The organism is Helicobacter cetorum MIT 00-7128 (assembly GCF_000259255.1).
In the GTDB taxonomy this organism is placed as follows: domain Bacteria; phylum Campylobacterota; class Campylobacteria; order Campylobacterales; family Helicobacteraceae; genus Helicobacter; species Helicobacter cetorum_B.
Map to the genome: position 1 here is coordinate 57,672 of NC_017737.1, position 114,263 is coordinate 171,934.

The window sequence follows — 114,263 nt, forward strand, 5'->3', positions numbered from 1 at the left end:
TATAAATCTTATTTTGAGACATCTCTTGAATAAAATAATCTTTTTCAAAAGTTACCGAACTAGCAATATAACTATCGCTTAAATAACGCCCTATTAAAGGCTTTAGGGGCAATTCAAACCCATTGATATATTCGGCATAAAAATTCAAAACTTCTTTAGAATTTAAAAGCTTAGGGCGATAATTTTTTAGCTTAAGCTGTAAGCTTTTAAATGCCTCTTCTAAAAGATTCGCCTTATAAGAAAGCGTGTCTTTAAGCCTTTCTGTTTCTAATTCTTTAGAGACTTTTTTGTGCAACAAGCGCTTTTTCTTGTATTTTAAAAACCCTTGTAACGAGCTTGTGCTTTCTAACACCAAAAAATATTGGTTTTCAAAAATTTCTTGATTATAAGAACGCTCCAATAACGCTTTTACATATTCACAACTTGCTTGAATATCTTGCTTATAAGCATATTTGCGCCTTTTAGCAACAATCCTTACGACCACTTCTTCTAAAGAGTCCAAAGCCATTTGTCGTTCTGTGAATAAATCTTGCAGCTGCTCAAAACTCAAATGTGAGTAGCTTGCGCCCTCTAAACTAAGAATACCTACTAAATTTTCATTTTTAGTGAGCAAAAAATTTTCATCATACAAGCCTAAAATGTTATTTTCTTCACTCATAGAATAGCTTTTAGGCAACGCACTAGAAAGCCATGATAAAACTTTTTGCTGCAAAAAGGAAGTGATTTTTTCTAACATACTTTTTAAGCCCTATAACACTTAGTTTTAGTCCTAATCTTTCCCCTAGCTACAATAATATCTGCAATATCTTCATCAAAAAATTCTAGCACACTAAAGAGTATTAAAAACCCTAAATACAACAAAAAGGCGTTCAGCAAGTCAATCCAAGGGAGCAATATAAAAGGCACAAAAATAGAAATGAGATAAGACTTTGCATTCAGCCACAAAAACTTTTCTTTAACAGAAATTTCACGCAAATTTTTGACACTTATTGCTACGACCACTTAAAACACCCCCATAAACCAATTAGCCAAACTTGGGGCTTTAAAAAAGAGAAAAATCCCAAGCACCACACCAAGTATAGTAAATAGAATTTCTTTCCACCTATCCAAATTCCTCCATACATAAATAGCAATCCCTATAAAAATCACCATTAAAATGCCTTTAGCTGTAGGGCTTTTAAGCTGACTTTCTAAAGCGTTGAAAAACCCTTCTAACCCTTCTGCAAACAAATTTGAAAAGCTAATTGTCATTAAAATCATTATTCTTAAAAATAAAGCACTCATAAAAAACCTTTTATTTAATATTGATTAACTAATTACTTAATATTTTTTCTAAAAAGTGATTAAAGGGTTCTAAAAAGCGTTAAATTCTTGGATTTTTAATGTAAAAAGGGTAAAAAGGTTAAACACATCATGCAATTATCAAAAATCTCTTATTGATGAAACTATTCTTGCTAATACTTTTTAATCATTTTTTTAATAGAGTAGTGATGTTTTGCACCCCAAAAAGGGGCTTGTGCAATCTTAAACAATAAAAGGCAATAACTTATTGCACCTTTTGTAAAATGTAAGAGATATTGGCATAATTTTTAGATTTCAATACCTCTTCTTCCAACAGCTTCTGAATTTTTTCAAAACTATATTGCAAATGGTTATAGGCAATAATTGCCACCTCATCACCCTTTTGCAAGAAATGCGTTTGAGCAAAAGGCATATAGGGGGTTGCACCAATGGTTACAATGATTTTAGTGGGAAAATTATGACGCTCTAAAAAAGGTCTTAAGGCCTCCAAAGAATCGCAGTCTTCTTGATGATTAAGCCTATCTTTAATCCAATCTAATAGTTTTTGATAAAAAAACTCATATTTCACCAACTTGCTATTTTCGCCATAAACATGCCAAACATTATCACGCTTTAAAAATGAGGCGATAGAAAAGTTATTGCAAACACCGCCATAAACAAATCTATCAATCATAATCTTTTGTCCCATGCCCTTAGAGGCACTAGAAAAGTTTTTCTTTTGAGACAATTTTTGTGCCATTGGGTCATTACGCACTGAAGTATCATTAAATGCCATAAAAAAATTAGGCGTTATTTGAGAGACCAAATGTTCTTTATCGTATTTTACATCACATTCTAAAGCAATCTCTGGTTCAGCTTGCACATGCATGCTAGGGTCATCGGGCAGGATAATCTTTTCATTATCCACGCAAAAACGCCCCAGATACGATAATTCATGCGGAACATAAAAAGGGAATAACCCCTTAGGAGCGTCCTTTTCGCAACTTTTCATATTGATAAAAGAATGACTCTCTCCTGCTTGTTCTAAATGTCCCGCAAAATTCCCTACCACGCCAAAACCTAAAAATTCTTGCATACAAAACCTCCTAGAAAATAGCGTCTTAACTTTATACGAAACCAAGGCGCATTATAGCACAAAAAAGAAAGTGCCAAACGCCACAAAACCTATCGCTTAAAGATTCAAATAAGCCCATCAATTAGCCTAGTAAATATTGCCTAGCACTCTCTTTATCCAAGGGATAGAGCTCGCATTTTTTACCCCCAATTTGAACCAAGTAAGTTTGCTCTTTTAAAGTCTTTGCATAGCCTAGAGCGATACGCCCCGCCAATTCTTTATCTTCCTTGCTAGCGTCTTTATCCACCAAACTTAAAGGACCTTTACAATTTAATAATTCAATCTTATCCATTAAGGGGTGTTTAATATCAAGCTTGTGATTTTCTTCTTCATTTCTTGCCACAACCAAGCGAGCGTTATTAGGCAAGACAAAATAGCGCCCCATTTTAACAATCACACTATCTTCAATCACCATATCTCTATGCTCTTTTAGATTTTTTATTTTATTGCTCACATTAATATCTGTAAGTAAGCAACCCCCACCGGGCTTTTCATAGTATTTCAAGCCATAATCTTTTACCATTTGCAATTGCCTACTCCGCCCCCTACCACTCACATCTAAAAGCTTTTCTCTACTAACTAAACCCTTTTTTTCCATAAAGGTAGGCTCTAAGAGTTTAGCACTCATAGGGCGTAGTAACAACTCATCTAAAAATTGCGGTTTTTCATCGCTTGCTTGCGTTCTGTCTAAAACCCTATCAAAACACTCTTCTTCGCCCACACTTCTTACGAGTTTTCTTACTTGGTCTAAAGCCTCTTTTCGTTGAGATTTGGGGCGTTGTCCTAGCACTTCCCCACTCAAAACAAAATCAGCATTTAATTCAAGCATTTTATAAAACGCATTTCTAAACATGTTTGCATGGCAATCTATACAAGGGTTGAAATATTTTCCATAACCATATTTTGGCTTAAACAACACATCATTAAAAAATTGTTCTCTAATATCGCACACTAAGAGTTTGGCTCCAATCTGAGCGGTGGCGTTTTCAAAATACTCTCTTTTATCCTTGTTCCCCCCAAATCCTATATTGAAATGCAAAGCGGTTACTTCAATGCCTTGCTCAATGAGTAATTTCATAGACAACAAACTATCTAGCCCCCCACTAAATAAGGCTAAAGCTTTAATTTTTTTCATACAGCGACTAATTCTCCTTGCTTTAATTTGATAATGGCTTCACGAGCCTTTTTTAAAAAAACCATTTTTTCACTAAAAGGAAGTGAGCTTTTAGGAATTTCTTTTAATTGCCGTTCATAATAGCGTAAAATCAACAAGCACAATTCCTTTTCAAACCCCCCTTGTTTTAGGGGTAAATTCGTGTCTAATAATAACGCAACTAACTTGGGGTCATCTAATTTTTCTTGGCATAGGGCTTCAAATTCTTGTTTTTTATGCAAGAATACCCCACTATGAATATAGCCTATGGCTAAATCTAGCAAACTCTTATCTTCTAAAAGGTAGCGAATCACTAATTTTTCTAAAAATTCTAAACTCAGCGTGTTAGAATAGTTTACAAATTTTTGAGCATAATTTGGTGTGGGTTTTTCTATTTTATGATTAAAAGATTGAAAGGGCGTAGACTCTTTAATCCCTAAAACATGCAAAGGCACTTGTAAAAGAGTAGCAATTAAAGGCTTATATTCGTTTTGTAAAAGTAAAGAAAAGTTTTTTAAAAAACCTAACATTTCTTTAAGAGCCTTATCCTTTTCTAAAGGGTCATTTAAGGCATAAGAATGAGCCACATGCCTTAAAACAAATTCAATAAAGGCAATAGGATGCATAAACTTTTCTTTTAACGCCTCTATTTTATTATTAGCCACCATATCTGCTGGGTCTAGGTTATTATCAAATAAAACCACTCCGCCACTTTTTTGCTCTTTAGCCAACATTAAGCTCGCTTTATAGGCGGCGTTTTGCCCCGCTTTATCCCCATCATAGCTAAGAATGATTTCAGGCTCACCTTTTTTAAGCAAGGGTAAGTGCGATTGTGTTAGAGCCGTTCCAAGTGTAGCTACAGCGTTATTAAACCCTGCTTGATGCAACAAAATCACATCTAAATAGCCCTCTGTGATAACGATTTGCTTTTTCTTATAAATAGACTCTTTAGCCAAATGATAGCCATAGAGCAAACTAGATTTATCAAAAAGCTTGGTTTGAGGCGAATTGATATACTTAGCAACCCCCTCTTTTAAAGTGCGCCCCCCAAAACCCACCACCTTAGCACTAGGATTATAGATAGGAAACATAATGCGTTCTAAAAAGCGTAAATATATTTTATTGCTAGGATTATTTTTATCGTTTCTATTACCATCACTTTTGCCAAGCACTCCAAGCTCAATCAATTTGTCCTTATCTAAGCCTTTATGCTCAATATCAGGGAGTATTGTTTTTGTGCATAGTCCTAGTTTGAATGCCTGAATGCTTTCTATACTCAGTCCCCTTTGTTTTAAATAGTTTAAAAAATAAGGGGCGTTAAAAAGCTGTGCTTGATACAACGAACTCACTTCTTCTAAAAGATAGTAATCCTCTTGAAGTTTTTTAGTGTTATCATAAGAGCCTTGCTCATACTCTAAAGCCACATTGAATTGGTGAGCCAATTTTTCTATTGCCTCTGTAAAAGAAAGCTTTTCATGCTCTCTAAGAAAATTAATCGCATCTCCATGAGCCCCACAACCAAAGCAATGATAAAAACCCTTAGCTTGATTCACACTAAAGCTTGCACTACGCTCCTCATGAAAAGGGCAACGCCCCATATAATTCACCCCAGATTTTTTTAAATCAACATAAGGGCTTACAACTTCTACAATATCAATAATTTGTTGCAAACGCTCAATGGAGCTTTTAGTAATCATTATTTACGCTTTCTTTTGTTATCAATGCTCATTTTTTAATTATACTCAATAAACAAAAGCTTGGGTTTCTCTTTTTATTATCTAAACATATTCTAATCTTTATACTTTTAAGCTAATGAAACTTTATACTAATAGACTAAATAATCTTTATAATTATAATATTAGACTTTGTTTTATCGCTTGACTTATAGCCAAAAATGCGCTATAGTGGTGGCGCTTAAAAATACTAAGCGCTAAATTTCTATTTTAATTTTGAACTTAGGAGAACTAATATGAAGTTTCAGCCATTAGGAGAAAGAGTCTTAGTAGAAAGACTTGAAGAAGAAAATAAAACAAGCTCAGGAATCATTATCCCTGATAACGCTAAAGAAAAGCCTTTAATGGGTGTAGTAAAAGCGGTTAGTCATAAAATTAGCGAAGGTTGCAAATGTGTGAAAGAGGGCGATATTATCGCTTTTGGTAAATACAAAGGCACAGAAATCGTTTTAGATGGCACAGATTACATGGTGTTAGAATTAGAAGATATTCTAGGCATAGTGGGTGTAGGCTCTTGCTGTCATAGCGGTCATCATGACCATAAACATGGTGCAGAACACGGCTCTTGCTGTCATAACCACTAAAAAATTAATATTATTAAATAAGGATACAAAATGGCAAAAGAAATTAAATTTTCAGATACCGCAAGAAATCATTTATTTGAAGGCGTTAAGCAACTCCATGATGCTGTAAAAGTTACTATGGGGCCAAGAGGTAGAAATGTATTGATTCAAAAAAGCTATGGCGCTCCAAGCATTACTAAAGACGGCGTGAGCGTGGCTAAAGAAATTGAATTAAGCTGTCCTGTAGCTAATATGGGCGCTCAACTTGTTAAAGAAGTGGCAAGCAAAACTGCAGATGCAGCAGGCGATGGCACTACAACAGCAACGGTTTTAGCTTATAGCATTTTTAAAGAAGGTTTGAGAAATATTACTGCTGGGGCTAATCCTATTGAAGTGAAGCGTGGTATGGATAAAGCCGCTGAAGCTATCATTAATGAGCTTAAAAAATCTAGCAAAAAAGTAGGCGGTAAAGAAGAAATCACTCAAGTGGCTACCATTTCTGCAAATTCTGACCACAATATCGGAAAACTCATCGCTGATGCTATGGAAAAAGTAGGCAAAGACGGCGTGATTACCGTTGAAGAAGCTAAGGGTATTGAAGATGAATTAGATGTGGTAGAAGGCATGCAATTTGATAGAGGTTATCTCTCTCCTTATTTTGTAACTAATGCGGAGAAAATGACCGCTCAACTAGATAACGCTTACATTCTTTTGACTGATAAGAAAATTTCTAGCATGAAAGACATTCTTCCACTATTAGAAAAGACTATGAAAGAGGGCAAGCCCCTTTTAATCATCGCTGAAGATATTGAGGGTGAGGCTCTAACAACTCTAGTAGTGAATAAACTTAGAGGCGTATTAAATGTAGCCGCTGTTAAAGCTCCAGGCTTTGGCGATAGAAGAAAAGAAATGTTAAAAGACATCGCCATTTTAACCGGTGGTCAAGTCATTAGCGAAGAATTAGGTCTAACTTTAGAAAACGCTGAGGTAGAGCTTTTAGGAAGAGCTGGAAGAATTGTGATTGACAAAGACAACACCACTATCGTAGATGGTAAGGGACATAGTGATGAAGTTAAAGACAGAGTCGCACAAATCAAAACTCAAATTGAAGCTACAACAAGCGATTATGATAAAGAAAAATTACAAGAAAGATTAGCCAAACTCTCTGGTGGTGTAGCGGTGATTAAAGTAGGTGCTGCAAGCGAAGTAGAGATGAAAGAAAAGAAAGACAGAGTAGATGACGCATTAAGTGCGACAAAAGCGGCTGTTGAAGAAGGTATTGTCATTGGTGGGGGTGCAGCGCTTATTCGTGCGGCTCAAAAAGTGGATTTAAAATTACACGATGATGAAAAAGTGGGCTATGACATTATTATGCGTGCGATTAAAGCTCCATTAGCTCAAATTGCTGCTAATGCGGGTTATGATAGTGGCGTAGTCGTGAATGAAGTAGAAAAGCACGAAGGACACTTTGGTTTTAATGCAAGCAATGGCACTTATGTAGATATGTTTAAAGAAGGGATTATTGACCCCTTGAAAGTAGAAAGAATCGCTTTACAAAATGCGGTTTCAGTTTCAAGCCTGCTTTTAACTACAGAAGCCACAGTGCATGAAATCAAAGAAGAAAAAGCAACCCCAGCAATGCCAGATATGGGTGGCATGGGTGGAATGGGAGGTATGGGTGGCATGATGTAAGCCCCCTTACTCCTATAAACGCTTTTTTACAATCTCTCTTTTTTAGAGAGATTGTTTTTTTACAACTCCTTAATCAAACTATCAACAAGACTTTTTAAACCCACTTAAACCAACCAACAAAAAATCAAAAGTTTGAGTAACTTATTGCCCCATTCTTTATTAAAATTAGCTTGTTTATAAGCTATCAAATATCCCCTTAACCCCCCTTAAGCTTAATCATTATGCTATTGTGATAAGATGATTTCAAAATTTTAATATTTAAGGAAGACTTATGCCAAACACTTCTACACCCAAAGATTACTCCCAATACAATGAAAAACAACTCTTTAATTTTTTAAACTCTGTAGATAAGCAACTTATTAAAGCAGAGAACGAGCAAAAAAAAGCAATAGAAAAATTTAAAGAAATCCAAGCCAAAAAACAGATGATTCAACAAGCCTTAGCCAAGAAGTTTAATGAGACACCAATTATAAAAGAGCCTTGTAATTTATGCGAGCAAATTAAAGACAAAGATTATAATCAAGAAACCATACAAGCCTTACAAGATGCTGAAAATGGCAAAAACTTAGAAACAATTGAAGATTTTTCCACATGGATAAAAGAAGTAAAAAAGGAAATGAATGCTAAAAATTAAGTATCATAACCTTTTTAAAAAAGATTTTAAGAAACTTGTTAAAAATGGATTTGATGATAGTCTTTTAAGCGAAGTTATTACAACTTTAAGAAAGCAAGAGCCACTAGAACCAAAATATAAAGACCATTCATTAAAAGGCAAATGGAAACCCCATAGAGAATGCCACATTAAGCCAGATGTTTTACTTGTTTATCTTATTAAAGATGATACTCTTATTCTTTCACGCCTATGCTCACATAGTGATTTATAAAAACACCCCTAAAAATAAAACAAAAACCTCCATTCTTATGACTTCCAACAACTCACAATCTTTTATCAATTAATCCCAACCAATAAGAGCTAATCAAAGCCTAAATACCACTTTAAGACTTTATTAAAGCACCACCACAAGAGCGTTGTTAGCAAACTTTAATCTATGATTAAATATAATTAAGTAATCAATAAAGGAGAAAACCCCCTATGAAACTGAATGCTCGCTTAATAAGCGTTATGATTGTCCTACTAAGCTCCCTTGCAGGCTTTACACTTTTACTTATCAAACACACTCAAAATAACGCTTTAGAAAAACTCATCACTCTTAAAGACCCTTCTAATGAGGCGCTTTCTGCAGTCTTTCAAGAACAAATCACAGATTTTAGCTTGCTGTTTATTGCTCTAGTTATTTTATGTGCGCTTATTTTAGGGGTTTTTACCAACATTCAAGTATCCCCTTTTGAAAAATTGATTAAGCGCTTAAATTCAAACGCCAAAGACAGCGACCTTTCAAGCACCACGGCTAATGCCTTGCTCCAAGCCTCTAAGGGCAATATTACTACACTAGATAACCTTAAACAAGCCATTGCTACCACAATGAAAACTATGGCAGAGCGCAACACTCTAATCTCAACGATAGATAAAAAAACTATAGCCGTTAATGAAAGCGTGCATACCTCTATCACAAAAGCCCAAGCTACAAGACAAGATTTAGAGAGCGCTCAAGCTATTGTAGAAAAATCCTCCCTTACCTTGCAAGATTTATTAGAGAAAGTTAAGCAAAGCGCTCAAACCGAAGAAGAGCTTTCATCACAAATTGAGCTTTTAAGCAAAAATGCTGATGATGTGAAAATCATTTTAAAACTCATTGATGATATTGCTAATCAAACCAATCTTTTAGCCCTAAATGCTGCTATTGAGGCTGCAAGAGCAGGTGAGCATGGTAGAGGCTTTGCTGTAGTGGCTGATGAAGTGAGAAATTTAGCTGAACGCACTCAAAAATCCCTAACCGAAATCAACTCTTCTATTGGCATTATTGTGCAAGGAATCCATGATGCCTCCACACAAATGAGTCTCAACTCTCAAGAAATTGAAAAGCTTTCTGAGATTAGCACTGAAGTGCAAGAGCAGTTCTATGGCATGAATGAAAACCTCAAAAATGTCATTGGTTGCGCTAATCAATCTATTGATGATTATGCCACTACAGGCAAAGAATTACAGCATATTACTGATGAGTTGCTTAAGGTTGAGAGCTTTAATCAGCAAACCGCTAAAGACGCTCAAAACATTGTTACCACCCTAAGTGCATTAAGCAATCAAAGTATAGAGTTAGACCAACAAATAGAAACTCTCACCAATAAGGCTCTTTAATGCTTTCTTTTAAAGCGCTCTCTCTATCAAGCATTATTGCCCTAAATGCTTTAGCCCTAAATTCCCTAAATGCTAAGCCTCATAATTTTGCTGAGGCAAAAAGTGTTCTATCTAAATTCTATGCTAAACACCAGAATTTAGATGAAACCTTTTATTGTCATGCGCCCTTTAGAGCCATTCATAAAGGCAAGAAAATCAGCTTTGAAATCTTACCCTCACAAAATTACAAGCCTCGCCATGCTATTACTAAAAAAGGCACTACTAATAAACGAGCATGGAAAGTGGAATGGGAACATTTAATGCCTGCTGAAAACTTTGGCAAGCACTTAGCTTGTTGGAAAGAGGGCGGAAGAAGAGCATGTCAAAAAGACCCTATTTTTAGGGAAATGGAGGCAGATTTGCATAATCTTGTGCCAAGTGTTGGCGAAGTCAATGGCGATAGAAATAATTATAAGTATGCTGAAAGTCCTAAAGGCATGCGCTATACCCAATATGGAAACTGCCAAGTTTATACAGATTTTAAAAACAAGCGCTTTTATCCAGCTAATTACTCCAAAGGGCAAATCGCACGAGCTGAACTCTATATGAGTAAGACCTATCATATTAATTTAGGAAAGGCTGAATTAAAGCTTATGCAAGCATGGGACAAAATGTATCCTAAAAGCAAAGTTGAGATAGAAAGAGAAGAATTATTTCAATAGCTTTTAAAAACGCCTTTTAGCACTTTTTTGTGCTTTTTCCCTACCTCTTAAAAAGTCCAAAGAATTAACCTCATAACAATTCTATATTATCACTACACTTAAAAAGATTAGCATTTTAATTAAGATATGCCCTTGTTTTACAAGAGAATAAAAACAGATAATCAATAACACAATCAAATAAAAAACATTAAAGAATAAAGAATAAAAGTCTTAGAGTTTAATCCCTAAGACTTAAAAAAGTGCTTGAAAGCTTGTTAATAAACTTAAATCCCCCCTCCTTTTTTATTATAACATCTACTTAAAAATTCACCACATAGTTGAAATACAACTTGATGTTATTCTTATAGAATGTGGATTGCTCAAAGCCATCATAGTTACTTCTAAAATAGTAATTCACTACTAAAGGAATCTTAAGACCTAGTTCAATACCACTATGCTTAGAGAAATTGCTTCTAAAACCTACCACTAAAGGAATTTGAAAATAGCTTGTATTCATACTAGCTTTTCCACCTAAGGCTTTAATCTCTTCCATTCTAGCATGCCAAATAGATTGACCTTGATTGACCCAAGTAGAGCCTAAGAGTTCTGTTCCTAGTAGAATACCTGCAGTATGAATGCCATCTTGACTTTCATGGAAGTTGTATAAGAAATCAAAGCCTGCACCATAAGTGTGATTATTTGCTTGTCCTACTCCTAGTCCTGCACCTTGAATATTAGTAGTGTGTCCTAAGTTAGATTGCATGTAAGCATAAGTGGCATAACCTCTAATACCCCAATGCTTTGTTTTACCAAAGAAGTATTTATAACCAATTTGAACATCTACACCATAGGCTGAACCGCTAACTTTTTGGGTGTGGGTGCTAGGGAGAGTAATGGTTGGCACTATCCCTAAACTAGCCTCCACACTAAAGGCATTGCTTTGTGCTTGATAAACTACCTTACTAGCGTTTTGAATGACCTTAAGAGCGTTTTCTAAATTGGTCTTTTCTTCATCAGGGATATTCCCTTTTATCACATCATTAAGCGCATTTTCCACATTAGAGAGAGCCTCTTTAGCATCTGTGATTTGATTATTCAAATGATATACATTGACTTGAGGATTGTTTTTTAAACTAGAAGTGATTTGATTTACAGCATTAAAGGCATGTTGTAAAGATGAAGTTATCGCATTATCACTAGGATAACTAAGATTTTTTAGAGCGCCTTGAAGAGTTTGGAGGCTATCTTGCATGTGTGTTAAAGAAGGTTCAGTTTTATTGATAGCAAAGGGAGTTGGGGTTAAGGGTATGGTTGCAATATTTGGGGTTTGAGGCTGTTTAGTTTGAGATTGGGTGTTACCATCATTTTGAGGCTGTGGTTTTATAGGGTTTTTGGGCTTAATGGTTGGACTCAATTCATTGTAAAGGTTTTCATACTTTACTAAATTCTCAAAATCGTTAGCAAAAGTTTGACCATCTAAAATTACTTGTCCGTAGTTATTTGCTTTGTTTTTATCTTCTTGCATTTGCATTAAATCTAGTTGCACTTTTTCTTTATAGTTTTGAACTTGTTTAGCATACCCATCAAGTTGCTCTATAGTCTTATTGACATTGCCTTGATTTTCTGTTGTAGTATAATCTTTGGGACTACCACTAAATTGACTTATACTTGATGCACTGCTGATTTGATGTTGACCAATTTTGTTATACAAATCATATTGTATTTTTGCATAGCTATCTTCTAATGCTAGTATTTTTGTCTCATCAATTGAAACCTGATTACCACCCCCACCACTACCTCCTGAGGCCTCTAAAGCTTGTTGATAACTTTCTATTTCAATTTTAATCCCACCTGCCTTAGAGATTATATTGACTATATCTTGCATAGCAACTTGTTGCCCTATGTTAAAAATTTCCCCACTACTAATCTGTGGAAAATACCCTAATTGCTCCTTCACACTACCTTGTTGAATACAATAAGCACCTATTGGATTGCCCGAACAAGGATTGCTTGCCCCTAATATATTTACACTTCCTAAAAGTGCCATACTGCCTACTATAGAAACCAATTTAACACATTTCATCTGTTCTTCCTTTTTGCTTGTATTACTAAGGGGTTAAGTCTAAATAGCCCTTCATTCCCCAAAAAATCATTGATTAAGTTTAAAAATCAAAAATTGCAATCAACCAAGTTGGTATATATGCGTGAATATTGCTTGTGCGTTTTAGCGCAACAAAAAGTTATAAAAGCCTATGTAGGTAATTGGAATAAATAAAGAGATAAATTCTTCTTAAGAGAGAGAGAGAGAGAGAGAGAGACGGATTAATAAGATTAATAATCATTTCTTTCACATTATTGCCTTTTTTTGATTTTAAAATAGCTAGACTATAACATAATTTTCTTAAAAATAATTTAATATAGAAATTATTTTGATAAAAAACAAGTATTAAATAACAATAAAAACATTAAAAATATTTAATTATAAAATTCTTTAAAACGAATAAGTTAATTGGCAACGCACCCTATACATGCGCACTTGCCCAAATAAATTCGCATAATAGAGTTGGGCTGTAAATCTATTACCTACTTTATAAGAAATGCTTGGCGTGATTTCTCCAAAAGTCGCATTTTTGGTTGCTCTAAAGCCTCTATATGCTGGGTCCCAACCACGATATTGGCTCAAATCAGATAGATTTGTATCCCCCTCCCATAAAGTGAAGTTATTCTTACCACCAATAAAAACCATATCCAAAGCAAAAATCAAATTCTTAAAGCGATAATCTAATTGTGAATACAATGAATAAATGCTTGTATCTTTAGTTGCTCCCCCTCCAATAAGCCCAAAACCCATGCTCCCATGCCCTTGGCTACCATTCCATAATTTACCGGCTGTTTTTAACCCCCCAACATTATCAATCAAGCTCGCATAGCCTTGAGCAAAGCTCCCAAAAGTCCCAAGCATGGCAAAAAAACGACGCTTTTTGAAACTCACTTGAAAATTATAAACCCCCCTATTTTGAGCCAATTCTTGAGGCGCATGCCCTTGCATAGTCTCTCTTTGCACTTTATCTTGAAAATAAGTGGATAAAAACTGCGAACGATTGGTTTGAAACTCCGCCTTATTATTCAAACCAGTGGCTGAAATTTGAAATAACACATTCACAAATCCATGCCCCTCATCAAATTGATAACGATAATTTGTCTCTGCAAAAAGCATGTAATTGATGAGCTTGTGGGCGTATAAATCATGAAAGCTTGCTTTAAATTGGTGCTTTTTGTTAATGCCAAAATCTTTTGCATAACCCACACCCCCTATTAAGAGCGCATTGCCTATACCTGCCCCCCAAATACTCCCCTTAGCATTCGCCCCTATAGCCTTTCCTTGACAATCAAAGCGCCCGGTTTTTTGGTTTAAACCCACATTAGCTAAGCTCCCCGCACATTTAGCACCATTTAAATCATAGCCAACCCCCGCACTATATAAATCATCTGCCATCCAACTTCCAAAAGCTGAAAAATCAAAGACAAAATTTTTTAAATCTCTACTTTTAAAGCTTGCTCCAATCCCTCTATCCATGCTTTTATCATAAAAGGGGGCGCTTAAATTCATCTCGCCCACTTGTGCGTAAGATTTAAAAAAAGTTTTTTTTACAAAAAGATTATTGAAACTAAAAACATCATATTGGCTCTTCATTCTAACCCCCCTAGAGCCTTGAATATCGTCCCAAATTTGCCTATTTTTTGACGGAACACCTGAGTCTTGCGAAAAGAATATTCCTGCAGTGAAAGAAAAACCCTTGTATTCACCGGTAGCTAAATCCGCCTTAATGCGAAATTGCATGCCATTCCCATTGCCCGTTTTACCCCCATCTTGAGTGAAACGCCCAAAAACAAATCCGTCTAAACTCGCATTTTTAACTAAATCTATTAAAGGGGTTTTAGCCTCCAAGCAAGAAAATCCTAATAAAGCTCCTAATGCGCTCCTTAAGCCAAAAAGCGCTATTTTATTGGTTTGCACTTCTAATATTCCTTGTTTATGAATTAAGATTGACCAAAAGACTAACAATGAAAAGTTAGAGATAACATTATCAAAAAATAATAGTAACAACACTCAATAAATCATCAGCCATTTTTAAACCCTATTCAAACATGAATGAAGTCTATTAAGTTGAGCTAAAAGACAATGGATTTTCACACACAAATAGTCAAAATTAGTGTGCTAAAATCCACAAATTCTCCCCCAAAAAAGCCTTTAAAAACTAGAATAAGAAAAACATTGCCGCATAAAACGACCAATTACGCTTTAAATCCTCTTGATACGCATGCGTGCCATCTTTGGTTTCAAAGCGCAAATAAGGTGTGTTTCTCATAGGGATTTTAACCCCCGCCTCAATACCCACATGCTTAGCAATCACACTTCTAATACCGGTATTAAACATCCATTCAAACTGCGTCTTTTTCAAATGCAAATCCCCACCTACTAAGCCACTACCATTTGCACCCTCAGGAAGATTAGATGGCCTTGTTTCTAAGGGTTTTTGATGATTAGCTGAATACCAAGTATTGCCCCCAATCGCAACGCCTCCAAATACCCCTAAACTAAAGTGCGTGAAATTGACAACATTTAATAATAAATCAATTCCCACACCATAGCTAGAAAGGTTGAATTTTGAATTTAAATTGATAATATCATTATCATCACGCATGCTAACATTTTTAAAATTGACTACCCCCCAATCATAAAAACCATAATAGCGAAAACCCGCCCAACCCTTTTTTCCAAAAAGTTGGTTATAGCCCATATGAATCCCAAAACCCTCAATCATAGAATTATGCGTTTGGGGAAACGATTTTGCAATGTTTTTGGAACTTCCTGAATATTCTATGGTTTTATTCTTAAGGGTAGCTATGCCCACTTCATACATGCCCCCTATAAAGAAAGCGCTTTTTTCCGCTTGTAGTCCTTGAATAGCTAAAGCCCCTAAAAGAATGCTTTGAAAAGTTTTTGATTTTAAGTTTAGTTTCATTATTAATTCCTTATGTTTAAAAATCATCAAAACAAAGAAATCATAAGAAAAAGAAACTTTATACACCCTTAAAAAATAAATGATTAGTTAATAAATTTTAGCGCCTCCTTTTTAAACGCCTTACAATAAAATCCCCTATCGTTTGAATGATTTGCACCAAAACAACAATGATGATTACCGCATAAAATAAAATATCGCCCCTATAAGTTTGATACCCAATCCTTATAGCCAAATCCCCTAAGCCCCCAGCCCCTAAAGCCCCAGCCATAGCCGAATAGCCTATAAGTGCGATTAGAGTGATAGTGATATTATTCACTAAAGAGGGCAAGCTCTCTAAAAGCATTATTTTTATGACTTGCATATTGCTTGCCCCTAAGCTTAGAGTGGTTTCAATCTTGCCATGCTCTACTTCCATAAGCGAGCCTTCAAAAAGCTTAGCCACAAAAGGAATGGCTGAAATTGCTAAAGGGATAATGCTTGCACTTGAACCAATGCTTGTGCCAATAATCAAACGAGATAAAGGTAAAAGCAAGATGATTAAAATCACAAAAGGGAATGAGCGAGTGATATTAACGAGCGTATCTAAAATTTTATGCAAAAAGGGCTTGTTTAATAAATGTCCCTTTTGGCTCACTATAAGTAGCACGCCTAAAGGCAAGCCAAAAAGCACGGCTAAAAAACTCGCTACAAACACCATATAAAGAGTCTCTAATGTGGCTTGAAAGAGTATTTGAGCTATCATTACTGAGCCTCCATTTTTTCAACATGCAAATTTAATGAATGCAAGTATTCTAAAGCCTTTTTTACTTCTAAAACTTCGCCTAAAAATTTCACTACTAAATAGCCCACATTCTTGGTTCTCAATTCTTCAATATTACCCGAAATAATGCTTACATCTACTTTAAAACGCCTAATTAGATTAGAAATAATAGGCTCATCAATTTGAGTGCCTAAAAAGACAATTTTATAAAATTCTTCTCTCGCATTTTTATGCGTTAAAATATGCTCACTATCTATGGTGGGCGATGAATTTAAAAGCTCTTTAGTTACTGCATGCTTAGGGTTGGCAAAGATTTCATCTACCGCACCTCTTTCTACAATCTCACCAGCACTCATCACGCACATTTGATTGCAAAGTTCTTTAACCACTTCAATATGGTGTGTGATAAACACTATGCTTAAATCTAATTTTTTTTGAATATCTTTTAAAAGCGCTAGAATAGAATGCGTGGTTTTTGGGTCAAGTGCAGAAGTGGCCTCATCACAAAGCAATAAACTAGGGCTATTAGCTAAACTTCTTGCAATAGCTACTCTCTGCTTTTGCCCTCCACTTAATTCTTTAGGATAAAATTGTGCTTTATCTTTTAAGCCCACTAATTCTAGTAATTCATACACTCTTGGCTTAATCTCTGTTTTTTTCCATTTGGCAATTTCTAAAGCAAAGGCGATATTATCAAACACATTTTTAGCACTCAAAAGATTAAAATGTTGAAAAATCATGCCTATTTTTTGGCGTGCCATTTGCAATTCTTTAGGCTTTAGATTCAATAAATTGATTCCATTAACCCAAACTTCTCCAGAACTAGGCCTTTCTAAGCAATTAATTAAACGAATAAGCGTAGATTTCCCAGCCCCTGAATAGCCTATCACGCCTAAAACATCGCCTTTTTTAAGCTCTAAATCCACGCCCTTTAAAGCATGAAAGCCATTTGCATAAATCTTTTGAATATTTTTTAATTCCACTATCATCTTATTCACTCATTTTGACATTTGCGCATCATTTTCTACGCCATTAAGCCATAAAAAAACCTCAACCACACTTTGATACAATTCTTCGGGTATCGCACTATCTAATTCCACCTTTAAAAGCGAATCTACCAAGATAGGATTAGAAAATAATGCTATATCATATTCTTTGGCTTTTTGAATAATTCTTTTAGCCACTTCACCTACCCCACTAGCTATAACTTTAGGCGCATAATCTTGCCCCATGTTATAGGCTAGAGCCGCAGCTTTAAGAGATTTTGCCATTAAAACCCTAGTGTTAAAGCATCTAATTCTGCCCAAGAATGAGTATTCTTTAACTCATTTTGACGCTTTAATAAAGAGGCAATGCTCCTTACTAACAAATCTGTTTCAATATTCACACGCCTTTTAACTTGATAGGTTTTAAAAAGCGAATTTTCAAAGGTATAAGGAATGATTGTAAGCCAAAAGCCCTCTTTTTCAACACTTGTTAAAGTTAAGCTTACCCCATCAATCGTAATAGAGCCTTGTGGGATACATAACATTAAGGTTTCTTTGGAGGCTTTGATAAAAAAATCCACTTGATTAACATTTCTTTGAATCTTTTCAATAACCCCTATCGCATCCACATGCCCTTGCACAAAATGCCCATCTAATCGTGCATTAGCTTGCAAGGCTGGCTCAATATGCACTAAATCTTTATAATTTTCTAATGCCACACTTTTTTGAGTTTTTTGACTTAGCTCTACACTAAAATGTGTTTTTGAACTTTCTATAGCCGTTAAACACGCCCCATTAATAGCAATGCTATCCCCAAGCTTTGGATATAAATTGCTCTCTAAGGTAAGAACATTATTTTTAAAACTCTTTACTTTAGCCACTTGAGCTATGAGACCACTAAACATAATTTTTGCTTATTATTTTCCTTACGCTAGAATACTAGAATTGTTTATTCTAACATATTAAAGTTTCAAACCTAAAAAAACACCCATTAAGAAATAGGATAAGAATGTTTATAGATACCCATTGCCATTTAGACCATAAAGATTATGATAATGATTTAGAGATTATCTTAAAAGAGAGTTTAGAAAAACAAGTTTCATATTGCTTAATTCCCGGGGCTGATATGAAAGACTTGCCAAAAGCTATAGAAATTGCCAATACGCATGAAAATGTATTTTTTGCTATTGGGGCACACCCTTATGATGTGGATAGTTTTGATTTGTCATTATTTGAAAATTTTGTTAGCCATAAAAAATGCCTAGCTATAGGCGAATGCGGTCTTGATTATTATCGCTTACCTGAACTCAATGAACGAGAGGCTTATAAGAATAAGCAAAAAGAAATCTTTATCAAGCAAATTGAATTTGCTATTAAGCATGACAAGCCTTTGATTATTCATATTAGAGAGGCTAGTTTTGATAGTTTAGAAATTCTAAAAAGTTACCCTAAGGCTAGAGGGGTGTTACATTGTTTTAATGCTGATAGCATGCTTTTAGAATTGAGCGAACGCTTTTATTATGGTATTGGTGGAGTTAGCACTTTTAAGAATGCTAAAAAACTCGTAGAAATTTTGCCTTCTATTCCTAAAGAGCGCCTTGTTTTAGAAACTGATGCACCCTATTTGACCCCACACCCTTATAGAGGCACAAGAAATAGTCCCACTTATATCCCTTTAATCGCTGAAAAAATTGCCGAAATACTCCATATTGATTTAGAAAAACTTGCTAAATTGACTACAAATAACGCCCAAAAGCTTTTTAACTTCCCTTTAAAAAGCTCGGTCATTTATTAAGTTTAGGTATAATGCGCTTGGTTTAACGCCCTTACACTTGGCAACAAAATCAATCAGCGCTTTGGATTTGCATAAGGATTATAATTTATAAGCACAATGAAGTATTTTAGTAAAAAATGGTTTTTGTCTGTTGTTATTGGCTCGCTTGCACTAATTTCTACAAGCTATGCTGAAGTGGCATTTGAATCTGGCATAAATACCAAGATTTTAGAGACTTTTGGAGTGAATGCAAGCTTTTTAGCCCAAATGCCAAATGCCCTAAAAAATGTGAATGAAGAGGAAGAATGGCAAAAATTAGTGCATCGCTTTGATTCTAATTACCAATTTATCCCAATCATTAAAAGCATGCTAAGAGAGGCTAATGTGCCTCAAGAATTTTTATTCCTAGCTATGGCAGAATCTCGCTTTTCAACAAGGGCTTATAGCAAAAAAAAGGCTGTAGGTATTTGGCAATTTATGCCAGAAACTGCTAGAGAATTACGCCTCAAGGTCAATCACTATATTGATGAAAGAAGAGACCCTATCAAAAGCACTCAAGCAGCGATTGTCTATCTCAAAAGACTCTACAAACAAACCGGACAATGGTATTTAGTAGCTATGGCTTATAATTATGGCTTACGCAATGTGCAAAACGCCATTAGAAAATCTGGTAGCTCAGATATTAAAGTCTTGCTAGATGAAAATAAAAAATACCTCCCCAAAGAGACACGAGACTATATCCGTTCTATCTTAAGTCTTGCTTTAAGGTTTAATAGCTTAGATAATCTTAAGAATAAAGAATACTTGCTCAATCGTGGAGCAAGAGTGAGTTTAGTTGGGGTGCAACTTAAAAGACACACTTCTTTAGAAAAAGTCGCTCACAATTTACAACTAAGTTTAAAAACGCTCAAATCTTATAACCACCAATTCCGCTATAATATCCTCCCCTCAAAAGCGCCTACCTACACGGTCTATATCCCTTATGAAAAGCTCGCTCTTTTTAGACAACGCCAATTTAACCAAAATTTTAGAAAAAAGACTCCTTCTATCCAAAGGCAAGCTAATCAGTCCTATAGGCATTCTAAAAATCTCTTTCTTACCCATGTTGTTTTGCCTAAAGAAACCTTATTTTCTATTGCCAAGCGCTATAAAGTTAGCATTTCAAGCATTCAATTAGCTAATAATCTTAAAAATTTTCATATCACTATTCATCAGCGCCTTTTAATCCCCCTTGATAAAAAATTTGCTCGTAATGAGGCTTTCTAATGAGAAAATATCCTATCTCTTTACTCATCTTAGCACTTATTATGAGCGCTTGCGCTCACAAATCAGAAGACCAAGTGGTGAAAAAAAACTTATTCTATAAACATGAAAGTTTGCGTGCGTATGAAAATGCTAGAGATTATGACCCCACAACTAAAACTGCCACTTATAAGCGTAATTTCTTTGAACGCCATTTCAAACACCAAGAGATTCCACAAACTAATAACACAACCAATCAAGCCCTAGATAGTGGCATGCGTGATTCTAGCGCCATTCAAAGAGCCACTATGCGCCCTTATCAAGTAGGCGGAAAATGGTATTACCCCACCAAAGTGGATTTAGGCGAAAATTTTGATGGCATTGCTAGTTGGTATGGTCCAAACTTTCATGCTAAAAAAACAAGTAATGGCGAGATTTACAACATGTATGCACACACTGCAGCACATAAAACTTTGCCTATGAATACTATTGTAAAAGTGATTAATAAAGAGAATAATCTAAGCACCATTGTGCGCATTAATGATAGGGGGCCTTTTGTGAATAACCGCATTATTGATTTGTCTAATGCGGCTGCTAGAGATATTGATATGGTTAAGAAAGGCACAGCCAATGTGCGTTTAATCATTTTAGGCTTTGGAGGCATTATCTCTAAGCAATACGAGCAAACCTTTAATGCTAATTCTTCAAAAACTTTGCATAAAGAATTTAAGGTTGGCGAAAGTCAAAAAAGTGTGAGTGGAGGGAGATTTTCTTTGCAAATGGGTGCGTTTAGACGCAAAGAGGGTGCTTTAGAATTAGCAGAAAAATTAAAAACTGAATACAAAAACTACTCTACTAAAATTATTGAAATTAATGGCTTAAATAAAGTGCTTATGCAAGGTTTTCAAAGTGAAGAAGAGGCAAAAGACTTCGCCTCTTCTCATCATAAGGGAGCGATTTTAGTTAGAGAATGATTAAGTTATTGCTTTTAGATGTAGATGGCACACTCACTGATGGCGCATTGTATTTTGATGAAAATATGCAAGAAATCAAAGCTTTTAATGTTAAAGATGGGCTTGGCATGGTGCTATGGAAAAAGCTCAATAAGGAAATTGCTATTATTACCGGCAGAACTTCGCCTATTGTAGAAAAGCGCATGCAAAGTTTAGGTATTCAACATGTTTTTATGGGGGTTAAAGATAAGGGCGCTATTGTTAGAGAGCTTAAACAAAATTTGAAACTTAGCACCCAAGAAATCGCATGCGTAGGCGATGATTACAATGATTTAAGCATGTTTAAAGAATGCGCTCTAAGTTTTGCGCCCTTTGATGCGCATGCTGATATTAAAAATAAAGCTAGTAGAGTATTGCAAAGCTTAGGAGGTAAAGGGGCTGTTAGAGAGGTTATTGACTATCTTATAGAATTAGAGGGTTTAAAAGATGAAGCATTTAGGCTTTACCTCTAATAGTGTTTTAAATTTTTTTATTATTCTCTCTATTATAACTATTGGCTTAATTTTTTTCTTTTTACGCTCCCAGCCTACTAGCATTATCTCTAAAGAAAACATTCCAAAAATTGAACTAGAAAATTTTAAGGCTTTTCAAATGAGTGAAGATGTGATTGATTTATCCATTCAGGGTAAAAAAGCCTTGCAATATGATGATTATGAAATTTTTTTTGATTCCAAAATTAGTCGCTATAACGAAAATGCCATAGAAAGCGTGCAATCCAAAGAGGCTAAACGCCAACAAGATTTGTATTTTTTCCCTAAAGGCGTAACTTATACTAGAAGTGATAATTCTAGCTTTTGGAGTGAAACAGGCGTTTATAATCATAAAGAACAAAACTTTAAAGGCAAAGGCAAATTTGTGCTTGTTTCAGATGAGGGGGAAATCAAAGGGCTTGATATTAATTATTCGCACAACGCCCAACGCATTCAAGCCCAAAATGTGCAAGCCGAATTGCTTTTAGACGAAATCAAAAAAAGTCAAAAAGAAAATAAAAAATTCCCCTCTTTTCAAGGGAAGTTTTAAATGCGCTTGGTATTGTTACTTGGTGTTTTATTAGGGCTTTTAAGCAATGCTCTCATTGCAGAGCCACAAAAAAAGGGGCTTTTAGCTAAAAAAGAGCGCTTAGAGATTACAGGCAATAAATTTGTAGCCCAAGATAAAACCAAGATGGCTATTATTCAAGGCAATGTGCAAATTAAAAAGGGCAAAGACAGGCTTTTTGCCGATAAAGTAAGTGTGTTTTTGAATGACAAAAATCGCCCTCAACGCTATGAGGCAACCAAAAATGTGCGCTTTATTATTTTTACAGAAGATAATCGTGAGATTCAAGGGAGTGCTGACAAACTCATTTATAACGCTCTTAGTGGAGAATACAGACTGATTAAAAATGCTATTGTTAAAGAGATAGGAAAATCTAATACCATAACGGGTGATGAAATTATCCTCAATAAAACCAAGGGCTATGCTGATGTGCTAGGGAGCGAGAACCACCCAGCTAAATTTATCTTTGATATTGAAGACATTAATGAAGAAAATCGCAAGGCTAAATTAAAACAAAATGCTAAAAAAACCACCCAAACCAAAAAACCTAGCCAAGAGCTAAACCAAAAATCCAATAAGGAAAAGCCATGATACATATCAAAGAGGCACAATTTGTAACTTCTGCGGCCAAACTCTCTCAATGCCCTGCAAGTGCGGTATCTGAAATGGTCTTTTTGGGGCGTAGCAATGTGGGTAAAAGCACTTTTATTAACACCTTATTAAATAAAAACCTTGCTAAAAGTTCTGCAACTCCGGGTAAAACTCGTCTAGCAAACTTCTTTACTACCACTTGGGAAGATAAAGAAAAAAACTTTCAAACCACTTTTAATGTCATTGATTTGCCCGGATTTGGCTACGCAAAAGTGTGCAAAAGTTTAAAGAAAGAATGGGAGGGCTTTTTATGGGAATTACTAAGCACTAGAGTTTCTATTAAGCTATTTGTGCATTTGATTGACTCACGCCATTTGAATTTGGATATTGATATAAACGCTAGAGACAATCTACAAGCGATTTTAAGACCAGACCAAGTTTATTTGCCCCTTTTTACTAAATTTGACAAACTTAACAAAAATGAGCAACACCGCCTTTTAGCCAATTCTCCTCAACCTTTCTTAATCAATACAAATGATTTTAGCGCTCTTTCTTTTAAGTTTCCTAATCTTAATATGGTGCGCCAAACTCTCTTAAATTACTTGCTTAACCCCATACAAGCGATTTAAAATGCACTCACACCAATCTCTAAAACACAGCCATTTTTATACCCCCTTATTATGGTGTGCGCTCTTTTATATTTATAGTCTCTTAAGGGATTTATTCCCTATTTTACCCCCTATGATTGGGGTTTTATTCTTAGTTTATGCGAGAGTGCATGAGCGCTTTTTGCTCTGTATTGGTGTGTTTGTTTGCTTATTTTCGTTTGAGAGCATGCATATGCAAACTTTAGGGATTTTAACCCTTCTGTTTATTGTTTATCATCAAATATTTTATAAAAATTCATTGCGCTTTTTAAATAATAGTTTTATCTTTAAAAGTTGGCATATCTTTGCGATATATTTCTTGTATTTATCGCATTTTTTCTTTGATATACCAAATTGGAACACTCTCTATCCTTTTGTTATTTTTGCGCTCATAGAAAGCGCCTTATGGAGCTCTTATGAAAAACTTGCGCTATAACCTATTGCTATTTCTTTTTGTCGGCGTTTGGACTATCCTTGCTCTCAATCTTTTTGTCTTAAGTGTAAAAAATCAAGAATACTACGAAAAATTAGCTGAAAGAAACATGACTAAAAAAGAATTTTTAGTCCCAAAAAGAGGCAATATCACTGATAGAAACAACAAGTATTTAGCTGTAAATGAGCTTGTTTTTGGGATTTTTTTACCGAGTATGCTCAAAAAAAAGGAGCTTTTAGAAAAAATTAACATTATCCAACATTATTTTCCCCATTTTACCAAAGAGGCTCTTTTAAGCAATTATCAAAAAGAAAATTCACTCTACAATCATAATCTTATTAAGGTTATTGGCTTTATTCCCTATCAAACCATGCAACCACTTTACACCAAACTCATTCAACATGATGGCATTTTTGTGCATCCCCTAAACAAGCGCCACTACCCCAACAATGCACTTGCCTCGCATATTCTAGGCTATGTGGGTGTAGCAAGCTTGCAAGATTTAAAAGATGATGAAGAAAATCAATACAGCCAAATTGTAGGCAAAATTGGCATTGAAAAAGAATATAACAAACATTTAAGGGGCAAGGTTGGCTACAAGATTATGCGTGTGAATGCGCTTAATCAAGAATTAGCCACTTTAGAAGTTGTGCCTCCTAGCACAGATAATCATTTGCAATTAAGCATAGACAAACGCTTGCAAGAAGAGGCAAATGAGCTTTTTAAAGATAAGCAAGGCGCACTTTTAGTAATGAATGTCAAAAATGGCGAATTATTAGTGGCTGGAAGTTATCCTGAATATAATTTGAATGATTTTATTGGAGGCATTAGCCAAGAAAAATGGCAAAAACTCCAAAACGATGTTCATAACCCCCTTTTAAATCGCTTTAGCAACGCACTCTATCCGCCAGGCTCGGTAGTAAAAATGGGTGTGGGGCTAAGCTTTTTAGAGAATTTAAATATCACTGAAGATACCACTATTTCTACACCTCCTTTTATTGAGGTAGGCAAGCGTAAATTTAGGGATTGGAAAAATACAGGGCATGGAAACTCTAATCTTTATAAAGCCATTAGAGAATCTGTAGATGTGTATTTTTATAAATTTGGGCTTGAAATTTCTATAGAAAAACTCTCCAAAACTTTAAGAGAAGTAGGTTTTGGGGAAAAAACAGGCATAGACTTACCCAATGAATTTGTAGGGATTGTGCCAGATAATTTATGGAAACTTAAGCAATTCAACCAAGATTGGAAAGTAGGCGATACGCTCATTACTGCTATAGGTCAAGGCTCGTTTTTAGCTACACCTTTGCAAGTGCTTGCTTATACCGGTTTGATTGCTACAGGCAAGCTTGCCACCCCACATTTTGCTATGAATGCCACACACACGCTTAAAGACCCTCTTAGTGATTTTCAAAAAAAGAAACTAGGGGCTTTACGCATGGGCATGTATGAGGTATGCAACCATAAAAATGGCACCGCTTATTATTCTACAAGAGGTTCTAAGGTAACTTTAGCTTGCAAAACCGGCACCGCTCAAGTTGTAGAAATCCCTCAAAGCATGATGGTGCGCATTAAAGAAAAAGATATGGAATATTTTCATCGCTCCCATGCATGGATTACGGCATTCTTACCTTATGAAGACCCAACTTATGCGATTACTATCTTAGTAGAACATGGTCAAGGAGGCTCAAAACTTGGGGGGCTATTAGTCAAAATGAGTAATAAGCTCTATGAGCTTGGCTATATTCCTCAAAAGAGTTTAAAAACACCCTCTCTCTTACAAGAGGACTAAACCTCATTTAAATATTGATTTTGCTTAATAAGTTCTTTTTGTAAAAAAGCTTAGAGATTATCCCCCCATAATCACTTCTTTTTTGGATATATTTCTAATTGGCTCTGTTATAAATCAATATTAATACTTAACAATCTTTTTAATAAATTAATTTCTTTGATGATAAAAACTCTTTTTTTAAGGGAGGGTTTTTAAGCCTTATTTTGTTTGATTCAAGGCTCTTTATGTGTTAATACACACAATTAAGTGCTTTAAGATTAAAGGCTAAATTCGTATCCAATGTGCTTTTAAGACCTTGTTAGATTGCTCAAACACCTACAAGGTTTTCAAAGCTAAGAGTTTAACGCTAAAAAAAGCGTTAAACTCTTTTGTGTTTTATTATCAGCGCTTAAAAAATAAGTTAAGGCTTATACCTATCAAGTTAATATAAAAATCAAAAAGATTAAAATGCTGGAATAATCTCACCCTTGTAGGTATCCATAATAAAACGCTTGGTCTTATCGCTCTGTAAGGCTTGGATAAGCTTTCTAATCCCCTCATTTTCAGCATTATCTTCACGAGTAGCTAAGATATTGACATAAGGCGAATCCTTGCTTTCTGAAAATAAAGGGTTCTTAAGCTTACCCTGTAAAGCATAATTTCCGGGCACTATAGCGCCATCTACATCGTCTAAAATCTTAGGCAACATCGCAGACTCTAAGGGCTTGATTTTGATGTTATAAGGATTTTTTACAATATCAAACTCATTGGCATATAAATTGCTAGGGTCTTTAAGTGTAATGATTTGTTGCTTATGCAATAAAAGTAATGCTCTGCCTTGATTGCTTGGGTCATTTGGCACAGCAATCACAGAGCCTTTTTTCAAATCTTTAATATTAGTGATTTTTCTGGAATAAAATCTCAAAGGCTCTAAATGAATGCTTGCTACATCAATTAAATGCGCATGCCTATCCAAATTGAATCGGTCTAAATAAGGGCGGTGTTGGAAAAAATTCGCATCTAATGAGCCATCCATTAAGGCTAAATTAGGCGCAACATAATCAGTAAAAGGCACAATCACTAAAGCAATGCCTTGCTCTTTTAAATCTTGCACGACTGATTGCAAAATTTGAGCATGTGGAATAGGTGTAGCCCCTACTTTAATCTCTTGGGTTATTTCATATTTTTCTTTCTTTTGCTTGTGCTTATGGGCTTCTAAAGTATTCAAACAGCCTAAAATCACCATAACCATACAAAAAACACGCTTAAAAATATTCATTAAAATCCTTTAATAATAATCTTTTTGAATCAAATTCAAAAAAGCTTAAGACAAACATCTAAATTAAAAACAAAAACTAAAAAATGAAAAATGAAGAAACAAGAGAGCCAAAGCTCTCTCGCTAAAAATAAAAGCCGTTAAATCAAAGCAACCAATTAAAGGTTTTTTGCGTGGTCTTTAAGGTATTCTGCAACGCCTTCAGCAGTAGCTTTCATACCCTTATCACCTTTTCTCCAACCAGCTGGGCAAACTTCACCATATTCTTCAAAGAATAAAAGTGCATCAGCCATGCGAAGCATTTCATCTACATTTCTACCTAGTGGTAAGTCATTGATAACTGCGTGGCGCACGATTTGATTTTTGTCAATTAGGAAAGAACCTCTTAAGGCAACTGCCTCATTAAACAAAATATCATAATCTCTTGAGATACTTTTGGTAATATCAGATACCATAGGGAAAGATACTTGACCAATACCGCCTTTTTCTACAGGGGTGTTCTTCCAAGCAAAATGCACTTGCTCGCTATCAATAGAAACACCAATTACATTGAAACCTTTATCTTGGAAATCTTTCACTCTGTGGTCAAACGCAATGATTTCTGAAGGACATACAAAAGTAAAGTCCAAAGGCCAAAAGAAAAGAACCGCACCATTTTTACCTAAATTCTTAGATAATTCAAACTCTTTATCAATTTGGTTATTCCCTAAAACAGCAGATGCTTTGAAATTAGGGGCAAGTTTAGTAACTAGCATAATATACTCCTATATTTAAATATTATTATGAATCAATAATTTAATTCATTTTTCCATTTAAGGAAACAAAGAGAAGTATATTCTTAAAAAGTTAATACCCATAAGCTTTTCTTATTAAAATACCTATAATTGATGAAAAATAGTTTCATTTTTACTATTTTTCACTTTTTCACTTTTTTAGATAATGTTTCCAATTAACAAATGATTTTTTAAGAGTGTTATAATATCCCCTTAAATCATATCCACATGTAAGAAAGGTTGCTATCTTATGCTAATAACTCGTTTTAAAAAACCTATTGTCTCTTGTTTATTGAGCGTATTTTTAGGCTCTATGGCTTTACCTAGTGTTTCTAGTGCTACTACACAAGAAATCAAACTCAAAGATTATTTTGGAGAGCAAACTTTTAAGCTCCCTATCCATAAAATGGTTTATTTGGGGAGCTATGCTGAAGTGCCAGCAATGCTTGGCACTTGGGATAAGGTTGTAGGGCTTTCTCGCTATGGTTTTAGAATTGATATTAACCAAGTAACCGCCAAGAATCTTAAAAGTATTCAATCTATTGGTGGAGACCATCTCTCAGCCCTAAATACTGAAGAGCTTAAGAAGTTATCTCCTGATGTTGTAGTAACTTTTGTAGGCAACCCTAAGACTATTGAATATGCTAAAAAATTTAATATTTCGTTTCTTTCTTTTCAAGAACAAAGCATAAAAGAGGCTATGAATAATATTAAGGCACAAGCTAGTCTTTTGCAAATTGATGCCTCTAAGAAGTTTCAAAAAATGCAAGAAACTTTAGACTTTGTCAAAGAACGCTTAAAAAATGTCAAACGAAAAAAGGGGGTAGAATTTTTTCACAAAGTCAATATGGTAAGTGGCTATCACACTATTAGTTCTGATATTTTAGAAAAAGGTGGTATTGATAACTTTGGCTTAAAATATGTCAAATTTGGGCGTGCTGAAATTAGCATGGAAAAAATCGTTAAAGAAAATCCAGAAATTATCTTCATTTGGTGGGTAAGCGCCTTACAGCCTGAAGATGTTTTAAATAACCCACAATTTGCCACTATTAAAGCTGTAAAGAATAAGCAAGTTTATAAACTCCCCACTATGGATATAGGAGGGCCTAGAGCGCCTTTAATTAGTCTCTTTATCGCAACAAAAGCCTATCCAGAAGCTTTTAAGGGTGTAGATATTCAAAAGATTGTTAAAGAATATTATGAAGTTGTATTTGGATTAAATGAAAAAGAAATAGAACAATTTCTTTGGAAATAACCTATCTAAGCCTTGCTAAGAAATCTCATCTTTAGCATATCTTGCAAGGCTTAAAACTAGCCCAATTGCTATGCAGTTGGCTAGTAAAGAGCTACCTCCATAGCTTAAAAAAGGCACTGCTAACCCCTTAACCGGAAAAATCCCTCCAACTCCAAAAGCATTGATGACTAAAGAAAATCCCAACAATAACGCTACCCCCACACAAAAAAGCGCATGTTTTGGCTCTTTTAGGCGATTAGCAATCTTAAAAATAAACACCATTAATACCACAAACACCATCACACAAAACAACAAGCCTACAAAGCCCAATTCTTCTGCAATTCCAGCTAGAACCATATCTGTATGCACTTCGCTTAAAAACCCTAGCTTAATTTGCCCTAACCCTAGCCCTTGCCCTAAAAATCCACCATTATACATAGCATTTCCTGCATGGAAAATTTGATAAGACTCAGGCAAATCATTCATTCTAAGCGCATTAGCTAGTTTATCTGGCAAAAAAGCAAAAAATGAATTTTGTAAATTTGACCACCATAATTTTAGGCGCAAAATCCTATGTGCACTTGTAACAATAGCTATCACGCTAATTGCAAAAGCCCCTGAAACAATTAAGCCAAATAAGTGCGCACTTCCTCCAGAAAACACCAATAAAACGGCTAAAACTGCTCCCAAAAGAACAATTTGTCCTAAGTCATTTTGCATAACCCCTACTACAAATGCTAAAAGCAAAAAAACGAGCGAATAAGGCACAAAAGTAATCACCTCTTCTTTCACGCTCGCCCTATCTTGCAAAACAAAAGTGCGAGACAAACTCCATGCTAAAAAGAAAGTAAAACCAATTTTTAAAAATTCTAAAGGTGCTAAAGAGAAAAATCCTAAACGAATCCAACGCTTTGCTCCTCCTGCGCTACTAGAAAGACTTTCTGGTAAAAATACCATGCCAATTGTTAGTAATAATGGAAGAAAGAAAAGTAAAAAACCCAGACGACTAAACCATTTTTTTGGGTCTAGCTTGGAAAGCCCCCACATAATTCCTATACCCAAGAAAGCACTAAATAATTGGCGCACAAAAAAATGAAACTCTCCATAATGATACAGCACAACACTTGTATAGCTTGAGAGAGAATAACTCATTAGCACCCCTAAAAAAATCAGTGCTGAGACACAAAAAAACAGATTTCTATCTGCAGTCATTTTCTTTCCCCATATTTCTTACTAACTATCTAAAAACCTTTAACTCAAAAACCATTGCCAATAAAATTTAAGGCACTTTAGAAGTATTTTACACTATAATAGCCCAAAATTTTGCTCGCTTTTTAGCGTCCCTTTAGGGTTTTTGTATTGTTTTATGCACTTGCTTAGGCTAGTTTGGTTATAAATAACTCAAAGTTGGAATAAATTTTGCATACTGCAATAGTCGTGTGAATAGCTAAATTGTCAATAATAGGGTTAAAGGGGTTTTAAATGGATTTTTCTAAAGCGTTCCCACTTGCTTATAAGGCATTAGATTATAGAGCGTTACGCCAAGATATGATTGCCTCTAATATTGCTAATGTGGATACGCCCTTTTACAGACCTAAAGATTTAGATTTTGAAAGCGTCTTAGCACAAAAAAAGGCTGAAATCTTTGATGATAAATCTAGTCAAGCCCTATCACTAGCTTATACAGACCCTAAACATTTAGGGTTTGTAGATAGCGATTCACAAGGGGCAAGTCTCTTTTATAGAGATGGGCATTTAGCAAAAAATGATGGTAATAGTGTGGATTTGGATATTGAAACAAGCGAAATGGGCAAGAACTCTACTATGTATCTAGCCCTAAGTGCTGCGTTGAAAAAATATCGTGGCGTAATTAATTATGCCATTGAATCTAGTAAGAGTTTGTAATTTTAGTTTTATAAGGAAAAAACATGTTTTTATCTTCTTTTGATATTAGTGGTTATGGGTTGTCAGCTCAACGCTTAAGAGCCAATCTCATTTCTTCTAACATTGCCAATGCTAATACTACACGCACTAGCGAGGGCGGTCCTTATAGAAGACAAGAAGCCGTATTTAAATCTTTTGATTTTAATGAGATTTTAAATCAAAAATTAGCTCAAAACAATACTATTGTGCCTTATGAAGACCCCTTAAATGAGGGCGATGAAAACCCGCTAACTCCTATAACAAGTGTTTATGTGGATAAAATCGTGCGTGATGACAAAGAACCATTAATGAAATATGACCCCACACACCCTGATGCTAATGCTCAAGGCTATGTAGCTTATCCTAATGTGAATGCAGTGGTAGAAATGGCAGACTTAGTTGAGGCAACAAGGGCTTATCAAGCCAATGTTTCAGCATTCCAAAGCGCAAAGAATATGGCACATAATGCAATTAGCATGTTACAAGCATGAGTTAAATTTGATATTTAATAGGGTTAAAATTACGAGCGTTAACTAAAACATGGATAAAATATTTTATAAAATAGACGATTTAGAAAAACTAAAGAGCTTAAGGAGGTTCTATGCAAGCCATACATAATGACAAAAGCTTACTGAACGCTTTCTCTGAGCTTAATACTGATAATAGAGCCAGACAGGAAGAGACAGGAAACGCTTTCAAAGAGCAAAAAGGCGGAGAGTTTTCACGACTTCTCAAGCAGTCTATCAATGAGCTTAATAGCACACAAGAGCAATCTGATAAAGCTATCGCTGATATGGCAACAGGGCAAATCAAGGATTTACACCAAGCGGCCATTGCGATAGGAAGGGCTGAAACAAGCATGAAACTTATGCTTGAAGTGCGCAATAAAGCCATAAGCGCCTATAAAGAACTCTTAAGAACACAAATTTAGTTTTTAAGTGTTTTGTTTAAAAAAAGCTTTAACACTCCTTTTATACCCCTTTTTATTGGGGTGTGCCTTAAATAAACGCTTAAAATTTTTCAAAATAATAGCTTTTGTTGCCCATGCCTTTCTTTTAATCTTTTGCCAACATAGCCCACTAAATTTTTCAAAACGATTGAGAACTTGATATGGACTTACAAGAAAATCCCCAAGAAAATTCATCAAGCCCTTTTGATTCACAAACCTTTCTAACAAGTCAAAAATATAAAAGCGCTATAGCTACGCTCGCATTTTTAGTGCTTTTTTTACTCTTTTTAGCTGTGGCTCTATTTAAAGCCACTTTTCCTAAAAGCAACATGCCAAACTTAATAATCAATAAGCAAGATATTGCCACAAGAGGCACCATCTATAGTCAAGATGGCTATAGCCTAGCAAGCTCACAAAAACTTTTTAAACTCGGCTTTGATACAAGGTTTTTAAACCCCGAAAAAAAAGAATTTTTTATAGATTTTCTCTCTATTTATAGCAATATCCCTAAAACATCTCTAAGAAATTCTCTCAATACTAATGGCTACACCACCCTAGCTTATAATCTCACGCCAAATACGGCAGCTAATCTCAAAGATTTAAATAAAAAATTCCTTACTTATGGCGTTTTTCAAAACTTTAAAGATAAGAATAATAAAATTTGGCAAAAACAAGGGCTAGATATTGAAGTAAGCGGTGTTTCTAGGCATTACCCCTATAAAGATAGTTTAGAGCCAATTGTTGGCTATGTGCAAAAAAAAGAAGAAGATAAGCTCACTATTACCACCGGAAAAAAGGGGATTGAAAAAGCTCAAAACAATTCGCTTGATGCCCAACAAAATGGTGAAAAAATAGGCAAAAGAGATGTGAGCTTTAATTTTATTCAAAACCGCTCTTACATAGAAAAAAAGCGCCTTGATGGCTTTGAAGTGTATTTAAGCATTCCCCTAAAACTCCAAAAAGAGATTGAAGTCCTTTTGGATAAAACTAAGGCCAAACTCAAAGCCAAGGAAATTTTAGTAGGTATTATTAACCCAAAAAGTGGGGAAATCCTATCTCTAGCTACAAGCAATCGCTTTGACCCAAACACTATAAAAACAAGCGATTATGAGAGCTTAAATCCTAGTGTAGCTGAAAAAGTTTTTGAGCCCGGTAGCACGATTAAACCCATTGTATATTCTTTATTATTAGATAAAAACCTTATCAATCCTAAAGCACGCATTGATTTGAATAAAGGTTTTTATCAGCTTGGTAAATACACTATTAAAGATGATTTTATCCCTAGTCAAAAAACCATTATAGAAGATATTCTCATCAAATCTAGCAATGTGGGCATGATAAAAATTAGCAAAAATCTAACTCCTGAAGATTTTTATAACGGGCTTTTAAATTATGGCTTTTCGCAAAAAACAGGCATTGATTTATCTTTAGAAAGTCAAGGGAAAATCCCTCCCTTAAATGCCTTTAAGCGTGAGGTTTTAAAGGGAAGTATCTCTTATGGCTATGGATTGAATGCCACTTTCTTGCAACTTCTTAGAGCCTATGGCGCATTCTCTAATGAGGGCAAATTGGTTACCCCCTACTTAGTGCAACGAAAAACTGCTCCAAATGGCGATATTTATATCCCCACACAAAAACCTATTATTCAAGCTATTAGTAAAAAAAGCGCTCAAAAAATGAGAGAAACCTTGCTTAAAGTAGTGCGTTATGGAACCGGTAAGGGCGCTCAATCTGAGGGATTATGGGTTGGAGGCAAGACAGGAACTGCTAGGATAGCCAAAGGAGGTGGCTATAGCGAAGAATCCTACAACAGCTCTTTCTTTGGTTTTGTAGAAGATGAAAGGCGTGTTTTTACTATTGGAGTAGTTGTCTTAGGCTCACATGGTAAAGAAGAGTATTATGCTAGCAAGGTTGCTGCCCCTATTTTTAAAAATATCACAGAAATTCTTACTTATTATCGTTATTTAACCCCTTCTATGTCTATTCAAAACGCTTTAGAAAAACGCCACTTAAAGTAATTTAAGTCTTTAAGCTAAATAAAAAAGTTTTTAGATAGAATAAAAACTCTTTTTGTATTGTAAAAGTGTTATGAATTTTATTGTAAAGGGAATTGATGTTAGCTACTTATCAAAAGTGTGTTCAAATTGCTATATTGTTTATGTTAAAGCTTTTAAGAAAGTATCACTTCCAAGCTTTTTGGATGGGTGTTATTGAGATGATAGCTGATAGAAGTTATGAGCCAGAAAAACTTCTTATGGGAGTCAAAGTTAAGACAATTGAAAGCTTGTTGCCTAGAAAAGACCGCATTGTAAATATGAGAGCTTGCTTTAAAGCATTTTTGTGATTTTCGTTTTAATAACTCACAAAATTTAGCTTGTTTAACCACAGATATGCGTTTTTTGCAAGATTTATATTTAAAGAATTTAGAAACACATCAAATTGCCCCTTTCTTAGAAATTAAAACAGCTACTTTTCATACCGCTACAACAGAACATGGAAAATATGAATTTAAATTTGGACTTTTAGAAACACCCTATATTTTTGAGGGTTCATGGGGCATTACCATTCAATACATAAACGAAAAAGGTAACCACTTTCTTTATAGAATTAGTTTTTGTAAAACTCATCACAATCACTTGCTTATTGGCGCTATTCAAGGTGTAAAAGATTTAAATGAATTGCATTATCAATTTTTTGCCAAATATTGCAAGACTAGACCAAACTTTTTCTTAATCAAATTAGCTAAAGAATTAGGAGAGGTTCTAGGATGTTCTAAAGTGCTTGGTATCCCAAATAACGGACAAATTTCTCTCAATGGCAACAACCAAAAAGTTTTCCAAGACCATGATAAATTTTTTGCCAGCTGTGAGGCACAATTAGTAGAAGTAGACAATTTTACCTATTGGGAAATTCCAAAAATTGAAAAGGCTATTGAAGAATACCCTCAAAAGCACCGTGCTAAGCAACGAGCTAGAAGAAAAATTATGCAAACTTTTAGGGAAAGTTTGCAAGATATTATTGTTTTAAAACCACAGAATTTAGCAACCAACCCCCCCCCCAAAAAAAACAGAACTTATATAAACATTTTATGGCATCTTAAAAGATTCTTTGAGACTGCCTTTTTACAAGATTCACTGATTTTAAAATTTTTAATTAGATGAATTAAAAGCCTATTTTTTATAGATTTTTTATGAGATTATTTAAATCAAGCCCAAATCTACTATACACAGAGAAAATGCCCTTAATGCTCATAGTGTTTTAAAAATTAACCCTCTTTTAATGCCCTTTCTAGCCAATCAAGCATTTCTGTAAGCACTTCTTCTTTACTATGTTCATTTAATATCTCATGTCTTAAGCCACCAAAAAGTTTTATCATTACATTAGAAGCGCCTTGTCTTTGCAAACATTCCATAGCACGCACCACGCCTTTTGAAAAATCCCCCGCCACATCATCGCTCCCACTCATAAATAAAACCTTCAAATCTTTAGGCACTTTTTGAAAGCGAGAAAAACACTGCCATGACCCTATTAACAGATTAAAAAAGCTATTAGTAGTAAAAGAAAACCGACATAATGGGTCATTAATACACTCTCTAATTACATGTTCATTTTTACAAAGCCAACTCCCCCTTAAGCCTTTGCCAAAGCGTTTCACTCTAAGATTTTTAGAAAAAATCTTTCCCATATCCCATGGATAATCAATCTTTAATAATTTTGCTAAACCAACTATCATAATCCCAATAGGTATCATCAAAATAGGCGAGGGTGTGCCTATTAAAATTAGCGCATCAGGTTTAAATGCGCCTCTTTGCACCAAGCGCCTAGAAAGCATTGAGCCCATGCTATGTCCTAGTAAAACATGTTTGTGGTTAGGAAGTTGCTCCTTAATAATAGAACCCAATCTTTCCAAATCGCTTATTGCCTCTTCAAAACCATTTTTTCCCATTTCGCCTAAAAACACATCGCTTTTATTAACACTCTTTCCATGCCCTCTATGGTCATTGATAAAAACATCATAGCCCCTAGCACACAACTCTTCACATAACCATGCGTAGCGCTCCTTATGTTCTATCATGCCATGAGCAATTTGCACGACAACACCAATAGGATTTGTAGGCGTGTATTGATGGTAGTGAATTTCTAGATTTGAGGTGCTTTTAAAGCGTAAGTCAGTCTGCATTAATTAATTCCTTGCAAAAACTCTTAATGAGTTTTTAATAAAACAAGTCTAATTGTAGTGTAAAAATAAGAATAGTTAAATAAAAATAAGACAATCCCCCCTAGAAGTAGTCCCCCCTCCTTACCAACAAACTAATGCACTTCACTCCAAACTTTCTTTTTCCAAGCATAAGCTAAGAATGCCAAGATAGCAAAGAATGCCATAATCTTAATGCCCAACGAGTTTCTCTCATCTTTTTTTCTATCACCCGCTTTTTCTAAATAAGTGATAACTTGTTTTTGAGCTTTTTCACTCAATCCCACTCTAGGCATAGCTGTGCCTTGCAAAAGCTTTTGAGGGTCATTAATAAAGACATTTAATCCATGCTCGCCCTTAGCTCTAATCATCATGGATAAATCAGGCACTTCAGAGCCTAAATAGTGCACTAAATCTTTAGTATTACTAAAGGCTTTATCTTTAGCATAATCTAGGCTATGACATCTTTGACAGCTTTGAGCAAACACTTCCTTATCGCTCAACTTTTCAGGCAAAATAGAAGTGAGATACGCCACAATATCGCTTAAATCTTTATCGCTAAACTGACTAAACGCCGGCATAGGATAAGGTTTCTCATCATTGAATTTATGACTCAACTTTGCTGTTTTTACAGGGTCTTTGATAAAGTGGGCTAAGAAATTTAAATCTAGCACCCCAGCAATATGGCTTAAATCTGGTGGCACCACCCCAAAAGAGCTACTCTCACTAATAGGAGCTGGAATGTTTTGAGATTTAATGCCATGGCAAGCGGTGCAATTCTCTGCTACAAGTTGCTTACCTTTATTAACATCGCCATTTTTCAAATCCATAGGCTCTAAGTCTTTGAAAGCAAAGTCTGCCGGAGCGACTTTAGGATGCATTACAGAATGCGCATAAGGCTCAACCCCATAATAAATCGCTCCAATAACAACAATGAGTAAAACTAAAATCTTAAACTCTCTCATCTAACACCCCCTTGGTTTTTTCTCTCAGCTATCGTAATAATAGGTAGCACCACAAAGAAAAGGGCTAGGAAAGTTACTGAGCCTACCAAGCCAATATACTTACTCATACCAAGTGGTGGCAATTTACCATAGATAGTCAATACAATCATATCTACAATTAACACCCAAAACCATACCATAAAGGCTTTACGCTTATGTGCAGGAGCAACCACTTGACTTCTATCTAAGAAAGGGAGTAAGAAGAAAATCACTTGTGCCACACCAAAAGCCGCCAAACCTAAATCAGCATTAAAGAAAAAGCCTCTTAAGACTTCATAGCTCCATAAGAAATACCACTCAGGGTAAATATGATGCGGAGTTTTAAGGCTATTAGCTCTTTCAAAGTTGATAGGGTCCATAGCAAAATCATAGTGATAGCACACCAAATAAAAGAAAAAGACCATGAACGCACAAACCACAAAAATATCCTTAGACAAGAATACCGGCCAAAAAGGAATGACTTTAGATTCTTTTTTCTTGCCTTCAATAAATTTTTTCTCTTCTAGCTCAAAGTCAATTTCTTCGCCCTCTTGATTATTGACATGCGGAATGCGTAAAGAGTAAAAATGCACCCCAATGAGTAAAATGATTGTAATAGGTAGCAAGAATACATGGAGCATAAAAAAGCGTGTTAGAGTCGCATCAGCTACAACATAATTACCCCTAATCCACTCAACCACATCAGCCCCAATAAAAGGAATGCCCCCAAATAAATTTGTGATAACGGTTGCTGCCCAATAGCTCATCTGCCCCCAAGGTAACATATACCCACTAAAGGCTTCCGCACTAAAGACCACAAACAAAATCATTCCGCTAATCCAAATCATCTCACGACCCTTTTTATAAGAGCCATAATAAATCGCTACAAACATATGGATATAAATGATAACAAAAATCATGCTCGCTGCCGTAGCATGCATGTGTCTCCAAAGCCAGCCATAAGCCACTTCTTGCATGATAGTGAAATTCACGCTATCAAACGCCATTTTCGCATCAGGCTTGTAATACATGAGCAAGAAAATCCCTGAAACTACAAGCACTCCAAAGAGCGTTAACAAAATAACCCCCATTGCCCATAAGAAATTGATATTCTTAGGAATCCAATATTCTGTCATTAGCACTTTAGCGAGCTTTTTTACTCCTAAGCGCTGGTCTAACCAATCTATAACGCCATCTGCTTTTCTAATCTCTGCCATTTGACTCTCCTTATGCTTTGCCCATCATTTTCTTATACTCAGCCCCTGCCTCACCAAAAGTGATTTTAGTGCCCTCAATCTTAAAAGGCGGAATATCAAAAGGTCGTGGGGGGGGAGTGCCAGCGATATTCACGCCATTAGAAGTGAAACGCCCCCCATGGCATGGGCACAAAAACCCTTTATCCTCACCCTCATAAGCAGGGATACAACCTAAATGCGTGCAAATTTGAATCGCTGTGGTAAAAACGCCATCGCCAATTTTAAAATCTCGTTTTTCATTAAAGCTCTCTTTTTTAGAACGCTTTAAGATATAAACCGGCTTACCACGCCATTCTACGGTGGAGAATTGCCCCTCTTGCATATTAGCCACATCTATGGTCGTAAAACCTGCTGACACAACGCTTGGAAGCGGGTCCCAAGTCTTTTTCATTGCTACTAGACTAGCCACTGCTCCAACAGCTGTAGCACCAGCTAGGCTCATTCCTAGAAAATCACGCCTTTTAATATCCGCCATGATTACACTCCTTGAATTAAAAATTCCTCTATGATGATTTAAGAGCATAGAAACAAATATTTTACAACAAACTCTCTTAATAATCTTTTTAAAATGAAAAAATAAGCAAGAATTTAGCGCTTTTTCTAGTCTTAAGCCACACTTAGAGCATTTTTAGTGCGCAAATAACTTAGAAGTGTCTCTAAAATATCGTTATCATCTTTGCTAGGAGCTTTTAAACTCTCTTTATTTTCATCATTATAAGTAATGGTAATGTTTTGATTAAAATTAGAAAGCTTTATAATGCCAAGCTTATTAGCCAAAATTTTAAGCATAATAATTTGCAAAAACTGCAAACTTAGAGCATCTAATTTGCCAAATCTATCTTGTATTTCTTGCTCAATTTCACCTACCTCATCAAGCTCTTCACACAAGCTCAAACGCCGATATAAATCTAATCTCAAACTATCACTTGCCACTAACTCAGGGTTAATAAACCCACTCACACTTAATTGAATTTCTACGCTTTTTTCAAGTCTTTTCTTCCCACCACTAAGTTCATAAATCGCATCTTCAAGCATGCGAGTATAAAGAGCGTAACCGATATTTTTAATATGCCCGCTTTGGTCTTGCCCAAGCAAGTTTCCACCACCTCTAATCTCTAAATCATGATAAGCGATACTCTCCCCACTGCCTAAATACGAATTTTTTTCTAAAGCGAGTAAGCGTTTTAAGGCTTGTTCGTTTAAACTTTTTTTATCCTCTATGAGAAAATAACAAAAGCCCTCTTTTTTACCCCTACCTACTCGTCCTCTTAATTGGTGCAAATCTGCTAATCCAAAACAATCAGCCCTATCAATAATAATCGTGTTAGCATTAGGCAAATGAATGCCTGATTCCACAATAGAAGTGCATAATAAAAGCTGATAAACCCCTTGAGAAAATTTCAGCATAATTTCTTCACTTTCATTAGCACTAATTTGTGAATGCAAAATGGCAATGTTAAGCTTAGGAAAGAGATTTTCTAATTCAGTCTTTACTTTTGGAATACTTGCAATATGATTATGGATATAAAATACTTGTCCGTTACGGCGTAATTCCCTATGAATAATCTCTTTTAATAATTCATTGCTCTTTTCTTTTAAGAAAGTGCGATTAGCTTGACGCTCTAAAGGTGGGGTTTTTAAAGAACTAATCCCCTTAATTTGAGAGAGTGCCATATTAAGCGTGCGTGGAATAGGAGTTGCTGACATGCTTAAAAAATGCACATCTTTACTCATCTCTTTTAAAGCCTCTTTTTGTTTGACCCCAAATTTATGCTCTTCATCTACCACCATTAAGCCTAAGTTTTTAAACTTCGCACTTAAAATAGCATGTGTGCCAACTACTACATCAATTTTACCATCTTCAAGTTGTTTGAGAAGTCTATTTTTTTCGCTCGCTTTAACATACCTATCTAGCCTTGCTATCTTAACCCCAAAAGATAACAAACGCTCTTTTAAGGTTTCAAAATGCTGGTGTGAGAGCAATGTAGTAGGCACTACCAATGCGCTTTGATAACCATTTAAAAAGGCTGTAAAAATCGCATGCATACTCACTTCAGTTTTTCCAAACCCTACATCACCACTTAATAATCTATCCATAACACGCCCATTATTCAAATCGTTTGAGATTTCAGTAATGGCTTTTTCTTGATCGCTTGTGTATTCAAAACCAGAAGTTGTCTTAAATAAGCTGAGTTCTGCTAGGTTTGTATCCATAACTTTCCCTCGCACTAAATTACGCTCTGCAGCTAATTCTATAATCTTATCTGCAATTTCTAGGAGCTTTTGGCGCACCTTAGATTTTAACTTAGCAAAGCTCCCTTTGCCTAGTCTATCCATAACAGGCACACTATCGCTTTGTGCGACATAGCGAGCGATTAAATGCAAGTTTTCAACCGGTAATAGCAGTTTGTCTTCGCCTAAATAAGCGATTTCTAAAAAATCTCTTGTGCTTCCTAAAATGCTGTGTTGCACTAATTTAGTAAATATCCCAACCCCATAATCCTCATGCACTACCCATTCACCCACACTTAGTTCATTTAAGGCGAGTTTGGACTTTTTGCGTGCCTTTTTTCTTGCAAAAGAGTTAAGTGAAATAAAGATTTCTTTAGGTGTGCTAAAACGCAATACAAAAGGTGCAATCTCACATTTAATAACGCTTTTATCTATTGTGGGGAGTGCGTTATCTAAAATCGTTTTGCTAGGGGCTAAAAGCGTGATTTGCTTGTGTGAATTTAAAGCAATAAAATTTTCTGTAGCATTTACATGCACTTCTAAATCTTCATAGCCCTGCTTAGTTTCTAAAACCTTTAAATTTTTAAAACGCTTTAAATCTAATTCTTCAAAACTTGCTAATTCTTTAAGCTCCTCTAAAGCCCCATTGCTTAAAATAGTCTTATAGACACTTAATAAATCTTGCGCATAATCTTCTAAAAACCACAACCCCAAAGAAGTTAAATCCTTAGAAAAACTATTAAAATCACTCTCTTCTATTTTTTCTTTTAGATTCTCATATAAATCGCTTGTTAAACTAAAAAGTGCTGGAGCAATTTCTAGCTCTAGCAATTCTTCGCCCACACTCATTTGCGTTATAGGGTCAAATTCCTTAATGCTCTCACAAAGAGTATCAAAAAAGCTTAAGCGATACGCCTTAGAACCCGGAATATAAATATCTACAATATCTCCCCTAAAGCTTGCCTCCCCTTCTACTTCTACCAAGTCTAAAATTTCATAGCCGTAGTAAAAAAGCTTGTCTTTTAAATCTTTTAAATCATAATTTTCTGTAAGAGTGATTTTAAAACTTTCTAAAAGCTCTTTTTTGGGCAAAGGGTGTAATAACGCAGAAATAGGGGCAATAATTATGGCTTCTTGATTGTTTTCTAAGGCTTGATAGAACTCTCTTAAGGCACTTAAAAGCCCCATAAACTCTTCATAAAACGAACGTAGGTCATCGCCTTTTTTAGCCCTAAATTCAGGGAAAAAAATAACTTTAGCATTAGGTCTAAAATAGGAAAAAACCTCTCTAGCAAGCTCGGCCTCTTTAAAGTCCTTGCAAGCAACAATACTCTCTTCAAAGCCTTTGTTTAAGGCATAATAAAGACTAGATTGAATCATTCCTTAATTAGAGCTATCTTTCTCTTTCTTATCGCTAATAAGCATTTTGCCCCCATTTATGCCTTTTGGGCGACTCTCTCCTACCAAGATACCTTTTCTCTCAATCACTAACTCTTGGCTAGAAACTTTACCATCAATATGTCCTAAAGGCATAATCTCTACAATTTCAGCCTCTATTACACCATTAAATTTTCCACTAACCACTAATTTATTGGCATAAATTTCACCCACTATTACACCGGTTTGTCCAATAACTACCGTGCTAGAAGATTCTACCTTACCCTCTAATTCACCATCTACATGTAAATGGCAATTTAAGTGCAACTCACCCTTTATTTTGGTGCCTTGAGCGATAATGGTCGCTGGTCCTGCTTTTGTATTAACTGGTTTATTATTGTTATCAAAGATTGCCATGCAATACTCCTTTCTTTAGTAAAAATATCTTCAAAGTCTTTCATGTTCCACTTGGTAAAATTCATAGGATTGATAGGCTGGTTTAAGAAACGCACCTCATAGTGCAAATGCGGTCCTGTGCTCATTCCTGTGCTACCACTATAGCCTACAATTTGTCCTTTTTTAACAAATTCACCCGTTTTTACCACAATTTTATTCAAATGCGCATAATAAGTCTTAAAGCCAAAGGGGTGGAATATCTTAATTAAATTCCCATAACCCCCATTCCACCCCATACTAGCTAGTCCTGCCACTCCACTCGCACTCGCATATACAGGAGTGTTTATAGCTGTGCTTAAATCTAAACCTGTATGATTATGCAATACATGCAAAATGGGATGAATGCGCTTGCTAAAGGCTGCTGAAACACGCCGATAAGATTCCAAAGGATAATCATTAGGAATAAGGCGCATGATAAAACCTTTTTGTAATCCTGTAATACCTGCTAAATCCAAGCGACTAGAAAAATCACTCTCTTCTTGCTCTTCAGGCTTACTTACCCCCACCACATCTTCTAAATCATTAATGCGTTCACCTGAAAGTTGCAAATCTTCTAAAAATTCGTCCATTTTTAAAGAAAGTTTTTCGTTAGTTTGCTTTTTTTTCTCAAATTCTTCCGTGATTAAGGCATGCTGTTTGCCAATATTTTCAATCTCTTTGTCAAACACCCACAATGAAGTCCCCAAAAAGAGCAAAGAACCCACAATGCTTAAAAGCACATACAAACAGACTTGGCGAAATACCATATGCACATTGATATAACGACTCCCTTTAGAATCCGTAATCATTACAATCAAGCGTCTGTCTAAAAACATGAAAGAATTTCCTTTACCTTATCTCTCCAAAAAAAGAGCATCTTTACCGACATGCTCTTGAAGTTGGGCAATATCTTCTAACACCCAAAAGAGATTTTTCCACTCTATAAATTGACTTTCTAAAAATACGCTTTGAAAATTTTCAAAATTCCATTCCAAGAAAGCATCACTATTTAGAATTTTACCCAAAAATCGCACTTCATAATGCAATTTTTCACCATCGCTATTCCCACTCTTCCCACTATAGCCAATGAGTTGCCCCTTATGCACAAACGCCCTATAGCGCACTACAATATGGTCTAAATGCGCATATACCGAGCTAAAACCAAAAGCATGGTCAATGCGCACCACATTCCCATAACCTACAGAAGAATTGGTTTTGACAAAATCTACAATGCCATCAGCACTCGCATAAACAGGCGTATTAATTGGCACAATAAAATCAATTCCTGATTCAATACCCTTTATGCGTTTTATGGGGTGTAAGCGCTCTTTTGTAGGGACTTTAGCACTATAAGTTGTAAGGGGAGCGCCATTAGGAATAAGCATAAGAGCTAAATTTTTTTGCGCTAGACTGAGATTTTCTAAATCCACCTTATCATAGAGATGATTGCCACCGCCAGCGCCCTTTTTGACCTCAATCAAGGATTCTAAGCCACGAATTTTTTGCCCTACAATAAAAATTTCTTCTCGTTTATTTTTAATCTCTGTTTTTAAGGCATGGTTTTTTTGATAAAGCTTGCTATAGTCTGACAAAACTGCATTACGCTCTATAGTCAATTTATCCATTTTATGGATTAAAAACCGCAACACAACAATGCCAAGCCCTAGCAATAACAAAACAACAAGAATCAATAGCACCACATTGCGCTTTAAGTTCTTAGAAAAATTAAGTTGCTTTGAGCCTTGCTCATCAATGATAGTAATCATTAGCTTATCTTGTAACATGCTTTTCCTTTCGCATTCAAGCTTTCACAAAAACCACGCACTACAGCAAATGAGCCATAAACTAAGTAATTTTGGCTTGTCTCTAAATGGCTTGACTCATACAAATCATATTCTAACTCAAGGCTTTTTAAAATTTCTTTGAGTTTTTCTAATTCTATGACCCTTTCTTCAAATAACTCCAAAATTAAAACCTTTTTAATGAAGGGCTTTAAAATCTCTAACACCTTAAAGGCGTCTTTATCCTTGTAGCAATTATAAATCAAAGTGATTTTTGACTTAAAAACACGCTTGATTTCTTCTTTTAAGGCTTTCGCACTATGGGGGTTATGCCCCACATCAATTAAAATATTAGGTCTTAGAAGCTCTGAGCGCCCCCTTAAATCTAAGGGCTTTAAATGTTGCAAAATGTCTTGCTTGTCTAAGTTATGCTGCATTAAAATTTCAAACGCTTTCAAAGCCACTTCTAAATTAATAGCTAAAAAATTGGCTAAATGATAGCGTTCAACATAGGATTTTACTTCTTTTGAAATTTCATTTTTAATAAAAATCAATTGTGCTTGCTTATCTTTAGCTATCTTTTGAGCCACATTTAAAACAAGCTTAAGTTGTGGAGCCATAACATTAAGGCTACTCATAGCATTTAGCTTAGTCTTTGCAATACTCTCTAAACTATCCCCTAAAAATTCCTTATGGTCATAATCAATAGGTGTAAAAATACTCAGAGTTTTTTTTAGAGCGTTCGTGCTATCAAATTCCCCCCCAAGTCCTGCTTCTAAAATCAAACAATCACAATCTTTGGCTAACATTATGGCGAGCAAGGTAGCGTATTCAAAATACGAGCAAGCGTTACTAAAAGCGTGTTCTTGTAATTTTTGATGGGCGTTTTCTAAGGTCTTTTTATCAATAATAGAGCCATTCAAATAAAAGCGTTCTCTAAATTCAAAAATATGGGGCGATGTGAAATGCAACACCCTAAAATGTTGTTGCAATAATAAAAGAGTGAGAAATCTCCCTGTGCTACCCTTACCATTAGTGCCTACAATATGAACTACTTTCGCTTTAGTCTCAAAAAAAGCACTTTTAAATGCTTTGTAAATTTGAATGAAACGATTGGGGTTAAACTCTTGATATTCTTTACCCTTTAGCCTTAAAAAATCCTCCAAACGCTTATTTTTCATGATTAAACTTCCCCTCATAAGCAATTTGGGCTACAAATTTGGTTAAAGTCTGCTCCACTGCTTGATTGATAGCATAATAGCGGTTATTATAAGTGGCTAGGGGGTCTTGCAAATTCACCGCATAATTATAATACCCACTATCTTGAAAGGTCTTTACTACCCCTCTTTTATTATCATAAGTGTAATTTACATCTACAGTAGCACGATAGAAAGTTGTAAATCCCTCTTTATTTTGCGCGATACTTGTATCAATCACTCTAGTAATTTCTATCGTAATAATAGAATCTGCATCTTTTTCACTTGCTAGGCGGTTTTGAAAGCGTTGTATGATTAAGCGATTGGTTAAATCTTTAAACTCTACAGAGTTTTCGGGGTTAGGCAAATTGACAATGAGTTTCACATACACGCTATCGCCCAAAGCATTTTGAGCGTAAGTTGCAATAGGCTTATACCCACAACCCTTCAAAAGTAACAACAGAATAAAAAGCGCTAAAGCTCTAAAAATCATGCGATGACAAAATTAACTAATTTATTAGGCACATAAATTTCTTTTTTAATACTAGCCCCCTCTAAATACTTCTCTAATTCTTTTTTGGCTAAATCAATTATTTCTTCTTTACTAGCATTAATATTTACTTTCAATTCTGCACGCCTTTTGCCATTGATAGTTAATGCTAAAGTTATCGTATCTTCTATTAAGGCACTCTCATCTATCTCAATGGGCTTAAAATTCTCTCGCTTGAAAAGTTGCTCGCTTAATTCCCAAGCCACATGCGGAATCATAGGTTCTAAAACTTGCAATAATACAAAATACCCTTCACTTAAAACTTGCTCATTAGTTTGTGCATTTAGGGCATTTAAAGCCTCCATACAACTTGCAATCAAAGTATTGAACGCATAAGTGCTTTCTTCTTTATTAAACAATTCAAGCGATTTTTTCAAGGCTTCATAGACCTTTTTACGAGCTAGTTTTTCATTCTCATTCAAGCTAATTTCTTTAAACTCAGGCTTAGAAGTTGTAGGCTTAATAGTGCTTGCTTTATCAAACAAACGCTTGATAAAGCGGTATGACCCTTCTAGTGCGTTATCATTCCATTCTAACTCTTTAGCCGGTGGGGCAGCAAAAAGAATAAAAAGTCTAGCCGCATCGGCACCATATTTTTTAAGGATTTCTTTAGGGCTAACTACATTACCCTTAGACTTACTCATCTTAGCCCCATCTTTTAACACCATACCTTGCGTAACAAGCTGTTTAAACGGCTCATTAAAATCTACATAACCTAAATCTCTTAAAGCCTTAGTAAAAAAGCGAGCGTATAGCAAGTGTAAAATCGCATGTTCAATGCCACCGATATAAGTATCTACTTGCATAAAATACTTCAAATAGTCTTTATCAAACGCTTGATTTTCACGCTTATCTTTTGGGGTTGTATAGCGTAAAAAATACCAGCTAGATTGAATGAAAGTATCCATAGTATCTGTTTCTCTTAGAGCGTCTTTTTGACACTTAGGGCATTGAACAAATTTCCAAGTAGCATGTTTTTCTAAAGGATTACCTTCGCCATCAATAACAATATCTTCAGGTAAAGTTACAGGCAAACGAGTTTCAGGCACAATCCCACAACTCTTGCAATGAATCATAGGAATGGGTGCTCCCCAATACCTTTGACGGCTCACTCCCCAATCTTGTAAGCGGTAGCTTGTAACTCTTTTGCCTAGATTTTCTTTTTCAAAATAAGCCATAATTTCTTCTCTAGCCACCGAACTAGAAAGATTACTCCATTTCCCACTATCTTTTAAAATTTCTTCTTCAGTGCGAGGTAAATTTTGAGAGTTTTGAGTAATGACTTTAATAGGAATGTTATAGAGATTAGCAAACTCAAAATCTCTTTCATCGCATGCTGGCACGCCCATTAACGCTCCAGAGCCATAATTGGCTAGGGCAAAATTAGCCACCCAAACAGGAATTTTCTCTTTTGTTAAAGGATGGATTGTATAAATGCCTAAAAACGCCCCTTTTTTCTCTAAAGCTCTTTCTCTTTGACTCGTATTTAAAATCGCTTTTATGGTCTTTAAAGTCTCTTCATCAATTTGTTTAATGGCATGCTCTACTAAGGGGTGTTCTGGAGCTATAGCTATATAAGTAACTCCATAAATAGTGTCTGCTCTTGTGGTAAAGACTTCAATTTCTTTAATTTTATTACAAGCCTTCAAACACTCATCAGCGATTTTAAAGCTAAATTGTAATCCGCTAGATTTTCCTATCCAATTTTTTTGCATAAGCAAGACTTGAGAAGGCCAATGATTTTCTAAACTCTCTAAATCTTTTAACAATTCATCTGCATAATGCGTGATTTTCAAATAATATTGATTGAGTTCTTTTTGAATAACTTCGCTATCACAACGCCAGCATTTCCCATCTACAACTTGCTCGTTGGCTAAAACGGTTTTATCGTTAGGACACCAATTGAGCATGGCTTTCTTGCGGTAAATGAGTCCTTTTTCCCATAAATCAATGAAAAATTGTTGCTCAAATTTGGTGTAGTCAGAATCTGAAGTAGCCAACTCCCTACTTTTAGCAAAAGAAAAGCCTAGAGCTTCAAACTCTTTTTGCATGTTCTCAATATTTTGATAAGTCCAAGTTTTAGGATGAATACCATGCTTAATGGCGGCATTTTCAGCAGGCATTCCAAAAGAATCAAACCCCATAGGGTGTAACACATTGTAATGATGCAAACGATAATATCGTGCTAGAGCATCACCAATGGTGTAATTACGCACATGCCCCATATGGATTTCTCCACTAGGGTAAGGCAACATGCTTAAAATGTATTTTTTGGGAAGATTAAAATTGTCCTTAGGTTCAAAGCTCTCATTTTGTTGCCAAAATTCTTGCCATTTCTTTTCTATACTTACAAAATCCATTCAATCTCCTAATCCGTATCGCTTGTTACAATGCTTTCTACAATCAAAAATATCAAACAAAATGCGTTGCTAATCAAAGCGCCTATCATCAACACATAAGTTAATGCGAGGTTATTTAAAATCTGCATAAAAATAAATGCTGGCACAATATGCATAATGGCGGCTAAAGAACTAGCTAATAATTCAGAGGCAAAACGCTTGCATACCCCAATCTTAAGCGTAGTAGAAATCAAATTCAATGCCAATGCGCTAAAAAGCACCACAATATTTGGCTCATATAAAAACCCTGCAATGGTCGTCAAACTTACAAGACTAAAGAATACATGAATAACCCGACCCCAATCCATAGAAACTCCTTAAACTTGACCGCCCTCATACAAACGGCGCATTTTTTCCTTTTCTTGAGCTTTCTTAAGCTTTTTAGCCTCATTTTCATAATATTTTTCCATATCAAAGCCCAATAGCACCGCCACTTTAGGGGCAATAAACATAGAGCTATAAGTCCCTACAATCGTGCCTACTAGCATCGGTAATGAAAAACCAATGATAATTTTGCTCCCAAATAGACACAAAATCAACACTACAAAAAACACGGTTAAAGAAGTTAGAAGTGTGCGACTTAAGGTATTAGAAATGGCCTCATTAATCGCACAAGCAACATTGCTAGACCTCTTAGCTAACATTTCCTCTCTAATCCTATCAAAAATAATAATCGTATCGTTGATAGAATACCCAATCAAAGTAAGAAGTGCGGCAATCACCTCTAAATTCATATCAATTTTAAAAACAATCACCGAAGTGGCTACAATAATAACATCATGCACTAAGGCTACAACACTAGCAAGCGCAAAACGCCATTCATAGCGAAAACTCACATAAATCATAATCGCTATTAAAGCTAAAATCAGCGACAAGATTCCCTTTTCTTTTAGCTCACTTCCTACTCTAGGACCTACGGTGTCAAATTTACGGATTTCAAAATCACCACTAGGTTTTAGAATGTTAGCTACTATGGTATTTAAATCTTCGTTTTGAGCTGTTTCTATGAAAGGAAATTTAATTAAAATCTCTTCTTTAGAACCAAATTCACTTACTTGCACACCTTTAAAACGAGCCTCTTTCTCAAATAGTTCACGCACTTCTTTAATAGGAGCATTTTGAGCATAACGCACTTGCACCACGCTCCCCCCAGCAAAATCAATCCCTAAAGAAAACCCCTTAAAGAATAAAAGCCCTAATGCCATAACAACTAGAATTGCTGAAATTACAATCCCATAATTAGAATAACGCATAAAATTGAGAATTTTAGTCTGCTTAAAAATTTCCATTCAAAATCTCCTAAGCTCTCTTATTTTTTATGCCAAACCAAAAATAAAGGCTCTTGGTTTGAGAAAGTTTGGGTAAAAGGGCTTGATAAATCCCTTGTGTACCTACAATAGCAGTGATAATAGAGGCTAAAATTCCAATTCCTGTTGTAAGGGCAAAGCCTTTAATCGCCCCTGTGCCATAGGCATATAATAATACTGAGGCAATTAAAGAAGTGATATTAGAATCAAAAATTGCCCTACTAGCATTAATGTATCCTAAGTGAATAGCCTTAGCAACACTCTCACCCTCTCTTAAAACCTCCCTAATACGCTCATTAATAATGATATTCGCATCTACAGCAATTCCTACGGTCAAAACAATTCCTGCCATTCCGGGTAAGGTCAAGGTTGCTCCAAAAATAGCCATAACAGCGATAATTAAGAATAGATTCACAACAAGTGCTAAACACGCAATCACGCCTGCCATTGAATAATATAACACCATAAAGCCCATAACTAAAATAAAGCCCCCAATTAGAGCGATAATAGAAGTTTTTATACTATCTTTTCCTAAGCTTGGACCTACAATTCTTTTTTCTAAAACTTGAATCGGCGCACTCATAGCCCCACTTCTTAACGCAATTGCCAAATCGCTTGCTTGAGCCACACTAAAGCTCCCACTAATTTGTCCGCTCCCCCCACCAATGCGCTCTCTAATCACTGGAGCTGAATAAACTTTATTATCCAAGACAATTGCCATACGCTTATTGATATTAGCCCCAGAGAAATCTCCAAAAATCTTAGCCCCTTGTGCATCTAAAGTAAAGCTTACTACCGGCTGATGATTTTGGTCATAAACTACTTTAGCATCAGTAAGCATTTCGCCATCTAAAATAGGAATGGCTTTCAATAAAATTTTACCCCCCATTTCTACATAAGGCAAAAGCACATCGCCTAATTTTTGAGCCTCCAAATCTGTCATGTGCATGGCATTTTCATTATGCTCTTCATCTACTGCCATCATTTGTAAATGCGCTGATTTAGAGACCAACTCTCTAGCACGCTGTTCTTCTTCTAAAGTTTTAATACCGGGTAATTGCACTGAGATTTCTTCTTTGCCTTGCTGAATTACCGTAGGCTCTGCTAAACCAAATTGGTCTAAACGATTACGAATGGTTCCAATTACTTGCAAGATAGTGCTTTTACGCAATTCTTCTTGCTCTATAAGAGTGAGTTTCACGCTATAAAACTCTGCCTCTTTCTTAATCTCAAACTTGCTATTGCCTTGCAACTCTAATAAAAGCTTGTCTAACTTGGTAGCATCATCTTCATCTAAAAGCTCAAAAGTAATACCCTCCAAACTAGATTGCACACTTTTGAGTAAAATATTTTGTTTTTTAGCATTATATTCTAAGGCGGACGCTAGACTTAAATACTTGTTTTTTAAGGCCTCATCAGTTTGCACCCCTAAAAGCAAGTTCAAACCCCCTCTTAAATCCAAACCTAGAGTGATTTGAGGCCCTTTGATATGCAACAAAGAGGGCAAGGAAAACCCTACCCCAACCACAAACGCTAAGAAAAAAACCCATAAACGGGCATTAGAAAGTGCTTTCATTAGTTGTTATTAGCGGACTCTTCGTCTAATTTATATGCCACATGATGCTTAGAAAGTTTAACAATCGTTTCATCGTTTAACTTCACGCTAAAAAAGTTTGCCTCAGCCTTGACTACCTCACAAATTAATCCGCCTTGAGAGACAATCTTATCTCCCTTACTTAAGCCCTCAACCATTTCTTTATGTTTTTTTTGTTGTTGGCGTTGGGGGCGAATAATCAAAAAATAAAAGATAAAAAATAGTGCCACCAATGGCAAAATAGAAGTCAAAATTTCTTTGGCTTGTCCCATAAATTTCCTTTTAAAAAGATGAGAATTAACTTTACATTATAACATTTTTATCTTTTTTTAATCTTTAGAGACACTCCCCCTACTATTTTTCTAAAGCTTTTGAGAGGATATACCCTCAATAAAATGCAAGCCTATGCTTGTTTCCTACCCAAAATAGATAAATATAACGCTCCTAAAGCCCCTGAAATCAACGAGCCAAATAAAATGGCAATTTTTGCCACTTCCATAGCGTCTTTATGCTCACTTGTAAAAGCCAAATTAGAGATAAACATAGACATTGTAAAGCCAATTCCAGCTAAAAGCCCCGCTCCTAAAATATGCCACCAACTTATGCCTTTAGGGCGTGCAGTAATTTTTAGTTTTTCGCCTATAAAAGTGATAAGAAAAATTCCTAAAGGCTTACCCAAACAAAGTCCTAAAACCACACCTAAAAAAACTTTATCCACTCCTAAATTTGTATCAGAACTAATGCTTACCCCAGCATTAGCAAACGCAAATAAAGGCATAATAAAATAACCACTCAAAGGGCTTAAAAAATGCTCCAATCTCTCTAATGGGCTTTGCAATTTTGAGGCTTTTTCCTTAAGAATATGCAATAAATCCATTTGCTCCTTATCCAAAAGAGGGTTAGTGTGCTTGTCTTGATGTAATTTCTCAAAATTGCCAATTGCCAATGAAAGCTCTTCAACACTATGCTTTTGCTCTATAGATTTGTTGGGGTTTTTTACAGGAATCATGAAAGCTAAAATAACAGCTGCAATCGTAGCATGGATTCCGCTTGAATGCACAAAAAACCACAATAAAACCCCTAAAAGCAAGTAAGGCGTAAGAGCACGCACATTCAAGCGATTTAGTAGCATTAAGGCTAGAATAACCCCTAAGGCCCCAAAAAGCCATGCAAGTTTTAAATTGGTTGTATAAAATACCGCAATCACTACAATCGCCCCTAAGTCATCAGCTACGGCTAAAGTAATTAAGAAAACCTTTAAAGCCACTGGCACTCTCTTGCCTAAGAGCATAATCACTCCTAAAGCAAACGCAATATCTGTTGCCATAGGGATTCCAAAGCCATGATGAGAGGGCGTATTAGCATTAAGGGAAAAATAAATTAATCCCGGAACTACCATGCCACCAATAGCTGCAATGACAGGAAAAGAGGCCTTTTTAAAATCTGATAACTCCCCAAATAAAAGCTCTCGTTTGATTTCTAAACCAATCATTAAAAAAAAGAGTGCCATAAGCACATCATCAATCCAATGATGCAAGCTAAAACCAATAAAAAAATCGCCCACTTGAAATCCAAAAGGCGTATGCCATAAAGCAAAATAATATTCTTTCAAAAATGAATTAGCTACTATCATAGCCATTACAGCGTTTAAAAAGAGAAAAACCCCTCCAAACGACTCGCTTTTAATGAAGTTTTTTAAAATACCGCTTAATCTGTTTTCTGGTTTATTTTTATTCATTAACTATCCTCTATTTAATAACTAAACCCATAATATCTCAAGCAATTCCTTATTGGCATAGACAATACCAGCTTTCACACTACAAATTGGAATTTGAGATTGGATAAATTTAGCATAGCCATGCACTTGTTGGATATGACCTTGCTGATGATTCTTAGAGCTTTTATAATCTAATACAAAAAAATCTTGTTTTTTATCCCATAATAAGGCATCAATTCTTTGAATAACCCCATTATTTAGAAAAACCACTTCCCCTCTAAGCTTGCAATCTTTAAGAATCTTTTGAAACTCCAAATTATTTTCAAAAAGATTCAAACGATTTTTTAGCAAATTCATATCTAAAGCATAAAAACCATAATGATAATTCAAATATTCTAGCACACTTGTTTGAGGGATATTATACGCATACTGATGTTCCAAGCCCTTATGCAAGGCAATTCCAAAATTAATCGCCTCTTGATTATCGTTCTTTTCATAGTTCTCATCTTGTTCTTCTTCTATCTCTTGAACTTGTTTGCCATAAGCATGAAGATTAATAAATGCGCTTTCTTTTTGAGGCACTATTTCAGAAGAATCCACCAATTCAATCTTACCCTCCTCTAAAGACACAAGCCCTAGCTTTTTACACATGTCTTTTTCATTTTTAGCTACAACAATAAGCCCAAGCCTTGCTCTAGTGAATGCCACATAATAAACATTCATTTCTTCACAACTCTTGCGAAATTTCTCTGCCTCTATAGCCTTTTGATATGCCTCATCAACTATTTCACGATTTTTCATTCTATAATAAAGGCGCTTAAGCTCTGTTCTATCATATTCTTCAAGCAATTTATCTTGATGTGATGTAGCCCTACCCAAACGCTCGCATAAAATCACATAAGGAAATTCCATGCCCTTAGACTTATGAATGGTCATAATCTGTGCGCCTTGCGCTTTCAATGAGGCAATCTCTTTAGCCTCTAGTTTTTCTAAAAATTCATCAGCATCTTGACAAGTAATGGCAAGCTCTAAACAACTCTGTGCCGGCTCTTCATAAAGCTCAAATTGATTCATCACACGCCACACAAAGCTTGCTACGCTCTCTTTTTTTGGCTCAAAGCTAGGCAAAGCTATCACATCATTATGCAAGTATCCGGCAAGCTTTAAAACACTATGTTTATAGAAAGGCTTATAAGGCTCTTTGGCTAGTGCATATTCTAAAGCATTCTTAATAATCTTAGATTCTACAAATTGAGACAAGCTTGCACTAGATTCGGTGCTTGGGTGGATTTCGCTTAAATGCTCTTGTAAATATTGTTTAATCTCTAAAGCATTGTCATTTGTGGCGCATAAAATCGTAATGTCTTTAGGGGCGATATTATGCTCCAAAAGGTTTTTTGCCTCGCATAAAACTTGCTCTAAAAGCATTTCTTTTTCATCAGCCACTAAAGACACTTTCACATAACCTTTGGGTTCTGTTGTCTCTTTGGGACATTTTTGTGGAATATAAGTAGTAGAAAACTTTTTATAGGCTTTTTCAAAGATTTGATTCACATAGGCGATAACTAGGGGTGAGCTACGATAATTAAACTCTAAATTATCTTGATAAAAATCTTTAGAAACTTCTTCAAATAGCGAACTAAAGCTCCCCCTAAAACCATAAATACTTTGCTTTACATCGCCTACAAAAAACACACTTCTTTGCCATTTGGACTGCCCTAATCCGGATTTAATCTCTTCAATAAAGGGAGATAAAATCTCATAATCACTCAAACTTGTATCTTGAAATTCATCAATTAATATATGAGAAATTTTACTATCTAATCTAAAATAAAAGAACTCTGCTGGCATGCTTAAAGTATTTTCATCTTTTAAGCTCAATAGTGCATGCACCTTTTGCTTAATTGCCAAAAAGTCTAGCTCTTGAAACCCCCTTAAAGCTTGTTTATACCACTTAATAACCTTTGGGAAAATTTCAAAAAACTCCCGCTCTCTCACTTCATAATAATGCCTTAACTCCTCTTCAATAGCCTCACATTCTGTATCTAAAGTAGGAACTTTATCCCTAAATTTTTTAAAAAACCTATATTCACCCTTTTGTTGTAGCCAAGTTAAGGTGCTGTTTAAAAATTCTTGCAAACTCTCGCATTTAATAGCCTTTTTAGCGCTATCTGAGGCCTCCTCTATAGCTAGAATTTTATCTTTTAGATTTCTTAATTTATTAAGCAAGCTCTTTTCATCAAAGCTAGGTTTAGCTTGAGAAAAAGATTCAAATAAATGCGCTCTATTTTCCAAAGAACGAATAAGCTCTAAAATCTGTTGGCTTTGATAACTCTCATGGCTTAAACAACGCCCCACAAAAGCACCAAGTTCTTTGAATTGCACTTCATTTAAAGCCCCTAAAAACCGCTCATCTAATAATGCTTGATATGCTTTAGCGTTTTCATTCACATCAAAATTAGCGCTCAAATTAGCATACCAGCAAAACTTTCTTAAAATGCTTTGGAAAAACGCATCAATGGTGCTAACCTTAATATCTGCATTCAAAAACAGCTGATATATATTCTTGGCACGCTCTAAGACAAAAGTAGGCTCTAGGGCATAATGAGACTGCAAGGTCTCTAAAATCGCTGTTGTAGTCTTGTCTTCTTTGTTGTAATTTTGCAAATCTTTTAGGGCGTTTAACACACGATTTTTCATCTCAGCAGCTGCTTTCTTAGTGAAAGTAAGCGCTAAAATCTCACTAGGATTAGCCCCTTTAAAAAGTAACGCCAAAAACCGCACGCTTAAAGCAAAAGTTTTTCCACTTCCTGCTGAGGCCTTTAAAGCCATGCATTGTCTGTTTGTATCCATTGAAATAGCCCTAATCTCGCCCTTTTAAATAAAGGTATTTTGTTGTCATTATATCTAAAAGCACCTAGTACTTGAAAAATCTCTCACTCGCCCCTATAAAATAACTATAAAATAAGGATAATTTTGCTACAATCATGGGGTTTTGTCGCTTTTTTACAAAAAGGACAAAAACAGCGTCAAATTCACACATGCTAATCCTTATTTTAGGTGTTCTTAAAGACTTTTAAGAATTAAATGAGCATGGAGGAAGAGAACCAAAAACAACTTTAAGGAGCATATTCATGGTAACCATGAAAGATTTATTAGAATGCGGTGTGCATTTTGGACACCAAACAAGGCGTTGGAATCCTAAGACTAAAAAATTTATTTTTGGTGTTAGAAAGAATATCCATATTATTGATTTGCAAAAAACTTTGCGCTACTTTAGATACACTTATAACATCGTGCGTGATGCTACTGCACAAGGTAAGAGTATTATGTTTGTAGGAACAAAAAAACAAGCGAATGAGACTTTAAAAGAATTTGCTGAAAGCATTCAAGTTCCTTATGTAAACTATCGCTGGCTTGGTGGAATGCTCACAAACTTCAGCACCATTAGAAAATCCGTAAGAAAATTAGAAATCATTGAAGAAATGGAAAATAGCGGTCAAATTGACTTATTGACCAAAAAAGAAAAGCTAATGATTCTAAGAAAAAAAGAAAAATTAGACAAATATCTTGGTGGTGTGCGCCATATGAAAAAAATCCCTGATATGATTTTCATCATTGATGTGGCTAAAGAAAAAATTGCTGTAGCAGAGGCTAGAAAACTTCATATCCCTATTGTTGCGCCATTAGATACTAACTGCGACCCTGATTTAGTAGATTACCCAATTCCGGGAAATGATGATGCGATTCGCTCTATTAGATTATTCTGCAAAGAAATGAGTGAGGCAATTTTAGAGGGAAGAGAGCTTATGCAAGAAGAAATCGCTCATTCTGATGAAAACAATCAAGAAGTAGAGTTTGTAAGTAACGAAGAAAAAGAAGAAGTGATTGCAGAAATCAAAGAAGAGCTTGCTCAAATTAAGGAGAGTGAATAATGGCAGAAATTAGCGCACAATTAGTCAAGCAACTAAGAGATTTAACTGATGCGGGCATGATGGATTGTAAGAAAGCCCTTGTAGAAGTAGGTGGAGACCTACAAAAAGCGATTGATTTCTTGCGTGAAAAAGGCTTAAGCAAAGCCGCTAAAAAAGCTGATAGAGTCGCTGCTGAGGGCGTGGTTGCTTTAGAAGTGGCGAGCGATTTTAAAAGTGCGGTTATGGTAGAAATCAATAGTGAAACAGATTTTGTAGCTAAAAATGAGGGCTTTAAAGAATTAGTTAAAAAGACTTTAGAAACTATCAAAACCCATAACACCCACACCACAGAAGAGCTACTAAAAAGCTCGTTAGACAACAAGCCTTTTGAGGAGTATTTGCATTCTCAAATCGCAGTTATTGGCGAAAACATCTTAGTGAGAAAAATCGCTAATTTTAAAGCCCCTAGCTCTCATATCATCAATGGTTATGCGCATTCTAACGCTAGAGTGGGCGTGTTAATCACCATGAAATACAATGATGAGAAAAACGCTAAAAAAGTTGCTGAACTAGCAAGAAATATCGCTATGCATGCAGCAGCGATGAAACCCCAAGTATTAGATTGCAAAGACTTTAGCCTTGACTTTGTCAAAAAAGAAACTCTAGCTTTGATTGCTGAAATTGAAAAAGACAATGAAGAAGCTAAACGCTTAGGCAAACCTTTAAAAAACATTCCTACTTTTGGCAGTAGCATTGAATTAAGCGATGAAGTTCTAGCTAATCAAAAGAAAGCCTTTGAAAACGAATTAAAAGAGCAAGGCAAGCCTGAGCAAATCTGGGATAAAATCGTTCCAGGGAAAATGGAAAGATTTATCGCTGATAACACACTCATTGACCAACGCCTAACCCTTTTAGGACAATTCTATGTTATGGATGATAAAAAGACTATCGCTCAGGTGGTCGCTGACTATTCAAAAGAATTAAACGATTCTTTAGAAATCACTGAATATGTGCGTTTTGAGCTAGGCGAAGGCATTGAGAAAAAAGTAGAAAATTTCGCTGAAGAAGTTGCCTTACAAATGAAATAAGTTTGATGAAATAGTTTTTTTAGAAAATAACCTTAAAAGGTTATTTTCTCTCTACTTTTTTAACCTACCCTATTTAATCTCATTTTTTTAACTCTTTTATTATTCCTTATTTTTTTAAGAAAGCCTACTTTTAAACTATAATCAATGCTGTTCTATCAAGCGATTTTACACCCCTAGATTTAAAGAAATTTTTATGTTTGCCATTATTTTTTAGCTATTCAACCAACCCTTGAACCCCCAAAATTTAGGCACTCTTTAAGCTAAGTCTAAGTCTACTATAATCAAAAGATTTTAAAGAAAACTTAAAATTAAAAGTGTTTGTAAAAATTTGATAATGAGTAAAAAATAAAAGGAATTATATGAAAAAAGCCTTTGTGGTTGACTTAAGCAAAGAAAGTCAAAGAATTTTAGCCACATACTATACAGACCATAGCACAAGCAATCAAGCTAATGAAGTAGCTAGAAAAATTTATGAACTGATTAAAAAAGCCAAGCATTCTAACAATGATATAGCTTTAAATCACAATGAAATTAAAAAAGCCTTTTTTAACCCCTTTATGCCACAGCTAAAAAATGCCCAAGTGTTTCTCTCACATTCACATAGAGATGAAAAACAAGTCTTAAAGGTCAAAAATTATTTAGAAAGCAATACAAATTGCAAAGTGTTTGTGGATTCACTCTTTTGGGATTATAAAGATGAAATTCTAAACGAAATAGCGGAATACGATGATGATATCAGCGAGATTGAAGATGCTTTCACGCTCATTCTTAGAGAATCTTTAGAAATAATGATTCAAAAATGCCCTTATTTTGTGTTTCTACAAAGCAAGAACAGCATTTCCTATCAAGGACTATCAAGTATTACTTATTCAGCATGGATTTATGAAGAGCTAAAAATTGTTAATGCCTTTCTACAAAAACCACGCATTACAGCCATGCGTGTTTCTCACAACATCACAGAATTATTAAAAGGATTTGAAACCATCTCTCTTGATAATTTATGTGAATTGATTATAAAAAAATGAATTTTAATCTTATAACAAAGGATACAGAATGAAAACTTATCAAAAATTACTGGGTGCAAGCTGTTTGGCACTATATTTAGTAGGCTGTGGTGGTGGCGAATCACCGGTTGAGATAGTTAACTATGGAACTAAACTGCAAATAAACTCCAAAATAGATAATATTACTCTTGAAAATCTCAAGCTCAATCGTGGGAATTGTGAATATTCCACTCTACAAGTCCCCATAAGTTTAGAAAGGCTTACGCGAGAAAAAGAAGGGCTTGAAAACACTAAACAACGCTTTGAAAAAGCCTTAAACGCAACCCAACAAGAAATCACTCTTGAGCAACAATCCTTAAAAGAGTTTGAAAACAAAATGAAAGGACTAGACACAATTGAGAAATACTATGATTGGGATTTTAGCACAGAAAATAAACTTGATACACTAGATGAAAACTCTAAGCAATACATGCAACTACAGAAACAGAGAGCTTTTATATTTGATTATCTCAAGAAATCACTTTCAAGCGAATCGCTTCCTGATATCTATTATGCACTTAAGTTCTTTTATGCCCTTAAAAAAGATATTGCAAATATATTTACTGCAAATGGAATTAAAAAAGACATTGCGGAAAAAGCAAATAGAGCATACAATACAGCGAGAAAAGTTAATGAATATACATATCTTAATTGGATGCACTATTATCAAGGAGGTCCAGGTATAGAGTTAAATGCAGAGATAGAATCAGAACTAAAAATCTTGAAAAACTACGCTGATTATATCAATAACCAAAAAATTTCCACAACTGCATCAGAGCTTATTGCAATCTACAATAAGATAAAAGACCACTATAGATTTAACTCATCATTTATAAAGTCTATCAATGAAAAATTACCCACTATAACCAACTTTCTTTTTAAAGAAATTGTGAGTAGCGCCCCAGAAAAACTTAGGGCAATAACAGATAAAGAACTGCAACCATTGACAGAAGACTTGCAAAAAATACCAAGCTAAGTTAAATGAAGTAACCAACAAGCTCCAAGAGATAGACCAAAAAATCAAAGAGTTGCAAGACAAACATATCCCCATGCTACAAGAATTGAAGTTTGGCGAGTCTGCAACTATCTCTTATAAATGCTCAAAACTCTTAGAGGCTGAACTTCAAACCAATAAAGGCACTTATAAATTTAACTTTGAGAAAAAATAAGCCATAAGCAATGGATAACAACCCCATAGACAGAGAAAAAATCCTTGTAGAAGAGCTGAAAATTTTGCAAGGTGTTATCAATAGAATGGCACAAAATTCTTTAGAATGTAAGAAATGGACTCTTGCTTTGGCTGTAGGGGTCTTATCTCTTAAAATAGAGTCAATTTCTAATCTTTATGGATTATGTGTTTTAGCGGTATTGTTACTATGCTTTTGGTTTTTAGATGCGTATTATCTCAAACAAGAAAGGTTATTTAGAGAGCAATATAAGTGGCTCATAGAAAATAGACTTAAGACTGATGAAAGAATGTTTGAAGTTTTACCTATTAAGAAAACTTGCAAACTACTGCAAGTCTTATCTGTCATGTTTTGCCATAAATCAATTAGTCTTTTCCCCTATATGGCGTTAACTTTGTGTTTAGTGGTCTATGGTCTCTGTTTTTTTATCAAATAGATATTGTAGTTTCTTTAATGCTTTTGGCTTTGATTGGCTATTCTTTATAAAAGTCTTTCAAATATTTTGTTCTAAACTTTAGCCTTAAACAACGCTACGCATCCCACTATTTCTATTTTTACTTCTTTAAAATAGTGTTCTAAAACACGCTTTAAGCTTTCTTTGTTATCGTGGAGATTAGAGAAGATGCCTTTTTGGTTGTAAATTTTCATAAGCTTTGAGCCTAGTTTGTTATGATTAAAATTTAAAATCGTGCTACCAAATACGCATGCCCCCTTATTCAATAAGGGTCGTAGATATTCAAAGCACTTGCCTTTTTGCTCCAAATTCCCGGGTAAGCAATGTAATAAATAATTCACGCTCATTGAATCAAAAGGCTCACAATCTAGCTTAATGGGCTTTAAAACATCTACTTGATAAGCCTTAGCTTTTAGGGGTAAAAGGCGATTTTGTGTCATTTCTAGACTATTAGGGTTTAAGTCTAGTAATGCAATTTTTTCTAAAGGGCATTTTTTGAGATAATAGCCTGTCCCTACGCCGACATCAGCGTGATTAGAACTGACATTTTGCAAAAACAAATTTTCTATCCTTTTAGTTTCACAACGCCAAAAAAAGCGGTTAGATATGCCTAAAACCCATAAATCATAGATTTTTAATACCCATGGATTATAAATAGCCTGCCCTTGATGAGTATCCAAGAAAAATCCTTATTGTATAAAAGTAAATGGATATTATACAAAAGAATGATTTAACTAAGTTAAAAAACGCCTATTTTGAATCACTTAACAAGGATATGCAAACATTCCTTGGTGTGCGTGGCTTTTTGCGCGCGTTTGCTGTCAGCTTTAAAGCGTGTGTAAGTTTTTGTGGCTAATGAGTAAGTGCCGTATTTCTCTAAGATATTTCTAATCTCTGTTTCACTCATAAGCCCTTCGTTGTTGTAGCTTAAAAAGATGTGTTTGAATCGGGCTTTTTTTATCAAATTTTCAAAAGCGTTTAAAATTTTAGCACGAGAGCAATAAGATGATTTTTGATAGTTAGGCAAGCCGGTTTTTCCCTTTGGAATGAAAGGCTTGTAAGTGGCAATCGTGTTTAATAAATGGTAATTCGCTCCGTATTGTCTCGCATTATAAGGGGGGTCTAAATACAAAATATCCCCCGAAATCTTTTCAATCAAATCATTAGAATCTTGCTGATACACTTCGTTTGAATTTTGACTCAAATCAAAATGAGCGCTTTCTAATATCAGTTCTTTTGATGCGCTTCTTTTGAGTTGCTTTAAAAAAGCTCCATAAACCGAAGCGGTGTTAGCCACCTTATCCGCACTCTCTAATAATGAAGCGAGCAAAAAGTAATAGGTGTTGCTATCAATGCTTTGAGAAAGTTTGAGTTCTTCAATTTTTAAACGCATCGCATCAATTTTTTGAGCGTTTATTTCGCTAAAATATTGCCTTTTGCTCCCCCCTAAAGAATAATGCGAATAGATAAAGCCTTTTTTTAAAGTAACGCTATTAAGCATGTTAATGAGCTCTTCTTTATTAGGAATTTCTTTAGTGTTATAAATATAATTTTGATTCAGCACAAAGCTATAATACTCCAAATCATTAGAAATCACTTTTCTAACAGCTCGTTTAAACGCACGACCCACAATGCCTGTGCCAGCGAATAAATCACAAAAAATAGCGTTAGAGAGATTGTTGCCCACAACAGCGTGAATATTTTCTTTGATAAAAGCAATGAGCTTGTATTTAGAGCCGATGTAGTTCATTATTTGGTGCTTGTATATTGGATTTTTTCAAAAGAGATATCGCTACCATTAATGCTAAATTCTATGTATTGTAACATAACTTGATTGCGATTGTTGAAATCTAATATCTCATCTTTGAAAAATTGCCATTCTCTTGAAGTCTTATCAATCGCTCTTGCAATAATCATAGGAACTATCCTTGGATAACTATGATTAGGAAGATAGTATTGCTTTAACCAATCACAATAACGCTGTAATTGACAGCTAATGCCTCCATAAATAGGTGTAGATTTTAATTCAATAGGGATAATTTTCCTTAAATTATCTGCCCTATCTATCACATCTATTAAAATATCAATGCGTTGCATGCCCACACCACAAGAAACTTCATTGCCAATCCAATTAATTTGCCAATTAACCTGCCAACTAGGAAGTAAATTTTCTAAATTTTGCAAGATATAAGCTTGCAAATGCGTTTCAAACTGATTGCCTTTATTGTATTTAGTGAGCAATCTGGGTAATATGCTAATTGGTTCTTGTCTGCCATCATAAAAAGTCGGAGCATCATTTTGACATGCTTTTATGGTTTGGCTCTCTTTGTCAAAATAAAAAGAGTTTGGCTGATTAAAACAATCATAAATGGCTTGACTTTGATTTTCATATGCCAACCATTTGCGCAAATATTCACTTTCATATAGCGTAATCATAGTATTGCCACGATTTCCCTTAAGTTTGCGATAAATCAAACTCCAACACATTTGATTAGGTTCTTGTATGCATGCGATATTATCCAAAGCGTTGTATTCGCTAACCCCCTTTGGATAAACCAAATAAGGCTTAATTAAAACTCTAAAGGTTAAAGATTTGCCTAAATCATTTTTTAGATATTGCAAACCATCATTATTATCTAAAAACAATCTTGATGCAGCTTGAAAGATACCATAAAATTTCCCTTCATAAACCCCTTCACTAAAATTTTGTTGCAAATAAAATAGAATAAAATCACCCTCTCTAATCCTAGAACCATCTGCTATCATTCCTAGTAAATTATTTTCCGTTGCAAAATGGATAGGGGTCTCAAAAGAATTATTAAAATTTATTACGCACTCTCCTGCTCCTGTCCCAGCAAATAAATAACGCAAATGAATATCAAAAGTCCTTGTATCCACAATAAAAACATGTGTAGTTGCCATTTCTTATCCTCCAAAGCTATATATTTTATAAAAATAGAACTATATTTTAACATATTGCAAAAGCGAAATCTTAATCAAGCAATCCTAATTAAGTGAGTTTTAGCTAAAAAAGTCTTTTGATAAGTCTAAAAATTTCACAATGAAGTTTAACCTAAAGCCCACAAAGAGCTTTGGTTAATTAAAAATGAAAGCTTACACGAATTCAATCGTAGCGAGCGTAGAAGCATCCCCTCTTCTAAAGGTGGTGCGTTGGATTCTTGTATAACCACCATTTCTTTCTGCATATTTAGGTGCGATTTCAGTTACAAGCTTGTGAGTAGCTTCCTTATTTTGCAAATACGCAAAAACATGACGGTGTGCGTTAAAATCACCATTGCGAGCCACTGTAGTTAGTTTCTCAATATAACTGCGTAATTCTTTCGCCTTGTAAATTCCGGTTTCAATTTTATTGTGTTCAATCAAAGCAATCGCTAAATTTTTTAACAATGCTTTTCTGTGTGAGCTTGTTCTGCCAAGCTTGCGGTATCCATGCCTATGTCTCATTAGTCATTACCTCCCTTGTCTTCTAGTCTTTCTAATCTTTTTTTCAAATTTTCTTTCTGTTCAGCACTCAACTCTGTGCCTATAGGATAGCCTAAATCACTAAGCTTTTCTGCGATTTCATCATAGGACTTCTTGCCCATATTTTTTACGCCCTTAAGCTCGTCTTCACTCATTAAAACGAGTTCACCCACATACTTAATGCCAATTTTATCCAAGCAATTAAAACATCTAGCGCTTAAGTTCATAGTTTCAATCTTAGCGAGCAAGTCCTTAGAATCATCTTTATGAGAATAATCGCTTGAATGCTCAGTATTTGCAATAGGGGTCTCGCCAAAAACACCCAATTGCTTACCCATAACCTTTACTGCTGCTAAAAACGCATCATAAGGGTCAACTTGTCCATCTGTTTCAATATTGAAAATAATTTTTTCATAGTTAGGGTCGCCCTCAACCAAAACATTTTCAATATCATAAACCACATTCTTAATTGGTGTAAAAGAGCAATCTAAAGGCATGTAATCCTCTGGCACTAAATGGCGCACATTTTCACTAGGCACATAGCCCATACCCTTATAAATAATAAGAGAAAAATTTAGTTGCGCATCTTCATTGATAGTTGCTAAAGGCATCTCTGGATTTACAATTTCTACATGCTCAGAGGCTAAGTCTTTAGCCTTAAGCTCTCTAGGCCCTTTAAAAGAATAATCCACTACAACAGACTGAGATTCTTGAGTCATTTCTTGGTTGTCTAAAGCCTTAGCCACGAAACGAATATTCTTTAAATTCATAATAAAGAGAGACACATCTTCAGTAACTCCCCTTAAAGAATCAAATTCATGGTGAACACCCTCAATTTTCAGCCCTACGGGTGCATATCCCACAGAGCTTAAAAGCAATAATCTTCTAATAGGGTGAGCAAGTGTAACGGCATAACCAAACTCAAACGGAGCTAGAGAAATCTTGACACGATTACCCTCTTTCTCTAGCACCTTGATTTCTGAGGGAATCAAGGGCGCTGTTTTGATAAATTTCATGCTCTAACCCCTTACTTAGAATACAATTCTACGATTAGTCTTTCCTCAATGGGGATAACCACTTCTTCTCTTTCAGGATAGCGAGTAAAGATACCATATTTCTTATCTTTCTCTACATCAATCCAAGGAACAATGCCTGTTTGAGCAGTTAAATCCATTGCACGCATTACTTGAGGATTATTCTTAGTTTTTTCAATAATCTCAACTTTTTGACCTGAACGCACAAAATAAGATGGAATATCTAAGCGCTTACCATCTACAAGCACATGCCCATGTGTTACTAATTGTCTAGCAGAACTTCTAGTCGTAGCAAATCCCATGCGATAAACTACATTATCCAATCTTCTCTCAATCAAACGAATGAGATTTTCCCCCGTATTACCATCTAAGCGGTTAGCCTCTACAAAAATACTTCTAAATTGCTTTTCAGAAATACCATACATCATTTTGGCTTTTTGCTTTTCTCTTAATTGCAAACCATATTCAGAGATTTTAGCGCGTCTTTGTCCATGCTGACCCGGTCCATATGCTCTCTTATCAAGAGCGCTTTTTCCACTTAGTCTTCTTTCGCCTTTTAATGCTAAAGAAACTCCAAAACGCCTTTCTAATTTCTCTACTGCACCTCTATATCTTGCCATAAAACCTCCTTATACTCTTCTTCTTTTAGGCGCTCTGCAACCATTATGAGGAAGAGGGGTAATATCTTTAATCCAAAGCACTTTAATGCCCTCAGTTGCACCTACACTTTTAATGGCAGTTTCACGCCCACTTCCGGGACCTTGAACCTTAATGCCTACTTCTTTAACACCATGTTCTTTAGCTTTGCCTAAAGCGCTCTCTACAGCTTGCTGAGCTGCATAAGGGGTAGATTTTTTAGAACCCTTAAAACCTAATCCACCCGCTGTGCTCCAACAAATCACATTGCCCATTTCATCAGTAACTGTGATGTTGGTATTATTGAAAGTTGCTGAAATATAAACAACCCCTCTAGCGATGTTCTTTTTGACGACTTTCTTTTTAGTCGCTGTGTTTCTTTTAGCCATAAAACCATAATCTCCTTAATCTTTGCTACTTGCTACCAACGGTTTTCTTCTTACCCTTGCGAGTTCTTGCGTTATTCTTGGTAGTTTGACCACGCACAGGAAGACCCTTACGATGTCTAATACCACGATAACTTCCCAAATCCATTAAAGATTTAATATCCATTTGGACTTTTTTACGCAAATCACCCTCTACCAAGTAACTTTGCTGGATTTTCTTGGCAATGCTAGAAACTTCATCTTCACTCAATTCATGCACACGCTTGTCAAAAGAAACGCCCACGGCCTCTAAAATTTCTCTTGAACTTTTTAGACCAATCCCATAAATATAGGTAAGCGCATACTCAACTCTCTTTTTCTTTGGTAAATCTACACCAGAAATCCTTGCCATGCTTTATCCTTGTCTTTGTTTATGTTTAGGGGTAACACAGATAACTCTGATAACGCCCCTTCTCTTAATAATCTTGCACTTATCGCACATCTTTTTTACTGATGGCCTGACTTTCATAATTTCGCTCCTTTGATATTAGGCACTACTAAAAACTTTTATAATATCATGTTTTCGTTAAAATAACTCTTAAGGCATTACTTATACCTAAAAGTTATTCGACCTTTGTCCAAACTATAGGGAGTAAGCTCTAACTTCACCCTATCACCTAAAGAAATCCTAATGTAATGCATGCGCATTTTTCCAGAAATCCTACACAGCACTACATGCTTATTGTCTAACTCTACCTTAAAGGTAGCATTAGGCAACGCCTCAATCACTTTCCCATCAACCTCTATAACATCATCTCTTGCCATTAATACTCCGTAAGAATTACTGCTTGATTGCCAACAATGGCGATAGTATGCTCATGATGGCTTGTATTGAGCCCATCTACTGAGATTACACTCCACTTGTCTTGTAAAATTTTAGGCTCGCCTTTTTGCTGACAGACCATAGGCTCCAAACAAAACACCATGCCCTCTTTAATTTTGGGACCACTACTAGGCTTGACACCTTTTTCCAAATAATTAGGAATTTCAGGTTCTTCATGGGGTTTTCTACCAATACCATGCCCACAAAAACCTTTCAAGGGAACAAAGCCACGCTCTATAATTGCTTTTTCTAGCACTTGGCTCAATTCCTTAAAATGCATGCCCACTTTAATAGAAGAAATAGCCTCTTCTAAAGTCTCCTTAGAACAAGCCAACAACGCCTTATCTTTAGAGCTTATATTGCCCACAGGAAGAGTAAGGGCTGAATCACCATAATAACCTTGAAATTCTACTCCCAAATCCAAACCTACAATGTCGCCCTCTTTTAAGGCATAATCTGTAGGAATGCCATGTATAACAACCTCATTGACTGAAATACACACCGTATTTGGAAAACCATATAGCCCTTTGAATGCAGGCTTAGCTCCAAGAGACAAGATAAAATCTTCTGCTATTTTATCTAGCTCTAAAAGCGTTATGCCTACACGCACATTTTCTTTGAGAAGTGCAAGGGTTCTACCCGTAAATTCACCCGCTTTTCTTAATGCTGAGATTTCCTTAGGGCTTTTAATAGAAATAGCCATGAGGCTAAAAACCTACCGCACTCAAAGTCTTATATTTACTCATATAGACTTGCGCCTCAATCTTTTTCATCGTATCAATCGCTACTTGAACGACAATCAATACTGCTGTCCCCCCAAAATAGAAAGGAACACCCATAGCCTTAACTAAAATCCAAGGCACAGTAGAGATTAATGCTAAGTAGAGTGAGCCCCATAAGGTAAGCTTACTTGCTACAGAATTTAAAAAAGATGAAGTTCCCTCTCCGGGTCTAAGTCCCGGAATATACCCTCCATTACGCCTCAAATTATCCGCAATATCTTTAGAATTAAAAACGATAGAGGAATAAAAATATGCAAAGAATATAATAAGTAAAAACATCAAAATATTATACGCATACCCTTGAGGACTTAAAAAATCTGCAATAGCTTGCAAGGTTTTATTAGAAGTAGCTTGTTGTAAAATAGTAGAGGGGAACACTAATAATGCTGAAGCAAAAATTGGTGGGATTACCCCGCTCAAATTTAGCTTAATAGGAATGTAATTCATAATGCGCTTATTTTGGTTTTGCATAACTACTTTACGAGCATAAGAAATAGGGATTCTTCTCTCAGCCAACTCTACATAAATAATAGAAAAAATAGTTGCTAAAACAATCAGCACAATACCAATCAACATTAAAACATTGATTACGCCCGTATTAACTAAATTAAATGTCCCAGAAATTGCTGAAGGAATACCAGAAACAATTCCTGCAAAGATAATAAGACTAATCCCATTGCCAACGCCTCGTTGCGTAATCTGCTCTCCTATCCACATAAGCAACATTGTTCCTGTAAGCATAGAAAAAGCTGCAATCACCATAAAAACTTGCATATCAATCATGATAGCACCATTAGCACCACCACTAATACTTCTTAGACCCACTGATACGCTTACTGCTTGTATAAGAGTGATAACAATCGTAGCATAGCGCACAATTTGCATGTATTTTTGCATACCATCACGCTCTTTCTTCATCTTGGCTAGATTAGGGAAAGTAGCGCTTAAAAGTTCCATAATAATAGAGGAAGTAATATAGGGCATAATTCCTAAAGAAATAATGCTTAAGCGAGAGACTGCATCCCCACTAAACATATTAAATAAGCCTAAGGCGTTATTTGAGTTATTATCAAAAAACGCTTTGATAGCGGCTAAATCCACGCCGGGAATAGGAATATACGCAAGAATTCTATAGAGAAATAAAAAACCTAAGGTAATGAAAATCTTACTTGCAATTGCTTTATTCATAATCCTAACCTACCCTTAATTTCTCTAATTTAATTAAGCCAAAGCTCACTAAGGCTTGAATTATTTTTATCATTACTTTTGCCCGCTTGTTTTAATTCTCTCATCTTTGATTTTAGAAGCTAGAGCTAAAGCACCTTTTCCAATCAACTTCACACCCTCAATATAGAGAGGAAAATGATGCAACGCACGCAAGCTTGAAAAAGTAATTTCTTCTAAATTCTTAATAGCCTCACATTTCTCTACATTAATAGCATAAATATGAGAGTCTTTAGTTCTAAAGCCTACTTTAGGAAGACGGCGCTGTAAAGGTTGCTGTCCGCCCTCAAAACCTCTCTTGGCTTTATAACCGGTTCTTGCTGTTTGACCTTTGCCACCTCTTGTAGCCGTCTTACCCATGCCACTTCCTTGACCACGACCAACACGCTTAATTTTTTTAACACTACCAACTGCTGGTTTTAAATTTTCTAGTCCCATTACAATCCTTTAATTATGCTTTAATCTTGGCTAAAGCGTCAAAAGTCGCACGCACAACATTGTAGGGATTATTTGAGCCTAAAGACTTGGTTAGAATATCCTTAATCCCTGCCAATTCAATAATGGGGCGTGTTGAACCACCAGCAATAACTCCTGTTCCTTCACTTGCAGGTTTCAATAAAATACGACTCGCATTGTATTTATGCTCAATATCGTGGGCGATGGTTGTTCCCTTGATAGTTACATGAATAAGGTTTTTAAAGGCATCATCTACAGCTTTTTTAATCGCATCAGGCACTTCTTTAGCTTTACCTAGACCAAAACCTACAAGCCCATTTTTATTGCCCACAACCACCAAAGCGTTAAAGCGAAATCTTCTACCACCTTTAACAACCTTAGTTACACGACCAATATTAACGACTACTTCTTGAAATTCTTCTCTATTAATCTCTTCCATACTTTTCCTTTCCATTATAGGACAATCCCATTCTCTCTCAAAGTCTCTGCAAATGTTGCAACTACACCATGATAGAGATAGCCATTCCTATCATAAACCACTTGCTCAACTCCTGCTTTCTTAAGTTGCTCTGCAAAGAGTGCTCCTAGTTTTTTGGCATCTTCTTGAGTGTTTTTTAGCCCTAATTTTCTGCCATCTATATGTGCTAGTGTGTGTTGCTTAACATCATCAATGGCTTGAGCATAAAAATAGCGATTTGAGCGAAACACACTCACTCTTGGTCTTAATGCATCGCCAAAGAGCTTGCTTTTAATTCTTAATTTTCTGCGCTCTCTTAAGGCTTTCTTTTTATATAATGCTTTCGCGTTCATAGCTCTACCTTACTTATTTTTTAGCCGTTTTACCAGCTTTTCTAATAATCACTTCATCGCTGTATTTCACGCCCTTACCTTTATATGGCTCTGGCGGTCTGAAACTTCTAATTTCTGCAGCAACTTGTCCTACTTTTTGCTTATCACTTCCTTTAATGGTGATAACATTCTTCTCTACAGCAATCTCAATTCCCTCTGGAATAGGATATTTAACCGGATGGCTAAAGCCTAAGCTTAAATCTAAAACCTTACCACTTAAAGCGACTTTATAGCCCACTCCATTTACTTCTAAAGATTTGCTAAAGCCAGTGCTCAAACCAATAACAATATTATTGGCCAAAGCACCATAAGTCCCCCAATACGCTCTTGATTGTGCGTCTTCGCCTACAGGTTGAAAACTTAATTGGTTGTTTTCAAGCACAATTTTTACTCTAGCATGAGTTTCTAATTCTTGCTTTTCTTTGCTATTTTTAAAAAGTAACTTGCTCCCCTCAACATTAACTTGAACAGAGCTAGGGATTTCAATGATTCTTTTTCCAATTCTTGACATCTTTTAATCCTTTACCAAATACTGCAAAGCACTTCGCCACCGACATTTTGTCTGTAGGCCTCTTCGTTAGTGATAACACCCTTAGAAGTGCTTACTACAATCACGCCATAACCATTCTTAAAGCGCTTTAATTCACTTTTTTGCTTATATACACGACGACCGGGCTTACTTAAGCGCTTTACTTCGCTAATTTTTGAATGCCCTTTTTCATCATAAGCCAACTGCACAAAAATAGATTGTTTCTTATCTTTATCTTTGATATTGTAATCTTTAATAAAACCTTTTTCTTTGAAGATTTCTAAAATAGAAACTACAATTTTGGCATAATAGAGCTGAGTAACTTCTAAGCGACGCATAGAAGCATTTCTCAAGCGAGTTAATGAATCTGCAATTACATCATTTACCATATTTTATTCCTTACCAACTAGCTTTTCTAAGACCTGGGATTAAACCCTCATTGCCCATTTTTCTAAGGCATACTCTACAAAGTCCAAAATCTCTATAAACAGAGTGAGGTCTGCCACAGATTCTGCATCTTGTGTAAGCTCTTACCCCAAATTTTGGTTTTCTCTGAGCCTTTGCTATCATTGATTTTTTAGCCATATCTTAATCCCTTATCTTACTTTTGCAAAAGGCAATCCAAGCAACTCTAACAACTTGAATGCTTCTTTATCGCTATCTGTGGAAGTTACCATAGTGATATTCATACCATGACTTACCATAATATCATCATAAACTACTTCTGGGAAAATCAACTGCTCATTGATACCAAAAGTATAATTCCCACGCCCATCAAAGCCATTTCTTGAAATACCTCTAAAGTCTTTCACTCTTGGCAAAGAAATAACGATGAGTTTTTCTAAGAAATTATACATGCGCTTATTTCTTAAAGTAACCTTTGCTCCTACAGCCATACCTTCTCTAATTTTAAAACCTGCAACAGATTTTTTTGCTTTAGTAATCACGGCTTTTTGACCCGCAATTAGAGAAATAGTTTGAGCGATATTTTGCATAATTTTCATATCTTTTGAATGCATACCAGCACCCACACTAATAACAATCTTCTCTAATCTAGGTAAAAGCATAGGGTTTGTAATCCCTAATTCTTGTGCAAGCTTTGCTCGCACTTCATCTTGATAAAATTGTTTCAAACCAAACATAACAAGAGCTCCTTATGCTTTCTTCACATTAGAAATATGCATGGGCTTTTCTTTTTGAATAAAGCCCCCCTTAGGGTTATCATCAGTGGGCTTAATTGCTTTTTTTACCACTTTGCACCCTTCTACAATCACTTCAGAAGTCTTAGGAAACACCGCTAAAACCTTAGCGACCTTTCCCTTATCGTCTCCTGCAATGACTTTAACCATGTCGTCTTTTTTAATCTTGCACTTCATTATAAAACCTCCGGAGCTAAAGAGATGATTTTCATAAAATTAGCATAACGCACTTCTCTGCTCACTGGTCCAAAAATCCTTGTGCCAATAGGGTCTTTTTTGGCATCTAAGATTACGGCTGCATTATCATCAAAGCGCACTAAAGAACCATTTTTTCTTTGAATTTCTTTTTTAGTTCTAACAATAACTGCTTTTACTACTTGACCACGCTTTACCTTACCATTGGGAATAGCTTTTTTTACAGAAGCTACAATCACGCTACCTACGCTCGCATAGCGCTTATGACTTCCTCCCAATACTTTAATACACATAATTTCCTTAGCACCACTATTGTCTGCTACGGTTAATCTTGTAAAACTTTGTATCATAACCTTACACTCCCACTACTAAAATTTCTTTAAGCGTAAAAGATTTGGTCTTAGAAATAGGTCTGCACTCAATCGCACTTACCACATCTCCTACTTTTACTTGATTGTCTTGGTCATGAATAGTATATTTCTTAAACTTCTTAACAATCTTGCGGTATTTTGCATGCACTACTTTCCTCTCTACAAGGATAACAGCGCTCTTATCAGCTGATTTGCTGATAACCTTGCCTTGCACTAGCCTCTTATGTGGCTCTTTAGTATTCATAACTTTTACCCTTTTTTAACTAAACATTTGAAGATTGATGCGCATTAATAGCGGTATTAATGCGAGCAATATTTCTTCTAGCTTTCTTAATCTCGTTAGGATTACTCAATTGCATAGCCTTTAATTTAATGCGTAACTCAAAAAGTTCCGCTTTCTTAGCATGCAACAACTCTTTTAACTCCCCAATACTCTTGTCTTTTAACTCAGTATATTTCATTTTCACTCTCGCTAGTTACAATTTTAGTTTTAAAAGGGAGCTTGCTTTGAGCCAATGCTAAAGCTTCTCTAGCTAAACCTTCTTCAATGCCTAACATTTCATAAACGATTCTTCCAGGCTTAATATTCATTACCCATTTTTCTACAGAACCCTTACCTTTACCCATTCTAGTTTCTAAAGGTTTTGCTGTTAAAGGCTTATCTGGGAATACTCTAATCCAAACCTTACCTGCTCTTTTAATGTGTCTAGTCATAGCCACCCTTGCAGATTCAATTTGTCTTGAGTCAATTCTTCCATGCTCTATAGCTTTAATCGCAATATCTCCAAACGCAATGGAATTGCCACGATAAGCTTTACCACGATTGCGTCCTTTCATTTGCTTTCTATATTTTGTTCTTTTTGGCATTAACATAATTATTGCCTCCCTCTTCTACTTCTTCTAGGCTCTCTTTCTTCTCTAGCTTCTTCTTTCTTTTCAAATTGGATGCCCTTTTGTAAAACTTCCCCTTTGAAAATCCATACTTTTACGCCAATAATTCCATATACAGTCATTGCCTCTGCAAAACCATAATCAATCTTAGCTCTTAAAGTATGCAATGGAACACGCCCTTCCATATACCATTCTGTGCGAGCAATTTCAGCGCCGGCTAGACGACCAGAAACACGCACTTTAACACCTTTGGCACCAGATTTTAATGCACCTTGCATAACCTTTTTCATTGCACGGCGGAAAGCCACTCTTTTTTCTAATTGAGTTGCTACATTTTCTGCTGCTAATTGAGCATTAGCTTGTGGGCGTTTAACTTCTTTGATATTGATAGAAACTTCTTTTTTGATAAGCTTTTTTAAGCCCTCTTTAACTTTCTCAATATCTACACCTTTTTTTCCAATGATAAGTCCCGGGCGAGCTGCAACAACTGTAACACGCAACTTCTTAGCTGCTCTTTCAATTACAATTTCACTCACACCTGCATAGTAAAGCTCTTTTTTAAGGAACTTTCTAATTTGATAATCCTCATCAATATTAGATGGAGCAGTGCGAGCGCTAGGAAACCATCTAGAAGTCCAATTCCTATTGATACCTAATCTCAAACCTATCGGATTAACTTTTTGTCCCATACGCTACTCACCTTTTACTTTTGTTTTTTTATTGCTCTTAGAAGACTGCACAGACTCTTTAGCCTCTGCTACAACCACCAACACATGCGAAGTAGGTTTTCTAATCGCTGTGGCTCTACCCTTAGCTCTTGGCATAGAGCGTCTAAGCACAGGACCTGCATCAACTCTACAAGAGATAATTACAGCATTCTTAGCGTCTAATCCTCCATTAGCTACTGCAGAAGCAATTACTTTTGAAAGCACTCTAGCAGCCTTATTGGGAGTAAACTCTAAACTAGCAATCGCTAACTCAGCATTCATACCTTGAATTTGTCTAGCAATCAATCTTGCCTTAGTAGGAGATAATCGCACAAATTTTAATAATGCTCTACTCATTCTATCCCCTTACTTACCAATCTTCTTTTGGACACTACCCTTGTGTCCTTTAAAGGTTCTAGTAGGAGCAAACTCTCCTAACTTATAACCTACATGGTTTTCAGTAACATATACAGGAACAAAAACTCTTCCATTATGCACATTGTAGGTAAAACCAATCATTTCAGGCAAAATGGTGCTTCTTCTTGACCATGTTTTAATAGGGCGATTATCTTTACCCTCTTTTGCCTTAAGCGTCTTCTTCATCAAGTGGTCGTCTATAAAAGGACCTTTCTTAATTGACCTAGCCATTCTTTAACCCTTTATTTATGTTTCTTTCTAGAAATAATAAGCTTATCACTAGCTTTCTTGCGTCTAGTTTTATAGCCCTTAGCTGGAATACCCCAAGGTGATACAGGATGACCGCTTGTTCCTGTTTTACCTTCACCACCACCATGTGGGTGATCTACTGGGTTCATCGCACTACCACGAGTTTGTGGGCGAATCCCTCTATGACGATTGCGTCCTGCTTTACCAATAGAGACATTGATAAAATCTTCATTCCCTACCACGCCAATAGTTGCCATGCACTCACTCAAAATGTAGCGCATTTCAGAACTTGGCATTCTAAGGATAGTATATTTACCCTCTCTACCCATAATTTGAGCGCTCATACCCGCACTTCTTGCTAACTGACCGCCAGCTCCGGGGTGCATTTCAATGTTATGAACCACCGTTCCAATAGGAATGCTTTTTAATTTCATGGCAAAACCTACTTTAACATCTAGACCGCCCTCAGCAGCAATAATGCTATCTCCCACTTTCAATCCACTTGGTTGTAAAATATAGCGCTTATCACCATCAGGATAAACCACCAAAGCAATGCGTGAATTTCTATAAGGGTCGTATTCAATCGCAGAAACTTTACCCTCAATATTATACTTATTGCGCTTGAAATCAATAATACGATAAAGCTTTTTAGCTCCACGCTCTTTATGACGGCTTGTAATGCGTCCATTATTGTTTCTACCTGCAGTCGCTTTGAGCTTAGTTAATAAGCCTCTAACGCTACTTTTTGCTGTGATGTCTTTAGAGTCCAACACAGACATAAAACGCCTACTTGGCGTATAGGGCTTATAAGTCTTAATAGCCATGCGCTTTCTCCTTTCTACTAAGCACCAAGGGCTGCAATACTAGCGCCCTCTGGAACTTTTACATAAAATTTCTTAAATGATTTTCTTTGCCCAAGCTTGCCTCTAAAACGCTTGACTTTACCCTCTTGTTTCAAAGAATTGATTTTAAGGGGTTCAAAACCAAAATAAGTTTTAAACACTTCTTTGAGCTGATTCTTAGTAACATTTTGTGCTGTTTGCACTACTAAAACACCCTTCTCTTGCAATCCTAATGATTTCTCGGTGTAAAGAATTGACTTGATATCCATGATGTCTGCCATTTTTTACTCCTCTGTCTTTTGCTTATCTTGCACAATATAATTGAAAGCTTCTTCTTCCATAACTACTGAACTAAATGCCGCTAGAAGATACGCATTTAATTCATATACATCAACGATAAGACATTTTTTAAGATTATTGAATGCCAACTCGGTGTATTCGTCCATATTCATGCATACAAATAAAGTATCTCTTTGCTTTAATGCAGAAAACATTTTATGCGCTTCTTTGGTTAAATGCTTTCTTTTTCCATCTTCAACAACGCCCTCTATGGCAATTTTTTCCGTAATAAAAAGCTTGTTAATTTTTGCTTTTTCTTCCAAAGCATATTCTAACGCTAAACGCTTTTGTTTTTTATTGATTTTAAGGTCGTAATTACGATTATTTGTAGCACCATGAGATACACCACCACCCACAAATACTGGAGAGGTGATACTTCCTGCTCTTGCTCTTCCGCCACCTTTTTGTGCCCAAGGCTTTCTACCACCCCCACTTACTTCAGAGCGATTCTTGCTCTTAGCAGTATTAGCACGCATAGATGACAAATAATGTTTTACATATAGATAGAGGTTATGACTATTGATTTCCTCATATCTTTTGGGTAATTCAACATTACCCTTTTCTTTCAAATGGCTGTCTAAAACGATGGCCTTACTCATTGATTAACCCCTTATTGTTGATTGCAAACACAACTTATAGCGCTCTAATGCGCCCATAAGCTCCAGAAAAACCGGCTACTGAGCCTTTAAGCACTAATACCATGCTTTCTTTGTCAAAAGAGATAACTTCATTTTGACCGGTTACTAGCTCATTACCATAATGACCTGCCATTTTCTTGCCCTTTTGCACACGACCTGGCCATTCTCTGTTACCAATAGAACCTAAACGACGATGGAATCGGCTACCATGCGCTGCAGGACCACCTTGGAAATTCCAACGCTTCATTGCACCCGCAAAACCTCTACCTTTTGTCTTAAAACTTGCTTTAACTTTTTTAAGTGTTTCTAAAACGCTTACATCTAAATCGCCAAGCTCTTGTTGATGAGAGGCTTTTAAAGTAGCAAAATGATTAAACTCTTTGCTGAGTTGGTATTTCTTTTGCTGACCTTCAATCGCCTTATTATATTTCTTATGCATAGCATAGGCAACAAGTGCTTTGCCATTCTCTAGCTGGCATACTTTAGCCTCTAAAACCTTAAGCAAAGTTACAGGAATGCTGTCAGCGCCAACGGTGCGACTCATACCTATCTTTTGAACTAAAAATTCCATGATTTAACCCTTATAATTTAATCTTAAATGGTCTTAAGCCCTATTTGGCTTCCATAGAAGTTACTTCTACATCTACTTCAGGGGCTAAATCCAACTTCATCAAGCTATCTACTGTTTCTGGTGTCGCTGAAACAATATCAATCAATCGGCTATACACCCTAATTTCAAACTGCTCTCTTGAATCCTTGTTAATGTGTGGAGAGCGTAAAACAGTGTAGCGCTTGTTTTTTGTAGGTAAAGGAATAGGCCCTCTAATTTCAGAACCAGAACGCTTTACTGCCTCCACAATCGCTACAACTGAGCGGTCCAACACCCTGTGGTCATAAGCTTTGAGCTTTAACCTGATTTTTTCCATATAAAACTCTCCTAAAGAACTCGTTTCGCCCACTCTAAGAATAGGACAAAACAATAAATTAAAAACTAAAATACTACTAAAATTGCGCTACTTAGTCAATAAATCTAACGCTTTTTAGGCACTTTTTGGAATATTTTACTTCCTTTTTATAAGGAAATAATAAAGAAAACATGGCATACTTTCACTTGTGAGTTAGACATTCTAAAAATAAAGATTGGGAGATATTATGCCTTTTTCTTGTTTAAAGCCCTTTGGCCCTTTTGAGACTTCTTCTAATGCCTTCTTGCAAAACCCCCTTTTAGATACAAGTAGCGATAGGATTTGTCTTTTAGGCGCACCACAAGTGGGTAAAAGCTCATTTGCTTTTGAAATGACTAAGCATTTTAAAAGTCCCATTTACATAGATTATAATGACATGCGTTTGAATAAAAGCTCTCTAAGCGCTTGGCTTTTAAAATGGCATTTAGAAAAGAAAATGGACTTGCTTATTTTGGATAATATTTCTCAATTAGATTTTAGCCTACCCAAAATCCCCAAAATTGTTCTAATTCCTAGCCTTCTAAGCCCTTTTAAAATCCCACAAGACTTTACCCCCTACTACACATTAGGACTGATTTTTAAAGAATATATAACCTCATTTAAACCAAATACTCCCAAAAACATGCTTTTTAATCGCTTTTTAAAAGAGGGCAATACACTAGATTTACGCTTTTTTGAAAGCCACAACGAGCGAGAAAAAACCCTACAAAAACAAAAAAATATTAAACTTGCTTTTCAAACTTATGCGCCCCTACTCTCTAAAATATGTATCCATCAATCGCATTTCACAACAGCCTTTTATCTCTATACGCAACTAAAAAAAGAGTTAAAAATCTCTAAAGATACCCTTTATAAATTCTTGCATATTTTAGAAGAAAAACGCCTTATTTTTTTAGTGCCAAATTTTGAAAACAATAAAACCAAGCTCTATTTATATGACTTTGCTCTCCCCTATCATTTAACTTCTAATCCCTCACTTTTAAGCGTATTTGAAAACATGGTTTTTTTGGAGCTTTATAAGCAATTCCCTTATTATCAAATTCGCACTAAAGATAATGGTCTTTTTATTTTGCTTGAAAATTCAGTGCCAAAATTGGCTCTTATAGCGCATGTTTTCCCTACTCCAGCCTTTCTTAATAAACAACTTTTATGGTGTGAAAAACATGCTTTAAAAACCCTTATTGTATCTATCAATGGGGATTCTAAAAGCGATAATCAAATATTCTCTAAAGCTTATAAGCATATGAGTTTTATAGAATTTTCTTTAAATATTAAATCAATTTTAGTATAATCTAAATACTTAAATACTTAAATACTTAAATACTTAAATACTTAAATACTTAAATACTTAAATACTTAAATACTTAAATACTTAAATACTTAATTATAGTTTTTTACAATTCATTAAACTATGAAACATATAATTCACATCACTTCTACTTTTGGTTGTGCCAACAACTTATAAAGTAGAAATATTTTATTATTACAAGGAAATTTTATGAAAAATTTCAAGGCTTTGAGTTTATGCGCTCTTTTGAGTTTAGGGTTTTTTAGTTCAGTTGCTTACGCAGAAAAGTTGCAAGATGTTGCAAGCTATCCTAATTGGGTGAAAGCCAATCTTTTTGCTCAAGACAATCCGCTTAATCAATACATCGGTTCTGCTTCAATTTCAGATAAGCACCAATTCTTGTATTCTGAATACATTCATTATGAAGACAAACTTTCACCAGAAAAGAATGCTGAGAAAATTGCCCTTTTAAGAGCTAGAATGAATGCTTATAGCACCTTAGAATCTCTTTTTCTTGCTAAAAAGGCTCGTGAGCGTCTCTACAAAGCTCTTAAAAAAGAAAATATCAATGCGATTTTTACAATCATTGATTTTTTAGTGTCTAAATCTGTTGCGATTGAGACTTTTGTTGATAAGAAAGAAAATCGTGTGTATGTGATGACTCAATTCCCTCATATTGAGCCTAGCGACTTAGTCAATTACTTTTCTTCAAGAGGTATAAAAATCTCTAAAGAAACCGCTGGTAGTTTGAGTGTAATTTTAGAAAGCTTACTCTTACTCTCATAAAAATTTTGAGCTTAGAAAGGGGAGGCTAAGCTCTCAAAATAAAGTTTTTTGAGAAATTTTGTAAAGATGAAACTTTTATTACTCATCAAAGGCTATTACATATCTCTATCATCTCTATATCTCTTTTTATTGAGCCTTAATCTTATAATAGTCCCTTGTTTAAAGGTTTCAGTAGGTAATAGAGATGATAAATAACATGGTTTTTAATAAACATGAAATAAAATTTTACACCATTTATTTATTTATTTATTTATTTATTTCATGTTTGCTTAAGACAATTAGCTATAAACTCCAAAAAGCCTATTTTATGGTCGTTTGAAAATAACCTTTCATTATTTTCTAACAAAATTAAAATAGGAATGATTTTAAATATATTTTAAAGGAATTTAACATGAAAATCTTCAAAACCTTAAGCTTATACGCCCTTTTAAGTCTAGGTATTTTTAGCTCACTTGCTTACGCAGAAAAGTTGCAAGACATTGCCAACTATCCTAATTGGCTTAAACTTAATTTCTTTGAACTAGATAACCCTCGCAACCAATATGTGGGTTCAGCCTCAATCAATAGCGGGAAACAAGACTTTTATTTTAACTATATCCCCTATGATGAAAAATTGCCCCCAATAAAAAATGCCGAAAAAATCGCTTTCTTAAGAGCCAAGTTAAACGCCTATAGTGCTTTAGAATCCATTCTAATTACTAAAAAAATGCGAGAACGCCTCTATGAAACCCTCCAAACTCAAAATAAAAATATCAATAGCTTGTTTAAAATCGTTGATTTCTTAGTGTCTAAATCCATTCTGGCCAAACAATATGCAGATACTACCAACCATCGCTTATATGTTATGGTGCAATTCCCCTTTATTGACCCTAAAGAGCTTAGCGCCTATTTCAAAAAGCAAAATGCCGAGCTTTCTTTAGAGAATGCTAAAGCTATAAGCGCTATACTCAATAAGACCTTATTTAGTAATCCAACCTCTTTTAGGCTTAAAACAAGGAATGGTGTTTTTTAATCACAAAACTACGCCGATGAAAGGGCGTAGCTCCTAATGTAGTTAATGCCTCTATGTGTGCCTTAGTCCCATAACCACAATTTTTATCCCAGCCGTATTGTGGATACAACGCATGCAAATCTAGCATTTCTTTATCTTTTGAAGTCTTAGCTAGAATGGATGCCATAGAAATTTGAGTAACCTTATCATCGCCTTTAATAATTGTTTGTAAGTTAGGATACTTTTGATTGAAACCAAACGCTGTATTGCCGTCCATATAAATCTCTTTAGCATAAAGGCTTAGATTTTCTAAGATTTCTTGCATAGCAAGTTTCAAGCACGCCCCTAAACCCCAACTATCAATTTCATCCGCACTTTTTGTAGCGATATGAAATTTCACACTATCGCACGATTTGATTTTGTCTTCTAAAAGAAAGCGTTTCTTTTGAGTGAGTTTCTTGCTGTCTTTAACACCCATTTTTAAAAATTCTAAGGCTATCTCTTCTTTACACACCACCCCAGCTACAAAGAGCGAACCGGCTAAACACCCCCTACCCGCCTCATCAATGCCTAAGGTCATTTAACTATCCTATTTTACATACAAAAGAGTGCCGAAAGTTTTTAAAATATCACGCTCTAGCTGTTTATGACTATTACCATCGCTAGGCGTGCAAGAAAAAGTTAAGCGATGTTTTCCACACCTTAAGCTTGCATGCTTTTTATTCCTAGTCGTTTTTAAACCAAGGAGTTTGCCATACTTTTTGATAATTTTATTAACTTCTTTATGGTTACTTACTCTTTTCACTATTCTTTCTCCTTTGCTTTTTCTTATTTAAACAATTTTTATTTCATAACAAAGTCTAAAACCCCAATTTTAGTTGGTTATCAAAGCCTATTAAAAAAGCAACATTTTAATGAGTTAAATTAAGCCATAATTAAGAGCGTGCAAAACCTTAAAATTATCAATTCTCCACGCCCCTTATGTTAGAATCCTAGCTTTTTCATATTGTTCCTAACAACTAGCAAGCTACCTAAAACTTAATACCATTAAAAATACACATTTAACTTACCCTATCCTACAAAGGACTACCCTTAAGCATTTCAAGAAACCTTGCTAGTTCCTTTTGAAAATTTTTCACGCTTTTCCTATCACTTGGCGATGAAGGAATAGGAAAAGAGTGTATTCCATTAGTGAGCTTTGCATGCTTGCCTCCCATATCCAAATACAATCCTAAGCTTTTATTATTATTTAATACTTCCCTCAAAAGCTCACGAATTTCTTTAGACTTAGTGGCTTGATTAAGTAGCATTTTTTTCTCTCCTATGCTAAAAACCTTTTTAAAAATCAACTTTTAAAATATTCTCTTTAAAACATTTTAAAATTTTTCTTAGCTCTTCTTTGGAACTTTTTCCCACATACTTTATAAAACGCTCATCATCTAAAGTCCTAATTTGAGACACATTGACATGCCCTTCTATCCCTTTAACTTGACATGCAAAAATATTTTGTTCTTTTTTGGGGCTTGTGCTCATAAAAAATCCTATGTAGGTTTTTGATTTTTCATTATAGGTGTTACAAGAGATAATATAAAAAGGGCGTGAGCCTCTTTGCTCATGCCCCTTGCAATTAGAATTTCCAAGTTCAACCATCCAAATTTGACCTTGCTCTTTTGGAAATTTTTCTTGTATTGTATGCACTAGTTACGCCTTAGGTCCTATCATTTTTTCAGGCACCACAAATTTATCAAAGTCAGTAGCACTCAATAGATTTAACTCCACAGCGCTTTCTTTTAAAGAAATGCCTTTTTTATGGGCGTTTTTAGCAATTTTGGCGGCGTTTTCATAGCCCACATGCGGATTGAGAGCGGTTACTAACATTAAAGAATGGTGCAAGTAATAATCTATCTTTTCCCTATTAGGCTCAATGCCGCTCGCACAATGGGCATTAAAACTCTCCATACTATCTGCTAATAGCCTTAAACTCTGTAAGAAATTATAAATAATCACAGGCTTAAAAACATTCAACTCAAAATTACCTTGACTTGCAGCAATACCAATGGCGGTATCATTACCCATAACTTGCACGGCTACCATAGTTATGGCTTCACATTGTGTAGGATTAACTTTTCCGGGCATTATAGAGCTACCGGGCTCATTTTCAGGGATATTCAATTCGCCCAAACCACAGCGTGGTCCGCTAGCAAGCCATCTAATATCATTAGCGATTTTCATTAAATTTGCAGCTAGGGCTTTAAAAGCCCCATGGGCATAAGTGAGTGCGTCATGGCTAGTGAGTGCGTGGAATTTATTAGGGGCTGAGATGAATCTCACGCCACTAAATTGCGTCAATTCTTCAGCCACTTTTTCACTCAATTCTGGGTGTGCGTTTAGCCCCGTGCCTACCGCTGTGCCACCTATGGCTAATTCTCTTAAATGCTCCAAACTCTCTAAAATCTGGGCTTTATTATGCTCTAGCATGCTCACATAACCGCTAAATTCTTGCCCCAAAGTCAAAGGTGTAGCGTCTTGTAAATGCGTGCGTCCGATTTTAACAATCTCTTTAAATTTCTCGCTCTTTTCTTTGAAAGTTTTTAATAGATTCTCTAAACTAGGAAGTAATTTATGCGTGATTTCTAGCACGCTCACAATATGCATAGCGGTAGGAAAAGTGTCGTTTGAGCTTTGAGACATGTTCACATCATCATTAGGGTGGATGAGTTTCTTCTCTCTAAAATTACCCCCTAAAATCTCGGTGGCTTTATTAGCTATCACTTCATTTAAATTCATATTAGTTTGTGTACCAGAACCCGTTTGCCAAATAGCTAAAGGGAATTCGCCACACAACTCACCTTTTAAAATGCTATCGCACGCTTTAACAATGGCTTGTGATTTTTCTTCACTCAATTTTCCTAGCTTATGATTGACAATGGCTAGACTTCTTTTAAGCTTTGCAAACGCTCCAATTAATTCTTTTGGCATTTTCTCTGTGCCGATTTTAAAATTTTCAAAACTTCTTTGTGTTTGAGCCCCCCAATATTTGCTGTCATCTACTTTAACTTCGCCCATAGTGTCATGTTCAATTCTAAATTGCATGCTAATCCTTTAAAATTTAAATTTAAAAACCATAACAAGATAGCATAAACTCTTATACTAACCTACAACTGACCTTATAAAAATCAAAAACCTAGCCCATTATTTCCACAATTTTTACACAAAAGACCATTAGAATGGCTCGCATAAGCAAGGGTATCCTTGTAATCTTAATTGGAAAGGTGTCATTATGAAAAAATTGGCAACACTAGTTTTAGCAAGCTTGTTAAGCGTTACAGGTTTGAGCGCATGGGAGCAAACTCTCAAGGCTAATGATTTGGAAGTCAAAATCAAGTCTGTAGGTAATCCTACTAAAGGCGAAAACACTTTTGTGCTTAATCCTACTCTAAATGGCAAGGCATTAGAAAAAGCTCAAGTTCGTGTGCAATTTTTAATGCCTGAAATGCCCGGTATGCCAGCGATGAAAGAAATGACTAAAGTAAGCGAAAAAGATGGTGCTTATGAGGCTAAAGCAAACTTATCTATGAGTGGGACATGGCAAGTGAGAGTAGATATTAAGTCTAAAGAGGGTAAAACTTATCGCACTAAAACAAGTGTAGATTTATAAGGGTTTTGCATGTGCACGCTATTTTTTAAAAAAGGCGTGTTCGCACGCTTTTTGGGACTTTTTTTAGTCGGGCTTACATGCAGTGCAAAGCTTTTAGCACAAGACAATATTCAAATAACTACAATTTATTCTAAATATCTTTCAAAAAACCAAAAAATACAAGCCTTGCAAGACCAAATTGATGCTCTAAGTTCTAAAGCAAAAGTAGTCAGCAAATGGGATAACCCTATTCTTTACCTAGGTTATAACAATGCTAGTGTGAGCAACTTCTATAGGCTTGATAGCACCTTAATGCAAAACATGAGTTTAGGTCTATCTCAAAAAGTAGATTTAAATGGTAAGCGTTTCACTCAGTCTAAAATTATAGACTTAGAAAAACAGAAAAAAATTTTAGAACTCAAAAAAACCAAACAACAATTAGCGATTAACTTGATGATAAATGGTATTGAAAATTATAAGAACCAACAAGAACTCAAGCTTTTAGAAGTAGCGATTAAAAATTTAGAAAATACTCTCTATAAAGCCAATAATTCTAGCTCGCCCAATCTTGTAGCGATTGCTAAATTAGAAATTTTAAAATCGCAATTAGAAATCAAAAAGAATAATTTAGAAGACGCTTTGTCCAATAGCCATTATGTAATGAGTGAGCTAACTTTTGGAGGAAATGAGCTTTTAAGCATAGCTCCTAAAGATTTTGAGCTCAACAAAGAACAAGAAATGCAAAAAATCAATAATACCAACTACGACATTGCTATGGCTAAAATTGACGAACAAAAAGCGCAAAAGGATATTACCCTTGCTAAAAAAAGCTTTTTTGATGATGTGAATATTACCGGCGTGTATTATTTCCGTAGCCAACGCTACTATAACTATGATATGTTTAGTATCGGTATGGCAATCCCCCTACCTATATATGGCAAGCAAGCTAGATTAGTAGAGCAAAAAAAAAGAGAGAGTCTAGCCTCTAAAAGCGAAGTGGAAAACGCCAAAAACCGCACACACCATTTAGCACTAAAGCTCATCAAAAAAATTGAAACCCTGCAAAAAAACTTGCAAGCAATCAATAAAATATTAGAGCAAAATGAAAAAATTGTGCAAATTTATGCGTCTGATTTGCCATCTGGTAGCGATTATAACGCTTATTACAATTCTTTCAATGACAAAATCAACATTGAAATCACTCAAATTGAAACTTTAAGCGCTTTAAATAGCACTTATTTGTCTTTACAAAACCTTAAAGGATTAGAATGAAACTTTCTTTAATTTTAGCGCTAACATTAGCATTCACTTCTTTAAATGCTACTCTCAACCAAGCCAATAATGAAACCCCCAATAATAAAGAGAGCGCTCAAGCGCCTACACCCAAAAGCAAAACCCATTTTAACATCTCTACTATTAAGGTCATAGAAAAAGAATTCGCTCAAAGTAGGCGCTATTATGCGACTTTAGAACCCGATGAAAGATTGATTTTTTCTCAAAATGTGCGTTTTGATGGCTATGTAGAAAAACTCTATACCAATAGGACTTACACGCCCGTTAAAAAAGGCGATAAATTACTTACTATCTATTCGCCCGAATTAGTGAGCGTGCAAAGCGAATTGCTATCATCATTGAAATTTAATCATCAAGTAGATGCCATTAAAGAAAAATTACGCTTGCTAGGCTTGGAAAACTCTAGCATTGAAAAGGTGATTAGCACCCATAAAGTCCAAAACGAAATCAATATCTACTCTCGTTTCAACGGGATTATTTTTAGAAAAAGCAAGGATTTAAACGAAGGGAGCTTTATCAAAAAAGGACAAGAGCTTTTTCAAATCATAGATTTAACTAAACTATGGGCAATCACTAAAGTTAATCAAGAGGACTTGGAGTTTTTAAAGGGCGTTAATAAAGCCACTTTGTTTGTAGAAGGGGTTAAAAACAAACAAGAAATCACGCTTGAAAACATCAATCCTATTGTCAATGAAAAGGACAAAATGCTAGAGGCTCGTTTCAATGTGCCTAATACCAAACTACTCTACTATCCTAACATGTTCGCTCAAGTGGAAATCTTTCAAAAAGCTAGAAAAATGAAAATCTTGCCTAAAGAGGCGGTGCTAATTAAAGAGGGTAAGGCAATTGTGTTCAAGAAAGATGATTTTGGCTTAACCCCCCTAGAGATTAAAGCCACTCGTTTAAGCGATGGGAGTTATGAAGTTTTAGAAGGGCTTGATGTAGGCGAAGAAGTCGCTAATAACGCTTTATTTGTGCTAGATGCGGACGCTCAAAATAATGGGGATTACTAAAAATGATAGAAAAAATCATTGATTTAAGCGTTAAAAACAAGCTTATAACCGTTCTAGCCACTCTGCTGATTTTCTTAGGCTCTATGTGGGCGATTAAAACCGTGCGTTTAGACGCTTTGCCGGATTTAAGCCCCGCACAAGTGGTCGTGCAAATCACCTACCCCAATCAAAGCCCAAAAATTGTGCAAGAGCAGGTTACCTACCCCCTAGTCTCTACCTTTATGAGTATTGCTAATATTGACACGGTTAGGGGCATTTCTAGCTATGAAAGCGGGCTAATTTACATCATTTTTAAAGATGGCGTAGATTTATACTGGGCAAGAGATAGGGTCTTAGAGCAATTAAATAGAGTGGGTAATTTGCCTAAAGATGCTAAAGTAGAAATAGGAAGTGATTCTACTTCTATTGGCTGGGCGTATCAATACGCCTTGCATAGCGATAGCAAGAATTTAAGCGATTTGAAAGTCCTACAAGATTTTTATTACCGCTACGCTCTTTTAGGCGTTGATGGGGTGAGTGAAGTAGCAAGTGTGGGGGGCTTTGTCAAGGATTATGAAGTTACGCTTAGAAATGATGCTTTAGTGCGTTATAACCTAAGCTTAGAGCAAATCACAAATGCGATTAAAAAATCTAATAACGACACCGGTGGGGGTATTATCTTAGAAAATGGGTTTGAAAAAATTGTGCGAGCGTCTGGCTATATCAAATCCTTGAAAGATTTAGAAGAAATCGTGGTTAAAAAAGAAGGGGCAATCCCTTTAAAAATCAAAGATATAGCCAGCGTGAGATTAACACCAAAACCACGCAGGGGGGCGGCTAATCTCAATGGCGATAAGGAAGTGGTGGGCGGAATTGTAATGGTAAGGTATCACGCTGACACCTATAAAGTCTTAAAAGCTATTAAAGAAAAAATCGCCACCTTACAAGCGAGTAACCCTGATGTGAAAATCACAAGCGTATATGATAGAAGCGAATTGATTGAAAAAGGTATTGACAATTTAGTCCATACGCTCATAGAAGAAAGCGTGATTGTTTTAATCATTATTGCGATTTTCTTATTGCATTTTAGAAGTGCGTTAGTGGTGATTATCACTCTACCCTTAACCGTGTGTATTTCTTTCTTGCTTATGCGGTATTTTAACATTGAAGCAAGCATTATGAGTTTGGGGGGCATTGCGATTGCTATAGGGGCTATGGTAGATGCCGCCATTGTTATGGTAGAAAACGCTCACAAGCATTTGCAACACATTGATATGAATGACAACACTCAAAGAGTTAATGGCATTATGGAAGGGGTTAAGCATGTGGGGGGGGCGATATTCTTTGCCTTAATGATTATTGTGGTCTCTTTCTTGCCTATTTTTGCACTCACCGGTCAAGAAGAAAAACTTTTTGCTCCTTTAGCTTATACCAAAACTTTTGCCATGCTTGTAGGGGCATTATTATCTATTACAATAGTCCCCATTTTAATGGTATGGCTCATTAAAGGGCGGATTTTAGAAGAATCTAAAAACCCTATTAACGCCTTTTTCATCAAAATTTATGGCGTGTGCTTGAATTTTGTCCTTAAGTTTAGATACGTCTTTTTAGCGGTTAGTGTGCTAGGTTTAGGGGGCTTGTATTTCACTTATAAGAAACTCCACTGGGAATTTATACCCCAAATTAATGAAGGGGTTGTGATGTATATGCCTGTAACGACTAATGGCGTAGGCATTGATGTCGCCCTAGAATATTTGAAAAAAAGCAATACCGCTATTAAGCAACTAGATTTTGTCAAACAAGTCTTTGGTAAAGTGGGGCGAGCAAACACGAGCACCGATGCTGCAGGCTTAGCCATGATAGAAACTTACATTGAGTTAAAACCACAAAGCGAATGGAAAGAAAAGCTTACTTATAAAGAAGTGAGAGACAAATTAGAAAAAACCTTACAATTAAAAGGCTTGACTAATTCATGGACTTACCCCATTCGTGGCAGAACGGATATGCTCTTAACCGGTATTAGAACCCCACTAGGCATCAAGCTATATGGGAATGATACGGATAAATTACAAGAATTAGCCATAAAAATGGAACAACAGCTTAAAACTCTCAAAGAGAGCTTATCTGTCTTTGCAGAGCGTTCTAATAATGGCTACTACATCACACTAGATTTGAATGATGAAAATCTAGCTCGTTATGGCGTGAATAAAAGTGCGGTGCTAGACACGATTAAATTCGCCCTAGGCGGAGCTACGCTCACAACCATGATAAATGGTGTAGAAAGCTACCCTATTTCTTTACGCCTAGAAGATACAGACAGAAACACCATTGAGAGATTAAAAAATCTCTACATCAAAACCGCCTACAATTACATGCCCTTAAAAGAATTTGCCCATGTATATTATGACAACGCTCCAGCCGTGTTAAAAAGCGAAAAGGGCTTGAATGTGAATTTCATTTACATAGTCCCCCAAAATGGCGTAAGCTCTGATTTGTATAGAGAGTTAGCCACAAAAGCTTTAGAAAAAGTCAAATTGCCTAGTGGGTATTATTATGAATTTAGTGGCGAAAGCAAGTATTTAGAAGATGCGTTTAAGACTTTGCAATACATCGTGCCAATAAGTATTTTTATCATCTTTATTTTAATTGTCTTTGCTTTAAAGAATTTCACTAATTCTTTACTATGCTTTTTCACTCTACCTTTTGCGTTCTTAGGGGGGTTAATCTTTATGAATGTGATGGGCTTTAATATGAGTATAGCGGCATTAGTGGGCTTTTTAGCCCTTTTAGGGGTAGCGAGTGAAACGGCTATTGTAATGATAATCTATTTAGAAGATGCCTATCAAGCGTTTATTAAAACACCCTTAGTAGAACAAACTAGTAGCAAACTAAAAGACGCTATCATGCATGGAGCGGTGCTTAGGGTGAGACCCAAGCTTATGACTTTTTTTAGCATTCTTGCATCACTTATTCCTATTATGTATAGTCATGGCACAGGAAGTGAGATTATGAAATCTATTGCCGCTCCCATGCTAGGGGGTATGATGAGTAGCGTTGTCTTAACGCTTTTTATTATCCCTACAGCGTATTTTGTGATTAAGAATGTGAAAATTAAAAAATAGCCCCTTATACCCCTTTCTCTAGGGGTTAGCCCTTTTTTATCATTTTTTGAGCTTTCTTTTTGCTACAATACCCCCATGCAAAAAAAGATTTTTTTACTAGAAGATGACTATCTCTTAAGTGAGAGTATCAAGGAATTTTTAGAGCATTTGGGCTATGGAGTAACTTGTGCGTTTAATGGCATAGAAGCTTATGAAATGCTGTCTATTGAGCGTTTTAATCTCTTGCTTTTAGATGTGCAAGTGCCTAAAATGAATAGTTTAGAATTATTTAAAAATATCAAAAACGATTTTTTAATCTCTACACCTACGATTTTCATCACCGCTTTACAAGATAACACCACTTTAAAGCACGCCTTTAGCTTAGGGGCGAGCGATTATTTGAAAAAGCCTTTTGATTTGGACGAATTAGAAGCACGCATTAAGCGGTTTTTTAATGATGAGCCTATAGAGATTATGCCTAACATTTCTTATTATAATGGCGTTTTAAATATCCATAATCAACAAGAAATTTTACAACCCAAAGTCGCCAAGCTTTTAGAATACTTTTTAGCTCATAAAAACCAAATCATTAGCTCTCAAGTTCTAGAAAATAACCTTTGGGAGCAACCTATTGATGGCTCCACCTTACGCACTTATATTAAAGTGTTGCGTAAGCTTTTAGGCAAAGATTGTATACAAACGCATAAGGGGGTGGGCTATTGTTTTAAACCACTATGAAAAAAAATCTCTCAAACTCTTTTTGGGGACTTATTTAGGCTCTTCGTTTGTTTTAATGCTAGTAATTAGCGTGTTGTTTTTTTCTTATGAAAGGAATGCTCAATTAGTAAGCATGCAAGAGAATTTACGCTCATTAGCTCATCAAGTTACAAGCGAAATCATAGAATTACACATGCAATCTCATGGGAAGTATCAACAAGCCCTAGAAACTTTTATCTCACACCACAAAAATACTGCACTTGCCCTTTTGGATAGCAAAAGGCGTATTATGTATTCTACAATCCCTGAGGCTCAAGAAATCATTGCTAAACACAAAGAAATAGGATTTTATCATTTTAAAGACCACTACTATTTGATAGGTGATAGGACTTTTGCGCATTTAGGAATCGCTAAAATCCTTTTTAAAAGCCCTAAACCCCTAAACTTTTCAACGCTATTTTTTAATATTGTTTTGGTATTTATCTTGGCTTTTTTATGCGTGATTGTTACAGCTGTTTTTCTAGCACGCTTATTTTTAAAACCCATTAGAAATGAAATCACCCGCATAGATAATTTTCTAAAAAACACCACCCATGAACTCAACACCCCCATGAGTGCCCTACTCTTATCTTTGAAAACCTTAGAAGATAACAAGCAACACCATCGCATTAAAATGGCTATCAAACGCATAAACTTTTTGTATCGTTCGCTTTCTTTTTTGGTCATGCAAGATATTAATAACGAAAAGCCTACATCTTTAGATTTAAAAGCCTTGATTTTAAAGGAAAATGAGCTTTTTACTGAGATGATAGCCTATCATAAGCTTGAATTTAAAAGTGAGCTTGCAACAATCAAGCTTAAAGCTAGGGAGCAAGATTTTATTTCGCTTTATAGTAATTTGCTGATGAATGCGATTAAATACAATGTAATCAATGGACATATTCATGTAGAGCTAACGCCTAAGTTTTTAAAAGTTAAAAATTTGGGGCATGAAATTCCTAAGGATAAAATTACAGAGCTAACTCTTCGCTATGTGCGCTTTAATTCTAGTGTGTTAGGCTATGGTATAGGGCTAGACTTGGTTAAAAGGGTGTGTGATAATTATAAAATGCGTCTAATCATTACAAGTGAACCTTATTTAGATGGTTCTTTTTATGAAAATTCGTTTTGTGTAGAATTTAGAGACTAAAGAAAGTTTTTTCTAAAACATGGCTTTGAACTAGCCACATATAAAGTGCAGTAGGTAAAGTAATGCTTAAAACAAATGCCTTAAAGACTTGATGCAATAGCACAACTGACAATAAAGCAATCATCTCATTAATCCCATAAGGGGGTTGTAAAATTTGAGTGTCTTTAAAGCCATAGACAACTAACATGCCAATGACTGAACATGACAAGGCTCTACCCAAATAGCGCACAAAATCACTTGGTGGGTTTTTAGCGTTAAAAAAGATAAAAGGCCAAATACGAGTAAAATAAGTTGTAAGCATAACCACTAGAATAATCAGCGTTGAATGTTCTAACATTCTAATTTCTTTCTAAAAATAATTAGAGCCATTATCATGCAAATTAAGGCTATCAATAAAAAATATTTAGCCCCAAAAAGCACCAAACAAATAATGGCAATTATTATGCCTAGCCATGCGTTTTTATGGTTAGTGGTGCGCTTGTATTGCTCCATAAATAGCACAATAAAAATGGCTGTCATAATAAACCCCATGCCCTCTGTATCTATAGAAAAATGCGAGCCTAAAAGCGAGCCAATCAAACACCCCATAACCCAATAAGAATGATTAAGCAATGAAACACTAAATAAAAAATCTTGTTTATTGACCCCCTCTTTAGGCTCATACAAATTTAAGAGCGCAAAAGTCTCATCGGTTAATGCATGCGCTAAATAGGGCAAGCGCCATTTAGCGTTTTTAAACCTTTCTAGCATAGAAATCGCATAGCAAGTTTGTCTTGCATTCACTAAAAGCATGACTACAAACACATTAACTAGACTTGCTTGCATGCTTAAAAGTGAGAGTGTAGCAAACTGCCCTGCTCCTGCATAAATGAAAAGCGCCATAAATAAGGCGATTTTATAATCATAACCATGCTGGGCTAAAAGCACCCCAAAAGTCATTCCCATAAGCAAATACCCCAAAAAAATAGAAATGGTATAAGGGAAAGCGCTTTTAAGGGCTTTTAGAAAATCATTCATTTTTTAAACAAATCCTTAAACTTACCAATACAAGTTTCTAAAACGCCTTTATGCGGTTCACTCTCATAGCCAAAACTCGCATGCAGTTTTTGTAATAATTCTTTTTGCTCTTCATTTAAATGCTTAGGATAGATGACTTTTAGCACTGCCACTAAATTCCCCCTATAAGAGCTTTGAGGGTTTTTAACCCCCTCATTTTTAAAAGTAAAGGCTTGTTTATCTCTAGCACTAGGTGGAATCTTTAGTTCTAATTCGCCTTTTAATGAAGGCACTTTAATAGTAGCTCCCAAAGCCACTGAAGTAAAAAATACCGGTGCCTCAATAAATAGGTCATTGCCTTGTCGTTTAAAATGCTCATCTTCTTCAACAATAGCCTCTAAATATAAATCCCCTCTTCTATTTTTCTCATATTCATTGCCCTTGCCTTGAAACACCATGCGATTTTGATTATCAATGCCTTCAGGAATTGGCACTTCAAGTGTTTCTTCTTTAATAATGTAAGTTTTTCCCTTACAGCTAGAGCATGGGGTTTTAATCTTAGTGCCTTCGCCTTTGCATGCCGAACAAGGCATAGCCATAGTCATAAAACCTTGTCTAGTAAAGACTTGCCCCTTACCATTACAATGCTTGCAAGTCTCTAGGGCTTTATCCTTAGCCCCTGTGCCAGCACAAGTTTCACAAATAGATTGGTAATTAATCTTAATGGTTTTTTTGCAACCAAAAACGGCCTCTTTAAAACTTAGCTCAACCTCATGTAAAAAATCAGGCTCAATAGTGCTTTGACGCTTTTTAGAACCCCTATGTGAGCCAAAGCCCCCAAAAGCACTCTCAAAAATAGAGCCTAAATCTTCAAAGAAATCACCAAACCCGCCTTGAGAAAAGCCTCCTTGCTCTACGCCCTGCTTGCCATATCTATCGTATAAGGCTCGTTTCTTTTCATCACTTAATACCCCATACGCCTCATTAATAAGCTTAAACTTCTCTTCAGCCTCTTTGTTGCCTTGATTTCTGTCGGGGTGGTATTTTAAAGCGAGCTTTCTATAAGACTTTTTAATGGTCTCTTGATTGCTATTTTGCTCCACTTCTAGTATTTCATAATAACTTAATTCCACATTCACTCCAAAAACGAAATAAAAATTTCTTATTTTATCTTAAAAGAATAGGTTTGTGCCTTTTTAAACCCATAAAATCAAGTAGAATAATGCCATATGCTAGATTAAAATAAAAGGCAAAAGATTATGCCCTTAATGATTCTTATCGCACTATTTTTAGCTCCACTAAACGCTCAAGTAATGCTGACTTTAGATTCACAAGCAAACGCTAAGCTTGCTCGCTCCAACGAACAACTTGCTGATATGCTAAACAAACTCAATGAGAGTTTAAACATTTATCACAATTTGCTAACTAACAGCCAAGCAGAACTTGAAGAAATCAAAAAGGCTAATAGCACCCTAGCAAGTCAAAGACGCTTTTTAAATGCAAGTCAAATCCGCCTTATGGATATTCAACCCTTGCTAGATAAAAGCGCTTTAGAATTAGAAAAATTACAAGCCTTAGAAAAACGCTTGAAAGACAACATAGAAAAAGAGCGCTTAAACAAACAATCTAAAAGATACTACTTAAAAGAGCGTTGCCCCTATTTAAGCTCTGTTAATAACTTAGATGAGGCGCATAATATTTTAGAGATTCAAGGAAAAAACAGCGCCCTTTTCTTACTCAAAGACCAAGCAACTTCTAGCTTGCTCTTGCAATTAGATTTGCTTGATTCTCTTAAAACTTTATGCGAACAAGCCCTTAAGGACACGCACAACCAACATTTTGAGGAAAACAAAAGGCTTGAATACAACGCTCTAATGCAAGCAGATTTTAAAACCTATCAAACCTTGCGCTTAAAAAAATTTCAAAATCTTTTAAAAAAAGAATTAGAAACTAAAGAAGATGCCCTAAAAGCCTTTTTGCCCTTAGAAAAACGCCTAGAAACTCTTAAATCTAGCTTTTTTTCACAAGGTTTTTGTGAAACAGAGTCTCATTCAAAGAAAAAATCTCGCTCAAAATCCCCTAAAGCCAAAGAATGTTTAGAGCCTAATTTATCTCACAAACATTTACAGCAACGCTTACAAAATGCCCTAATTAAGCGAGACGAAGAATTGAAAAACGCCAAGAATAATAAAGACAAGCAAGCTTTAATCTTAGCCAATTATGAACATACCCTAAAAACCTTGAGCGTAGAATTTTTAAGCGAATTAAATCAACAAATGGCATTTTTAAATGAAACTATGGCATTAAACGCAAAAGTTCTAGCCACTCTAGCTAAAGGGCATTCTAAAACTTCCTATCCAAAGCCTTTAAACTCTAATGATGAAAGGGTTTTTATCAAAAATATCCCCTTAGATTTGCATGGTTTTCCTAGCTTGGAAAATTTTAAATAAAAAGGGGTTTAAATAATCACGCCCCCACCAAGCACCACATCATCTTGATAAACCACCAAAGCTTGTCCGCTTGCCACTCCATAAAAAGGCTCTTTAAATTCCACTTCAATCATATCGCCCTTTAAACTTACAAACGCTTTAGCTGGCACACTTCTATAACGAGCTTTCACTAAATATTCGCCACTTTTAAAATCTTTCATTAAGGATTTGTTGGTGGCTTTTATAAAATGCGTGGCTAAATCTTCTTTTTTACCCACAACTAGCTCGTTATTCTTAGCGTCAATCTTAACTACAAAATGCGGTTCTAACGCCCCCTTGATGTTAAAACCTTTGCGTTTGCCGATAGTGTATTGCATATAGCCTTTATGCGAGCCGATGACTTCGCCTTGTAAATTCTTGACTACGCCTTCCTTATCCACTTCAACATGTTTTTTTAAAGTATCAATGTAACTTTTTTCTACAAAGCAAATTTCTTGAGATTCCTTATAAGTCTCTAAAGTGCCTAAAAAAGGCATCGCATTCAAAGCTAAAGGCTTAATATCATTTTTTAACAAACCCCCTAAAGGAAACACTAATTTAGCAATCACTTCATGACTTAAAGCGTATAAAAAATAGCTTTGGTCTTTAGACTTGTCAAAGGCTTCTTGAATGTAACTGACTTTATCAATCTCTTTAACCCTTGCATAATGTCCGGTAGCGATTTTTTCACACCCTAATTTTAGAGCGTAATCTAGGGCTAGTCCAAACTTCATTAAAGGGTTGCATAAAGCACATGGATTAGGGGTTTGCCCCTGTTCATAAGCTGAGATAAACTCATCATAAACCGCACTTTTAAAATCCTTTTGAAAGTCTAAAACTTCTAAAGGAATGCCTAAAAACTCGCATGCTTTTTGAGCGTTTTTAATGTATAAGTCATGCTTTTTTTCACTCGCATGGAGTTTAAGATAAATCCCCACTAACTCATGCCCTTCTTCTTTTAAGCTATAAGCAGTATATGAGCTATCCACACCCCCACTTAGTAATACGGCTATTTTCATCTTCTATTTCTCATTATCAGTTGGTTTAATTATGCTCATAGTCTAGCACAAAAATAACGCATAACAATAAGTTTTTCAAACTATCCTTATCTATCATGCTAGAATAGCCGATGTATAAGCCATTAATACATTAATAAGGCAAACCAAACGCTTATGAAAGCCCTAAAAAATTTAAACAATATTTCTAAAATGTTTTACAAAAGAACTCTTATCTCTGCCCTAGCGTTTCTAGGGATTTTTGAAAATCAATTAGTGGGGCAAAGCTATAACTTAGGAAAAAATAGCAACATTGTTAGTTGGATGAATGCTAATAACTACTATGGCAACAATAGTATAGGTAATCTCTATAACAATGGTAGCTATTATTGCTTTGGTTGGTATTGCGGAACAAGTTGGACTTTAATTGGCGATAAAGGCATCCATTACACGCTCAATAACTTCATTTATGCGGGCGGTAATTTAACTCTTAATTTAGCGCAATCTAGTATTTCTTTAAGTAACGATGATTTTTATAGCTATTATGGCAGTCAAGTTAATAATGCGATTAACGCTCAAGCTATCAACTTAAGCAATTCCCTACAAGTAGGCTTAAATGCAGGGGGTAACTATAGTGGAGGTCCGGGTAATACAACCCTAAATCTAAACAGCTCTAATATTAACGCCAATAACGCTAATATCCAAGTAGCCAATAACTCTAGCCTAACTTTTAATGGCAACACTACTTTAACTAACTCCCAATTAAAGAGCGATAATACTTCACAAATTGATTTTAAAGACCAAGCAACTTTTAATAACACGACTTTTAATAGTGGGGTGTATAATTTTAGTAGTGGCAATCTAACCTTTAATGGCGATACTTTTAATCAAGGGGTTTCTTTTAATTTTGGCTCTAATGATGTTATTTTTTCTCACACAAACACCTTAACTTCAAGCACACCTTTTACTGACCTTAAGGGGAATGTGTCTTTTAGCCCTAACGCTGTTTTTAACATCAATCAAACGCTTTCTAAAAATCAAACTTATGATATTCTTCATACAAGTGGGACAATCAATTATGGCAATAATTCCAATTCTCTATGGGATTTGATTGATTATCAAGGTCAAAAAGCTATTAGTGATAAAGAAGTAAAAAACGATGTTTATGATGTGGTTTATGATATTGACAATCAAGATGAAACTATTCAAGAAACTTTCTCTTCAAATTCTATCACAACCAAATTTTTAGGGAACACACCAAAACCCAAGCCAAAGCCAATCACACCAACTCCACAGCCTAAACCAACACCTACCCCAAAGCCAAAACCCGCCCCAACACCTAAACCAATCACACCAACTCCAACGCCCACTCAAAGCAATTCGTTTAATTTGGATAATCCTAATGATATTACAAGTAATGGGCAAGCGGGGTTTTTTAATCCATCAACCTATTACTTACCTAAAACAAAAACCTTTGATACCTCTAATGCTACTTATTATCTTATGTCATCTAGTGCTAAAAACCCACTCATTCTTTGGAACTCTGGCACGCCCAATATATCTCTTGGGCAACCAACCTCTTTCACACAAACAATTACCGGTAAAAATAGCGCTTTAGTCATAGGGGCTAAAAATACATGGGCAAATAATTTAAAAGCCCCTAAATCTAATAGCGTGGTATCGTTTGGAGATATTGTAGGCAAATGCACATTGGGCATTATTTGTGCCGGAACTATTAATGGCACTTATAATGCTCCTAGCATATATATTACCGGCACTTTGCAATCAGGCAATGGCTCTACGGGTGGAGCGGCCTATTTGACTTTCAATGCTACAGATAGCATCAATATTGCCAATGCAACCATTAAGCAACTTGAAGATGGCGCTTACAAATCTTACATGCACTTTAATGGCAATAATATTAATATTTCAAACAGCGATTTTAGTAGTGCCGTAGGCAAGTCTGGCGAAAATGCTTTTAGTTTCAATGCTAAAAACACCTTAAATGTTAATGGAACAAACTCTTTTACCCTCAAAGATGGCGGACAAATTAGTTTTAGTGCCAACACGCTTAAATTCTTGGGAAATAACTCGTTTAACTATAGCGATGGCGGAACTTTAAATTTTACAAGCAATACTGATAATTTGAATATGTTAGGAGACAATTCATTCAACTTCACTAATGGAGGCACAATCAATTTTAAAAGCGCTAAAAGCTTGAATCTTAGCCCTAAAACTAGCTTTAATTTTCAAAATGCTAGTGGGACTTTGAACTTGCAATCTAGCACCCCCTCTAACATACAAATTCAAAGCATTAATGCTAATAGTGGGATTAATATTATTTCTCAAAACAATAACCTCAGCATAAATCAAGGCACAATCAGCGCTCAAAATAATTCCATAGAAATCACAGCCAAAAATTTTGTAGATGAAGGGAGCATTAATGCTAACGCTCAAATTACTTTTAATGCTAATGCAACTATCAATAACCTTTCTTTAGGTGCAAATGCCATTTTGCAAGCTAATAATCTTAACATCTTGCAATCTATGGCATTACAAAATAACCAAGACATTCAAGGCAATTTCACGCTCTCTAATGGGGCTAATCTCTCCCTTAGCAACAATGCCACCTTAAGCACTCAAGGACAAGCTAATATCTATGCCTCTAATAAAGCCTTTTTAAGTTTCAACACTAGCACTAACAACACCACTTACACGCTTTTAAATGCTAAAAAGGGCATTAACTATTTTTTAAATGGAGCTGATGTTTTTACAAATTTGAATGATTATCTCAAGCTTTATACTTTAATAGATTTTAATAACCATCATTTAACTTGGGCTAACGGCAAGCTTACTTATGATAACAAAAGCGTTCAAGTTTTGGATAATGGGCTTATTGTGCGTTTTGATAACGCTCAAAATGAGCCTATGGAATTGAGCCTAGGTTATAATCAAATTCGTGTTGCTATAGGTAATGCTAGTCTTACTTCTAATGCCCCTAACATCTCACAATACATCAAAAATATTTTAGGGCAAAATGCCTTAAATGAAGTCAAAGCCTATGGAGGCTCTCAAGGGCTTAAGTGGCTCAATCAACTTATCATAGAGGCGCATAGCCCTCTTTTTGCCCCCTCTTATTTAGAGCATTCAAGCGCACAAGATTTAAAAACTATTCTTAAAGACCTTAATAGCACTTTAGAACAAGTCTCTAGCATTTCGTTAAGAACTCAAGCGAGTCAAGATTTGCAAACTAACACTTATATTAATCAAATGAATCGCTTAGTTAAGCTCTCAGATTTTAATGCTAGAGAGCCTTTTATCTTTGATGAAAGCATTGAACGCTATAAAAATATACGCTTAGCAAGTGCCTCTAATAAAGATGTTCTCTCGCTCATTAACTATAAACCCTCTAAAAAAAATTATTACAACCTTTGGCTTAGCGCATTAGGGGGAGTTAGCCTAATTTCTCAAGGCTCAGGCACTCTTTATGGAGTCAATATTGGGGCTGATAGCCTTATTAAAGACATCATTATTGGAGGCTATATTGCTTATGCTTATAGCAATTTTAATGGAGGTCTTATACAAAATGGCGCTAATAATGTGAGTGTAGGTCTTTATGCAAGAAAGTTTTTTAAACGCCAAGAATTGAGCTTTAGAATCAATGAAACTTATGGGGGCAATCATTCTAAACTTTCTTCAAATAATCCTATTCTCTCAGCACTTAACCAACAATACAATTACAATTCTTATACCACTCAAATTGCAAGTAACTACGGATATGACTTTTTATTCAAACACCGCTCTATTGTGGTTAAACCTCAATTAGGTTTGACTTACTATTATATTGGCGTAGGGCAATTATTGGGGAATAAAATCAACCCCCTTTATGAGCAATTTAAAATTCAAGCTAACCCTGCTAACAAGCAAGTTTTAAACTTAGAGCTTGCCCTAGAGACACGCCATTATTATGGAAAACACTCCTATTATTTTGTTATTGCTGGGATTAGCAGGGATTTATTCTTGCATTCTTTAGGTGATAAGGTAGTGCGTTTTGTAGGTGAAAATTCTTTAAGCTATAGGAACGGACAGATTTATGGCACTTTTGCTAATCTTACCACCGGAGGCGAAATGCGCTTATGGCGCTCATTATATATCAATTTAGGTGTTGGCATGCGTTTTAATCTCAATTATACCAATATTAGCACTATGGGTAATCTTGGTATGCGCTATGTGTTTTAAGATTAGATATAATTAGGATTTGAGTAATTTTAAGGAGAGTTTAAAGGCAATGGCAAAAATTGAATTGTTGGCGAGATACACGCAAATTTCGCTCCCAAACAATCATTCGTTGCTTAAAAAAGTTTTAGCGTATGCTAAAAAACACTTTAGCCAATGCCATATGCTCTCTTCATCATTATTGATTTTAAATGATATGGAATGCTTTAAGAAAAATTACTTGCTAAATTGGGTCTATCATGCGCTTGATTGCGAGCATAATCAAGAAATTAGCGAGCATTCTTTAGAAACTATCTTACAAAAAAGCCACTTGCCTATACGCATTAAAATCACTAAAGAAAACGCTCTTTTAGAAAATGCAGAAATTAAAGTCTTGGCTTTTGGTGTAGAATATGTGCTTTTTATCACTGAACACCCCACTGCTAAACGCTTTTTGTGTCAAAAATTTGCGCCTTATATCATTTTAGAGGCTGATAATGAATTGCATACTAGAAGTAGCACCGAGCATTTTTGGGAATTAGTGCTTTCATTGAATAAAGATAGGATTGTGCATAATGTGTGCTTACATTTTAGCTATCCTAATGGCTTTGACAATGAGAGCTATACCACTATGGCAGAACGCAAACTTAAAGAGTGCTATAAGACGCTTGGATTTATCAAACACGAGCATTTTGATATTGTTAAAAAACGCTATTTAGAGCTTGCTAAAACCTACCACCCAGACTTACACGCCCATAAAGAAAAAAAGGCGCTCTATGCCCAACGCTTTGCGATTATTCAAGAGGCATACCGCCATATTAAAAAATACGCCTAAAGCAAGTATTTTTGTCTAATAGCGCTTGATGAAATCGGCACTTCAATGCCCTTTAGGGGAAAATAAAGCCCCCTAAACTCAACTTTTTCATAACCAATGCGCTCAAAAACAACCAACTCTACTCTCTCTAAAAGCTCTGTAGCGTTTTTCCATGAGGGCAAGCTTGTTAAGCAATCAGCTCCAACAACAAGATAAAGCGTTTTTGGTTTTAAAACCTCTTGAAAATAACGCACGCTTTCTATGGTTGGCACAGCACGCTGTTGCTTAATCTCAAAATCGCTTAATAGCACCCTATCAAAATCTTTTAGCACCTCTTCTAAATGCCTAAAACGAGTGTTAGCATCTAAAAAACATGGCTTTTTAAAGGGGTTTTGATAAGCGGGTAAAACAATGAGTTGAGCTATTGGCAATAACTCTAAAGTTTGTTTAACAATAGCTAAATGCGCTTGATGAAAGGGGTCAAAACTCCCCCCATAAAGAGCTATCTCTTGTTGCTCAAGCCCTAAATTGTCTAATTGCAAAAACTACTCACTAACCTCAAAACTAGAGGCTTTGGTCAATTTGGCAAATTTCACGCCCTTAAGTCCACCAATTCCCAATTGCAAGCGTTGGATTTCACTAGAATTACCCTTTAAAATAATAGTCTCTAAACAATTATGAGCGTCCATATGAATATGTGTAGTGCATAAGACATGCGTATCGCTCGCATGCTGAATATCTATCATGCGTTGATTTAATTCTCGCTGATGATGGTCATAAATTACCACTAAAACAGCAACCTTATCTTCTTCGCTAGGGTCGCCCTCTTCCCAGCTATCCTCCACTAACTTCTCTCTAATCATATCGCGCACCAATTCTGAGCGAGAGGAATAGCCATTTTTAATAATGCGAGTATCTAATTCATCTAATAAATTTTGTTGTAAAGAAACAGAAAAACGAATCGTTGATTCTTCTTTAAAAGTATCCATAAAAAGCCCCTTTCTTAAGGACAAAAGCCCTTGTTTAATTCTATCTAAATTAGTCCTAAAACAAACAAAAATCTACTCAAAAATCCTAAAAATTAGATAAAAATATCATTAAAGCATTTTGTTAATTTCTTAAACAATCAATGCCTTTTTATGCTACTTTGTTTGCATTAATTTTAATCTAATCATTTTGCAATTTAAACCATTCGTTTAGAATATTCTAATAATATTTTAAGTAATACTGAATTAAGGTCGTAGTTCAACATAATGATAGTTAAAATTGGTTGTAGTTATCAAAGACGATTTATTGACTTGTTATTATGAAATCAATATAATAAACAACCTAGTTTTTATTTATCATTTTGTAAGCATTTATGCAAATTTTAACTGCATTCGCAAGTATGCTTTGATAATTTTTGCTCTCAATGTTTGCAACTATGATTCTTTAATTTTATTAACAATAATGAGGAGTTTTTATGGAAGTAGGCTTATCAGCTCAGCTAAAAGACTATGTAGATATTTTTGTCTTTGCAGTGTTAGGAATTGCAAGCTTTTTGGCAATATGGTTTGTAATTGAGAGAGTTATTTTCTATTCCAAAGTTAATCTCTCTGTTTATAATGATGTTGATGCGCTCAATATTGATTTAACCAAGAATTTAACGATTCTTTATATTATTTATTCTAATGCCCCCTATGTAGGACTTCTAGGAACGGTTCTAGGCATTATGGTAACTTTCTATGATATGGGCGTTAGTGGTGGCATGGATGCTAAAACGATTATGGTTGGACTATCCTTAGCTCTTAAAGCAACTGCTCTAGGACTTGCTGTAGCGATACCTACTTTGATTGCTTATAATGCCTTGCTTAGAAAAGCTGATGTTTTGAGCGAAAAGTTTAGGATTATGACCAAATGAAAAGTATCAAACGAGGCGATGGGCTAAATATTGTCCCCTTTATTGACATCATGTTGGTATTGTTGGCTATTGTGTTGAGTGTTTCCACTTTTATTGCTCAAGGCAAAATCAAGGTCAATCTCCCTAGTGCTAAAAGCGCTGAAAAGTCTCAACCAAGCGAGCAGAAAGTTGTTGTCATCTCTGTAGATGAGCATGATAGTATCTTTGTAGATGATAAGCCTACAACCCTAGAGGCACTCAGAGAGACTATCAAGCAAGTTGACCCCAAAACGCTTATAGATTTAAAAAGTGATAAAAATTCACGCTTTGAGACTTTCATTAGCATTATGGATATTTTAAAAGAGCGTAACCATGAAAACTTCTCTATCTCCACACAAGCTCAGTAAAATCTCAACCCTCACGGGTTTTGCCATTACTTTTGTGCTTTATGCGGGGGGTTTGGTCTATTTTTTATTGCGTGAAGATGCGCCTATGTCTTTAGCACAAGCTGGCACCACTAAAGTTACGATGAGTTTAGCTAGTATTAACACTAACTCTAATGTAAAAACCAATGCTGAATCAGCCAAACCTAAAGAGGCGGAGCTTAAAAAAGAAGAAGAGCCTAAAAAAGATAAGCCTAAGCCCAAACCAAAACCAAAACCTACCCCAAAACCCAAGCCTAAGCCAAAGCCTACCCCAAAACCCAAGCCCAAAGAAGAGCTAAAGCCAAAACCTGAGCCTAAACCTAAAGATGAGCCTAAGAAAGAGGATAAAAAAGAAGAGGCTCCCAAGAAAGACGAGCCTAAAAAAGAAGAAAAAGAAGAGGCAACAAAAAAGGCAACCACCAAAGACCTCACCAAAGATAAGAAAAAGGACGAAGAATCTAATAAGACTTCTGAGGGAGCAACTTCTGAGGCACAAGCTTATAACCCCGGTGTCAATGATGAATTTTTGATGAAAATTCAAATGGCAATTTCATCTAAAAACCGCTATCCAAGAACCGCTCAAATGAGAGGCATTGAAGGTGAGGTGCTAGTAAGTTTCATAGTAAATGTTGATGGCAGTGTAACAGATATTAAGGTTGTCAAAAGCAATACTAGCGAAATCTTAAACCATGCAGCCTTAGAGGCAGTAAAAAGTGCAGCTAGTCTCTTCCCTAAGCCTGAAGAAACCGTGCATTTAAAAATCCCTATTGCCTACACCCTAAAAGAAGATAGCTAAAATACCCAAAAAGAGTTGGTTGGGTAAGCCAACTCTTTTTTAAATTTCAAATCCTACCACTATAAAAATCTTTTTAACAAATAGTTTGATTTCTTTTTTATAGTGTTTTTTAAGGAGACTAGATTTTAAGCTTTGTTTTTGTAGTGTGGATTTATTTTGATTATAAAAACTTATTTTCTTAAAGGGAGGTTTTTTAAAAAGGCTTACGCCTTTTTTGCTTGTTTTAAAAGTGCGTTTAGCACTTCTAAAACAAGCTCATTGACTTAAACATGCCCTTATCTCCCTTTGGTTTAAAAAGACATCTAGTCTTTTTAAACCCTAATTAATGCTGTTTTATCAAGCGATTTTATACCCATAAATTTAAGGGAATTTTTGTGTTTACTATTATTCTTTAGCCATTCATACAACCCTTGAACCCCCAAAATTTAGGCACTCTTTAAGCTAAGTCTAAGTCTACTATAATCAAAAGATTTTAAATAAAACTTAAAATTAAAAGTGTTTGTAAAAATTTAATAATTAGAAAAAAGATTAAAAGGAATTGTATGAAAAAAGCCTTTGTGGTTGACTTAAGCAAAGAAAGTCAAAGAATTTTAGCCATATACTATACAGACCATAGCACAAGCAATCAAGCTAATGAAGTAGCTAAAAAGATTTATGAACTAATTAAAAATGCCAAACATTCTAAAGAGGATATCATTTTAAATCGTAATGAGATTAAAAAAGCCTTTTTTAGCCCTTTTATGCCACAGCTAGAAAATGCCCAAGTATTTCTCTCGCATTCGCATAGAGATAAAAATCAAGTCTTAAAGGTCAAAAACTATTTAGAAAGCAATACAAATTGCAAAGTGTTTATAGACTCACTCTTTTGGGATTATAAAGATAATGTTTTAAGAGAACTAGGCGACTATGATAACACTATCAAAATAGACACAGAAAGTAAAAAGACCAGTGAAAATTTTAATCTTAGTAATTTTATCAGTATCTCAGATGCTCTCACGCTCATTCTTAGAGAGTCTTTGCAAGATATGATTATGAAATGCCCTTATTTTGTATTTTTGGAAAGTAAAAATAGTCTAATAAAGAGACTAACTGCCGACAAAAAAGACTTGTTAGGCATGACTTATTCAGCATGGATTTATGAAGAATTACAAATCGCTCATTCTCTTAGCAAGGATAACTTAACATTTTCAATGGAAAATTTCAAAATAGAGCATGATGTATTGCCATTGTGGAAAAAATTTGACTCTATAACTCTTAGTGATTTATCAGACCAAATCAACTTACAAGGACAAATATGAAAACAAATTTATTCAAAGGATTAGGAGCATTAAGCCTAGCATTAGCCATGCCACTATTTGGGGGCGCACCTATTGATGTGTCTATGAAAACAGAAAAGAAGTTTAACAATATTACTAATGATTTTTACCAACAATCTTATCTTAACATTCAATCTAATGTGGATAGCATTGTTATTCAAAATATTGAACTCAATCGTGGGAATTGCAAAGATGAGGTGTATGATGCGGTTATGCAAAAGCTTGGCTATAAAGATAAATATGCTATCCTAAAAAATATAGAAAATGAAAGAGATGAGATTTTAGAACAACTTAAGGGTATAAAAGAAGAAAAGAACATGGAGGGGGTTACAACTTCAATGGGTATGCAGAACGCTACAGCTGACATAAGATATGCTATAGCAAACCTTGAATATACTATTAAAAATAATGAAAAGTTACAAAAAGAGCTCAATACCATCAACACTTACGAGGAATTGCGAAAAAGATTAGACAATCCTAATTTCCATTACTTTCCACGACTTGATAAAAACGGTTTTGCGCCTAGTACTAATGAAGAACCACCCAAGAGTAAAGAACTCTACTCTTTAATGGCTTTTCACGAAAGTTTGTTTGAAATTCTTAAAGTAGTTTTTAGCCCTAACAATGACAATTTTAACGGAAAAGTGGAGAATCTTGATAAACTTAGTAGTAGAGGGTGCAATTCTTATGCTTATGGTGGTTTTAGCATTGTATCAACAAAATGTATCTCAAGGAATTCATACCATAGAAAATACTATCTTAATGACTATGTTAAAGGTATCGTGGGCGATGCGAATTATAACGACTTTATGGATGAGGATTTTTGGAAAGAGACATTAGAAAATTATTGGGGCAAAAAAATGTCACAAGAACAACTTGGTAAACTTAGGCAAGATTTAGCCAATGCAGAACAAAAAATTTACACAGCTTATCTTAAAAAATATAAAGAAGTTGTTTTAACCCAATCAAATGCAACGCTTAAGATAGCACAAGCAAAACTTCTTGAGTTTCGCAAAGAACACCAACGAGAACAACAAGAATACAAACAAAAACATCAGCAACAACGACAAGAAAACATAAAAGAAGAAAAACAACTCACTCAAAAACTCGCTCAATTGAATCAAAAAATCAAAAACATGAAAGAGCAAGGCAACACCATAAGAGTCCCTTTAAAATTTGGTCAAGTCTTTAAAACGAGAGCTTGTAGTAACCTCAAAGAGGCTAAGATTAAAACCAATAAAGGCACTTGGACTTTCAGCTTTTAAAGAATAAATCATGGATAAGACCAACAACAAACCCATAGACAGACAAACAATCCTTGTAGAAGAGCTGAATATTTTGCAAGGTGTTATCAACAGAATGTCCCAGCATTCTTTAGAATGTAAGAAATGGACTCTTGCTCTAGCAACGGGGGTTTTATCTCTTAATTCTATCAGTTCTTCATCTTTTGCAATAGAAAGCCTTTCTTATGGGTATTTGTGTTTTTTAGGGGTATTACTAATATGCTTTTGGTTTTTAGATGCGTATTATCTTAGATTTGGAAGAATGTTTAGAGAGCAACATAAATGGCTCATAGAAAATAGACCCACAACCGCCCAAAGAATGTTTGAAGTTCTTCCAAGAGATGATTTGTTAGAAAAAGACCCTTGCAGGTTTAATTATTTATCTATCATGTTTTCTGTAAAAGGCATGGCAATTTATTGGATATTGTTCTTATCTTTAGTGGGCTTGATTTTTTATAAAATGGGTGCTATAGGTTATTTACTACCTTTATTGTTGCTATGCTGTCTTTTGTGCAAAATTTTTCGTTCATTTTGCTCTAAACTCTAGCCTTAAACAACGCCACGCACCCCACTATTTCTATTTCCACCTCTTTAAAATAGTATTCTAAACACGCTTTAAGCGTCAAATTCTTTGAGACCTTTTACCATCAGCATTCAATTAGAGACTTTAAAACCAACACCTTTTACAAACAGAGCCAAACAGATTATATAACTCTTTCTTTATGGCATATATTACGCTTAGAGATTACGCCTTTCTATGAAAATATTCAAGCACTCTACTAATAGCGCAAAGCCTATACCTGCATATAAATATGCCTTATTGATAGACACATGCACGCCTTCTAATAGTAAGACCAAGCCCACAAAGAGCAAAAATACAAACGCTAAGGTCTTTACTCGGTGGTATTTCTCAATAAAATCCCCTATGATTTTAGAAAAAAATACCATAACAATTACTGCCAAGATTATAGCCCCTATCATCACTTCTAAATGTTTAGCAATACCAACGGCTGTAATCACTGAATCTAGGGAAAAAACAATATCTAAAAACATGATTTCTATTAAAGTAATCAAAAATCCTAAACTTTTAGTTTGATAATTCTCTTCTGTAGCATAAGCTTGAGCTTTTAGCTCCATAAATCCCTTATACATTAAAAAGACTCCCCCAAGAATTAACACCATATCACGCCATGAAATTTCTAAACTCGCTACAGAAAATAAAGGCTTTTCTAAATGACTTATCCAAAATAATGCCCCTAAAAGCGCTATGCGAGCAAGCATAGCTAGAGTAAGCCCTAAAATGCGGGCTTTATTTTGCTGATGCTTTGGCAATTTACTTACAATAACTACAAGAAAAATAATGTTATCAATCCCTAGCACAATTTCTAAAAGTGTTAGGGTAAAAAGCGAAAATATTCCATGCCAAGTTAAAAAAATATCAGAAAAATTAGCGAATAAGGTTTGAAAACTTTCCATAGAAAGGCTTATAACCAGCCTTTTTTCTTAAAATAAATCACGGGTAAAATCGTAGAAATTGCCATAATAATAAGCGCAAAAAGATAGCCATATTGCCATTCTAATTCAGGCATGAATTTGAAATTCATGCCATAAACGGTGCCAATAAGTGTGGGAGGCATCATTGCCATTGTAGCCACCGTGAATACCTTAATAATCTCATTTTGTTCCACATTGACTTGAGAGGCAAAAAGATTTTGAATATTATCTAAAGAGTTGAGATTCACCGTTGCTGATTCTACCAAAGAACTGAAATCTTTCATAATGATATTCAAATTGTTTTTTGTATCTTTATCTACCTTATCGCTACGCAATAATGCTGTAATGATACGACGCTTATCAAATAAAGAATTACGCAACACCATGTTAAATTCTTGCAAATTAGATAAATGCACTAGCACATCATCATGCTTGCAAGAAGTCTTTCTAAACACAATGCTTTTTCTCAATAAGCTTGTTTGCTTATTAATCCATTCTAAATATTCCACACCTCTTTCAAAATCTGCCTCAAAAACCTTGCTAAGCACATCAAAACCATCTTCAAATTTCTTAGGGCTAGCTAAAACCTTTTTTTTGGTTTCATTAAAAATTTGCAAAGTGCCATAATAAACGGTAAAAAGAATGTTGTGCGCCAAAATAAAAGTTGCCATTTCAGTATGAAACAATTCCCCCTCATCTTGATTGACAAAAAGTGCGTTAATGGTTACGCTTGAGCTATCTTCCCAATACTTTGTTACTAAAGAAACACGCTCTGATTCATCTACTTCATAATCTATAGAATATTGTTGGCTTAAAGCGATAAGCTCACTTGGCGTAGGATTAATAAGCTCAAACCATAAAACTTCCTTTTCTCCTACATCAAAACCACTAAAATCATTAAAGCGTTTTTTTATTACAAATTCTTGGTGCTTGAAAAACACATTTACCATTACACACTCTCCTTATAAAGGACTAATGACGCCTATCTAGCACTTCAAAACAAGGTAGAATCTTACCCTCTAAAAGCTCCAAGCTCGCTCCACCGCCCGTTGAAATAAAGCTCATATTATCCTTTTCGCCCGCACGATTAATTGCATCAATAGTATCGCCCCCACCAATTAACGAAAAGGCATAAGTATCAGCAATCTTATGGGCTAAAAAGGTTGTCCCTCTAGCAAATTCTTGTTTTTCATGCACGCCTAAAGGACCATTCCAAATGATTGTAGGCGCACTTTCTATGACTTCAGAAAATAATTTCACGCTCGCAGGTCCTATATCAGCGATTTTATGCTTAGGCTCAATATCTTGCACAGGCGAAATCTTAATTTGCTTAGGATTTAAAATATCATCAGTAGTAATCGCATCAATAGGCAAATAAACTTTGACCTTTTTTTCTTTCGCACTTTTTAATAATTCTAATGCCTCATCTAATAAACTATCCTCAACAAGAGATTCTTGCACATCATGTCCTAAAGCCTTTAAAAAAGTATTGCTCATAGCCCCTGCAATAATTAATTTATCAACTAAATCTAAAATATTTTTTAATAAGCTAAGCTTTGAGCTAACCTTTGCCCCTCCAACAATCAATAATAAAGGACGCAAAGGGTGATTAAACGCTTTATAAAAAGAATCAATTTCTTTTTTTAGCAAGAAACCACTCACTTTAATGGGTGCAAATTGTGCCGCACCATAAGTGCTTGCATGCTTTCTATGGCTTGTGCCAAACGCATCATTGACATACACATCACACAAGCTTGCTAATTCTTTTGATAAACTCTCATCGTTCTTTTCTTCACGCTCATCAAAACGGATATTTTCTACAAGAAAAATCCTAGAATGCAAACTCTTTTCTTCTAAAGAACGCTTGGCTTGCTCTAAGTTTTGTAAAAAGATTACTTCATGATTTAAGAGTCTTTCAAGGCGTTTTAAAAAGGGCTTTAAGCTCAAATGACTCTCAACACCCTTTGGACGACCCAAATGACTTACTAGAATAATATCTTTAGCATGATTGTCTATGCAAAACTGAATCGTTGGCAAGCTCTCTCTTATACGAGTATCATCAGTAATGTTGAGATTTTCATCTAAAGGCACATTAAAATCTACTCTAATAAGCACTCGCTTATTATTAATCTCTACTTCTTGAATATTCTTAACACTTTGCATAAAAGTTATTTTAGCTAACATAAAAATCCTTTAATTTTGTAATGAAAACATTTCTTTTAAATACGCTTTACCAAACTCTACTGCCGGCTGGTCATAAGTATTTATCTCAAATAAAATCCCTAGCGCTGAAGTTAAAAGCTCATAATAGGCAATAAGCATTCCAACGCTTTTCTCATTTAACTCGGCTATTTCAACACAATCTACCAATAAGCCCTCTTCTACCAAGCTCTTTAAAGTGGCTAATTTTTGCAAATCTAAAAGGCGTGTAAAACTCGCTTGATTAACAAAATTGGTATTTTCAAAATAGGGTAAATCTAAGCTAGGCACTAAAGGCTCATCAAATTCTAAACGCATATTTTGGCACAAGCTTAAAAAGGTTATGCTCTTATCTTTAGGTCCATGTTTTAAAAGCTGTAAAAATGAATGCTGGTCGCTACTGCCAATAAGAGCTATTGGGGTTAAGCCCACTTTTTTATTATGGATATTAATCTTGCCAAGTGATTCACCTACAAGTTGCACAAACCATGCGTTGAACCCTCTAAAGATATCTGAATACGAAAAAAGCGCATGCATGGGATATTTCAAAGATTCATCAAATAGTTGGCAAGCCTTATTTAAAAGATGGTCTTCTTGGCGTTCAAAAAAACTATCCATAAACAACCTTGCCCCTTTTAAAAAACCCTCTATCTTATATCCAAGCAAAAATAAAGGCACTAAGGCAATGCTAGAAAGCACCGAAAAGCGCCCCCCTATATTTTTGTCAATCGTAATGGTAGTAATTTGCTTATCTTTCCCTAGAAGATGCAAGGCTGAATTTTCATCAGTGATAAATAGCAAGCGCTCTTTATGTTTTAACAAATCATAGCGTTGCATGGCGTATTTCATTAGACTAGAAGTTTCAATAGTCGTGCCAGATTTAGAAATCACAAAAAACAAGCATTCTTCAATATCTAATTTTAGTTGAGAAATTTTAATCGCATCAGTGTATTCTAAAAAAACTAATTGAATACGGTTGCGCCCTTGCAAACTTTTAAGCATTTTATCAATTGCTCTTAATCCTAAAGAGCTACCCCCAACCCCTAAAATCACAAGTTTTTTCACACCCTTTAAAAGCTCAAAATGATTATTGGCATACTCTTTGGCATCTTCTAAAGCACGAGTGCTATAGGGCAAATGATAATAACCACTAATTTGGTGTTCTCGCTCATATACTATCGCATTAAAAAGCTTATCTAGGCGCTCTTTAGTGATTTTAGAATCATAATAAGAGCGAAAACACAACACTTCTAAAACCTCTCTTTTTAAGCTTTGGCTACATAGATTGCCATATCTATTAAGCGCTCACTATAGCCCATTTCATTATCATACCATGCTAAGATTTTAGCGCTATTTTGCCCTAAAACAATAATTTGGTCTTCAATAACTATCGCACTTAAAGGCGAAGAAATAAAATCACTTGAGACTAATTTTTCTTCATCAATACCTAAAATACCTTGCAACTCACTCTCACTTGCTTGTTTGAAAGCTTGCAAAATGCCCTCTTTAGTAATTGCTTGCTTAAAAGTAATAGATAAATCAATCAAGCTTACATTAGGTGTAGGCACTCTAATAGCAAGTCCACTTACTTTTGGGCCTAGATGTGGCAAGACTAAAGAAATTGCCTTGCTCACACCGGTGCTTGTAGGAATCATATTTAAATTAGCAGCTCTTGCACGACGAATATCTTTGTGTTTAGTGTCTAATAGGTTTTGGTCGTTGGTATAGCTATGAATAGTCGTTAAAAGCGCTTGTTCAATCAAAAAAGTCTCATCTAGCACTTTTAAAACAGGAGCAGTGGCATTTGTAGTGCAAGAGGCATTAGAGATAACACTTTCTTGTTTATAATCCTTGTGATTCACGCCATAAACAAAAGTAGGTGTATTTTTAGCAGGAGCAGAAATCACCACCTTTTTCACACTCCCCTTAAGATGTGCTTGTGAGGCCTCTAAGGAGTTGAATTTTCCCGTGCATTCTACCACCACCTCAGCATGCGCATTAGAAAAGTCAAGTTTATTAATATCTCGCTCACTTAGCACTAAAATGCGCTTACTATGCCCAATATTAAGCGTTTTGTCATCATTAAGTGTTGCCTCAAAACGACCATGCACGCTATCATGGCGTAATAAATGTAAAAGTGTTTCCAATTCGCATGTAGAATTAATAGCTACAATCTCTATATCTTTACGCTTACTAGCTACTCTTATAGCACAAAGTCCTATGCGTCCTGTCCCATTAATGGCAATTTTAATTGGTGTTTTGATAGTGTCCCCTTTATCCTAAAATGCCCCATTTTAGCACAAGTGAGCTTAAATTAACCATTCATAAACTATTAGACCAACGCTATAGTTATTCAAAAATTAAAAAGAATAGTTTTTAAAATATTTTACAGATTAAAATCAAAATCCTTGCCATAAATCCCTCTATAAGCCTCTTGCAAGCGCACAAAGATATTACTCCCTAAAAAACCTCTTGACAAGGGGCTTGGGTGCGGTGCCTCTAAAACAATATGTTTACTTCTATCAATTAAAGCACCCTTTTTTTGAGCTACTTTTCCAAGCAAAACTACAATTAAAGCCTCTCTACTTTCAAAAAGGCGTTCTAGTATCCTATCGCTAAATCGCTCCCAACCAATGTGTTTATGTGAATTAGGCTTATTTTTTTCTACACTTAAAATGGCGTTCAATAAAAGCATGCCCCTCTTAGCCCATGCGCTTAAATCCCCATGTTTAGGAATAGGCACGCCCAAACTAGCATTTAACTCTTTATAGATATTACGCAAACTTGGAGGAATGGGTGCATCTTTATTTACGCTAAAACTTAACCCCATAGCCACAGGCAATTCAGCACCATTTTGCCTATAAGTTGAATGATAGGGGTCTTGCCCTAAAAGAATAATTTTAACAGCATGTGGGGGCATTAAATTCAAGGCTTGAAATAGATTAGCACTTATAGGATAGACACAACTTGTTTGTTCTAAAGCCTCTAAATAACGCCTTTCAATTTCTAAAAAATAGGGTTGTTTAAACTCACTTTGTAAAAACTCACGCCATAATAAAGTGAGTTTAGCTCTAGTTAGCATTGAGCTCATGATAATGCTTTAAGTATTCTTTTTGCATAAGTTGCTCTAACTCTTCATACCAAGTCTTAGAATTAAAATCAGGCGTATAACTCTCTAGCATAACCAAGCGAGTGCGTGCCTTATAGGCCTCTAAGGGCTTAGAGTTAAAAATTTTACGAGAGTTGATTAAAACCATAGGCTGGATTTTAAGCTGAAATTTTTCTGCAATCATCTTAGCCCCTTGCTTAAAGGGCAAAAATTTCTCTTGCCCTCTCCCACGAGTGCCTTCAGGGAAAATCACCAAAGGACGCCCCTCATCTAATTTTTGCTTGCTCTCCTTAAGCAATGACACTAAGCCTTTTTTATCTTCTCTATCAATTAAAATCATTTGTGTGTCAGTTAATGCATGCCCATAAAAAGGGATTTCCCCTAATTCTTTTTTAGCAATCCAACAAATGTTTTCGGGGTGATACGCCTCTAAATAGATAATATCCAACAAGCTTTGATGATTTAAAACAATAAGTCTAGCCTCTCTATCAAATTCACCCACTTTTTCTAAAGTAACCCCCGTTAGAGTAAAAAAAGAAGAGCAAGTTTTGCGTGTGGAGCGAGCGTTATTATTTTTACGATTAAAA

Annotated in this window: 125 protein-coding genes and 4 pseudogenes (2 of these 129 cut by a window edge); 46 read left to right on the forward strand and 83 right to left on the reverse strand. The window is 35.4% G+C overall.

The genetic code is table 11. The features are described 5' to 3' along the window. The 6 genes and pseudogenes from HCW_RS00275 to dnaG form a co-directional block, all read right to left on the reverse strand. Nucleotides 1-736, reverse strand: a pseudogene (locus tag HCW_RS00275) (VirB4 family type IV secretion/conjugal transfer ATPase); it reaches 1,653 nt to the left of the window's first position. Nucleotides 737-741: 5 nt separating this feature from the next. Further along, nucleotides 742-1,002, reverse strand: a complete 261-nt coding sequence (locus HCW_RS00280) for a hypothetical protein (RefSeq protein ID WP_014660230.1) — start codon at nt 1,000-1,002, stop codon at nt 742-744. Continuing rightward, nucleotides 1,003-1,284, reverse strand: coding sequence for a TrbC/VirB2 family protein (locus HCW_RS00285; RefSeq protein ID WP_014660231.1), 282 nt, complete (start codon nt 1,282-1,284; stop codon nt 1,003-1,005). A 262-nt stretch (nt 1,285-1,546) separates the two neighbouring features. After that, the gene (locus tag HCW_RS00290) at nt 1,547-2,377 is read right to left on the reverse strand and encodes a DUF5718 family protein (protein WP_014660232.1); all 831 of its coding nucleotides are present in this window, start codon (nt 2,375-2,377) and stop codon (nt 1,547-1,549) included. A 121-nt stretch (nt 2,378-2,498) separates the two neighbouring features. Beyond that, a complete protein-coding gene (locus HCW_RS00295; protein WP_014660233.1) occupies nt 2,499-3,551 on the reverse strand; it encodes an MnmA/TRMU family protein in 1,053 nt (350 codons plus the stop codon). After that, on the reverse strand, nt 3,548-5,266 hold the full coding sequence (gene dnaG, locus HCW_RS00300) for a DNA primase (RefSeq protein ID WP_014660234.1): 1,719 nt from the start codon (nt 5,264-5,266) through the stop codon (nt 3,548-3,550). The genes HCW_RS00295 and dnaG overlap by 4 nt, the downstream gene beginning before the upstream one ends. A 272-nt stretch (nt 5,267-5,538) precedes the next feature. On the opposite strand from dnaG, the gene groES reads away from it, so the two are divergent. From groES to HCW_RS00330, 6 genes are all read left to right on the forward strand, one after another. Further along, entirely contained in the window at nt 5,539-5,886 is a 348-nt protein-coding gene (gene groES / locus HCW_RS00305; RefSeq protein ID WP_014660235.1) for a co-chaperone GroES, read from the forward strand. Nucleotides 5,887-5,916: 30 nt separating this feature from the next. After that, a complete protein-coding gene (gene groL, locus HCW_RS00310) occupies nt 5,917-7,557 on the forward strand; it encodes a chaperonin GroEL (RefSeq protein WP_014660236.1) in 1,641 nt (546 codons plus the stop codon). Nucleotides 7,558-7,828: 271 nt separating this feature from the next. Further along, nucleotides 7,829-8,191, forward strand: coding sequence for a hypothetical protein (locus HCW_RS00315; RefSeq protein ID WP_014660237.1), 363 nt, complete (start codon nt 7,829-7,831; stop codon nt 8,189-8,191). Beyond that, on the forward strand, nt 8,178-8,441 hold the full coding sequence (locus tag HCW_RS00320) for a type II toxin-antitoxin system mRNA interferase toxin, RelE/StbE family (protein WP_014660238.1): 264 nt from the start codon (nt 8,178-8,180) through the stop codon (nt 8,439-8,441). The genes HCW_RS00315 and HCW_RS00320 overlap by 14 nt, the downstream gene beginning before the upstream one ends. Nucleotides 8,442-8,650: 209 nt before the next feature. Further along, on the forward strand, nt 8,651-9,814 hold the full coding sequence (locus HCW_RS09810; protein ID WP_014660239.1) for a methyl-accepting chemotaxis protein: 1,164 nt from the start codon (nt 8,651-8,653) through the stop codon (nt 9,812-9,814). Further along, nucleotides 9,814-10,515 carry an endonuclease gene (locus tag HCW_RS00330; RefSeq protein ID WP_014660240.1) on the forward strand — a complete coding sequence of 234 codons (702 nt, stop codon included), beginning with the start codon at nt 9,814-9,816 and terminating at the stop codon, nt 10,513-10,515. Before HCW_RS09810 ends, HCW_RS00330 begins: the two co-directional genes overlap by 1 nt. Before the next feature lie 298 nt (nt 10,516-10,813). Here HCW_RS00330 and HCW_RS08985 read toward each other — a convergent pair whose 3' ends face one another. From HCW_RS08985 to ribE, 7 genes are all read right to left on the reverse strand, one after another. Further along, nucleotides 10,814-12,577, reverse strand: coding sequence for an outer membrane protein (locus tag HCW_RS08985; protein ID WP_014660241.1), 1,764 nt, complete (start codon nt 12,575-12,577; stop codon nt 10,814-10,816). A gap of 408 nt (nt 12,578-12,985) precedes the next feature. Beyond that, the gene (locus HCW_RS00340; protein WP_014660242.1) at nt 12,986-14,512 is read right to left on the reverse strand and encodes a hypothetical protein; all 1,527 of its coding nucleotides are present in this window, start codon (nt 14,510-14,512) and stop codon (nt 12,986-12,988) included. A gap of 241 nt (nt 14,513-14,753) precedes the next feature. Further along, on the reverse strand, nt 14,754-15,521 hold the full coding sequence (locus HCW_RS00345) for an outer membrane protein (RefSeq protein WP_014660243.1): 768 nt from the start codon (nt 15,519-15,521) through the stop codon (nt 14,754-14,756). Between the two features lie 97 nt (nt 15,522-15,618). After that, nucleotides 15,619-16,263 carry a methionine ABC transporter permease gene (locus HCW_RS00350; protein ID WP_014660244.1) on the reverse strand — a complete coding sequence of 215 codons (645 nt, stop codon included), beginning with the start codon at nt 16,261-16,263 and terminating at the stop codon, nt 15,619-15,621. Next, entirely contained in the window at nt 16,263-17,270 is a 1,008-nt protein-coding gene (locus HCW_RS00355; RefSeq protein ID WP_014660245.1) for a methionine ABC transporter ATP-binding protein, read from the reverse strand. The genes HCW_RS00350 and HCW_RS00355 overlap by 1 nt, the downstream gene beginning before the upstream one ends. Nucleotides 17,271-17,279: 9 nt before the next feature. Beyond that, nucleotides 17,280-17,552 (reverse strand): FlhB-like flagellar biosynthesis protein, encoded by a 273-nt coding sequence (locus HCW_RS00360; RefSeq protein ID WP_014660246.1) that lies wholly within the window; start codon nt 17,550-17,552, stop codon nt 17,280-17,282. Continuing rightward, the gene (ribE, locus tag HCW_RS00365; protein WP_014660247.1) at nt 17,552-18,172 is read right to left on the reverse strand and encodes a riboflavin synthase; all 621 of its coding nucleotides are present in this window, start codon (nt 18,170-18,172) and stop codon (nt 17,552-17,554) included. The genes HCW_RS00360 and ribE overlap by 1 nt, the downstream gene beginning before the upstream one ends. A 104-nt stretch (nt 18,173-18,276) precedes the next feature. Between ribE and HCW_RS00370 the strand changes: the two genes are divergently transcribed. The 9 genes and pseudogenes from HCW_RS00370 to mrdA all read left to right on the forward strand — a co-directional run bounded on the left by HCW_RS00370 (nt 18,277) and on the right by mrdA (nt 25,797). After that, the gene (locus HCW_RS00370; RefSeq protein ID WP_014660248.1) at nt 18,277-19,062 is read left to right on the forward strand and encodes a TatD family hydrolase; all 786 of its coding nucleotides are present in this window, start codon (nt 18,277-18,279) and stop codon (nt 19,060-19,062) included. A 96-nt stretch (nt 19,063-19,158) separates the two neighbouring features. Further along, nucleotides 19,159-20,307, forward strand: a complete 1,149-nt coding sequence (locus HCW_RS00375) for a lytic transglycosylase domain-containing protein (RefSeq protein WP_014660249.1) — start codon at nt 19,159-19,161, stop codon at nt 20,305-20,307. Continuing rightward, complete coding sequence (locus HCW_RS00380) at nt 20,307-21,257, forward strand: septal ring lytic transglycosylase RlpA family protein (RefSeq protein WP_014660250.1); 951 nt, start codon at nt 20,307-20,309, stop codon at nt 21,255-21,257. Before HCW_RS00375 ends, HCW_RS00380 begins: the two co-directional genes overlap by 1 nt. Further along, on the forward strand, nt 21,254-21,748 hold the full coding sequence (locus HCW_RS00385) for a KdsC family phosphatase (protein ID WP_014660251.1): 495 nt from the start codon (nt 21,254-21,256) through the stop codon (nt 21,746-21,748). Before HCW_RS00380 ends, HCW_RS00385 begins: the two co-directional genes overlap by 4 nt. Further along, nucleotides 21,723-22,316, forward strand: coding sequence for a hypothetical protein (locus HCW_RS00390; RefSeq protein ID WP_014660252.1), 594 nt, complete (start codon nt 21,723-21,725; stop codon nt 22,314-22,316). Before HCW_RS00385 ends, HCW_RS00390 begins: the two co-directional genes overlap by 26 nt. Beyond that, nucleotides 22,282-22,925: pseudogene (gene lptA / locus HCW_RS00395) on the forward strand (lipopolysaccharide transport periplasmic protein LptA). Before HCW_RS00390 ends, lptA begins: the two are co-directional and overlap by 35 nt. Continuing rightward, the gene (gene yihA, locus HCW_RS00400; RefSeq protein ID WP_014660254.1) at nt 22,922-23,554 is read left to right on the forward strand and encodes a ribosome biogenesis GTP-binding protein YihA/YsxC; all 633 of its coding nucleotides are present in this window, start codon (nt 22,922-22,924) and stop codon (nt 23,552-23,554) included. Before lptA ends, yihA begins: the two are co-directional and overlap by 4 nt. A 1-nt stretch (nt 23,555) precedes the next feature. Then, entirely contained in the window at nt 23,556-24,008 is a 453-nt protein-coding gene (locus HCW_RS00405; protein ID WP_014660255.1) for a hypothetical protein, read from the forward strand. Then, nucleotides 23,989-25,797, forward strand: coding sequence for a penicillin-binding protein 2 (gene mrdA / locus HCW_RS00410; RefSeq protein WP_014660256.1), 1,809 nt, complete (start codon nt 23,989-23,991; stop codon nt 25,795-25,797). Before HCW_RS00405 ends, mrdA begins: the two co-directional genes overlap by 20 nt. 442 nt (nt 25,798-26,239) lie before the next feature. On the opposite strand, the gene HCW_RS00415 is transcribed toward mrdA, so the two are convergent. Together HCW_RS00415 and HCW_RS00420 are read right to left on the reverse strand one after the other, a co-directional pair. Then, entirely contained in the window at nt 26,240-27,055 is an 816-nt protein-coding gene (locus HCW_RS00415) for a MetQ/NlpA family ABC transporter substrate-binding protein (RefSeq protein ID WP_014660257.1), read from the reverse strand. Nucleotides 27,056-27,210: 155 nt separating this feature from the next. Further along, nucleotides 27,211-27,807, reverse strand: a complete 597-nt coding sequence (locus HCW_RS00420; protein ID WP_014660258.1) for a peroxiredoxin — start codon at nt 27,805-27,807, stop codon at nt 27,211-27,213. 268 nt (nt 27,808-28,075) lie between these two features. On the opposite strand from HCW_RS00420, the gene HCW_RS00425 reads away from it, so the two are divergent. Continuing rightward, a complete protein-coding gene (locus HCW_RS00425; protein ID WP_014660259.1) occupies nt 28,076-29,080 on the forward strand; it encodes an ABC transporter substrate-binding protein in 1,005 nt (334 codons plus the stop codon). Nucleotides 29,081-29,095: 15 nt separating this feature from the next. Here HCW_RS00425 and HCW_RS00430 read toward each other — a convergent pair whose 3' ends face one another. Beyond that, the gene (locus HCW_RS00430) at nt 29,096-30,271 is read right to left on the reverse strand and encodes an FtsW/RodA/SpoVE family cell cycle protein (RefSeq protein WP_014660260.1); all 1,176 of its coding nucleotides are present in this window, start codon (nt 30,269-30,271) and stop codon (nt 29,096-29,098) included. 270 nt (nt 30,272-30,541) lie between these two features. Between HCW_RS00430 and flgB the strand changes: the two genes are divergently transcribed. The 6 genes and pseudogenes from flgB to HCW_RS00465 form a co-directional block, all read left to right on the forward strand. Beyond that, nucleotides 30,542-30,964: a flagellar basal body rod protein FlgB gene (flgB, locus tag HCW_RS00435; RefSeq protein WP_014660261.1), complete on the forward strand. Its 423-nt coding sequence runs from the start codon at nt 30,542-30,544 to the stop codon at nt 30,962-30,964. A 23-nt stretch (nt 30,965-30,987) separates the two neighbouring features. Continuing rightward, a complete protein-coding gene (gene flgC / locus HCW_RS00440; RefSeq protein ID WP_014660262.1) occupies nt 30,988-31,473 on the forward strand; it encodes a flagellar basal body rod protein FlgC in 486 nt (161 codons plus the stop codon). A 110-nt stretch (nt 31,474-31,583) separates the two neighbouring features. After that, nucleotides 31,584-31,913 (forward strand): flagellar hook-basal body complex protein FliE, encoded by a 330-nt coding sequence (gene fliE, locus HCW_RS00445; protein WP_014660263.1) that lies wholly within the window; start codon nt 31,584-31,586, stop codon nt 31,911-31,913. Between the two features lie 179 nt (nt 31,914-32,092). Further along, nucleotides 32,093-33,949 (forward strand): peptidoglycan D,D-transpeptidase FtsI family protein, encoded by a 1,857-nt coding sequence (locus HCW_RS00455; protein WP_014660264.1) that lies wholly within the window; start codon nt 32,093-32,095, stop codon nt 33,947-33,949. A 95-nt stretch (nt 33,950-34,044) separates the two neighbouring features. Then, nucleotides 34,045-34,275 carry a hypothetical protein gene (locus HCW_RS00460; RefSeq protein WP_014660265.1) on the forward strand — a complete coding sequence of 77 codons (231 nt, stop codon included), beginning with the start codon at nt 34,045-34,047 and terminating at the stop codon, nt 34,273-34,275. Between the two features lie 43 nt (nt 34,276-34,318). Then, a pseudogene (locus HCW_RS00465) lies at nt 34,319-35,092 on the forward strand (DUF535 family protein); the annotation flags it as partial. 104 nt (nt 35,093-35,196) lie between these two features. On the opposite strand, the gene HCW_RS00470 reads toward HCW_RS00465, so the two are convergent. From HCW_RS00470 to HCW_RS00550, 17 genes are all read right to left on the reverse strand, one after another. Then, nucleotides 35,197-36,111 (reverse strand): alpha/beta fold hydrolase, encoded by a 915-nt coding sequence (locus tag HCW_RS00470; RefSeq protein WP_014660267.1) that lies wholly within the window; start codon nt 36,109-36,111, stop codon nt 35,197-35,199. 131 nt (nt 36,112-36,242) lie between these two features. Continuing rightward, nucleotides 36,243-37,091: a c-type cytochrome gene (locus tag HCW_RS00475; RefSeq protein ID WP_014660268.1), complete on the reverse strand. Its 849-nt coding sequence runs from the start codon at nt 37,089-37,091 to the stop codon at nt 36,243-36,245. Continuing rightward, nucleotides 37,088-38,326 (reverse strand): cytochrome b, encoded by a 1,239-nt coding sequence (locus HCW_RS00480; protein WP_014660269.1) that lies wholly within the window; start codon nt 38,324-38,326, stop codon nt 37,088-37,090. The genes HCW_RS00475 and HCW_RS00480 overlap by 4 nt, the downstream gene beginning before the upstream one ends. Before the next feature lie 10 nt (nt 38,327-38,336). After that, entirely contained in the window at nt 38,337-38,840 is a 504-nt protein-coding gene (petA, locus tag HCW_RS00485; RefSeq protein WP_014660270.1) for a ubiquinol-cytochrome c reductase iron-sulfur subunit, read from the reverse strand. A gap of 131 nt (nt 38,841-38,971) precedes the next feature. Then, on the reverse strand, nt 38,972-41,977 hold the full coding sequence (gene mfd, locus HCW_RS00490) for a transcription-repair coupling factor (protein ID WP_014660271.1): 3,006 nt from the start codon (nt 41,975-41,977) through the stop codon (nt 38,972-38,974). A 3-nt stretch (nt 41,978-41,980) separates the two neighbouring features. Then, nucleotides 41,981-42,391 (reverse strand): bactofilin family protein, encoded by a 411-nt coding sequence (locus HCW_RS00495; RefSeq protein ID WP_014660272.1) that lies wholly within the window; start codon nt 42,389-42,391, stop codon nt 41,981-41,983. After that, entirely contained in the window at nt 42,310-43,245 is a 936-nt protein-coding gene (locus HCW_RS00500; RefSeq protein WP_014660273.1) for a M23 family metallopeptidase, read from the reverse strand. Before HCW_RS00500 ends, HCW_RS00495 begins: the two co-directional genes overlap by 82 nt. An 18-nt stretch (nt 43,246-43,263) precedes the next feature. Beyond that, on the reverse strand, nt 43,264-44,193 hold the full coding sequence (locus HCW_RS00505) for a M23 family metallopeptidase (protein WP_014660274.1): 930 nt from the start codon (nt 44,191-44,193) through the stop codon (nt 43,264-43,266). Continuing rightward, nucleotides 44,175-45,371 carry a Mur ligase family protein gene (locus HCW_RS00510; RefSeq protein WP_014660275.1) on the reverse strand — a complete coding sequence of 399 codons (1,197 nt, stop codon included), beginning with the start codon at nt 45,369-45,371 and terminating at the stop codon, nt 44,175-44,177. Before HCW_RS00510 ends, HCW_RS00505 begins: the two co-directional genes overlap by 19 nt. Beyond that, the gene (lptE, locus tag HCW_RS00515) at nt 45,361-45,879 is read right to left on the reverse strand and encodes an LPS assembly lipoprotein LptE (RefSeq protein WP_014660276.1); all 519 of its coding nucleotides are present in this window, start codon (nt 45,877-45,879) and stop codon (nt 45,361-45,363) included. Before lptE ends, HCW_RS00510 begins: the two co-directional genes overlap by 11 nt. Beyond that, nucleotides 45,876-48,296, reverse strand: coding sequence for a leucine--tRNA ligase (gene leuS, locus HCW_RS00520; protein WP_014660277.1), 2,421 nt, complete (start codon nt 48,294-48,296; stop codon nt 45,876-45,878). The genes lptE and leuS overlap by 4 nt, the downstream gene beginning before the upstream one ends. Nucleotides 48,297-48,304: 8 nt before the next feature. After that, complete coding sequence (locus HCW_RS00525; RefSeq protein ID WP_014660278.1) at nt 48,305-48,643, reverse strand: DUF6394 family protein; 339 nt, start codon at nt 48,641-48,643, stop codon at nt 48,305-48,307. 9 nt (nt 48,644-48,652) lie between these two features. Then, entirely contained in the window at nt 48,653-49,624 is a 972-nt protein-coding gene (gene secF, locus HCW_RS00530) for a protein translocase subunit SecF (RefSeq protein WP_014660279.1), read from the reverse strand. Between the two features lie 10 nt (nt 49,625-49,634). After that, on the reverse strand, nt 49,635-51,218 hold the full coding sequence (secD, locus tag HCW_RS00535; protein WP_014660280.1) for a protein translocase subunit SecD: 1,584 nt from the start codon (nt 51,216-51,218) through the stop codon (nt 49,635-49,637). Then, nucleotides 51,218-51,508, reverse strand: a complete 291-nt coding sequence (gene yajC / locus HCW_RS00540; protein ID WP_014660281.1) for a preprotein translocase subunit YajC — start codon at nt 51,506-51,508, stop codon at nt 51,218-51,220. Before yajC ends, secD begins: the two co-directional genes overlap by 1 nt. A 131-nt stretch (nt 51,509-51,639) precedes the next feature. After that, nucleotides 51,640-52,974: a sodium/proton antiporter NhaA gene (gene nhaA / locus HCW_RS00545; protein WP_014660282.1), complete on the reverse strand. Its 1,335-nt coding sequence runs from the start codon at nt 52,972-52,974 to the stop codon at nt 51,640-51,642. 21 nt (nt 52,975-52,995) lie between these two features. Continuing rightward, entirely contained in the window at nt 52,996-55,806 is a 2,811-nt protein-coding gene (locus tag HCW_RS00550) for a RecB-like helicase (RefSeq protein WP_014660283.1), read from the reverse strand. A 281-nt stretch (nt 55,807-56,087) separates the two neighbouring features. On the opposite strand from HCW_RS00550, the gene rpsB reads away from it, so the two are divergent. From rpsB to HCW_RS00580, 6 genes are all read left to right on the forward strand, one after another. Continuing rightward, nucleotides 56,088-56,888: a 30S ribosomal protein S2 gene (rpsB, locus tag HCW_RS00555; protein WP_014660284.1), complete on the forward strand. Its 801-nt coding sequence runs from the start codon at nt 56,088-56,090 to the stop codon at nt 56,886-56,888. Further along, complete coding sequence (gene tsf, locus HCW_RS00560; protein ID WP_014660285.1) at nt 56,888-57,955, forward strand: translation elongation factor Ts; 1,068 nt, start codon at nt 56,888-56,890, stop codon at nt 57,953-57,955. The genes rpsB and tsf overlap by 1 nt, the downstream gene beginning before the upstream one ends. A 359-nt stretch (nt 57,956-58,314) precedes the next feature. Continuing rightward, on the forward strand, nt 58,315-58,980 hold the full coding sequence (locus tag HCW_RS00565; protein WP_014660286.1) for a toll/interleukin-1 receptor domain-containing protein: 666 nt from the start codon (nt 58,315-58,317) through the stop codon (nt 58,978-58,980). A 28-nt stretch (nt 58,981-59,008) separates the two neighbouring features. Next, nucleotides 59,009-59,974 (forward strand): hypothetical protein, encoded by a 966-nt coding sequence (locus HCW_RS08990; RefSeq protein WP_231283028.1) that lies wholly within the window; start codon nt 59,009-59,011, stop codon nt 59,972-59,974. A gap of 52 nt (nt 59,975-60,026) precedes the next feature. After that, nucleotides 60,027-60,167, forward strand: a complete 141-nt coding sequence (locus HCW_RS09630) for a hypothetical protein (RefSeq protein ID WP_231283029.1) — start codon at nt 60,027-60,029, stop codon at nt 60,165-60,167. A gap of 10 nt (nt 60,168-60,177) precedes the next feature. Next, nucleotides 60,178-60,621, forward strand: a complete 444-nt coding sequence (locus tag HCW_RS00580; RefSeq protein WP_014660287.1) for a hypothetical protein — start codon at nt 60,178-60,180, stop codon at nt 60,619-60,621. A gap of 71 nt (nt 60,622-60,692) precedes the next feature. Here the strand turns inward: HCW_RS00580 and HCW_RS00585 are convergent, their stop codons facing one another. The 32 genes from HCW_RS00585 to rpsJ form a co-directional block, all read right to left on the reverse strand. Beyond that, nucleotides 60,693-61,319, reverse strand: a complete 627-nt coding sequence (locus tag HCW_RS00585) for a class I SAM-dependent methyltransferase (protein ID WP_014660288.1) — start codon at nt 61,317-61,319, stop codon at nt 60,693-60,695. Nucleotides 61,320-61,399: 80 nt separating this feature from the next. Then, the gene (locus HCW_RS00590) at nt 61,400-62,389 is read right to left on the reverse strand and encodes a DNA adenine methylase (protein ID WP_014660289.1); all 990 of its coding nucleotides are present in this window, start codon (nt 62,387-62,389) and stop codon (nt 61,400-61,402) included. Further along, nucleotides 62,389-63,561 carry a hypothetical protein gene (locus tag HCW_RS00595; RefSeq protein WP_014660290.1) on the reverse strand — a complete coding sequence of 391 codons (1,173 nt, stop codon included), beginning with the start codon at nt 63,559-63,561 and terminating at the stop codon, nt 62,389-62,391. Before HCW_RS00595 ends, HCW_RS00590 begins: the two co-directional genes overlap by 1 nt. A 192-nt stretch (nt 63,562-63,753) precedes the next feature. Beyond that, complete coding sequence (rplQ, locus tag HCW_RS00600) at nt 63,754-64,104, reverse strand: 50S ribosomal protein L17 (protein ID WP_014660291.1); 351 nt, start codon at nt 64,102-64,104, stop codon at nt 63,754-63,756. After that, nucleotides 64,104-65,138, reverse strand: coding sequence for a DNA-directed RNA polymerase subunit alpha (locus HCW_RS00605; protein WP_014660292.1), 1,035 nt, complete (start codon nt 65,136-65,138; stop codon nt 64,104-64,106). The genes rplQ and HCW_RS00605 overlap by 1 nt, the downstream gene beginning before the upstream one ends. An 11-nt stretch (nt 65,139-65,149) precedes the next feature. Beyond that, nucleotides 65,150-65,776, reverse strand: coding sequence for a 30S ribosomal protein S4 (gene rpsD / locus HCW_RS00610; protein WP_014660293.1), 627 nt, complete (start codon nt 65,774-65,776; stop codon nt 65,150-65,152). 9 nt (nt 65,777-65,785) lie between these two features. After that, nucleotides 65,786-66,181 carry a 30S ribosomal protein S11 gene (rpsK, locus tag HCW_RS00615; RefSeq protein WP_014660294.1) on the reverse strand — a complete coding sequence of 132 codons (396 nt, stop codon included), beginning with the start codon at nt 66,179-66,181 and terminating at the stop codon, nt 65,786-65,788. Between the two features lie 25 nt (nt 66,182-66,206). Then, entirely contained in the window at nt 66,207-66,569 is a 363-nt protein-coding gene (gene rpsM, locus HCW_RS00620) for a 30S ribosomal protein S13 (RefSeq protein WP_014660295.1), read from the reverse strand. Between the two features lie 3 nt (nt 66,570-66,572). Further along, nucleotides 66,573-66,686, reverse strand: coding sequence for a 50S ribosomal protein L36 (rpmJ, locus tag HCW_RS00625; RefSeq protein ID WP_014660296.1), 114 nt, complete (start codon nt 66,684-66,686; stop codon nt 66,573-66,575). A gap of 77 nt (nt 66,687-66,763) precedes the next feature. Continuing rightward, nucleotides 66,764-66,982: a translation initiation factor IF-1 gene (gene infA, locus HCW_RS00630; RefSeq protein WP_014659316.1), complete on the reverse strand. Its 219-nt coding sequence runs from the start codon at nt 66,980-66,982 to the stop codon at nt 66,764-66,766. Then, nucleotides 66,982-67,743: a type I methionyl aminopeptidase gene (map, locus tag HCW_RS00635; RefSeq protein ID WP_014660297.1), complete on the reverse strand. Its 762-nt coding sequence runs from the start codon at nt 67,741-67,743 to the stop codon at nt 66,982-66,984. Before map ends, infA begins: the two co-directional genes overlap by 1 nt. Nucleotides 67,744-67,747: 4 nt before the next feature. Beyond that, a complete protein-coding gene (gene secY, locus HCW_RS00640; RefSeq protein ID WP_014660298.1) occupies nt 67,748-69,010 on the reverse strand; it encodes a preprotein translocase subunit SecY in 1,263 nt (420 codons plus the stop codon). 72 nt (nt 69,011-69,082) lie between these two features. Beyond that, complete coding sequence (gene rplO / locus HCW_RS00645; protein WP_014660299.1) at nt 69,083-69,484, reverse strand: 50S ribosomal protein L15; 402 nt, start codon at nt 69,482-69,484, stop codon at nt 69,083-69,085. A 13-nt stretch (nt 69,485-69,497) separates the two neighbouring features. Further along, the gene (gene rpsE, locus HCW_RS00650; protein WP_014659320.1) at nt 69,498-69,941 is read right to left on the reverse strand and encodes a 30S ribosomal protein S5; all 444 of its coding nucleotides are present in this window, start codon (nt 69,939-69,941) and stop codon (nt 69,498-69,500) included. 14 nt (nt 69,942-69,955) lie between these two features. Then, complete coding sequence (gene rplR, locus HCW_RS00655) at nt 69,956-70,312, reverse strand: 50S ribosomal protein L18 (protein WP_014660300.1); 357 nt, start codon at nt 70,310-70,312, stop codon at nt 69,956-69,958. 13 nt (nt 70,313-70,325) lie between these two features. After that, nucleotides 70,326-70,862 carry a 50S ribosomal protein L6 gene (gene rplF / locus HCW_RS00660; protein WP_014660301.1) on the reverse strand — a complete coding sequence of 179 codons (537 nt, stop codon included), beginning with the start codon at nt 70,860-70,862 and terminating at the stop codon, nt 70,326-70,328. An 11-nt stretch (nt 70,863-70,873) separates the two neighbouring features. After that, nucleotides 70,874-71,269 (reverse strand): 30S ribosomal protein S8, encoded by a 396-nt coding sequence (rpsH, locus tag HCW_RS00665; protein ID WP_014660302.1) that lies wholly within the window; start codon nt 71,267-71,269, stop codon nt 70,874-70,876. Between the two features lie 10 nt (nt 71,270-71,279). Continuing rightward, nucleotides 71,280-71,465, reverse strand: a complete 186-nt coding sequence (locus tag HCW_RS00670) for a type Z 30S ribosomal protein S14 (RefSeq protein WP_014660303.1) — start codon at nt 71,463-71,465, stop codon at nt 71,280-71,282. Nucleotides 71,466-71,476: 11 nt separating this feature from the next. Next, nucleotides 71,477-72,022, reverse strand: coding sequence for a 50S ribosomal protein L5 (gene rplE, locus HCW_RS00675; RefSeq protein ID WP_014660304.1), 546 nt, complete (start codon nt 72,020-72,022; stop codon nt 71,477-71,479). Nucleotides 72,023-72,034: 12 nt separating this feature from the next. Next, nucleotides 72,035-72,256: a 50S ribosomal protein L24 gene (rplX, locus tag HCW_RS00680; protein ID WP_014660305.1), complete on the reverse strand. Its 222-nt coding sequence runs from the start codon at nt 72,254-72,256 to the stop codon at nt 72,035-72,037. After that, nucleotides 72,256-72,624 (reverse strand): 50S ribosomal protein L14, encoded by a 369-nt coding sequence (rplN, locus tag HCW_RS00685; protein WP_014660306.1) that lies wholly within the window; start codon nt 72,622-72,624, stop codon nt 72,256-72,258. The genes rplX and rplN overlap by 1 nt, the downstream gene beginning before the upstream one ends. Before the next feature lie 4 nt (nt 72,625-72,628). Continuing rightward, nucleotides 72,629-72,889, reverse strand: a complete 261-nt coding sequence (gene rpsQ / locus HCW_RS00690) for a 30S ribosomal protein S17 (RefSeq protein WP_014660307.1) — start codon at nt 72,887-72,889, stop codon at nt 72,629-72,631. Between the two features lie 19 nt (nt 72,890-72,908). Next, entirely contained in the window at nt 72,909-73,106 is a 198-nt protein-coding gene (gene rpmC, locus HCW_RS00695; RefSeq protein ID WP_014660308.1) for a 50S ribosomal protein L29, read from the reverse strand. Continuing rightward, nucleotides 73,093-73,518: a 50S ribosomal protein L16 gene (gene rplP / locus HCW_RS00700; protein WP_014660309.1), complete on the reverse strand. Its 426-nt coding sequence runs from the start codon at nt 73,516-73,518 to the stop codon at nt 73,093-73,095. Before rplP ends, rpmC begins: the two co-directional genes overlap by 14 nt. A gap of 2 nt (nt 73,519-73,520) precedes the next feature. Further along, nucleotides 73,521-74,225, reverse strand: a complete 705-nt coding sequence (rpsC, locus tag HCW_RS00705) for a 30S ribosomal protein S3 (RefSeq protein ID WP_014660310.1) — start codon at nt 74,223-74,225, stop codon at nt 73,521-73,523. A 3-nt stretch (nt 74,226-74,228) separates the two neighbouring features. Then, nucleotides 74,229-74,600 carry a 50S ribosomal protein L22 gene (rplV, locus tag HCW_RS00710; protein ID WP_014660311.1) on the reverse strand — a complete coding sequence of 124 codons (372 nt, stop codon included), beginning with the start codon at nt 74,598-74,600 and terminating at the stop codon, nt 74,229-74,231. A gap of 9 nt (nt 74,601-74,609) precedes the next feature. After that, the gene (gene rpsS, locus HCW_RS00715) at nt 74,610-74,891 is read right to left on the reverse strand and encodes a 30S ribosomal protein S19 (protein WP_014660312.1); all 282 of its coding nucleotides are present in this window, start codon (nt 74,889-74,891) and stop codon (nt 74,610-74,612) included. 11 nt (nt 74,892-74,902) lie between these two features. Next, a complete protein-coding gene (gene rplB / locus HCW_RS00720) occupies nt 74,903-75,733 on the reverse strand; it encodes a 50S ribosomal protein L2 (protein WP_014660313.1) in 831 nt (276 codons plus the stop codon). 17 nt (nt 75,734-75,750) lie between these two features. Then, nucleotides 75,751-76,032, reverse strand: coding sequence for a 50S ribosomal protein L23 (locus HCW_RS00725; RefSeq protein ID WP_000763613.1), 282 nt, complete (start codon nt 76,030-76,032; stop codon nt 75,751-75,753). Nucleotides 76,033-76,035: 3 nt separating this feature from the next. After that, nucleotides 76,036-76,689 carry a 50S ribosomal protein L4 gene (gene rplD / locus HCW_RS00730; RefSeq protein WP_014660314.1) on the reverse strand — a complete coding sequence of 218 codons (654 nt, stop codon included), beginning with the start codon at nt 76,687-76,689 and terminating at the stop codon, nt 76,036-76,038. Nucleotides 76,690-76,723: 34 nt separating this feature from the next. Continuing rightward, nucleotides 76,724-77,299 carry a 50S ribosomal protein L3 gene (gene rplC, locus HCW_RS00735; RefSeq protein WP_014660315.1) on the reverse strand — a complete coding sequence of 192 codons (576 nt, stop codon included), beginning with the start codon at nt 77,297-77,299 and terminating at the stop codon, nt 76,724-76,726. Between the two features lie 40 nt (nt 77,300-77,339). After that, nucleotides 77,340-77,654 (reverse strand): 30S ribosomal protein S10, encoded by a 315-nt coding sequence (gene rpsJ, locus HCW_RS00740; RefSeq protein ID WP_014660316.1) that lies wholly within the window; start codon nt 77,652-77,654, stop codon nt 77,340-77,342. A 226-nt stretch (nt 77,655-77,880) separates the two neighbouring features. Between rpsJ and HCW_RS00745 the strand changes: the two genes are divergently transcribed. From HCW_RS00745 to HCW_RS00755, 3 genes are all read left to right on the forward strand, one after another. Continuing rightward, a complete protein-coding gene (locus HCW_RS00745) occupies nt 77,881-78,984 on the forward strand; it encodes an ATP-binding protein (RefSeq protein WP_014660317.1) in 1,104 nt (367 codons plus the stop codon). Nucleotides 78,985-79,191: 207 nt separating this feature from the next. Next, nucleotides 79,192-79,767 carry a hypothetical protein gene (locus tag HCW_RS00750; RefSeq protein WP_014660318.1) on the forward strand — a complete coding sequence of 192 codons (576 nt, stop codon included), beginning with the start codon at nt 79,192-79,194 and terminating at the stop codon, nt 79,765-79,767. Nucleotides 79,768-80,158: 391 nt separating this feature from the next. Continuing rightward, nucleotides 80,159-80,779: a flagellar biosynthesis repressor FlbT gene (locus HCW_RS00755; RefSeq protein WP_014660319.1), complete on the forward strand. Its 621-nt coding sequence runs from the start codon at nt 80,159-80,161 to the stop codon at nt 80,777-80,779. Here HCW_RS00755 and HCW_RS00760 read toward each other — a convergent pair. From HCW_RS00760 to fumC, 5 genes are all read right to left on the reverse strand, one after another. After that, complete coding sequence (locus tag HCW_RS00760; RefSeq protein ID WP_014660320.1) at nt 80,754-81,338, reverse strand: ribonuclease HII; 585 nt, start codon at nt 81,336-81,338, stop codon at nt 80,754-80,756. The two genes, HCW_RS00755 and HCW_RS00760, sit on opposite strands and share 26 nt — an antisense overlap. A gap of 9 nt (nt 81,339-81,347) precedes the next feature. Continuing rightward, nucleotides 81,348-81,563, reverse strand: coding sequence for a hypothetical protein (locus HCW_RS00765; protein ID WP_014660321.1), 216 nt, complete (start codon nt 81,561-81,563; stop codon nt 81,348-81,350). 271 nt (nt 81,564-81,834) lie between these two features. Continuing rightward, nucleotides 81,835-82,068, reverse strand: coding sequence for a hypothetical protein (locus HCW_RS00770; protein WP_043902712.1), 234 nt, complete (start codon nt 82,066-82,068; stop codon nt 81,835-81,837). 28 nt (nt 82,069-82,096) lie between these two features. After that, complete coding sequence (locus tag HCW_RS00775; RefSeq protein ID WP_014660323.1) at nt 82,097-82,456, reverse strand: type II toxin-antitoxin system PemK/MazF family toxin; 360 nt, start codon at nt 82,454-82,456, stop codon at nt 82,097-82,099. A gap of 3 nt (nt 82,457-82,459) precedes the next feature. After that, on the reverse strand, nt 82,460-83,851 hold the full coding sequence (fumC, locus tag HCW_RS00780; RefSeq protein WP_014660324.1) for a class II fumarate hydratase: 1,392 nt from the start codon (nt 83,849-83,851) through the stop codon (nt 82,460-82,462). Nucleotides 83,852-84,038: 187 nt separating this feature from the next. Here fumC and crdA point away from each other — a divergent pair, with 187 nt between their 5' ends. The 6 genes from crdA (at nt 84,039) to HCW_RS00810 (ending at nt 91,687) form a co-directional block, all read left to right on the forward strand. Next, complete coding sequence (gene crdA, locus HCW_RS00785; RefSeq protein ID WP_014660325.1) at nt 84,039-84,416, forward strand: copper resistance determinant CrdA; 378 nt, start codon at nt 84,039-84,041, stop codon at nt 84,414-84,416. A 9-nt stretch (nt 84,417-84,425) separates the two neighbouring features. Then, the gene (gene crdB / locus HCW_RS00790) at nt 84,426-85,667 is read left to right on the forward strand and encodes a copper resistance outer membrane protein CrdB (RefSeq protein ID WP_014660326.1); all 1,242 of its coding nucleotides are present in this window, start codon (nt 84,426-84,428) and stop codon (nt 85,665-85,667) included. Continuing rightward, a complete protein-coding gene (locus HCW_RS00795) occupies nt 85,664-86,701 on the forward strand; it encodes an efflux RND transporter periplasmic adaptor subunit (RefSeq protein ID WP_014660327.1) in 1,038 nt (345 codons plus the stop codon). Before crdB ends, HCW_RS00795 begins: the two co-directional genes overlap by 4 nt. A 2-nt stretch (nt 86,702-86,703) precedes the next feature. Next, nucleotides 86,704-89,802, forward strand: a complete 3,099-nt coding sequence (locus HCW_RS00800) for an efflux RND transporter permease subunit (protein ID WP_014660328.1) — start codon at nt 86,704-86,706, stop codon at nt 89,800-89,802. A gap of 75 nt (nt 89,803-89,877) precedes the next feature. Then, nucleotides 89,878-90,519: a copper response regulator transcription factor CrdR gene (gene crdR, locus HCW_RS00805; RefSeq protein WP_014660329.1), complete on the forward strand. Its 642-nt coding sequence runs from the start codon at nt 89,878-89,880 to the stop codon at nt 90,517-90,519. Nucleotides 90,520-90,574: 55 nt separating this feature from the next. After that, a complete protein-coding gene (locus tag HCW_RS00810) occupies nt 90,575-91,687 on the forward strand; it encodes a sensor histidine kinase (protein WP_014660330.1) in 1,113 nt (370 codons plus the stop codon). Here the strand turns inward: HCW_RS00810 and HCW_RS00815 are convergent. Genes HCW_RS00815 through dnaJ form a run of 3 tightly spaced genes read right to left on the reverse strand, consistent with a single transcriptional unit; the run spans nt 91,677 to nt 93,816 of the window. Continuing rightward, entirely contained in the window at nt 91,677-92,024 is a 348-nt protein-coding gene (locus tag HCW_RS00815) for a branched-chain amino acid transporter permease (protein WP_014660331.1), read from the reverse strand. The two genes, HCW_RS00810 and HCW_RS00815, sit on opposite strands and share 11 nt — an antisense overlap. Beyond that, nucleotides 92,018-92,704, reverse strand: a complete 687-nt coding sequence (locus HCW_RS00820; RefSeq protein ID WP_014660332.1) for an AzlC family ABC transporter permease — start codon at nt 92,702-92,704, stop codon at nt 92,018-92,020. The genes HCW_RS00815 and HCW_RS00820 overlap by 7 nt, the downstream gene beginning before the upstream one ends. Beyond that, nucleotides 92,701-93,816, reverse strand: coding sequence for a molecular chaperone DnaJ (gene dnaJ / locus HCW_RS00825; RefSeq protein ID WP_014660333.1), 1,116 nt, complete (start codon nt 93,814-93,816; stop codon nt 92,701-92,703). The genes HCW_RS00820 and dnaJ overlap by 4 nt, the downstream gene beginning before the upstream one ends. A gap of 180 nt (nt 93,817-93,996) precedes the next feature. Between dnaJ and HCW_RS00830 the strand changes: the two genes are divergently transcribed. Next, nucleotides 93,997-95,133, forward strand: a complete 1,137-nt coding sequence (locus HCW_RS00830; RefSeq protein WP_043902713.1) for a hypothetical protein — start codon at nt 93,997-93,999, stop codon at nt 95,131-95,133. 8 nt (nt 95,134-95,141) lie between these two features. Here HCW_RS00830 and mnmA read toward each other — a convergent pair whose 3' ends face one another. Then, nucleotides 95,142-96,170 (reverse strand): tRNA 2-thiouridine(34) synthase MnmA, encoded by a 1,029-nt coding sequence (mnmA, locus tag HCW_RS00835; RefSeq protein ID WP_014660335.1) that lies wholly within the window; start codon nt 96,168-96,170, stop codon nt 95,142-95,144. A gap of 153 nt (nt 96,171-96,323) precedes the next feature. Here mnmA and HCW_RS00840 point away from each other — a divergent pair, with 153 nt between their 5' ends. After that, the gene (locus HCW_RS00840) at nt 96,324-100,385 is read left to right on the forward strand and encodes a vacuolating cytotoxin domain-containing protein (protein ID WP_014660336.1); all 4,062 of its coding nucleotides are present in this window, start codon (nt 96,324-96,326) and stop codon (nt 100,383-100,385) included. 49 nt (nt 100,386-100,434) lie between these two features. Continuing rightward, nucleotides 100,435-101,196, forward strand: a complete 762-nt coding sequence (locus tag HCW_RS00845; RefSeq protein ID WP_014660337.1) for a J domain-containing protein — start codon at nt 100,435-100,437, stop codon at nt 101,194-101,196. Here HCW_RS00845 and nadD read toward each other — a convergent pair. After that, on the reverse strand, nt 101,193-101,717 hold the full coding sequence (gene nadD, locus HCW_RS00850) for a nicotinate (nicotinamide) nucleotide adenylyltransferase (protein WP_014660338.1): 525 nt from the start codon (nt 101,715-101,717) through the stop codon (nt 101,193-101,195). The two genes, HCW_RS00845 and nadD, sit on opposite strands and share 4 nt — an antisense overlap. Nucleotides 101,718-101,720: 3 nt before the next feature. Further along, nucleotides 101,721-102,164 carry a nickel-responsive transcriptional regulator NikR gene (nikR, locus tag HCW_RS00855; protein WP_014660339.1) on the reverse strand — a complete coding sequence of 148 codons (444 nt, stop codon included), beginning with the start codon at nt 102,162-102,164 and terminating at the stop codon, nt 101,721-101,723. Nucleotides 102,165-102,637: 473 nt separating this feature from the next. Here nikR and exbB point away from each other — a divergent pair, with 473 nt between their 5' ends. From exbB to HCW_RS00890, 6 genes and pseudogenes are all read left to right on the forward strand, one after another. After that, nucleotides 102,638-103,075 (forward strand): TonB-system energizer ExbB, encoded by a 438-nt coding sequence (gene exbB / locus HCW_RS00860; protein ID WP_014660340.1) that lies wholly within the window; start codon nt 102,638-102,640, stop codon nt 103,073-103,075. Further along, entirely contained in the window at nt 103,072-103,461 is a 390-nt protein-coding gene (gene exbD / locus HCW_RS00865; protein WP_014660341.1) for a TonB system transport protein ExbD, read from the forward strand. Before exbB ends, exbD begins: the two co-directional genes overlap by 4 nt. Continuing rightward, the gene (locus tag HCW_RS00870; RefSeq protein WP_014660342.1) at nt 103,427-104,275 is read left to right on the forward strand and encodes an energy transducer TonB family protein; all 849 of its coding nucleotides are present in this window, start codon (nt 103,427-103,429) and stop codon (nt 104,273-104,275) included. Before exbD ends, HCW_RS00870 begins: the two co-directional genes overlap by 35 nt. A gap of 542 nt (nt 104,276-104,817) precedes the next feature. Next, nucleotides 104,818-105,573 (forward strand): hypothetical protein, encoded by a 756-nt coding sequence (locus HCW_RS00875; protein WP_014660343.1) that lies wholly within the window; start codon nt 104,818-104,820, stop codon nt 105,571-105,573. Beyond that, nucleotides 105,570-106,856, forward strand: a complete 1,287-nt coding sequence (locus HCW_RS09535; RefSeq protein ID WP_014660344.1) for a hypothetical protein — start codon at nt 105,570-105,572, stop codon at nt 106,854-106,856. Before HCW_RS00875 ends, HCW_RS09535 begins: the two co-directional genes overlap by 4 nt. A 10-nt stretch (nt 106,857-106,866) precedes the next feature. Continuing rightward, a pseudogene (locus HCW_RS00890) lies at nt 106,867-107,328 on the forward strand (hypothetical protein); the annotation flags it as partial. Nucleotides 107,329-107,612: 284 nt separating this feature from the next. Here the strand turns inward: HCW_RS00890 and HCW_RS00895 are convergent. From HCW_RS00895 to HCW_RS00925, 7 genes are all read right to left on the reverse strand, one after another. Beyond that, nucleotides 107,613-108,350: a TerC family protein gene (locus tag HCW_RS00895; protein WP_014660346.1), complete on the reverse strand. Its 738-nt coding sequence runs from the start codon at nt 108,348-108,350 to the stop codon at nt 107,613-107,615. A gap of 8 nt (nt 108,351-108,358) precedes the next feature. After that, entirely contained in the window at nt 108,359-109,318 is a 960-nt protein-coding gene (corA, locus tag HCW_RS00900; RefSeq protein ID WP_014660347.1) for a magnesium/cobalt transporter CorA, read from the reverse strand. A gap of 22 nt (nt 109,319-109,340) precedes the next feature. After that, a complete protein-coding gene (locus HCW_RS00905; RefSeq protein ID WP_014660348.1) occupies nt 109,341-110,552 on the reverse strand; it encodes a phosphoglycerate kinase in 1,212 nt (403 codons plus the stop codon). A gap of 9 nt (nt 110,553-110,561) precedes the next feature. Next, nucleotides 110,562-111,815, reverse strand: coding sequence for a hypothetical protein (locus HCW_RS00910; RefSeq protein WP_014660349.1), 1,254 nt, complete (start codon nt 111,813-111,815; stop codon nt 110,562-110,564). 17 nt (nt 111,816-111,832) lie between these two features. Then, nucleotides 111,833-112,831 (reverse strand): type I glyceraldehyde-3-phosphate dehydrogenase, encoded by a 999-nt coding sequence (gene gap, locus HCW_RS00915; RefSeq protein ID WP_104712257.1) that lies wholly within the window; start codon nt 112,829-112,831, stop codon nt 111,833-111,835. A 122-nt stretch (nt 112,832-112,953) separates the two neighbouring features. Next, nucleotides 112,954-113,649, reverse strand: coding sequence for a uracil-DNA glycosylase (gene ung, locus HCW_RS00920; RefSeq protein WP_052306445.1), 696 nt, complete (start codon nt 113,647-113,649; stop codon nt 112,954-112,956). Continuing rightward, nucleotides 113,639-114,263 carry the 3' portion of a 1-acyl-sn-glycerol-3-phosphate acyltransferase gene (locus HCW_RS00925; protein ID WP_014660352.1) on the reverse strand. Its footprint extends 80 nt past the window's final position, so the window shows 625 of its 705 coding nt (coding positions 81-705); its start codon lies off the right edge, out of view; it ends in the stop codon at nt 113,639-113,641. The genes ung and HCW_RS00925 overlap by 11 nt, the downstream gene beginning before the upstream one ends.

Excerpts from the sequence above, each read along its gene's own strand:
- HCW_RS00285 (WP_014660231.1), bottom strand. The coding sequence starts at position 1,284 with ATGAGTGCTTTATTTTTAAGAATAATGATTTTAATGACAATTAGCTTT.
- HCW_RS00290 (WP_014660232.1), bottom strand. The coding sequence starts at position 2,377 with ATGCAAGAATTTTTAGGTTTTGGCGTGGTAGGGAATTTTGCGGGACAT.
- HCW_RS00295 (WP_014660233.1), bottom strand. The coding sequence starts at position 3,551 with ATGAAAAAAATTAAAGCTTTAGCCTTATTTAGTGGGGGGCTAGATAGT.
- dnaG (WP_014660234.1), bottom strand. The coding sequence starts at position 5,266 with ATGATTACTAAAAGCTCCATTGAGCGTTTGCAACAAATTATTGATATT.
- groES (WP_014660235.1), top strand. The coding sequence starts at position 5,539 with ATGAAGTTTCAGCCATTAGGAGAAAGAGTCTTAGTAGAAAGACTTGAA.
- groL (WP_014660236.1), top strand. The coding sequence starts at position 5,917 with ATGGCAAAAGAAATTAAATTTTCAGATACCGCAAGAAATCATTTATTT.
- HCW_RS00315 (WP_014660237.1), top strand. The coding sequence starts at position 7,829 with ATGCCAAACACTTCTACACCCAAAGATTACTCCCAATACAATGAAAAA.
- HCW_RS00320 (WP_014660238.1), top strand. The coding sequence starts at position 8,178 with ATGCTAAAAATTAAGTATCATAACCTTTTTAAAAAAGATTTTAAGAAA.
- HCW_RS09810 (WP_014660239.1), top strand. The coding sequence starts at position 8,651 with ATGAAACTGAATGCTCGCTTAATAAGCGTTATGATTGTCCTACTAAGC.
- HCW_RS00330 (WP_014660240.1), top strand. The coding sequence starts at position 9,814 with ATGCTTTCTTTTAAAGCGCTCTCTCTATCAAGCATTATTGCCCTAAAT.
- HCW_RS08985 (WP_014660241.1), bottom strand. The coding sequence starts at position 12,577 with ATGAAATGTGTTAAATTGGTTTCTATAGTAGGCAGTATGGCACTTTTA.
- HCW_RS00345 (WP_014660243.1), bottom strand. The coding sequence starts at position 15,521 with ATGAAACTAAACTTAAAATCAAAAACTTTTCAAAGCATTCTTTTAGGG.
- HCW_RS00350 (WP_014660244.1), bottom strand. The coding sequence starts at position 16,263 with ATGATAGCTCAAATACTCTTTCAAGCCACATTAGAGACTCTTTATATG.
- HCW_RS00355 (WP_014660245.1), bottom strand. The coding sequence starts at position 17,270 with ATGATAGTGGAATTAAAAAATATTCAAAAGATTTATGCAAATGGCTTT.
- HCW_RS00360 (WP_014660246.1), bottom strand. The coding sequence starts at position 17,552 with ATGGCAAAATCTCTTAAAGCTGCGGCTCTAGCCTATAACATGGGGCAA.
- ribE (WP_014660247.1), bottom strand. The coding sequence starts at position 18,172 with ATGTTTAGTGGTCTCATAGCTCAAGTGGCTAAAGTAAAGAGTTTTAAA.
- HCW_RS00370 (WP_014660248.1), top strand. The coding sequence starts at position 18,277 with ATGTTTATAGATACCCATTGCCATTTAGACCATAAAGATTATGATAAT.
- HCW_RS00375 (WP_014660249.1), top strand. The coding sequence starts at position 19,159 with ATGAAGTATTTTAGTAAAAAATGGTTTTTGTCTGTTGTTATTGGCTCG.
- HCW_RS00380 (WP_014660250.1), top strand. The coding sequence starts at position 20,307 with ATGAGAAAATATCCTATCTCTTTACTCATCTTAGCACTTATTATGAGC.
- HCW_RS00385 (WP_014660251.1), top strand. The coding sequence starts at position 21,254 with ATGATTAAGTTATTGCTTTTAGATGTAGATGGCACACTCACTGATGGC.
- HCW_RS00390 (WP_014660252.1), top strand. The coding sequence starts at position 21,723 with ATGAAGCATTTAGGCTTTACCTCTAATAGTGTTTTAAATTTTTTTATT.
- yihA (WP_014660254.1), top strand. The coding sequence starts at position 22,922 with ATGATACATATCAAAGAGGCACAATTTGTAACTTCTGCGGCCAAACTC.
- HCW_RS00405 (WP_014660255.1), top strand. The coding sequence starts at position 23,556 with ATGCACTCACACCAATCTCTAAAACACAGCCATTTTTATACCCCCTTA.
- mrdA (WP_014660256.1), top strand. The coding sequence starts at position 23,989 with ATGAAAAACTTGCGCTATAACCTATTGCTATTTCTTTTTGTCGGCGTT.
- HCW_RS00415 (WP_014660257.1), bottom strand. The coding sequence starts at position 27,055 with ATGAATATTTTTAAGCGTGTTTTTTGTATGGTTATGGTGATTTTAGGC.
- HCW_RS00420 (WP_014660258.1), bottom strand. The coding sequence starts at position 27,807 with ATGCTAGTTACTAAACTTGCCCCTAATTTCAAAGCATCTGCTGTTTTA.
- HCW_RS00425 (WP_014660259.1), top strand. The coding sequence starts at position 28,076 with ATGCTAATAACTCGTTTTAAAAAACCTATTGTCTCTTGTTTATTGAGC.
- HCW_RS00430 (WP_014660260.1), bottom strand. The coding sequence starts at position 30,271 with ATGACTGCAGATAGAAATCTGTTTTTTTGTGTCTCAGCACTGATTTTT.
- flgB (WP_014660261.1), top strand. The coding sequence starts at position 30,542 with ATGGATTTTTCTAAAGCGTTCCCACTTGCTTATAAGGCATTAGATTAT.
- flgC (WP_014660262.1), top strand. The coding sequence starts at position 30,988 with ATGTTTTTATCTTCTTTTGATATTAGTGGTTATGGGTTGTCAGCTCAA.
- fliE (WP_014660263.1), top strand. The coding sequence starts at position 31,584 with ATGCAAGCCATACATAATGACAAAAGCTTACTGAACGCTTTCTCTGAG.
- HCW_RS00455 (WP_014660264.1), top strand. The coding sequence starts at position 32,093 with ATGGACTTACAAGAAAATCCCCAAGAAAATTCATCAAGCCCTTTTGAT.
- HCW_RS00460 (WP_014660265.1), top strand. The coding sequence starts at position 34,045 with ATGTTAGCTACTTATCAAAAGTGTGTTCAAATTGCTATATTGTTTATG.
- HCW_RS00470 (WP_014660267.1), bottom strand. The coding sequence starts at position 36,111 with ATGCAGACTGACTTACGCTTTAAAAGCACCTCAAATCTAGAAATTCAC.
- HCW_RS00475 (WP_014660268.1), bottom strand. The coding sequence starts at position 37,091 with ATGAGAGAGTTTAAGATTTTAGTTTTACTCATTGTTGTTATTGGAGCG.
- HCW_RS00480 (WP_014660269.1), bottom strand. The coding sequence starts at position 38,326 with ATGGCAGAGATTAGAAAAGCAGATGGCGTTATAGATTGGTTAGACCAG.
- petA (WP_014660270.1), bottom strand. The coding sequence starts at position 38,840 with ATGGCGGATATTAAAAGGCGTGATTTTCTAGGAATGAGCCTAGCTGGT.
- mfd (WP_014660271.1), bottom strand. The coding sequence starts at position 41,977 with ATGATTCAATCTAGTCTTTATTATGCCTTAAACAAAGGCTTTGAAGAG.
- HCW_RS00495 (WP_014660272.1), bottom strand. The coding sequence starts at position 42,391 with ATGGCAATCTTTGATAACAATAATAAACCAGTTAATACAAAAGCAGGA.
- HCW_RS00500 (WP_014660273.1), bottom strand. The coding sequence starts at position 43,245 with ATGTTTTTAGACAGACGCTTGATTGTAATGATTACGGATTCTAAAGGG.
- HCW_RS00505 (WP_014660274.1), bottom strand. The coding sequence starts at position 44,193 with ATGTTACAAGATAAGCTAATGATTACTATCATTGATGAGCAAGGCTCA.
- HCW_RS00510 (WP_014660275.1), bottom strand. The coding sequence starts at position 45,371 with ATGAAAAATAAGCGTTTGGAGGATTTTTTAAGGCTAAAGGGTAAAGAA.
- lptE (WP_014660276.1), bottom strand. The coding sequence starts at position 45,879 with ATGATTTTTAGAGCTTTAGCGCTTTTTATTCTGTTGTTACTTTTGAAG.
- leuS (WP_014660277.1), bottom strand. The coding sequence starts at position 48,296 with ATGGATTTTGTAAGTATAGAAAAGAAATGGCAAGAATTTTGGCAACAA.
- HCW_RS00525 (WP_014660278.1), bottom strand. The coding sequence starts at position 48,643 with ATGGATTGGGGTCGGGTTATTCATGTATTCTTTAGTCTTGTAAGTTTG.
- secF (WP_014660279.1), bottom strand. The coding sequence starts at position 49,624 with ATGGAAATTTTTAAGCAGACTAAAATTCTCAATTTTATGCGTTATTCT.
- secD (WP_014660280.1), bottom strand. The coding sequence starts at position 51,218 with ATGAAAGCACTTTCTAATGCCCGTTTATGGGTTTTTTTCTTAGCGTTT.
- yajC (WP_014660281.1), bottom strand. The coding sequence starts at position 51,508 with ATGGGACAAGCCAAAGAAATTTTGACTTCTATTTTGCCATTGGTGGCA.
- nhaA (WP_014660282.1), bottom strand. The coding sequence starts at position 52,974 with ATGAATAAAAATAAACCAGAAAACAGATTAAGCGGTATTTTAAAAAAC.
- HCW_RS00550 (WP_014660283.1), bottom strand. The coding sequence starts at position 55,806 with ATGGATACAAACAGACAATGCATGGCTTTAAAGGCCTCAGCAGGAAGT.
- rpsB (WP_014660284.1), top strand. The coding sequence starts at position 56,088 with ATGGTAACCATGAAAGATTTATTAGAATGCGGTGTGCATTTTGGACAC.
- tsf (WP_014660285.1), top strand. The coding sequence starts at position 56,888 with ATGGCAGAAATTAGCGCACAATTAGTCAAGCAACTAAGAGATTTAACT.
- HCW_RS00565 (WP_014660286.1), top strand. The coding sequence starts at position 58,315 with ATGAAAAAAGCCTTTGTGGTTGACTTAAGCAAAGAAAGTCAAAGAATT.
- HCW_RS08990 (WP_231283028.1), top strand. The coding sequence starts at position 59,009 with ATGAAAACTTATCAAAAATTACTGGGTGCAAGCTGTTTGGCACTATAT.
- HCW_RS00580 (WP_014660287.1), top strand. The coding sequence starts at position 60,178 with ATGGATAACAACCCCATAGACAGAGAAAAAATCCTTGTAGAAGAGCTG.
- HCW_RS00590 (WP_014660289.1), bottom strand. The coding sequence starts at position 62,389 with ATGAACTACATCGGCTCTAAATACAAGCTCATTGCTTTTATCAAAGAA.
- HCW_RS00595 (WP_014660290.1), bottom strand. The coding sequence starts at position 63,561 with ATGGCAACTACACATGTTTTTATTGTGGATACAAGGACTTTTGATATT.
- rplQ (WP_014660291.1), bottom strand. The coding sequence starts at position 64,104 with ATGAGACATAGGCATGGATACCGCAAGCTTGGCAGAACAAGCTCACAC.
- HCW_RS00605 (WP_014660292.1), bottom strand. The coding sequence starts at position 65,138 with ATGAAATTTATCAAAACAGCGCCCTTGATTCCCTCAGAAATCAAGGTG.
- rpsD (WP_014660293.1), bottom strand. The coding sequence starts at position 65,776 with ATGGCAAGATATAGAGGTGCAGTAGAGAAATTAGAAAGGCGTTTTGGA.
- rpsK (WP_014660294.1), bottom strand. The coding sequence starts at position 66,181 with ATGGCTAAAAGAAACACAGCGACTAAAAAGAAAGTCGTCAAAAAGAAC.
- rpsM (WP_014660295.1), bottom strand. The coding sequence starts at position 66,569 with ATGGCAAGGATTTCTGGTGTAGATTTACCAAAGAAAAAGAGAGTTGAG.
- rpmJ (WP_014660296.1), bottom strand. The coding sequence starts at position 66,686 with ATGAAAGTCAGGCCATCAGTAAAAAAGATGTGCGATAAGTGCAAGATT.
- infA (WP_014659316.1), bottom strand. The coding sequence starts at position 66,982 with ATGGCAAGAGATGATGTTATAGAGGTTGATGGGAAAGTGATTGAGGCG.
- map (WP_014660297.1), bottom strand. The coding sequence starts at position 67,743 with ATGGCTATTTCTATTAAAAGCCCTAAGGAAATCTCAGCATTAAGAAAA.
- secY (WP_014660298.1), bottom strand. The coding sequence starts at position 69,010 with ATGAATAAAGCAATTGCAAGTAAGATTTTCATTACCTTAGGTTTTTTA.
- rplO (WP_014660299.1), bottom strand. The coding sequence starts at position 69,484 with ATGGGACTAGAAAATTTAAAACCAGCAGTTGGTAGTGTTAAAAAAATT.
- rpsE (WP_014659320.1), bottom strand. The coding sequence starts at position 69,941 with ATGGAAGAGATTAATAGAGAAGAATTTCAAGAAGTAGTCGTTAATATT.
- rplR (WP_014660300.1), bottom strand. The coding sequence starts at position 70,312 with ATGAACGCGAAAGCATTATATAAAAAGAAAGCCTTAAGAGAGCGCAGA.
- rplF (WP_014660301.1), bottom strand. The coding sequence starts at position 70,862 with ATGTCAAGAATTGGAAAAAGAATCATTGAAATCCCTAGCTCTGTTCAA.
- rpsH (WP_014660302.1), bottom strand. The coding sequence starts at position 71,269 with ATGGTAAATGATGTAATTGCAGATTCATTAACTCGCTTGAGAAATGCT.
- HCW_RS00670 (WP_014660303.1), bottom strand. The coding sequence starts at position 71,465 with ATGGCTAAAAAATCAATGATAGCAAAGGCTCAGAGAAAACCAAAATTT.
- rplE (WP_014660304.1), bottom strand. The coding sequence starts at position 72,022 with ATGTTTGGTTTGAAACAATTTTATCAAGATGAAGTGCGAGCAAAGCTT.
- rplX (WP_014660305.1), bottom strand. The coding sequence starts at position 72,256 with ATGAAGTGCAAGATTAAAAAAGACGACATGGTTAAAGTCATTGCAGGA.
- rplN (WP_014660306.1), bottom strand. The coding sequence starts at position 72,624 with ATGATACAAAGTTTTACAAGATTAACCGTAGCAGACAATAGTGGTGCT.
- rpsQ (WP_014660307.1), bottom strand. The coding sequence starts at position 72,889 with ATGAATACTAAAGAGCCACATAAGAGGCTAGTGCAAGGCAAGGTTATC.
- rpmC (WP_014660308.1), bottom strand. The coding sequence starts at position 73,106 with ATGAAATATACTGAGTTAAAAGACAAGAGTATTGGGGAGTTAAAAGAG.
- rplP (WP_014660309.1), bottom strand. The coding sequence starts at position 73,518 with ATGTTAATGCCAAAAAGAACAAAATATAGAAAGCAAATGAAAGGACGC.
- rpsC (WP_014660310.1), bottom strand. The coding sequence starts at position 74,225 with ATGGGACAAAAAGTTAATCCGATAGGTTTGAGATTAGGTATCAATAGG.
- rplV (WP_014660311.1), bottom strand. The coding sequence starts at position 74,600 with ATGAGTAGAGCATTATTAAAATTTGTGCGATTATCTCCTACTAAGGCA.
- rpsS (WP_014660312.1), bottom strand. The coding sequence starts at position 74,891 with ATGGCTAGGTCAATTAAGAAAGGTCCTTTTATAGACGACCACTTGATG.
- rplB (WP_014660313.1), bottom strand. The coding sequence starts at position 75,733 with ATGGCTATTAAGACTTATAAGCCCTATACGCCAAGTAGGCGTTTTATG.
- HCW_RS00725 (WP_000763613.1), bottom strand. The coding sequence starts at position 76,032 with ATGGCAGACATCATGGATATCAAGTCAATTCTTTACACCGAGAAATCA.
- rplD (WP_014660314.1), bottom strand. The coding sequence starts at position 76,689 with ATGAGTAAGGCCATCGTTTTAGACAGCCATTTGAAAGAAAAGGGTAAT.
- rplC (WP_014660315.1), bottom strand. The coding sequence starts at position 77,299 with ATGGAATTTTTAGTTCAAAAGATAGGTATGAGTCGCACCGTTGGCGCT.
- rpsJ (WP_014660316.1), bottom strand. The coding sequence starts at position 77,654 with ATGGAAAAAATCAGGTTAAAGCTCAAAGCTTATGACCACAGGGTGTTG.
- HCW_RS00745 (WP_014660317.1), top strand. The coding sequence starts at position 77,881 with ATGCCTTTTTCTTGTTTAAAGCCCTTTGGCCCTTTTGAGACTTCTTCT.
- HCW_RS00750 (WP_014660318.1), top strand. The coding sequence starts at position 79,192 with ATGAAAAATTTCAAGGCTTTGAGTTTATGCGCTCTTTTGAGTTTAGGG.
- HCW_RS00755 (WP_014660319.1), top strand. The coding sequence starts at position 80,159 with ATGAAAATCTTCAAAACCTTAAGCTTATACGCCCTTTTAAGTCTAGGT.
- HCW_RS00760 (WP_014660320.1), bottom strand. The coding sequence starts at position 81,338 with ATGACCTTAGGCATTGATGAGGCGGGTAGGGGGTGTTTAGCCGGTTCG.
- HCW_RS00770 (WP_043902712.1), bottom strand. The coding sequence starts at position 82,068 with ATGCTACTTAATCAAGCCACTAAGTCTAAAGAAATTCGTGAGCTTTTG.
- fumC (WP_014660324.1), bottom strand. The coding sequence starts at position 83,851 with ATGCAATTTAGAATTGAACATGACACTATGGGCGAAGTTAAAGTAGAT.
- crdA (WP_014660325.1), top strand. The coding sequence starts at position 84,039 with ATGAAAAAATTGGCAACACTAGTTTTAGCAAGCTTGTTAAGCGTTACA.
- crdB (WP_014660326.1), top strand. The coding sequence starts at position 84,426 with ATGTGCACGCTATTTTTTAAAAAAGGCGTGTTCGCACGCTTTTTGGGA.
- HCW_RS00795 (WP_014660327.1), top strand. The coding sequence starts at position 85,664 with ATGAAACTTTCTTTAATTTTAGCGCTAACATTAGCATTCACTTCTTTA.
- HCW_RS00800 (WP_014660328.1), top strand. The coding sequence starts at position 86,704 with ATGATAGAAAAAATCATTGATTTAAGCGTTAAAAACAAGCTTATAACC.
- crdR (WP_014660329.1), top strand. The coding sequence starts at position 89,878 with ATGCAAAAAAAGATTTTTTTACTAGAAGATGACTATCTCTTAAGTGAG.
- HCW_RS00810 (WP_014660330.1), top strand. The coding sequence starts at position 90,575 with ATGCTAGTAATTAGCGTGTTGTTTTTTTCTTATGAAAGGAATGCTCAA.
- HCW_RS00815 (WP_014660331.1), bottom strand. The coding sequence starts at position 92,024 with ATGTTAGAACATTCAACGCTGATTATTCTAGTGGTTATGCTTACAACT.
- HCW_RS00820 (WP_014660332.1), bottom strand. The coding sequence starts at position 92,704 with ATGAATGATTTTCTAAAAGCCCTTAAAAGCGCTTTCCCTTATACCATT.
- HCW_RS00830 (WP_043902713.1), top strand. The coding sequence starts at position 93,997 with ATGCTGACTTTAGATTCACAAGCAAACGCTAAGCTTGCTCGCTCCAAC.
- mnmA (WP_014660335.1), bottom strand. The coding sequence starts at position 96,170 with ATGAAAATAGCCGTATTACTAAGTGGGGGTGTGGATAGCTCATATACT.
- HCW_RS00840 (WP_014660336.1), top strand. The coding sequence starts at position 96,324 with ATGAAAGCCCTAAAAAATTTAAACAATATTTCTAAAATGTTTTACAAA.
- HCW_RS00845 (WP_014660337.1), top strand. The coding sequence starts at position 100,435 with ATGGCAAAAATTGAATTGTTGGCGAGATACACGCAAATTTCGCTCCCA.
- nikR (WP_014660339.1), bottom strand. The coding sequence starts at position 102,164 with ATGGATACTTTTAAAGAAGAATCAACGATTCGTTTTTCTGTTTCTTTA.
- exbB (WP_014660340.1), top strand. The coding sequence starts at position 102,638 with ATGGAAGTAGGCTTATCAGCTCAGCTAAAAGACTATGTAGATATTTTT.
- exbD (WP_014660341.1), top strand. The coding sequence starts at position 103,072 with ATGAAAAGTATCAAACGAGGCGATGGGCTAAATATTGTCCCCTTTATT.
- HCW_RS00870 (WP_014660342.1), top strand. The coding sequence starts at position 103,427 with ATGAAAACTTCTCTATCTCCACACAAGCTCAGTAAAATCTCAACCCTC.
- HCW_RS00875 (WP_014660343.1), top strand. The coding sequence starts at position 104,818 with ATGAAAAAAGCCTTTGTGGTTGACTTAAGCAAAGAAAGTCAAAGAATT.
- HCW_RS09535 (WP_014660344.1), top strand. The coding sequence starts at position 105,570 with ATGAAAACAAATTTATTCAAAGGATTAGGAGCATTAAGCCTAGCATTA.
- HCW_RS00895 (WP_014660346.1), bottom strand. The coding sequence starts at position 108,350 with ATGGAAAGTTTTCAAACCTTATTCGCTAATTTTTCTGATATTTTTTTA.
- corA (WP_014660347.1), bottom strand. The coding sequence starts at position 109,318 with ATGGTAAATGTGTTTTTCAAGCACCAAGAATTTGTAATAAAAAAACGC.
- HCW_RS00905 (WP_014660348.1), bottom strand. The coding sequence starts at position 110,552 with ATGTTAGCTAAAATAACTTTTATGCAAAGTGTTAAGAATATTCAAGAA.
- ung (WP_052306445.1), bottom strand. The coding sequence starts at position 113,649 with ATGCTAACTAGAGCTAAACTCACTTTATTATGGCGTGAGTTTTTACAA.